Here is a 115,343-nt window from a genome sequence, read left to right on the forward strand (position 1 = left end):
GATTTACCGATTGAGGAAGAAGCCATCTTTTCATCAATCAAAACTGCAGGGATCGTTCTTATCCGACTTGTGACACTCACGTCTTCGAAAGAGCGTATCACTGAGATTACTGCAGGGGCGGAGGGATTCATCTACGCAGTTACAGTCAAAGGCATTACGGGTGCCCGTGACGCCTTTGGGGAAGAACTTGGAGGCTATTTAAAGAAGGTAAAAGAGATAAGTCCGGTTCCCGTTCTTGCTGGTTTCGGCATATCGACGCCAAATCATGTCCGTGATGCAATACAATACTGCGATGGTGTCATTGTCGGCAGCAAGATCATCGAATGCTTCGAGACAGGTAAGGAAGATCAAATTGGTGATTTGATACAAGCAAGCAAAGGAGTCGTGCAAAAATAGGAAAGGAGAGCCGTCAAGGCTCTCCTTTTTTCTAAACCGGTTTAATTGAAAGCTTCCGATATTCAATCCGAATACGAAGCAACTGTGTTTAATTCAATTGATATAAGGGTAAAAGATGTTCAAACGCATCTTGAATGGTTTGAATGAAATCATCATCTTTTAACTTAATGGCGTCATCACGGGAAATTTTGATACCGCAAAGGATTTCGGCTTTTTTTACAGTTTGCAAACGGGTGAACATTAAATTCAAATCATCTACCCCAAGATTACCATGGGTGATGACATCAGGTTTTGTATGGTCCGTTGACCAAACATAATGGGAGGGAATGCTATTCACTAATTGGGCTGCCTGCTGCTCCAGTCGCTTTCCGATTTCCGTTTTATTAGGGGCTTCATAAATCACGGCATACCAGATGAACATATGCGTTTCCCATAACCCGATTTGGAAATGCGGCATCATTTTATAACCTCTGCTATTGGCAGCGAAAGCAACCCAAGTATCTTTAGGAGGATTCACTGACCGTCTGGCATGCTTTGCAACGTGAGGGTGCATTTCATCGCCGGTCATAACTGACAGTTTTTGAGAAAAGTGTTCTCCAAGTGCTTGTAATTTGGGCTGGATCCGTTCTTTTAAAGCATCCATGCGCGGTTCCAATCCATCAATTTTGAAAACATCAAAATCATCTGCTGTAAAACTTGCTATATTCATTTTCATCTCTCCTACCGTAATATCTGCACATATTGTAGCATAAGTAAAAGTAAAATTTAAAAAATACGATTTGGGTTGGCAATGTAAATTTTCCGTATAGGTTATAACACAAATTAGTTGCTATTTGAGGTAGGAAGTCATATGATAATATAAATTCAGAAAATTACGTTAATTGATGAAGGGAGAATGTTAATTATGAAACAAGTCATGAACCAAGCATTAAAAGCTAAAGAAGTTGAAAGACATAGAGCTGCAGTGTTAAGGATGGAAATGGACTATGAATTAGCAACCCTTTTTGAAGCAATCGGTGAAGAGAATGACCAAAAGAGGTCACAATGCAAGCAAAGGCTAGAACGCATCCGCTTGGAATTGTTGAAACTGAAAGCCTTGTAATATGATTGGCTGCAGAGATCTTGAAGGAGAATGAATAAAGGAAATGAATCAATTTCAATACAAGGAATTTCATTATAGATGAACGGACACTTTATTTTATTAAAAAATAATGTGTCCGTTTTTCATTAAATGCCCAATATATAAGTAGTATTTTATTTTGGCTCGGGTCTTTTTAATAAGGAAGGGAAACGTTAAGTCAAAGTGATAATGTTAAAAAAAATGGAAAAATTAAGATGTTAAAAACTTGAAGGCAAGCTATATTTGCTTTAATCTTTAGAAGAGGATCATTTTAATGTAGTTTCTGATCATAAAGGACGGGGATATTATAATGGCATCGGTCAAGGAAATGGATACATATGCGAAGTTATGGATGAAAGAAGCGGGTACTAGGCTAAGAGCGTCCTTTAAAACCAAGTTGAATATTGAAATGAAAACGAATCCGAATGATTTGGTTACTAATATGGATAAGGGGATAGAAAAGTTTTTTTGCGAAAAAATCGGCGAAGTTTTTCCTGAACACCGCATATTCGGGGAAGAGGGAATGGGCAATGATATTAAAGACCTAAAAGGTACTGTGTGGATCATCGATCCAATTGATGGAACGTTGAATTTCATTCATCAACAGAGGAATTTTGCAATATCCCTTGGGGTTTATGTGGATGGCATCGGAAAGATCGGCATGGTTTACGATGTCTTTAGTGATGAATTATATCATGCGATTAAGGGGCAAGGAGCATTTCTGAATGATCAAAGGCTCCCATCTCTTGAAGAGACATCAGTAAGCAAAGCGATAATTTCAATTAATGCAAGCTGGGTAACGGAAAACCGTAGGATCGATCCGAGACTTTTGGCACCGCTAGTTCGCGATGCAAGAGGGACACGTTCTTATGGCTCGGCAGCATTGGAACTTGCTTTCGTCGCAGCTGGAAGGATTGATGCATACATAACCATGAGACTCATGCCCTGGGACTTTGCCGGAGGAGTTTTACTGGTTGAGGAAGTGGGCGGGGAAGTTAGTAATATTAAAGGTGACGAATTGGACTTTTTAAAAGGTGACTCACTTTTCGTATCTAAACCAGGGCTCCATAAGGAAGTATTCGATAAATACTTAACAGGAAATTCCAATAATTAGTATTAAGGTCTAATTATAAAATGCTAATTTTGAAATAATTAACAAAAAAAACTCGCTGTCTGTCAGCGAGTTTTTATATTATAACTTTCCGGCTTCGCGTAATTTCTTTTTCTGAGTGAAACCGAACCCCATGATTCCGCAAAGAATGACGATTGCAGCTAATATTCCAATCAAGCTCTTTTCAGCAATGAAGATGCCAATGGAGCCAATGCTGGCTGTTGCCAATACCGCTAATATTAAGAAATTCCATTTAATGTTCATTAATATCACCCCTAATATATCTATTGTACATAATTTCTGTATTTGTTTCTAGTATGTTTGTGATATAATATGTAAGCTAATACTAGTGATACGTTATACACAAACTTTTTTAGGAGTGAATTTTTTGAAATTAAGAGAAAATATTCGTAATATAGCCATCATTGCCCACGTTGACCATGGTAAAACGACGTTAGTGGATCAGTTGCTTAAGCAATCTGGTACTTTCCGTGAAAATGAACATGTGGAAGAACGTGCGATGGATTCTAATGCGATTGAAAAAGAACGCGGAATCACGATTCTTGCGAAAAATACAGCAGTTCAATACCAAGATACAAGAATCAATATTTTGGATACACCTGGTCATGCCGACTTTGGCGGTGAAGTGGAACGGATCATGAAAATGGTTGATGGCGTTCTTCTTGTTGTTGATGCATATGAAGGCTGTATGCCGCAAACTCGCTTTGTGTTGAAAAAAGCATTGGAACAAAAGATTACACCAATCGTTGTCGTGAACAAAATCGATAAAGATTCTGCACGTCCAAATGAAGTGGTCGATGAAGTAATTGACTTATTCATCGAACTAGGAGCTGAAGAAGAACAGTTAGACTTCCCAGTTGTCTTCACTTCAGGTATTGCCGGTACGGCAAGCTTGGATTCAGATCCTGCTAAACAAGAAAAAGACATGACCCCACTTTTCGAAACAATCGTCGAAACGATCCCAGCACCAATTGATAACTCAGATGAACCGCTTCAATTCCAAGTGGCTTTACTTGACTATAATGATTATGTAGGACGTATTGGTGTTGGCCGTGTATTCCGCGGTAAAATGCATGTTGGTCAACAAGTTTCATTAATGAAACTTGATGGGACGGTTAAACAATTCCGTGTAACGAAAATCTTTGGTTATATTGGCTTGAAGAAAGTTGAAATCCAAGAAGCCGTTGCCGGTGATTTAATTGCCGTTTCCGGTATGGAGGATATTAACGTAGGTGAAACGGTTTGTCCGACTGAACACCCTGATGCACTACCTATCCTGCGTATTGACGAGCCAACATTACAGATGACTTTCCTTGTAAATAACAGCCCATTCGCAGGCCGTGAAGGAAAATTCGTTACAGCTCGTAAAATTGAAGAGCGTTTGAGAAACCAATTACAGACGGATGTCAGCTTAAGAGTCGAAAATACCGATTCTCCGGATGTCTGGGTTGTTTCAGGCCGTGGGGAGCTTCACCTTTCCATCCTGATCGAAAACATGAGACGTGAAGGCTATGAACTGCAGGTTTCTAAACCGGAAGTTATCGTTCGTTTGATAGATGGTGTCCGTTGTGAGCCTGTTGAACGTGTACAAATCGACGTACCTGAGGAGCACACTGGTTCTATCATGGAATCAATGGGAGCCCGTAAAGGTGAACTATTGGACATGATCAATAGCGGAAGCGGTCAAGTTCGTTTACTGTTCACGGTTCCAGCTCGCGGACTTATTGGATATTCCACTGAGTTCTTAACGATTACACGTGGATATGGTATCATGAACCACTCATTTGACAGCTACCAACCAATGGCACAAGGTCAAGTCGGCGGAAGACGTCAAGGTGTACTTGTTTCCATGGAATCAGGAAAAACTACACAATATGGTATTATGCAAGTAGAAGACCGCGGGGTTATTTTCGTTGAGCCAGGTACGGATATTTATGAAGGCATGATCGTCGGGGAGCATAACCGTGATAGCGATTTGACCGTCAATATCGTTAAAGCGAAACAAATGACAAATATGCGTTCAGCAAATAAAGACCAAACTTCTTCCATGAAAAAACCAAGAATCATGTCCCTTGAAGAAGCTCTAGAATATTTGAACGATGACGAGTACTGTGAAGTAACTCCGGATTCAATCCGTCTTCGTAAAAAAATTCTTGATAAAAACGAACGTGAAAGAGCAGCTAAAAGAAAGAAAGTTGCCCTTGAAGAAAAATAAATAGCAAGAGGAGGAGAAAAGATTGGATATCCAAGAGCGATTATCATTTTTTGCAGCATTGTACAGAGTGGATGAAAATCCTGAAGCGGGAATGTGGTATTTATATTTGACGGTCTTTGGATTATGCATCCTAGTCTATCAGTTAGGTTTTGCCAAAAAGTTACCTTTGCTAAAAAATGTGGTCATTTATGTGGTAATGGCACTTGGATGTACCCTTCTCTCTTTCTTTGCGGTGTTTCTTCCTATGGGGGAAGCATTAGTCATCGCTTCGCTTGTTCTTGGGATTTATCGAATCCGTCTTCATAATTCGAGAAAAGAAGAACAGGCTTAAGATGATGAAATCATTACAGGATGCCTTATACAATTGGTTGACGATCAAAGTTGTCTGTGATGCAAGGCCTGATGATACAGCAGCACGTGATACAGAAATGTTTTTCATGCAGATGCTGAAAGATGATCATCAGGTGATAATCGATTCGGTTTCAAAAACAGAACCTTTTTATTTCGTCGAGTATCTTTTGGGGGACGAAATGAAAAAGCAACGTTATCCGATTGAATTGATTGATATCATGTTAGACCAAATACAGTTGGAGCCAGATAAGTATAAAAATATCGAGTAATGATAAAAAGAACCGTGCGATATACGCACGGTTCTTTTTATATTGCTCTGGGGAGGAAAAGTCCGTAAAAAAGATGTAAGATTGTCCACAAAAAGAAAGCTGTCAAATCAGAAGGAAGGACAGCTTCTGTTTTCGACAGCGCCGATAATGGGAAGTAAAGCATGATTGCTGGAATGATCGTGAAAAAAGCAAGTGTGTAGTTGTTCCAATTCCTGAAAATCTTCAAAGGACGAAGAATATAAACGTAACTAAACGTAATTGCCAGTGAGAAAAGGAGATGGAAAAAGAACAATGTTGCCTCACTCCAGGAAACAGCTCCGATTACAGGAAGGAAATCCACATTCAATAGGAGCTTATAAACTTTTTTACCGGAAAAGATTTCAATCAACTTCATTATCAATCCAAGCAGAATTCCATTGATGAGACCGATCAGGTAAACTTTATAATTTATTCTACCATTCATCTTCATTTTTGATTGTCCGGTAAAGACGGAAGTTTCCGGTTGCAATCCGTTCGTTCGTACGCTCTTCTATGCGTTGGTTGCATGTATTGCACATATAGGTATGTATAGGGCGGTTACGAAGTTTCTTAGCTTCTGGGCTATCATCAGGTATAGATTCAATTTGATCGCATATTACACATTTAACCTTCATATTAGTTGAACCTCACTTCAATTTGAATATGGTTTTAAGTATACCAATATTTTTATGGTAAAACGAGGATAAAGTGAAACTAACATATGAACGTTTACGTTACTGGGTTCATGACGGTTAAAGAAAAAAACCCGAAGATTGACTCCGGGTTAGGCATATTCATTCTTTAAAGTGATTGGATTGATCATTTTGCTCTTTATCGAGTTCTTTTCTTTCCGATTCATCATCAAGTTTATTTTTTTCATTTTCAATGTTCTTGGACGGCGTTGGGGTTAAAATATCGCCAGGAACCTCAGGAATGACACGACTTGTGATGTCAGCCAATTCATTTAGTATCCCGGTTACCGGTTTACCGTCTTTAATGTCTCTGGCCACCTCCCTGATCCGCTCATTTATATCCGGGTCAGCGACGATGATGGCATTTGCGCCTTCAGGATCATGTTTTAAAGTTTCTCCAACTGAATACTTTATCGTTCCGACCTGTGAACGCTCAATATCCTGGTCAATATCTATTCCGACGATGGCATATTTGCCAAGTACGACTGCGGTGGCATCGTTCACCTCAGGAATGGATTTAGCCAAACCGGTAAGTCTTTCCGCTGTTTGCTGACCTGTATTTCTGTCTGCTTCCTTAATGGTCGAGTTATTGACTTTCGTTAAATTGTTTTTCGCATTATTTTCAGACACTTCATTTTTATTATCCATTGAGCAACCTGTCATCAACAGAACAGCAGCGAGCGACAAAATGTATTTTTTCAATGTGCAGCCTCCTTAATGTTTTTTGTTGGTTCCAGCCTGTCCACCAATGACCAAGTCTGATTCATGTAAGTAAAAATGCGGCCAAACATGTTGTCATCAATGCTGAGGATAGCATTTTTGCTGGAAGTTTTCTTTATAGTCTGTAAATGTTCTTCTATCTTTATGCAAATGAACATATATTTTATCAACAGTCTCGTCCGCTACATAACTTCTGAGTGTAGTAAATGGTAAGGCATATCCTAAAGAGCAGGCAGGAGGCGTCATATTGGGGAAAAAAATCTATGTTTTAGATACGAATGTCCTGTTGCAGGATCCGTACTCGATTTATTCATTCGAAGATAATGAAGTTGTCATTCCGGCAGTCGTATTAGAAGAATTGGATTCGAAAAAACGGTATATGGATGAAATCGGAAGGAATGCCAGGCAAGTATCGAAATTGATTGATAGCTTCCGTGAAAAAGGGAAGCTTCATCAGAGCGTTCCGCTTCATAATGGAGGCAGCATAAGGATTGAACTCAACCACCGTTCATTTCATAAGCTTCAGGAAATTTTTGTGGAGAAAACGAATGATAACAGGATATTGGCAGTTGCGAAAAATTTATCTTTGGAAGAAGAGACGAGGGAAGATGGAAAAACGGTCATTTTGGTAAGCAAAGATACTCTCGTCAGGGTTAAAGCCGATGCCATCGGACTTGAGGCAGAGGACTTTTTAAATGATCGTGTCGTAGAACTGGACCATATATACCCGGGGCACAAAGAAGTGTTTGTATCGATTGATAATCTGAATAAGTTTTATGAAAAAAGTTTTCTGTCACTGGAGGAACTGACAAAAGATTCATATTATCCAAATCAATTCCTGTTGATGAAGGACACGCTGGGCAGCTCAGCATCTGCGATTGGGATAGTGGATGAGAACTGCAGGCTAGTTAAGAAATTGATGTATGAAGGGGAACATATTTGGGGAATTAAACCGAGAAATGTCCAGCAGACTATGGCCCTTGATTTATTGCTTCGTTCGGATATCCAGCTTGTGACGCTCATCGGTAAAGCAGGGACAGGCAAGACTTTATTGGCATTGGCTACAGGATTAATGCAAACTGAAGATTTGTCACAATATAAGAAACTTCTCGTTGCCAGGCCGATTGTTCCTGTTGGTAAAGATATTGGTTACCTGCCAGGGGAAAAAGAAGAAAAATTAAGACCTTGGATGCAGCCTATTTTCGATAATCTCCAATTTTTGTTCAATACGAAAAAACCTGGGGAATTGGATGCCATTCTAGCTGGCATGAGTTCGATTGAAGTGGAAGCCTTGACCTATATCAGGGGAAGGAGCATCCCGGATCAGTTCATCATCATCGATGAAGCGCAGAACTTAACAAAACATGAGGTCAAGACCATCTTGACGAGAGTCGGGGAGCGGAGCAAAATTGTATTAATGGGGGATCCAGAGCAAATAGATCATCCTTATTTAGATGAATATAATAATGGTTTGACCTATGTGGTGGAAAAATTCAAGACAGAGCGCATTGCCGGCCATGTTAAATTGATAAAAGGGGAAAGATCTGGATTGGCCCAACTCGCAGCTACGCTTTTATAATCCAATCGGCAAGGGATGTCCCTTGCCGATTGCTCTAAAGATTTTGGAAAGAATGGACTATGTCTTATTTAACAGTGAAAGACCGTACATTTTTTATCGGATCATTGATGTTGGAAGCGTCTCCGAAATAAATTTCCATAGGGCCGCCTTCAGATATTTTAAGAGGCTTTCCATCCTTGGAAAAGCCCAGGAAAAATTCAAGTGCCGTTTCCAACGGGAATGTAAGCTCCTCATCATCGGTTGTAACGATGACTTCAGTTACCCCATTTTCAGGTTCGGCATTTTTTAAAAAAGGTTCAAAAGGGATGCCGAAAGTCCCTTCCAGCAATCTTTGCTTCTCGAACTTTCTTTCCGTTTTTATTGTGGGCGGCATTATTGCGCCTTCCTGTATTTCTTTTTGCCAATGTTTGGAAGCGGCAATCGTATATTCTTCTAATTCATTGACTTGGACTCTTTCAGCGTGGAAATATGTATCGATTTCAACTTTACGGTCATCAAAAATCCATACTCCAGGATCTAGCGTAATTGGATATTTCACTTTCCCATTTATAAATACGATAGGTTCCAAATATCTCATTCCTTTCTGTTGCTCTTTAATGATTATAATCAATTATAATTGAAATGTCACATCTACAAGATGGTGAACTATTTTCATTGCTGGATATATTCATTTGAGAGGTGGCAGTGATATCCCAATGGCAAATTGTTTGTCAATGTCCTTGCTTTTTCACAAAACTAAAGGTAGAATTTAGAGATAAGATTTAATCGCTCTGAGCGGGGGGATTTAACATGGCATCTGATATGCTTGTCAATCATCGAGAAAAAGCTTATGCTTTATTAAAAGCAGATGCTGACAAGATTCTAAAACTGATAAAAGTTCAAATGGAAAATCTCACTATGCCTCAATGTCCTTTGTATGAAGAGGTACTTGATACACAAATGTTCGGCCTATCACGAGAAATTGATTTTGCCGTACGCTTAGGTTTGGTAGAGGAAACCGAGGGTAAATCCCTTTTGGAGACCCTTGAACAGGAATTGTCAGTTTTGCATGAAGCATCATTAAAAAAATAATAGATAAAACATACTAACTCAAACAAATCTCGATGATTGTTTGAGTTTTTTATTTATATACATAATTAATTAATAGTGTTATACTATATTCAATAATGACATACTAATTAATCCGGACAAGCTCAATTGTGTTTATTTATTTTTTGTTTTTTTATTTTTTTGAATTTTCGATGTAATGTTTAATGGTTATCTTCACATTTCAAATTTCTCTATCAATCATGAAATATGTGGGATTTTTCAATCGAATCCCTTTGATTAACAATGGGACGTTAGTCGGAAAGCCGGAGCTAATTCCTTGTTTTTATATACGAATATATGTAATTTTTTATTTTTTTATTGTATTCAGTTAATTTTAGTATTATGGTTATATTAATTGAATGTTAAATCAATTTGATAATATATTATTATAGCTAAATTTTCATTTGCTATTGGTGTAAGGCACTTTTTAGTCTTTAACGGATGTAAAAAACGAGAATATAAAATATATCGAAATAATTACATCTGCAATAAAATGAGCTTGATCAGAATGGTCTCCTTGGTTGGGATTTAAATTCTTGAATAAAAAGTGGTGAAAGTCTTTCACGCTTTTTTTCTATATATTCAATAAAAATACATATTGATTAGGGTGGTAGCAATGGGGAAACGTATAGAAAAAGTACTTGCGGCAAATCGTGGAGAAATAGCGATACGGATTTTTCGGGCATGTACGGAATTAGACATTCACACAGTTGCAATCTATTCAAAGGAAGATTATGGTTCTTATCACCGATATAAAGCGGATGAGGCATATTTGGTTGGGGAAGGCAAAAAGCCGATTGATGCATACCTGGATATTGAAGGCATAATTGCGATCGCCAAAATGAGCGGAGTCGATGCGATTCATCCTGGTTATGGTTTCCTTTCAGAAAATATTGAATTTGCGAAACGTTGTGAGGAAGAGGGCATAATCTTCATCGGACCAGAATCAAGACACCTAGATATGTTTGGTGACAAAGTAAAGGCCAGAACACAAGCTGAACTGGCTGATATTCCGGTTATCCCTGGTAGCGATGGACCGGTGACCAGTGTTGAAGAAGTAAAGAAATTTGGTGAACAATACGGTTTTCCAATTATCATAAAAGCCTCTTTAGGCGGCGGCGGACGCGGAATGCGGATTGTCGAAAAAATTGAAGAAGTTGAAGAGGCTTATGATCGCGCAAAATCAGAAGCTAAAGCGGCTTTTGGTAATGATGAAGTCTATGTAGAGAGATTCATTCAAAATCCGAAGCATATCGAAGTTCAGATTTTGGCTGATACTCATGGGAATATCGTCCATTTATATGAGCGTGACTGTTCCGTTCAGAGACGGCATCAAAAAGTTGTGGAAGTGGCACCTTCCGTTTCCCTTTCCGAGGATTTAAGGGAAAGGATTTGTGAGGCAGCCGTCAAGTTGGCAAAAAATATTGATTATGTAAACGCCGGTACGGTCGAATTCCTTGTCGCAAATGGCGAATTTTACTTTATTGAAGTCAATCCACGGGTTCAGGTTGAGCATACCATTACTGAAATGATTACGGGCATTGATATCGTCCAATCCCAAATCATGGTAGCGGAAGGGCATGAACTCCATGGCAAAAAGATTGGTATTCCCGAACAGTCAGGAATCAAAACACATGGATATGCGATTCAATCACGGGTGACGACTGAGGACCCATTGAATAATTTCATGCCTGATACCGGGAAAATGATGGTTTACCGTTCCGGTGGGGGATTCGGTGTTCGTCTGGACGCTGGGAATGGATTCCAAGGTGCGGTCATCACACCATATTATGATTCCCTTCTCGTTAAACTTTCCACTCATGCGCTTTCATTTGAACAGGCAGCTTCCAAAATGGTTCGTAACCTTAAGGAGTTCAGGATTCGTGGAATTAAAACAAATATTCCCTTCCTTGAAAATGTTGTAAAACATGAAAAATTCATAAATGGGGAATATGATACATCATTCATTGATTCAACACCGGAATTATTCAGCTTCCCAATTAGAAAAGACCGTGGAACAAAAATGCTTTCATATATCGGAAATGTGACCGTGAATGGATTCCCAGGAGTCGAGAAAAAGAAAAAACCTGTTTTTGATCCTGCCCCAATTCCGAATGTTGGTGGCCTGCCGCTTATCTCGGGTACAAAAAATATACTTGAAGAGCAAGGTGCAGAGGGACTGGTCAATTGGATCAAAGAACAGAAAGAGGTATTGATCACCGATACGACTTTCCGCGATGCACATCAATCTTTACTGGCGACGAGAATTAGGTCGAAAGATATCCTTGATATCGCTGAGCCTACAGCAAAACTACTTCCTGATTTATTTTCAATGGAAATGTGGGGCGGGGCAACTTTCGATGTCGCATATCGATTCTTGAAAGAAGATCCATGGGACAGGCTGATAAGTTTCAGGAAAAAAGCACCGAATGTCTTATTACAAATGCTTTTAAGGGCTTCAAATGCAGTTGGTTATAAAAATTACCCTGATAATGTCATTCGTGAATTCGTAGAGAAATCAGCGGATGCAGGCATTGATGTTTTCCGTATCTTCGACAGTTTAAACTGGGTTAAAGGGATGGAATTGGCTATTGATGCAGTCCGCCAATCCGGCAAAATTGCGGAAGCGGCCATTTGTTATACCGGGGATTTGAATGATCCATCACGCAGCAAGTATAATATCGACTACTATAAAAACATGGCCGTGGAACTAGAGCGTGCCGGTGCCCATATTTTAGCGATCAAGGACATGGCCGGCCTCTTGAAACCTGATGCTGCTTACCGCCTAGTATCGGAACTGAAAGAAACGACTTCACTTCCGATCCATCTGCATACTCATGATACAAGCGGAAATGGCATTTACATGTATTCGAAAGCGATCGAAGCTGGTGTGGATATCGTTGATACGGCGATTGGTTCTTTAGCTGGACTGACTTCGCAGCCAAGTGTACAAACACTTCATTATGCGTTGGAGGGGTCAAGCAGACAGCCTAAGTTGGAAGTCGATTCACTAGAGCGTTTAGGAGAATACTGGGGAGAGGTCAGGAAATTCTATCATGACTTCGAAAGCGGCATGAATGCACCTCATACTGAAGTGTACAAACACGAAATGCCGGGCGGTCAATATAGCAATCTGCAGCAGCAAGCCAAAGCAGTGGGGCTGGGTGACCGCTGGCATGAAGTGAAAGAAATGTACCAGCGTGTCAATGTAATGTTCGGCGATATCGTTAAAGTAACTCCTTCATCCAAAGTTGTTGGGGATATGGCTTTATTCATGGTGCAAAATAACCTGTCTGAAGAAGATGTTCTGACAAAAGGCAAATCCATCGATTTCCCTGATTCAGTCATAGAGTTATTCGAAGGCTATCTAGGTCAGCCGGTTGGGGGATTCCCTAAAGAGCTTCAGGAAGTTATCCTGAAAGGGAAGAAACCTATAACAGTAAGACCGGGTGAATTATTGGAAGAAGTGGATTTTGCAGCTCTTAAAGAAGAATTATTCAAGGAATTGGGACGGGCAGTCACTGATTTCGATGTGCTTGCATATGCTTTATATCCAAAAGTATTCCTGGACTACAATAAAACGATTGAGCTGTTTGGTGATGTTTCCAACCTTGATACCGCAACTTTCTTATATGGCATGAGGCTAGGGGAAGAGATCGAAGTTGAAATTGAAAAGGGTAAAACGCTCATCGTAAAATTGGTTTCAATCGGTCAGCCATTGGCTGATGGAACAAGGGTTGTGTATTTTGAGTTGAATGGTCAATCACGTGAAGTGATCATCAAGGATGAAAACATTAAATCTTCCGTTGTATCAAAAATGAAAGCTGACCCTAAAAATAAAGAACAACTGGGTGCGACAATGCCAGGTACGGTTATTCGTGTAGTGGTCGAGAAAGGCGATCAGGTCAAGCAGGGTGATCACCTGATCATTACGGAAGCGATGAAAATGGAAACTACCGTGCAAGCACCATTCTCCGGGACCATTAAGGATATTTATGTAAAAGATGGAGAAGCGATCAGTACTGGGGACTTATTGATTGAAATAACTAAGTAATATCGCTGACTGTGACCTTGTGAATGATTTGGGGTATATGTGGCAGGCTTGAGGTTTTAAGCTGCCCTATACCCTCTTTTTAGGCAATGTACGGTCATTGAACTCCCATTAGATAAAACAAAACCACCATTCCCGGGAATGGTGGTTTTGTTTATCTTAATTTCATTATTGATTGAACAATCAGACATTAACGGGCGGGTACCGTTGGCGTTATATCCTGTTCATCCTGTCCTTTGACAGAGTGCGCGGAGTTCTTTTTTTGCTTGGCAAGGGCATTTTTTTTGCTTCTTGATGTCAATAGCATCAAATAGCTCATTACACCAAAAAAGCAGGCAATGAATAGTGCGTGAGTTAGTGCGATATATAGGTTTTGCCTTGAGAAAATGATAAAGGCACCAGCGGTAACTTGTAAAAATACGAGAATGAATGCAGCAATCCAGCCGCCATATAGCACTTTTTGATTTCTATAATGTTTTTTTGCGATATAAGCGACATAGGATACCCAAATGAAAATAGCGCCTGCCATTGCACGGTGCCCCATCTGAATCCATTCATAAAGGTTGGAGGGGAGTGCAAGACTGTCATTTACGCATAAAGGCCAATCCTTACAGATAAGACTTGATTCTGTATGCCTTACAAGAGCACCTGTATAGACGACCATGAGACAAAAAATCAATACGCCAATAATATGGAATTTCATTCGTTTGTCAACGATAAGTTTTTCTGCTTCGAACTTCTTGTCCACTTCAAAAATCAACAGTGTCAGTAAAAAGACGGCAGCAAAGGAAATGAGCGATATGCCAAAATGAAGGGCAAGGACGAAATCGGATTGTGACCAAATGACGGCAGCGGCTCCGATCAACCCTTGCAGTAACAGAAAACCAAAAGAAAGGATGGATAAGAAACGCGCTTCACGGATATGGCCGATTTTTTTCCAAGACATATACGATAATAATAAAACAAGGAAACCTCCAGCACCTGAAACGAGCCGATGGGAAAGCTCAATGACCAATTCAATCGTGATTTTGTCCGGGATCAATTGGCCATTGCACAATGGCCAGGACCTGCCGCATCCCATGCCGGAATCCGTCTTCGTGACTAAAGCTCCACCAAGTAAGATGAAAAGCATTACAACCGTAGTTAAAACAGCAAACCATTTAAGAGACGATTTCACTAGTAGCCCCACCTTTTTCTCTGTAGCAAATTAGGGTTGTTCCATAAAATTAATAATAGCATAAGGTTTTCATAATATTTGTCGAACTTCCTCGATATTACACAAAATAGAATGATTTTACAAGTTCAGTTAATATTAAAACTATTAATTAAAATGCCTGAAATAGTTGAAAGTTACTAAAGACTTTGATAGAAATAAAGGGAGTGTAAACCTTCAAGTAGGAGCAAAATAGGGAATAAGCCTAGGGGATGATGATGATGGCATATTATTCATGTTCTTGATGAACATCATACAAGAGATAAGTAAATTATTGAGACACAATTTGGTCAAAAAATACCCGAAAAATTTTCACAAAAGCTTCCAAAAATGTGTTTTAATATATTGAAGAAATGATTTTACTAAATTTTACTGTTTTTAAGCATGATATTAAGAATGAAAGCTCTCGATGGATTCCATTGACAACGGTCATTGGTAAATAATTTACTTTTTGTTTACGCTTCCTTGGTTACAAATATCAAAAAGTATGAAATAATGTTCTATAGCATATGTAAGTTTTTTTTGCATTTGCGTCTGTTTTGAATGATTTAAAGGAGGAAAACAAATGTCAGAAACAAGGGGTTTGTCAGAAGCTGTCATGGAGGACAGTAAAGCCGCCCTTCAATCGGATATACCTGAAACAACAGCTTGGAAGGATTTTCTCGCACTTATAAAAGTGGGGATTGTCAATTCAAATATAATTACAGCTTTTACCGGCGTGTGGTTAGCTCTTCATTTTTCGGGGCTTAGCTTCTTAAACAATCTAGATGTAGTGTTTTATACACTTGCAGGTTCGGCGCTCATAATGGCGGGATCTTGCAGTTTCAATAATTATTATGACCGTGATATCGATCATTTAATGGAAAGAACGAAAAACCGTCCAACGGTAACTGGGAAAGTACAGCCTTCAAGGGTATTGGCATTAAGTTTCGGTTTAATTGCTGCAGGGCTGATTTTACTTGCATTGACTAATATGACAACTGCCATACTAGGAGCATTCGGCGTCTTCGCCTATGTTGTTTTATATACCATGGTTTTCAAACGTAGATTTGTCTCGAATACGATTATAGGCAGTATATCCGGAGCGGTGCCTCCACTTATCGGGTGGGCTGCAGTCGATCCGGACCTTGATAAGATCGCCTGGGTCCTGTTCGCGATCATGTTCTTGTGGCAGCCTCCTCATTTTTATGCACTTGCAATGAGGCGTGTCGAAGAATATCGTGCAGCTGGGGTACCCATGCTTCCGGTAGTGAAAGGGTTCAAGGCTGCAAAAAGATCGATTATGCTATGGATCGTCGGTTTAATGTTCGTTCCTTTCTTTTTAACTCCATTAGGAACTCCGCTAGTTATTCTTGCTGCATTATTGAGCACGGGTTGGCTTATTTTGGGGATTAAGGGGTATAAAAAGAAAGATGATGTTAAATGGGCAACATCCATGTTTGTATATTCTTTAAATTATATGACCATTTTATTTGTAGCGATGGTTATTGTCACTCTCATCTAGTTGTGGTTTAAATAAGCTGGCGGCCTGTTCTTTTGCAGGCTCCAGCTTACTGATAAATAAAGCACTGACCGCCATTCATACATATTAAAGGAACCAACGGGGCCATACATAAGAGCGGTTACATGAATCATCTTAATAATTCCTTAGATTAGGGATTCTTTCTTTTTTAGAAATTGACATAGAGAGAATATTCGCAATTGCGCCCATTTTTAATTTTGTGAGAAAATTTTGACGAAAGAGGGGTTTCTGAAGCTATGAAAAAAAGGCTGCACAAATGGCGCCTGATTGCTCTGCTGGGTATTGTAGGACTTGTCCTTTCGGGCTGCGGCGAACCATTTCTATCCGCGCTGAAGCCAGCTGGCGATGTTGCGCAATCTCAGTATGACTTACTGATATTGAGTACACTAATCATGGTACTGGTTATTATTGTTGTGATTATTTTGTTCGTTGTAGTTTTACTACGCTTCCGTCGAAAGAAAGGCGACGAAACAATACCAAAACAAATTGAAGGAAGTCATAAACTCGAAATTATCTGGACTGTTATTCCTATCCTTCTTTTAATTGTTCTGGCTGTTCCGACCGTCGTCACGACTTTTGACTTAGCCGACACAAAGGCAATGGATAAGAAAGATAAGGATGGAAAAACGAAGGATGCACTTGTCGTGAATGTTAGGGCAAACCTTTATTGGTGGGAGTTTGAATATCCAGACCTCGGCGTTGTAACAAGTCAGGATTTGGTTGTGCCAACAGATCAAAAAGTGTACTTCAATTTAACTGCTTCAGATGTTAAGCATTCATTTTGGGTACCTTCTGTTGGAGGGAAAATGGATACAAATACAGAAGGGGTCAATCAGTTTTTCTTAGAATTCGATAGTAAAAAGGCAGAAGATTCGAACAACTTATTCTACGGAAAATGTGCTGAACTTTGCGGTCCTTCACATGCTTTGATGGATTTTAAGGTCGTACCGAAGTCTAAAAGCGATTTTGAAGAGTGGACTAAAGATATGAAAGCCGCGAAGGAACCTGTCGTTGAAGGTGATCTAGCCAAACAGGGTGAAGATGTCTTTAATCAAAGCTGTATAGGCTGCCATGCGGTTACACCAAATGACAGCAGGCCTGAGGCAGCTCGTCAGGCTCCGAATCTGGCTACATTCGGTGAGCGTCAAAAAGTAGCTGGCGTATTGGATCATACGGAAGAAAATGTAAAAAAATGGATCAAGGATCCTGAGAAGTATAAACCGGGCAACACGATGACCGGTACTTACGGCGAACTTTCAGATTCAGATATTAATGCACTGGCAGCTTATCTATTGGAGCTTAAAGTGGAAGACAAATAGAACATTGATTAAGGAGGTTAAATCGTGAGTACGTACGCTAATAAAAAAGGATTTGGCGCTACGGTTTGGGATTATCTGACGACGGTAGACCATAAGAAGATCGCCATTTTATATCTTATCTCTGGCGGGTTATTCTTTGTAATCGGTGGTTTGGAAGCGATGTTTATCCGAATCCAGCTGGCAATCCCAAACAATGATTTCGTAAGTGCCGGATTTTATAATGAAATTTTGACCATGCACGGTACGACTATGATATTTCTGGCGGCCATGCCGTTAGTGTTTGCTGTAATGAATGCGGTTGTCCCATTACAGATAGGGGCACGTGATGTTGCGTTCCCATTTTTGAACTCGTTAGGTTTTTGGTTGTTTTTCTTTGGCGGAATCTTTCTGAATCTTTCATGGTTTTTAGGGGGGGCTCCAGATGCAGGCTGGACATCGTATGCATCACTTTCCCTCCACTCCGAAGGTCATGGCATTGATTTTTACGTCCTCGGATTACAAATATCAGGTTTTGGAACACTAATTGCAGGGATCAATTTCCTTGTAACCATTATTAATATGCGTACACCTGGTATGACATATATGCGTATGCCGCTGTTTACCTGGTCAACTTTCGTCGTTTCTGCATTGATATTATTCGCTTTTCCTCCGCTTACCGTGGGATTGGTGTTAATGATGTTCGATCGGATGTTTGGCGCGAATTTCTTTGATGTAGCGGCAGGGGGAAATACGATTATTTGGGAGCATTTGTTCTGGATATTCGGTCACCCGGAAGTTTATATCCTGATTCTTCCGGCGTTCGGTATTTTTTCCGAAATTTTCGCTACATTCTCCAGAAAAAGATTGTTTGGTTATTCATCGATGGTATTTGCAACCGTTTTAATCGGTTTCTTAGGTTTCATGGTTTGGGCGCATCATATGTTTACCACTGGCCTAGGTCCGATCGCAAATGCAATCTTTGCCGTGGCGACCATGGCTATCGCTGTACCGACAGGTATTAAGATATTCAACTGGATTTTTACGATGTGGGGAGGAAGCGTCAAGTTCACGGTTCCGATGCTTTATGCAGTTGCCTTTATCCCTACATTTACAATGGGTGGCGTGACAGGTATCATGCTCGCATCTGCACCTGCTGATTATCAATACCATGATAGTTATTTCGTTGTTGCTCATTTCCACTATGTAATCGTTGGTGGGGTCGTATTAGGTTTACTGGCTGGAATCAATTTCTATTGGCCGAAGATGTTTGGAACGATGTTAAGCGAAAAATTGGGGCAAATCACATTTTGGACTTTCTTGATTGGTTTCCATTTAACATTCTTCATTCAACATTTCTTAGGTTTGATGGGGATGCCTCGTCGCGTATTTACATTCTTGGACGATCAAGGTTTCAATACAGGTAATATGATTAGTACTGTTGGAGCCTTTTTGATGGCGTTTGGTGTCTTGGTTATGGTCATCAATATCATCATTACATCTGTGAAGAATGAAAAAGTCGGCAATGATCCTTGGGGAGATGGCCGCACGCTGGAATGGGCCATTCCATCACCACCGCCTTTTTATAATTTTAAACAACTGCCGCTAGTCCGGGGATTAGATCCTTACTGGGTTGAAAAAATGGAAGGGAAAAAGGAAATGACTCCTGCAGAACCACTTGGGGATATCCATATGCCGAATTCATCCATTCTTCCTTTAACGACTGCTTCCGGTTTATTTATCGCCGCATTCGGTGCTTTATACCATATGGATGATAAGACATGGACCCTGCCTATTATGGTAGTAGGACTTTTGGTAACATTTGGTTCAATGTTTATCCGTTCCGTTAAAGACGATCATGGGTACCATATTCATAAAGAAGACCTTATGGACGATAAAGACAAGGGAGGTAAGGCATAATGCAGACAGATGAAAGATTCACGGATGCTACCTGGCCTGCTTCTCCCGAGAAAGCGACTTTAGAAGGTAAAAATAAGTATTTGGGATTCTGGTTGTTTCTTGGTGGAGAGACGGTATTATTCGCCTCATTATTTGCAACTTACCTAGCATTGAAGGATAAAGTTCCAAATGGTGATGCAGCCCTAGCTAAAGATTTATTCGAATTACCACTTACTTTTGTGGCAACCATGCTGTTATTGACCAGTTCATTGACTAGTGTGTATGCGATGTACCATATGAAAAATAATCACTTTAAACAAATGCAGGCTTGGCTTGTGATTACGGTTGCACTCGGTTTAGGTTTTCTTGGACTCGAGATTTATGAATTTAATCACTATGTTCATGAATTCCATCATACATTTACGAGCAGTGCCTTCGGATCCGCGTTTTATACGTTAGTTGGTTTTCACGGAGGACACGTTGCATTCGGTTTGGTTTGGATCATTTGTCTTATGGTGCGTAATGCAGGAAGGGGCTTGAATTTGTATAACGCTCCTAAATTTTTTGTTGCGAGTCTTTATTGGCATTTCATTGACGTAGTCTGGGTGTTTATCTTTACTGTCGTATACTTAATGGGAATGGTGGGATAACTGATGGCGAATGAACAATCAAATTCAGCGAACCCGAATGTCGATTTAAAATATCGCCGTAAGAAAAATGCTGAAGAGATGAAACACCAAGTGATATCATTTACACTTATGATTTTCTTTACATTACTTGCTTTTGCTGCAGTAGGAATTGAGGGTTTTTCACATTGGTTCATTAAACCAGTCATTTTACTGCTGGCAGTTGTACAAGTGATTTTCCAATTGTATTATTTCATGCATATGAAGCATAAAGGGCATGGCACCATTGCGTTGTTCTTATTTTCCGGCCTTGCAGTCGGCTTGATAACTGTCCTTGTGTTCACAACGATTGTTTGGTTATAAACCATAAAGAAAATCGGCTATTGAATGATAGCCGGTTTTTCTTTATGTGGTGATTTCCAGGAAAATAATCCAAGTTTATCTATATTTGTTACAATGTTTCATTTTAGGTATAATGAAAGTAAGAAAAAGTTTATGAACGAGGTGATTTTTTTGTCTATTGATATTTTCGGATTTCGCGCTTTGTGGAGTCCTTATTATTTTGCCGCCCTCGTACTTATAACCGTAGGATATTTTTGGCTGGTGACAAAAAAAAGGGAGAAGTTTCCGGGCAGTTCATCGCTTTCCGTTAAACAGGCAACTTATTTTTTGATAGCCATGTTCCTCCTTTATGTGGTAAAAGGATCCCCACTTGATTTATTGAGCCATATCATGTTCAGTGCACACATGTTTCAAATGGCACTGCTCTATCTCGTGATTCCGCCTTTATTTATCATTGCGATTCCAGATTGGCTTATGAGAACTTTCATAAATTCAAGGGGAGTAAAGACGTTATTTCAATTTTTTACGAGACCACTTGTCGCCCTTTTACTATTTAATGTTCTTTTCTCGCTGTACCATATCCCGTTAGTGTTCGATTATATCAAAACGGGGATGTGGATTCATGCAGGCTACACGATACTTTTATTTACGACAGCTGTTTTGATGTGGTTCCCGCTTGTCAATCAGGTGCCCGAACGTGAAAGTCTATCAGGTGTGAAAAAAGTAGCTTATATATTCGGCAGTGGAATTCTAATGACCCCTGCCTGCGCTTTAATCATTTTTGCTAATGATCCGATGTATGATACATTCACTAATGCGGAGTCTTGGGCCAGTGCCATGGAACTTTGCGTTCCGGCTTCAGCACTTTCCGGTTTAACGCTCAGTGGCCCAGAAATGTTCAATGGACTGCCATTGCTTGAGGACCAACAGCTTGGTGGGGTTTTGATGAAGGTGATTCAAGAAATCGTTTTAGGTTATGTATTGGGTGTCATTTTCTTTGCTTGGTTCAAAAAGGAGAATGGCGGCCAAAATGATATAGATCCGATACCTTCGGATTTTCAGACTGTAGAATAAATGTACGATAAAAGACTTGTCTTGGGCGGACAAGTCTTTTATCCGCCTTTACCTGATTTTCGATTTAAACCAAATAGCCAGCGATTTGACTTGCCTATTCTATAAAAGTGAGCATTCTGTTAATAATCCTTGATTTTATTGAATTTTATGAGTGCCTCTTATAAAATGGTAGTTGATTAATAAATATAGAGAGGACTACAATTCATATGTCTTTACCAATCCTTCCAACGATAAGTACAGCCTTCATTGTATTAAGTGCCATCACTGTTGCAATAGGCTGGTATCAAATTAAACAACGCAAAATCGAGACCCATAAAAAAACCATGATGGCAGCTGCGGTTTTTGCGGTAATCTTTTTCGCTATATATCTTTCCAGGACGGTCTTCATTGGTAGTACGTCATTTGGCGGACCCGCTGACATTAAAATTTATTATACGATTTTTTTGATTTTCCATATAACACTTGCAACAACTGGAGCTGTTTTGGGGATTGTCATGCTTACCACTGGGTTTAAAGGTAAATTTGCCATTCATAAAAAAATTGGGCCTGCGACAAGCATCATTTGGTTTTTCACTGGAATTACTGGAGTAGCTGTTTACATCCTGCTTTATGTCATTTATCATGGCGGCGAAACAACATCTTTAATAAAGGCGATTCTAGGATTTTAAAATAACGAAAAAGCCTGGTGCAAAAAAGCATCAGGCTTTTGTAATGGATATAAAAAAGAGAGCATCACACATGATCCTCTCTCTTTGTGCTTACTTTTCACTAACGGTTTTTACAGACCGTTGAATTGGGTAAGTTCTTCTTTGATTTGAGCGAGGATTTTTTCACTTTGTTTAACTAGTGATGCAGGGAAATCCTCTCCTTCACCATATTCAACTCCGTGCGGATAATAGTGTTTTCCTAATAGAGGAACCATTAGTTTGATGACGGCCCTGTGAGCGCCTACATCGCCCTCTGTAGCATAGCCAAGTATTCTCAGGTAAAACGTGCCTTCTTTTAAGTCGAACTTACGATCGTAACTTACTCTTTCGTAATCCCATTGTTCTGCCCGTATTAAACCATATTGCGGCATTAGGTCATCTAATCGGTTTAAGTCGGCTGTAATGTTTTCGATTCCAAAGCTTTCAAATTTCACGAGTAGTACCTCCTATGTTTACTATTGAGAATTAAAATGACATACCGGGAAAATATTATGTACATGAATATATTAAAAATCTCCAAGTATGTTTATAATATACCATTTTATCCTATATTTTATAATAGTACGAAATGGTGGAAGTTGCAATGAACTCAACCATGGTATTTTAATCATTCGCAAAAGTTCCATTTTTTAAATAAAATTTATTGAAGGGACAGTCTATCGTAAATTAGAAAATTATGATTGAACAGTGATATAATCAGGAAAGAAAGGTTTTTGCATTGGATACATAAATTAGATAGAGAGAGGGAGTGTTCCTCTGCGCGGTTTAGGTAAGGTGTTGGTGTTAATTATTATTTTTTTCGTAATCGGTATTTATCTTAATATCGGCGATGAAGATGAAGGAAACCCTCTTATTGATGGTAACAAAGGTGTTAACCCCAATGAACATATAAATGAAAAAAGCACTTCCTCTGAAAAAGAAGGGGTTACTGAATTGACAGAAGGTCTGGCGGTAACAATCGGGAAAAATGCAAAAGAGATAGAAAAGGAATATGGTAAGCCAGATCGAATTGATATGTCCGCCTATGGATATGAATGGTGGGTTTATAAAAAGGACTATGATAATTATTTCCAATTAGCCGTTGAAAATGAAAAAGTGGTATCTGCTTATGGAATTGGTGATAAGGTCAATGTCGCTCCTTTTAAAATTGGACAATCGATTGATGCCATCTATTCCAGCTTATATGTGGAACCCACTGTTGATATTGAAGTTGGTCACAGTTCCTATCGTTTTGAATTGTCGGAGGAAGATATGAACATGAGGCCTTTGATTGATTTAGGGAATATTAATGTTCAGCTATATTTGGATAAATTCACCGGGACTGTTTCAAGCATCCGATTTTTGAATGATTCCGCTTTATTGAAACAACAGCCGTATGAGCTGACCTATCATGGTGAACTTGTGACAGTTAAGGACCTTTCTGATGAAGACTTGGCGAAAGTGGACGAGGGCAATGAGCAGCAAATATTCGATATTACGAATATAATGCGCAGCAGGTTTGATTTGAAGCCTTTAGAATGGGATGCGCCAACTGCAGAGGTTGCTTACCTTCATAGCCGGGAAATGACGGACGCACCTGAAGGAACCCATGTTTCTGAAACAAAGGGGGATTTGGAAAAGCGTCTCGATGCAGGCCATGTAAAATACAGGGCGGCAGGTGAAAATATAGCGGCTAATTATGTTGACGCAGCTGCAGTCATGGAAGGTTGGCTAAATAGCAAAGGGCATCGGGATGCGATGCTGAATGAGGAATTTACAGGTCTGGGTGTCGGGGTATATAAAAGGTACTACACCCAGAATTTCATAAAGAGATAAAAGAACGGATCCGATTTGGGTCCGTTTTCTTGTTCTGGATTATATTTTGAAAATGAAAAAGGTCCCTATCGATATAGCGCAAGTTCCCCATCATCACGTTGACCTTTCCCTCGATGATTTTATCATATGACTATGTATTAATTTGCATGGAATCGAGCGCCAATGCAGAGTTTTTCATAACGGACCTGGATATCCGCAGTCACGGCAGCATACACTTTTGGAACTATAAGGGCACTCATCCCCAAATCATCCATTTGCATTTAAAAGGAATGTTATGCACTTTTTATTTACCTTCAGCATATGGTGCAATAGGCGATGTCTAAGTGTGAGGTGAGAGTAATGGCAAAAAGAAAGCGGCCCTCCGTGGATAAATTTCGGGAGTTTGTAAAGGAACATCCTCATTTAGTGAATGAAGTGAGAAGCAAACAAGCAACATGGCAGGAACTTTTTGAAGAGTGGTATTTACTCGGAGAAGATCATCCACGCTGGCAGGCTGACGGCAGTGTGGGCGAGTCCAAAGTGAATACAGGATCCCCATCACAGCCGGTTGAAAAGGGAGACCAAAGCACTGAGTTGATCGGTTCGTTAATGAGTGCAGTTAAAAATATGGATATGGGGCAGATTCAACAATATATTACGAATGCCAATCAGGCCATCGGTGCAATCCAAGGAGTGCTATCTGCTTTCCAAGGGAATAAATCAGGTGATACCAGTCCTCCCCCAAAAGAAAAAGAGCAGAGAGCTAACCCTTTTTTATTCACCAAAGATTAAGGAGGGTTTTTCATGCGTCAGAATATATATGAATTCATTCAAACAAACGAAGATATGCGTAATTACTTGAGGATTCAGCCTGCATGGTACAAAAGGTTAATGCGCAATCCCCATGAAGTGGATGTGTTTGAAACCGAAGCGAAATATTACTTTGAGAAATCGATTCCACATCGGGTCTCTAAATTTTCGGAGAGCGTTCAGGTTGCCTCAATGATGCTTCATATGTTTCAAGCGATGAATGCTTCAGGTGAATGAAGAAAATAAGAGTAAATTACTCCTTTTGGCGAACAATAAAGGCAAAAGGGGGGCGATGGAATGAGAAAGTTGATTTTGGTTCTCACAGTGTTGATGGCAGCGTCGGGTTGTGGAAAGAAAATACCGGAACCTGAAAATTCAGGAGTAGCCATGCAAGGTGTTACTACACTTAAAGCTGCCACCACTGTATCGAGCATCCCAAACTCAGATGAGGACTTTCGGGTAAAAACTTTTGTAAAAGGCAACTCTGTCTATGTCGAATGCTACTTGAAAAACTATGGATTTTCAGAATCAAATCCTGAACAATTGGCAACTGTGTCCGTATTTATTGATAATCAAAAGAAAGTCGATATGAAAACGGCAGCATTTATCTTAAAGGATGTCCCAAATGGCATGCATAAAATTAAGCTGGAAGTCTTGAAAGGTTCAGGTGAAAAAACAGGGTTACAAAAAGAGATTGAGGTACATATCACTTCCTCGATTTAATCAAACCATTAGCATCTAAAAGGGAGAAATGGTAAAATGGTTGTGGAGGTGAGCTTGTTAATGCTTGCTACTATGGAAATCATCGACATTTTACAACAGGCTGATGGATTAGCTGAAATGATCCTTCATTCTGAAATAGGGGAAGAATACCTCATTAGTTTATATAAATTACAAGGCGACAAAGAGGCACAGCGGAAAATTTCCAAGTTTACTTCGCTAAAGGATCTATTTGAAGATGTTCAAAGGTTCGGTAAATATCATCCGGATTATAAACGCATCAATTTAGAAACCAGGCAAGCTAAACGAGACATGGATATGCATCCTGCCGTAGCAAGGTTTAAGCGGGCTGAGACCGAATTGCAATCCGTTCTTGATGAAATAAGCGGAAAAATTGGCCTAGCCGTTTCTGAACAGGTCAAAACCCCAGCGGGGAATCCATTTTTTGTTTCATCAGGTGGATGTTCAACGGGAAGCTGCGGAACCGGGGGAAGTTGTGGATGCTCTGCTTAAGGTAATGGCAAGAATGGTCATTCAGGCCGGTATATAAGAACATGCAGCCATCGAAATTCGGGTTGTTACGGAGTTCGGTGGCTGTGTCATGTAAGGAACCTTCGTCTAGACAGTGGGTCAACCGGATACGTTACAAAGCGATTAACTGCGATATAAGATACAATCCGGACAAAGGTTGCCACAGCAAAACATCTTTTGCTGCGGTACATAAAAACGATGCCGGAAAACATATAAATGTTCTTCCTGCCGTACGAAAATGGTTTCACAATGAAGCTGCTTGCCACGCATTGAAAGGCTTGCGGCCTTTTTTATTAAGAAAGAAAGCTTACTATTACCATTTTGTGCCGGGTGATAATGGATATATATAAATGGTATACCTGTGAACTTTTTTATCGAAGCTTGGGTAATTTCATCATTATCTAATAGATGATCAATAAATTGATGCCAAATTTGGTTTAAATCCATCGTTGTTTGGCTCCCTTCACAGTATATATATTCACAATAGTGAGAGAATTTTGTTTATAATCTTTTTTCTTGGTTGAAAGTAAAGATTCTGCTATGCTACACTTAGTTAAAACCTTTATAAAAGGGAGTTATTGATATGCTTGGAGCGAGACAGGGAATCATCGTCTATTTACATACATTAAAACAAGCCAAAATGCTTAGGAAATTTGGAAATATCCATTATGTTTCAAAAAAGCTGAAATATGTAGTGCTTTATACGAATATGGATGAAGTGGAACCACTAGTGGAAAAGCTGAATAATTATTCGTTCGTTAAAAAAGTGGACCTTTCTTACAAGCCTTTTTTGAAGGTGGAGTTCGAAAACTCCAAACCGGATAAAGCGAAAGAATATGATTATAAAATGGGAATTTGAAAAAAGCTGACTCATGCGGAGTCAGCCTTTTTCAATGTCTGGCATCGGCATCTTTCAACCTAATGGGGGCAGATATCTATTCATTCGCAAAATGCCGATTAAGTGTTGGTAGTACAACTCGACTTCTGCAAATAGCACCGAAGGTTTCACGTCGATTTCAATAATTGGCCTATCCAGTTCCTCCGCCAAGTTCTCAAAAAGCTCATAGCGTTTGTTTTTGGTGGCATGAGGGTTCGGTATGCCTTCACGGCAAATGTAAAGTGGCTGGAATTTCCCAGGATCCGTGGGCTGCATGACGATAACCAATGAAGTTACCTTTTTATCATCTATGGTAGTATGCATGGCCAAAAGCCTCGCAACTCGATGTTTCTGATTGCGGCCCACTTCCAGCAACTCATATATATCGGAATATCCTTGTCCAATTTCAATAAAACGTTGAATCAATTAAACCTCTCCTAACTAACTTATTATTCATTACTTTATCATTATCCCTCATAAAAGAGAAGGACAAGTTCATTGACGAATCATGACAAAGAAAATTAGATATCAGAGGTTTATCAAAAAAAAAAAGCCCTGCAAAAATATGCAGGGTCCTTCTATGTCTAACTAAGGACCAGAAGGCAAAGGGAGAGGAGAAACCGGAGGAAGAACTTATGGGGAAACGTAAGCCTTCTCCGCGGTTGGCAACAACACCTAAAAAGGAATGTTGTTATTCACATTATTGCCAAAACCCACTTTATTATTCAAAATGTAAAAGATTTATAAAAAGAATAGTTATCTTCCTTTCATGGTCCGAAATGATAAGTCGATTTTCATCTTGGAAGTGAAGCCAAATCGCTTTAAATATTGGCTAGCTTTTTCTAATATGTTAGGATAGGAAAGTAACAGAAATTTGTCATAAAATGTGGTGAGGATTATGAGGGTCGTTTCCGGAATTTGCAAAGGAAGACCACTTAAGGCTGTACCGGGTACAGGAACCCGGCCGACTACTGATAAAGTCAAGGAATCCATTTTCAACATGATTGGTCCTTATTTCGAAGGAGGGCTGGTCCTCGACTTGTTTGCAGGTAGCGGTGGACTGGGAATTGAAGCGTTAAGCAGAGGCATGGATAAAGCCATATTTGTCGACCGGGATTTTAAAGCAAATCAAACAGTTAAGGCCAATTTGGAACTATGCAAGTTTTCAGACCGTGCAGAAGTTTATAAAAATGATTCAGAGCGTGCACTGAAGGCTTTGGTGAAAAGGGAAATGACTTTTGAATTGATTTTTCTTGATCCACCTTATAAGAAACAAAAGCTTGTCGAAATTCTTGAAGAAATACATAAATACCGCTTGCTGAACGATATGGGATACATTGTTTGTGAGCATGGCCATGATGTTACATTGCCAGAAAAAGTTGGTGACTTTACCGTTAAGAGAAAAGAAGTTTATGGCGTCATTGCCGTTACGATTTATCAATGGGGAAACGTACACGAACAGGGGGAACTATGAATGTCCAAAATAGCAATTTGTCCGGGGAGTTTTGATCCAATAACATTTGGTCATCTTGATATCATTCAAAGGGGAGCGAATGTTTTTGATGAGGTATATGTGGTCATCGTGAACAATTCAGCGAAAAATTCACTTTTTACTGTGGAGGAGAGACTGGAATTGATTACTGAAGCGACTGCCCATATGCCCAATGTTAAAGTGGATTTCTATCAGGGATTGACGGTCGACTATGCTGAAAGCGTTTCCGCGAATGCCATCATCAGGGGATTGAGGGCCACTTCCGACTTTGAATATGAAATGCAGGGAACTTCGATGAACCGATTCCTTAACAATAAAATAGAGTCATTCTTTATCATGACGAAAAATCAATATTCTTTCTTGAGTTCAAGTATCGTGAAGGAGGTTGCGAAGTATGGCGGGGATATCTCCGAACTAGTGCCAACTGTCGTCGAGAAAGCTCTGGCCAAAAAATACGAGGAACTGAAAGGATAGAAAAAAGAGATAGCAAACGCGCAACGCTCTGAGTTTGTAGACAAAAGGAATTGCAATTTTAAATAAAGTTGATTGGAACAAGGGTACGAGACTCCTGACTAGAAAATGGCGTCCATGGGAGACCCCACAGGCGCCAAGAGCGCCGAGGAGGCTTCCGGACCGCCCGTGGAAGGCGAGTGCCTGGAGTGGAAATCTACTTTCATATTACATTTCCTCAAAAAAAATGTAGCCAATCATTAATAGTATCGAGTTTGTCTACAGTCTGAGAGCATTGCAAACGCGCAATGCTCTTTTTTCGGGTTTACGAAAGGCCTTTAAATAGCCTTTTGGTAAATATGATGATGTATAGGATCAAAAATACGAGTGTTAGAATGGGGCCGAAATCAAGCATGTTCTGATATAGGGAATTCGCATGTTCACCGGAACCGCTGACTGGGAATGCATTTATCGGGCTGCCGCTGTACATATTGCCTTTATATAATGGTTCCCAAAGTAAGATGGTAATCATGGATGCCAGTAGGCCATGTGCTATCCTTGCCAGGAAAAAGGGAGTGAAACGAATGTCTGTTGCGGCAATGATGCTGGCAACTTGCGCTTGAATGCTGAAACCGTTGAAAGCTAAGATGAAACTTGTCATCACAGTTTGCTGAAAAAGTGTCGCATCTTCGACAGTACTGGTTAATTTTGAACCAAGAGTCATTTCAAACATTCCTGATATGAAGGGGAGGCTTAAGGAATCGGGGAATTTGAAAATATGTAATATCCCTCCTACCCCCGATGCCAGCAATCCGGTAATGTTCATATGAAATAAAAGTTTGTTCACCACCGAAAAGAGAATGATGAACCCCCCGATCATTAATAGGGTTTGAATGGATGAGAGTACCGCATCTCCAAGTAAACTGCCGAATGGTCTTGTTTCTTTTATTCTGGTTCGATGCATTTGGCTAAAGGCTTGTCTTATGGAGGGGAGCTTGGCCATTACATTTGTATGGGATTTTTCTTCCTTCCAACGGTAAAAACGCATGATGATGCCTACACAAAAATTTCCTAGGTAGTGGGAAAGTGCAAGGATGATACCTAAATGAGGATTGTGGAAAAACCCAACGGCAACGGCAACGAACAGGAACAATGGATTGGATGAATTAGTAAAACAAACGAGTCTTTCAGCTTCGATGCGGGTCAATTGTTCTTCCTGACGAAGCCTTACAGTGAATTTCGCCCCAGCTGGAAAACCTGATGCAAGTCCCATCGCCCAAACGAAACCGCCCACTCCGGGTACACGGAATAAGGGACGCATGAATGGTTCGAGCATGACGCCAATGAACCTGACAACACCAAAACTGATTAATAACTCCGAGAGAATCAGGAAAGGTAGAAGCGAAGGGAAAACAATTGTCCACCAAATATTCAGTCCGCCTTTGGAAGCTTCAAAGGATTCTTGGGGGAAGATGATCAAGCCAACTGCCATCATCGTGACGGAGGTAGCTAACAGTACTGTTTTAGATTTTGATTTTAGCAAAATTCAGCCTCCTCTTGAAGGTTTCTAAATAAGGGCAGTTCGTTTCGTATATAATAAAATATGAACTTCCTTTTCTCGAGAAGTAAGCGCATGATGGAATTTGGATGGTACCGACATGTATAAATGAGGATGATCCGCTCAATGGAATTTTCAATGAAGACCTCACTTTATTGGCTACATAGGTTATATCCGCCATGCTTGTTTCACTGTCAATATAAATAATATGCTTCTATAAATCCGTTTAAGACCATAACTTTGAATGAGTGTTATTTCAATATTTTGAACTAGTTACAGCGGGAGGGATATCTTTGTCGAAACCAAAGGTCGGGCTTGCACTTGGGTCAGGAGGAGCTAGGGGGTTTGCACATATTGGCGTGATAAAGGTATTACAGCAAGAAGGCATTCCGATAGATATGATTGCAGGAAGCAGCATGGGGGCTATGGTTGCTGCCTTTTATGGAGCGGGTTCGGATATCGAGAGGCTGTATAAGTTGTCCCGTGCATTTAAGAGAAAGTATTATTTAGACTTCACCATACCTAAAATGGGCTTCATTTCGGGTAAACGGACAAAGGATTTAATCAGGGTATTTACATATGGCAAGAAATTTGAAGAACTTGATATTCCTGTGGCGGTGGTCGCCACTGATATAAAAACGGGGGAAAAAGTCATTTTTCAGGAAGGTCCCATAGCACCAGCTGTAAGGGCAAGCATCTCCATTCCCGGCATTTTCACTCCCGAAAAAATCGGAAACAGACTGCTTGTTGATGGAGGCGTTGTTGACAGGGTTCCTGTTTCAGTCGTGAAGGATATGGGAGCAGACATCATAATTGGTGTGGATGTAGCCCACGTGAAACAGGATATGGAGATAAACTCCATCTATGACGTCATCATGCAAAGCCTCGATATCCTGCAAATGGAGCTGGTTAAGAGCAGGGAGTTTGCTTCAGACGTCATGATACGCCCCAGGGTGGAGAAATACAGCTCGAAATCATTTACAAACGTACAGGAAATAATTAGTATTGGAGAAGAAGCGGCAAGAGGAAAGATAGATCAAATTAAGCAGAGTATTGTTACTTGGAAGGAGTCCTTTGAAGATGAGCCGTAAAATGTATGTACGCACTTTCCTGGTGGTGGCTATACTTCTCATAGCATCAGCCCTTTATTCCCTACCTTTTTATGTATCAAAACCAGGAATGGCTAAAGAATTGGAGCCGATCATTGAGGTATCCGGAGGAGATGAAGCAAAAGGAAGCTTTATGTTAACCACTGTAAGGATGGGCCGGGCGAATGTATATTCCTACATGCTGGCGAAGTGGAGCAAATATCAGGAACTCTATCCGGAAACCTCCATTCGAAGCGAAGATGAAACAGATGAAGAATATAATATCAGGCAGCTGCACTTAATGGATGGTTCTAAAAATAATGCCATTCAGATCGCATATGAAAAAGCAGGAAAAGAAGTCGATTACGTGTACCTGGGTGTATATGTTTTGGACGTGCTAAAAGGAATGCCGGCAGCTAAAGAGCTGAAAGCGGGCGATCAAATCATCCAGGTCGATGATGTTAAATTCAAGTCTGCACAGGAGTTCATGAACTATATTAACGGAAAGAAGGCTGGTGACGAAGTTAAAATAGTGTATAAGCGGGAAGAGACGGAGAAAACGGCCATTCTTTCTTTGCAGCCTTTTAAAAATGACCCAAATAGGGTAGGAATAGGCATTTCGCTTGATGATAATCGAAAAGTGACCACAACACCGGCGATTTCCATAGATTCAGAACAAATAGGCGGTCCTTCGGCTGGTTTAATGTTTTCATTGGAAATTTATAATCAATTAACAAAGGGCGATCTAACAAATGGATATGACATAGCGGGTACAGGAACGATGTCAGACGATGGGACAGTCGGTCCAATTGGAGGAATTCAACAGAAAATAGTTGCAGCCGATAAGTCTGGAGCCGAAATATTCTTTGCCCCTAATGAAAACGGAGCAGCAGGTTCGAATTATGAAGATGCACTTATTGCAGCAAAGGATATCGACACGGACATGAAGATCGTGCCGGTGGACAACTTTGATGATGCAATAGACTATTTAACGAAGCTAAAAGGAAAGGAAAAATGAAAAAAAAGCGCAGGCAGTCATCTACTGTTTGCGCTTTTTTTGTTTATTGATTTTTAATCTTATCTTAAGGATGGTTGGGCCAAGCTTGAACCATTCTTCATTTGAAAATGATGGGAGATTCATATTCCCGTTTCATCAATGCAGTTTGATATGGTTCGGACAAACCCAATGCATATACCTGTGCCGCTCGCAAGTCCGTATCGATGTCCTGTTTGTGATAGGACGAAAGTTTAGAGATGAGCGGGAGCGGTAAGCCTTTTTTTACAGTGCGAAGATATTCTTGTCCCCGGCCATTCATGCCAAGAAGTCTGATATAGGCTGGTTGGTCATTGTGAATCACCTGTTCCTTTAATGTATGAGTCATTATATGGACACACATCCGTTGTAGTCGTGTCCATGTGTAGCGTTTTGTCTTCAGGGCTGCCATGAATCCAGAAAAGCTCGAAGATTGTTTGGCCATCTCCTTTATCCGGTGTTCAATGCCTTCCTCAATTTCGTATATTCCTGCCAATTCGGCTAAAGAGGAAGAAAGGATTCGGTATTTCAACATGGGCCAATACATTTCCCACTCATGCAAGGCATGGTAGTGGGTTAAATATTGCTCAAGACCATTCATCGTCGGTTGAGGAATATAATTGGAAACAGCATTTAACCCCTTGTGTTCATGGATGGCTTTACGTATCCCCGTTGCACTGGCAATAGGGTCTTTGGACAACTTTGTTTCATGGTATCCGGCAGCGACCCTTTGAATCGTATAAGGGCGAATGGAGTAGCCGTTTGAAAGTGCAGCACTTACGTATTCCTTTCCAAGAATATTATTTGGCTTTGTCAAATCCAATCCGGCATCACCATTGATGATAGATCGATAAGCCTGGGCAGCGCTGGCCGGATAACTATTACCGTCATCCATGGCCGATTTGATTGCGGCATCGAATGCAGCGGAATTATCCGAAAGAATTCTGTGGGCGGTGATGAATGGTTCAATTCTGCCATCCTCGCTTCCAAAACAAAAGGAGTCACAGCCAAGGGATTCCAAAAGGGAAATAGATCCTTTGGCAAATATTTCCGCCTTCTGTGTCGCGAAAGCGTAGGGCAGCTCAATGACAAGATCTATGCCGCCGTTCAAGGCCATTTCGGCACGTGTCCACTTGCTGACGATAGCGGGCTCGCCACGCTGCAAGAAGGGTCCGCTCATAACAGCGACCACAACATCCGCACCTGTTTTTTCTCTACTTTCTCTTGCATGTAAAACATGTCCATTGTGAAAAGGGTTATATTCGACTACTAAACCGCAAGCTTTCATTCGTTCACCTCAGAGAAAAACTTTGTATTTTATCAACTTAGTGCTAAAATAGTATTTCAAGTAAAATTACTATAAGTAATCGTCCGGATTCTTTGTTTGAAATGATTCCTAAACTTAGACAATCAGTTAGGATGACTACATTATAGTGTAAAGAAAAAATATTGACAAACTTATAATTGAAAGCTATAATTATTTTTGTTGCCTTGAGGTGATTTCAATTGAAATGGACGATTAGTCAACTTCAAAAAATTCGGGACAAAGATTTACGGTTTGATGAACTGGTGGATGTCTTGGACATTAGAGAAAGAGACCCGCAAATTCGCGATGTTTCTCCGATCAGAGTAGCAGGAAGGGCTGATATCAGCTCGACCGAGATTACTTTTCACTTGCATCTTTCAGGTGAATTAACATTACCTTGCTCCCGTACACTGGTAGACGTTAAATATCCGATTGATATTGATACAAAGGAAACCTTTCTTTTAAAGGCAGATGGCACTGATTTCTACGGAGATGATGTCACTGTTGTGGAAGGTGAAGTTGTAGACCTAATACCGGTAATTAAAGAAAATTTATTGCTAGAAATTCCGATGCAGGTTTTTTGTGAGGATGTCGATTCGAACGAAGCTGCTCCTCAATCCGGGAAAGACTGGGCCGTTATTTCTGAAGAGGAAAATGAGCATAAGGTTGATCCGAGATTTGCAAAGCTTGCCGACTTTTTTGACAACAATAAAGAATCTTGATTGGAACGAAAAATCGTTAATCCGATTTTTCCAGCTTTTTTATATTTTTTAAGGAGGTGGGAATAATGGCTGTACCTTTTAGAAGAACGTCGAAAACTGTAAAAAGAAAACGTCGTACGCACTTCAAGCTTCAAGTACCTGGTATGGTAGAATGCCCGAGCTGTGGTGGAATGACTCTTTCACATCACGTTTGTAAAGAATGTGGAACATATAAAGGAAAAGAAGTTGTCGCAAAATAATTTCTTGACCTACTTGAAAGCTTTGCTTTCTTGATGCAACACGCTAATCAAAGCGCAGGGATTTTTCTCTGTGCTTTTTTTACAAATATATTTGGCAGAATATTTTGAATCATCTATGTTTACCGATGATTTTGGAGAAGGTGTTTACATGGATCAGGTGATTGAAATTGAAAAGGATAAACGCGGTTTCGTGAAGCTCCTATTTAATAGACCGGAGAAAAGGAATGCCGTGAATTATCAATTGATGGACGAACTTGAGTCGATATTGTCAGAGGCTGCATACGATGATGAAGTTAAGTTGCTAGTCCTGACAGGGGCGGGCTCCGAGGCATTCTGTTCAGGCGGGGATTTAAGGGAATTTCAGGATTTGCACACAGAAGAAGAGGCCTTTGCTATGTTATCGAAAATGGGTGAAATTCTGTATAAACTAGCAGTTTTCCCAAAACCAACAATAGCGCTCATCAATGGAAGTGCTTTCGGCGGTGGATGCGAAATAGCGACAGCTTGTGATTTCAGAATAGCAAAGAGCGAAGTCAAGCTAGGTTTTGTGCAAGGTACACTGGGAATAACGACAGGCTGGGGCGGAGCTTCACTTTTACTTGAAAAAATACCAGAACAAAAAGCGCTAAAGCTATTATTGGATGCAAAAATACATAAAGCTGAGGAAGCAAAGGAATTTGGTTTCGTAGATGAGATAGTCGGAGAAGGTACGGATGGATGGGAAAGGTTCGCAGAAGATTTTCTCCGCCATGAGACAGGGGTATTGATGGCCTATAAACGATTGCTGGTCCATAAATGGCAGGGTAGCGGGCTTAAAGGAAGAATGGATGCGGAAATCCGGGAATGTTCCAAACTGTGGGCGAGTGATGAGCATCATGCTGCGGTCGATCGTTTTTTAAATAAGAAAAAATAAATATTACACGCTCTATATATCTTCTATCTTTCCTAGCATGTGCATATTATGAATTAAAACTTGCTGGGAGGTAGAGAGATGACGATTGCGAGACAAGATGCATGGACTCATGATGAGGATTTGCTGTTGGCTGAAGTGGTACTGAGGCATATACGAGAAGGCAGTACACAATTAAAGGCGTTTGAAGAAGTGGGGAAACAGTTATCGAGGACATCTGCTGCTTGTGGGTTCCGTTGGAATTCATTTGTAAGGAAGCAATATAAGTCAGGGATAGAGCTGGCGAAAAAACAAAGGAAGGAACAGGTAGTCAATAATCCTGAAATGGAAAGGGATTCGGTTGCAGCGGCGGAGCATGTCGCGATTGAAGAAAAAACGCCCGAGCATGAAGATAAAGAATCTATTACCCTTCAGGAAGTTATATTATATTTAACCAAAATGGATGAATTCTTTCAGCTTGATAATAAGGAAAAAGAACGGATTTCTGAACGGTCCCTATTTCTTGAACGGGAAAATGTCCGATTATTGGAAGAGAATGTATTGCTTAAAGAAAACCTGAAAGCTGTTGAGGAAGATTACCGTGCGTTAATGCAGATAATGGAGCGCGCAAGAAAACTTAGTGTACAAGAGGACGAAAAGACTAATCCGAAGGTGAGCTTCCAAATGGATAAGAATGGTAATTTAGAGAGGGTCAATAAATAAAAAATGCGGGTGGGAAAATCCGCCCGCATTTTCTTGATGCTTCCTTATTCTTGTGTATCTATTTCTTTATTATCTTGTATGTCAAATGGGCTCCAAATCAGCGGGTTTTCTCCGAGGTCCCTGTCCAAATCATAGGAAACAGCAGAAAAACCCATCTTTTTCCAAAAGTCTTGTGAATGAACTCTTGGATTGGTTTTGATAGGCATGTTCAGGCTTTTGGCGAATTCGACCAAAGCTCTTCCATAACCTTTTTTCTGATAGTTAGGCAGGACTTCAAGTTTCCAAAGAACAAGGAAGTCCCTAGACTTGTCAAAATACTGGTCAAATTTAGCGCTTCTTTTATACAGGCTCATGCGGGCTACAAGTTTGTCGCCATAAAAGATTCCGTAAAAAGGTGATTGGCTGTCATTTTCGATGATGTTACCCTCTAAATCATCTAGCATTGACAATTCCTGTATTCCGTATTCTTTGAATTTTTTGAATTCCTCAAGCGTTTTAAAATTTACAAGTAATCGTTCCACCTTGTATTCCATAAAAAAGCTCCCCCTTAATTCTGATAAACCTCTTCCGATAGTACCCTTTGAAAGTCATCCACTGATCTTCACCATGTGGAATTCCAGCTTAGGTCAAATCTATTATGACATCATCGACTTATCCTAGCTGTCTAAATGCTTAAAGCCTTTTATCCCCCGCACTTTTCCCTTCGATTTCTCGTGGGTTAAGTTTGGAGTTATCTTTTGTTCCTAAAAGTATTCAAAATGGCTAAGCTTTTCGTATCTAATATACCATTAAATTAACGCTTAAAGAAGAAAATATATCTTCAATGGCGTATTAATAATACTTTCCATCGGTTTTTTTAACGAGCCATTGTTAATGGCAGTTCAATTTCATACAATTTCCAACCATGGGAAAATTGATGCAGGCTAAAAAAGATAATGTGATAAAATAGTGAATATATTTCAAAAAGTAAGGAAGGGTATTATGAGAATTGGAATCATTGGGGGAGGGGCCATAGGGCTGCTGTTTGCGTCTCATTTAAGTGAAAAACATGGTGTGACACTCTATACTCATACTGCGGATCAGGCGTCCATCATCCAACGCAATGGAATCCGTCTTATTGCTGATGGTGAAAGCAGGCTGCTGACAGGCATCATTTCCAAGGGCCTCGATGATGGGATATCGGATGTGGATCTTCTAATATTGGCCGTCAAGCAATATCACTTGCCGCAGATATTGCCTAGGATCAAAAATATTCAGGTTCCATTGCTTTTCTTGCAGAATGGCTATGGACATATTTCTTATTTAAAGCAGCTTCAATCCCCGACCATATATGTGGGGGTAGTGGAGCATGGGGCATTGAAACATGACGGGAATACCGTGGAGCATACAGGGCACGGCATTACAAGGGTCGCTTCCTTTAAAGGGGAACTTGAGCCACTATCGTTAGTGAATGAAAGGATCGATCATTTTCCTTTTGCGAAGAGTGAGGATTTTCACTCGATGCTGATCGAAAAGCTTATCGTTAATGCAGTGATAAACCCATTAACGGCGATACTTGATGTAGAAAATGGCGGCTTAATCACCAACTCCTTTTACTACCAATTATTTCAAGACCTTTTTGAAGAAATCTCCGGTATCTTGGAAGTTCAAAATAAGGATGAGTCATTTGAACATGTGAAATCCGTTTGTATGGCAACTGCAGGAAATCGATCGTCAATGCTAAAAGATATAGAAAATGGCCGTAAAACGGAAATTGATGCTATTTTGGGTCATATCCTCTCGGAGGCAAAGAGTAAAGGGAAAAGTGATTGCCTGACATCTTCTCTATATAAGATGGTCAAAGGAAAAGAGTCTCAGGGGGGATGAGAATGTGACGTACGTAGTTTCAAACCTTGCCGCGATATTTATTACCTTGCCTTTTGTAGGGTATTTACTTTTTTTTATCAGTGCAAAACAATTCACTGGAAACCATAGGCGCTCCGTTCAATTTGCAATGGACATGAGTACGCTGCTGTTCATATTATCCGTCCATTATTTGATCATTACGATTTGGGATAAGCAAATTCTTTGGGTGATCATGCTGATCATGATCATCAACGCATTCGTGGTGGTCCTTGTCCATTACAAGGTAAAAGAAGAAATCATTTTCCATAAGGTATTAAAGGGTTTTTGGAGAGTGAACTTCGCCTTCTTTTTTGCGGCTTACCTTCTATTATTTTTCTTTGGAATAATTACAAGTATTACGAAGATATTGACTACATAACATAGAACATCGCATCAATTTTCTGCTGCTGGGCAACTTCTTTTGTTTTCTTAAACCGGAATGTTATACTCTAAAAAGAATTGTAGTTGCAGAGAAAGGGAGAACAGAAATGGAGATGAAAGATCTCGCGTTACCATCTTTAAACCGTTTTGCATCGGACTATTTACTAAACCGTCTTGAAACGGAGGATTATTTTCACTATGACTTGTCTAAGCCTGGCATTTATCTCAATAGATATAATGAATTGATGAACCGCTCTTTTTTACGTGATGAATTGTCGGACTACATACAACAATACATGTCTCGTTTTTCAATCAGTGAGGCAGTTAAGGGGAATATTGAAAGGTTGCGCAGGGATGATTCCGTGGTTGTGATTGGAGGACAGCAGGCTGGGTTATTATCAGGGCCGCTGTATACCATTCATAAAGTGATTTCGATCATTAAGCTTGCGGAAGAACAGGAAAAAGAACTGGGGCAGCCAGTCATTCCAGTTTTTTGGATAGCTGGAGAAGATCATGATTTGGCTGAAGTCAATCATGTTTATGTTATGAAAAACGGTAAACCCGATAAAAAAAACTATCCTTCCTATCAGCCGTATAAAACAATGGTTTCTGATGTAGAGCTGGACACGGATAAGGCTGAGAAGTGGCTTGAGGAAATCATTGAAACTTATGGCGAAACGGCCTTTACGAATAAACTCCTGATTGATATGAAGGAAACCATAAAGCAATCGAATACATTCGTCGATTTCTTCGCCAGACTGATTCATGAATGGTTCAAAGAATATGGCCTTTTACTGGTCGATGCCGGAGATCCGGAATTAAGGCGAATTGAGAAGGCATACTTTGAATCGATGGTCAATGAAAGTGGACGGATTGCTGAAATGGTCGAAGAACAGCAATCATTCATGCATGCGAAAGGGTATGCAAAAATGATTGAAATGGATAAACGGGCAGCTAATTTATTTTATTATGATCCAGAAAAAAAAGATCGATGTTTACTCGAACGTGTAGAAGGCGGTTTCAGCGGGAAAAACGGTGAGGTATCATTTACCGGGGAGGAACTCTTGCAGATTGCCAAAAATCATCCTGAACGATTAAGCAACAATGTCATTACACGCCCGCTCATGCAGGAAATGCTTTTCCCTGTATTGGCTTTCGTATCTGGACCTGGGGAAATTGCTTATTGGGCAGAATTGAAAAAGGCATTTGAGTTATTTTCCATGAAGATGCCGCCTATCATTCCTAGGTTGAACATCACGCTGGTAGAGCGCAGTATCCATAGCGACCTTGAAGAAATGGAACTCAGTTTGGAAACTGTTCTGACTGAAGGAACCGCTAATGCTGTGAAAAGTTACCTTGATTCGGTGAAAGATGAGACGATTGAAACCCTGTTCGGGACACTGAAATCACAGCTTGAAGAGAACCATGAAAAGCTATTTGCCCACGCTGTTTCTTTAGATAGAGGACTTGAGCCGATGTTGAACAAAAACATTGAATTCATTCAAAAGCAATTGAATTTCATGTATGGCAAAATCGGTGACCGTACAAAGGAACGGCATTCGGTCATATTGAAAAAATATGAACGGATCGCAAATTCACTGTACCCTCTTGGGTCGCCCCAGGAGAGGATTTGGAATGTGTTTTATTACTTGAATCAATACGGGCCAGAGTTCGTACGGGATATGATGAAACTGGAATACCGGTTCAATAATCAGCATAAATTGATTTTCATTTAGAAAAAACATCCGTTTTGGGGAAAAGTGGCGGACACATCATTTTGAATAGGATAAAAAGACAGGTGCTGACGCCTGTCTTTTTTTCTGTTTCCTCGGCTCTTGTCAGGCAGTGCTTCGACAGTAATGGTGGGACTGCGTCTTAGTCTGAGTCCATTCGAGGAAATTGCATGTTTCTGTGAATAATTTGGCTAAATAAACTTAAGTAGAAAAGAAGGGAATTTTTACTTGGAAGGAGAAAGTAAAAACAAGTGGAGAAAGGTGGGGGAATGTGGTACATTGAGATTAGAATGTGGGGGTATTGGGTATGTTCATGGGAGAGTACCATCATAACATCGATATAAAGGGCCGTTTGATAGTCCCAGTGAAATTCAGGGAAAATCTCGGGGAGCAATTTGTCCTTACCCGCGGACTCGATCAATGTTTATTTGGTTACCCTATGGAAGAGTGGAAGCTGCTTGAAGAAAAGCTGAAAGCCCTGCCTTTAACAAAAAAAGATGCCCGAGCCTTTACCCGTTTTTTCTTTTCTGCAGCTACAGAATGCGAAATTGATAAACAAGGGCGAATTAATATCCCCACGCCGCTTACTTCATATGGCCAATTGGAAAAAGAATGTGTAATTCTTGGTGTTACCAATCGTATTGAGATTTGGAGCAAATCCCTTTGGGAAAACTATTTTTCAGCTTCTGAGGATTCTTTCGCTGAGATAGCAGAAAATATGATTGGCTTTGATATTTAAGGCTGCCCCCAGAAATAGGGTCACTCAATAACCGATTGGAAGGATGTCTAGCATGTTTCAACATACAACAGTGTTATTAAAAGAGACGGTTGATGGATTGAACATCAAACCTGATGGAATTTATGTGGATTGTACTTTAGGAGGAGCCGGTCACAGCGAATACTTACTTTCACAGCTCTCTGACAAGGGTAGGCTTTATGCTTTTGATCAGGACGAAACGGCGATTCGGAATGCTAAGGAAAAATTGGAAAGCTATGGCGAACGTATTGTTCTTGTTCCCAATAATTTTAAATACTTAAAAGAAGAGTTGAATGCCCGGGGAATCGAGAAAGTGGACGGGATCCTTTATGATTTAGGTGTGTCATCCCCACAATTGGATACACCAGAGCGTGGTTTCAGCTATAACCATGATGCACCTTTGGATATGAGGATGGACCAAAGTGCTGCCATTTCTGCCTATGATGTCGTGAATACTTGGTCATTCCATGATTTGCTGAGAATTTTCTTCCAATATGGTGAAGAAAAGTTTTCGAAACAAATTGCGAGGAAAATTGAAGCGGCTCGTGAAATAAAACCGATTGAAACGACGTTCGAGCTTGTGGAGTTAATTAAGGATGGGATACCGGCCCCGGCAAGACGTAAAGGCGGACACCCTGCGAAACGAGTGTTCCAAGCGATAAGAATCGCTGTGAATGACGAACTTGGTGTCTTTGAAGATTCCTTGGAGCAAGCCATATCGCTTTTGGATAAAGAAGGAAGAATATCTGTCATTACATTCCATTCACTAGAAGATAGAATTTGTAAAACGGTATTTAAAAAAGCCAGTAGCATGCCGGACCTTCCGCCTGGACTTCCAGTTATCCCGGATGAATTCAAACCAACCATGAAAATAATTACGAGAAAACCGATTTTGCCATCAGAAGAAGAATTGGAAGGGAATAATCGTTCCCGGTCGGCTAAGCTAAGAATCGCCGAAAAGCAATAATCACAGAAAAAAACAGTAGAGGGGGAACATGAATGAGTTCCATAGCCAAAAAAATACAAGAACAGCAATATGAGGACCAACAGCAGCAACAGACGCACCAAACAGTGGTCATCCGTAAAGCGAAGATATCCATTGGTGAAGTTTTCTTACTATGTGCCCTTGCTATCATGGTTACCTTTATGGGAGTGAAGATAGTCTCCAATCAAGCGGCCATTTATGAAACGAATAAAGAGATCCAGCTAGTGGAAACGTCGATTGAAAAACAGGGTAAAGTGAATGAAGATTTGAAAGTGCAGGTTGCTGAACTTAGTACATACGAAAGAATTTGGAAAAAAGCTGCAGCGCTAGGGTTCAAGCTAAATGAGAATAATGTGAAGGGTGTGCAGTGATAATGCAGAAACAAAAAAATATGAAGCATGGGGCAGCCGGATTATTCTTCTTATTCGGCCTGCTCTTTTTTGTATTAGTCTGCCGCTTTTTGTATATTCAGGTGACAGGTACAGCAGGCGGAGAGGTACTGGCTTCGAAAATCGACAAGAAATATGAAAAAAAACAGGTCCTAGAAGCCAAAAGGGGAAGCATACTCGATACAAAGGGGGAAGTCATCGCCGAGGATACTCCCTCCTATATCTTAAGGGCTGTACTCAGTGAAAAGGAGCCGGAGCATGTCAAGGATCCGGAGATGACCGCGAATAAGCTTGCTAAATATATCGACATGGATGAACAGGACATCTATGAAAGACTTACGAAAAAAAAGGCATACCAGGTGGAGTTCGGCAGTGCCGGCAAGGATTTGACTCAGGTCGTCAAGCAGAAAATAGAAAAAATGGAACTGCCGGGAATTACATTCGGAAGTACGAATAAACGTTTTTATCCTAATGGAATTTTCGCCTCCCACCTGATTGGCTATGTAGAAAAGGATGAAGAAACGGGAGAAATGGCTGGTAAGTTCGGCATTGAAAAGTACCTCAATAAAGAATTACAGGAAACGAACGGGGAGCTGACATATGACAGTGACTCATGGGGCTTTCTTTTACCGGATACAGAGGAAAAGGTGGTTGCCCCGGATAATGGCAATGATGTCATGCTAACCATCGACAAGAAAATACAAACGTTTCTGGAAGATTCGATGAGCAAAGTGCAGGAAAAATACGATCCTGAACAAATCATAGCGATTGTCTCCAATCCGAAAACGGGGGAGATTGTGGCGATGGGGCAAAGGCCTACCTTCCATCCGACAACGAAAGTCGGTCTTACGGATACTTGGCGTAACCTGGCTATTGAAGAAAGCTTCGAACCGGGATCAACCATGAAAACATTCACCCTTGCCGCGGCTGTTGAGGAAGGGGTCTTTAATCCGAATGAAAGCTTTGTCGCTGGAACCTACAAAGCCGGATCGGGGAAAATCGGAGATCATAGCGGGATCGAAAGAGGGAAGAGCATGACCTTTCTTGAAGGGGTTCAACGTTCCTCCAACGTCGCTTTTGCCACTCTTGCAATGGATAAGATAGGCGAGGATACTTTCCGTGAGTATTTGACTAAGTTCGGATTTGATAAAAAAACGGGAATTGACCTGCCGAACGAGATAACAGGAAAAATTCAATACAAGTATAAGCTTGAAAAAGTTACTACTTCCTTTGGACAGGGTTCGACCGTTACACCGATTCAACAAATCCAAGCCGCCTCCGCAATAGCCAATGACGGAAAAATGATGCGGCCGTACGTGATAAAAAGCATTTCGGATCAAGATACCGGAAAAACTTTGAAAACGACAAAGCCGAAAGTGGCAGGGCAACCGATTTCGGCAGAAACTGCAAAACAAGTACGTGATTATTTGGAAACGGTAATTTCCGCGAAAAAAGGAACAGGGAAAAAATATGCCATTGATGGATATGAAGTAGCGGGGAAAACCGGTACTGCACAAATCCCTGGTCCGACAGGTAGGTATTTAGAAGGAAAAAATAACTATGTATTCTCCTTTTTAGGCATGGCTCCAAAGGATGATCCGCAGTTGGTCATGTATGTGGCGGTCAAGCAGCCGAAGTTAGGTGTATCTTATGTTGGGGCTGATCCATTGTCAGAGATATTTAATCCTGTCATGCAAAATAGCCTGCAATATTTAAACATAAAGCCTTCTGAAGTTAAAAAACAAAAGGCAAATAAAATCGTTGACTATGCAAATCAAACCGAGAGTTCAGCTGTCAAAGAACTGAAGGAACTTGGCTATGATGTAAGTACGATCGGAAGTGGGCGTAAGGTGCTCGATCAATCCCCAAAAGCGGGGAGCATACTCTTACAGGGTGAAAAGATAATCCTGAGGACGGAAGGCGAAATGAAAGTTCCTGACATGAAGGGATGGTCCCTGCGCGATGTTATGAAATTGGCTAAGGTTGCAAAACTGGATCTAAAAACTGAAGGTACTGGATATGTGAGTAAACAAAGTCTTGAGGCCGGGAAAAAAGTAAAGGAAGGAGAGACATTCAATATTGAATTATCCCAGCCTGAAGGGGCTGCTGAAGATATTCCGACAAAAGGGAAAACAGAGTGAAGATAAAGAGGGGATCCAAATGGATCCCCTCTTTATTTCTTTCAAAGTTTGTAGTCTAGCATCGAGTAGACAAGCATATATTGAAGCATGTATGAAATGGAGGTGCCTGTTTTTGCGTGTTTCGAATGTTACTGTCCGAAAACGGCTGGCAATCGCATTGGCGATCGGTATCGTTGTATTTTTTATCATTGATATCCGATTGGGAATTGTACAGTTTTATCTAGGGGATAAGTTGACGGGGCTGGCTAAAGATTCCTGGAGCAGGAATATTCCTTTTGAAGCCAAACGAGGAGAAATTCTGGATCGGAATGGTGTTGAGCTGGCAACGAATATATCTGCGCCAACAGTCTATGTCATCCCAAGACAGATTGAGAATCCTGGGGAGACGGCGGAACAGCTTGCTTCAATATTGGATATGACAAAGGAAAAGGCTTATCAATGGTTAACGAAACAGGCGATGAGCGTCAGAATTCCGGAAGGCAGAAAGATATCTCATGAAAAAGCGAAGGAAATTAAAGCATTAGGGATAAAGGGCGTTTATATCGCTGAAGATTCTAAGCGCCATTACCCATTTGGTGAATACCTTTCGCATGTTCTTGGCTTTACAGGCTCTGACAATCAAGGGTTGATGGGTATTGAATTGTCATATGATAAGGAACTAAGCGGGGAAAAAGGATTCGTTAAATTTTACTCCGATGCTAAAGGGAAAAGACTTGAAAATATGGCCGATGACTATAAGCCCCCTGTTGATGGTGATAACTTGAAGCTAACCATCGATAGCAAAATCCAGACAATTGTGGAGAGGGAGCTCGATAATGCGGAGGCGACATATGATCCCGATGGTATAATTGCCATTGCGATGGACCCGAATACAGGGGAAATATTGGCAATGTCAAGCAGGCCAACCTTCGACCCGGCTAATTTTCAAAATGTACCTTCAGAAGTGTATAATCGTAATTTACCAGTTTGGAGTGTATATGAACCAGGTTCGACTTTTAAAATCATCACGCTTGCTGCGGCACTTGAGGAAGGGAAGGTCGACTTACAAAAGGAACATTTTTATGATTCCGGACATGTGGAAGTGTCAGGGTCTACACTGCATTGCTGGAAAAGAGGAGGACATGGGGACCAAACTTTCCTTGAAGTTGTAGAGAACTCATGTAACCCTGGTTTTGTAGAATTAGGGAACCGGCTTGGTAAAGACAAGCTGTTTAAATATATAAATGATTTCGGGTTTGGGCAAAAGACGGGGATTGATTTAACTGGCGAAGGAAAAGGAATCATGTTCAACATGGATCAAGTGGGTCCGGTTGAGCAGGCAACGACAGCGTTTGGACAAGGTGTAGCCGTAACTCCCATTCAGCAGGTGACAGCGGTATCGGCGGCTGTGAATGGCGGAACTTTGTATACACCTTATATCGCGAAGGAACTTGTGAATCCAAAAAATGGTGAAGTGCTGATGCGAAAGACCCCGCAGGCGAAGAAAAAAGTGATTTCGGAAGCAACCTCGAAGAAAGTCCGTGAAGCACTTGAATCCGTTGTCGCACAAGGTAGCGGTAAAGGAGCATTCGTGGAGTCGTACCGAGTCGGCGGTAAAACGGGTACAGCCCAAAAAGCTGAAAATGGCAGATACCTTGAAAATAATTATATTCTCTCATTCATTGGGGTCGCTCCAGCGGATGATCCGCAAATCGTCGTTTATATAGCTGTGGATAACCCTAAAGGAACGGTACAGTTCGGCGGGGTCGTTGCCGCACCGATCGTTGGGAATATCATGGAGGATTCGCTTAGGGCCATGGGCGTCAAGCCAAGGAAAAACCAGATCGAGAAGGAAACGGTCTGGACTGATCCAGTCATGGTCGAGGTACCTGACGTTGTTGGTCTCAGCAAAAAAGAGTTGCAAACCCAGCTCATCGACCTTAAGGTGGATATTGCCGGCAATGGGGATAAAGTCATAAATCAAGCCCCGGATCCAGGTGTTAAATTAAAACAAGGCTCCACCATAAGAATTTATCTTGGCGAAAATACAGAATAAGTATAATATAATATATGAATAGTTAAAGCGGCTGAAGAATCATCAGCCGCTTTGTTTACGGAGTCGGGATAACCCCGTATAATTGAAATTGGTTTCTCGACAAGCCAAGGCTAATCACATATAATGAATCCTCAAATTAAGTTGAGAGGGATGGAAAAATGAAGCTTCACAAATTACTATCTTATTTACACTCCTTATTTACGTATGAAGGAGAAAATCCTGAAATCACCTCCATTGAAAATGATAACCGTAAAGTCATAGACGGAAGTTTATTTGTTTGTATAAAAGGTTATACAGTCGATGGTCATGATTTTGCCCAACTTGCTGTAGAACATGGAGCTGCAGCAGTCATTGCCGAAAGGCCGCTTGACCTCGATGTTCCCGTGATCGTAGTCAGGGATTCGAGCAGGGCGATGGCGGTGCTTGCCGATGCATTCTATGGCCATCCGACTCAAAAGATGCGCTTGATCGGAATTACAGGTACGAATGGAAAGACGACGACCAGTCACTTATTGGAAAAGATTTTCGAGGATCGACAAGAAAAAACAGGCTTGATTGGCACGATGTATACAAAAATTGCCGATACGGTGTATGAAACTAAGAATACGACGCCAGATAGCGTTACGCTGCAGAAGGCATTTCATGAAATGGTCGAAGCATCCGTTACCACTGCCATTATGGAAGTTTCATCGCATGCACTTGAGCTTGGACGCGTCCATGGCTGTGATTATGATATTGCCGTCTTTACGAATCTCACACAAGATCATTTGGATTTTCATAAAACCATGGACAGATACAGGCAAGCAAAATCCTTGTTTTTCTCACAGCTCGGCAATGCTTACATAGAAAATCGTCCAAAATATGCTGTACTTAATGCTGATGATGAGGCAACAGCTGATTTCATTAAAGCGACTGCTGCTACAGTCGTGACATACGGCATAGACAAAGAAGCAGATATCAGGGCCAAGGATATACAAATTGATGCAAATGGCACATCGTTCACCTTGACAACAGGTAAAGAAGAGCGTTACATTCAGCTGAAGCTAATTGGTAAATTCAGTGTTTATAATGTTCTCTCTGCCATCTCTGCTGCTTTGTGCGCCGGTAACGATCTAGATGAGACAATAAGATCCATCGAGGATATAAAAGGTGTCGCAGGCCGTTTTGAGCTCATTACAGCGAATCAGGACTTCCCTGTCATTGTTGACTATGCCCATACTCCGGACAGTTTAGAAAATGTTCTAAAGACTGTTGGTGAGTTTGCCAGAAAGAAAATTTTCGTGATAGTGGGCTGCGGCGGGGACCGAGACAAGACAAAGCGTCCCATCATGGCCGAAATTGCATGCAGCTTGGCGACTGACCCGATCTTCACTTCGGATAATCCGCGCAGTGAAGATGCTGCCCAGATCCTCCGGGATATGGAAGCTGGTGTAGTGGGCAAGGAATATACGGTTATTGAAGACCGCAGGCAGGCGATAGTTTACGCTGTTTCCAAGGCGGAAGAGGGCGACGTTATATTAATAGCCGGAAAAGGTCATGAAACCTATCAATTGGTCGGTGACGAAGTGCTTCACTTCGATGACCGTGAAGAAGCGGAAAAGGCGATTCAAAGTCGTTTGGGTTCAGTTTGAACCAAAGCTGAAATTGCCATGGAACAATTAAGAAAAGACATCAAGCAGATTTTATATTTGAATTGTGTTAGGAATGAGGGAGTAAGGAATGTTGGAACAAGTGATTTTTTATACGATTTTGGTGGCGTTTTTAGTAACCGTTCTTCTTTCGCCGATTTTCATCCCGTTTTTAAGAAGATTGAAATTCGGGCAAAGTATTAGGGAAGAAGGCCCACAATCGCATCTGAAGAAAACGGGAACACCCACCATGGGCGGTTTGGTCATATTATTATCCGTCACCATCGCTACACTAGTCATGACTTTGAAATTTTCGGCACCTTCAACCGAAACGTATTTATTATTATTCGTTACCTTAGGTTTTGGTTTATTAGGTTTCCTGGATGATTTCATCAAAGTGGTCATGAAGCGAAACCTAGGATTGACTTCCAAGCAAAAACTGCTTGGACAAATTGTGATTTCTGTCATCTTTTACTTCGTCTTTAAGCAGACAGACCGTTTTAATCCTGAATTGACGATTCCAGGTACTGATTTTGCTTTTGATTTTGGCTGGTTTTATCTGTTTATCGTTATTTTCTGGCTCGTAGGTTTTTCGAATGCCGTCAATTTGACGGATGGGCTTGATGGACTTGTCTCAGGAACATCAGCCATTGCTTTTGGTGCTTTTGCCATTTTGGCCTGGAGTCAGTCACAATATGATGTCGCTATTTTTTCTGTGGCGGTTGTCGGTGCGGTACTCGGGTTTTTGGTATTCAATGCACATCCGGCAAAGGTTTTCATGGGGGATACGGGTTCCTTGGCCCTTGGGGGAGCGATCGCAACCATCGCCTTGTTAACGAAGCTTGAAATCCTCCTGGTGATCATCGGCGGAGTCTTCGTGATTGAGACGCTCTCGGTCATCCTGCAGGTAGGATCTTTTAAAACGACTGGTAAACGTATTTTTAAAATGAGTCCGCTTCACCACCATTATGAGCTTTCCGGCTGGTCGGAATGGCGCGTCGTCGTGACTTTCTGGACAGTGGGGCTGCTGTGTGCGGTACTCGGAATCTATTTAGAGGTGTGGATATAATTGAAAGAGACTGCAAAGTATTCAGAGAAAAAGATATTAGTATTGGGTTTGGCAAAAAGCGGAGTGATCGCAGCTTCGCTTCTACATAAATTAGGTGCTTTCGTGACGGTTAATGACATGAAGCCATTATCGGAAAATCCTGAGGCTCAAGGACTTCTTGAACAGGGAATCAAAGTCATCTGCGGCAGTCATCCGATCGAGCTTCTTGATGAGGGTTTCGAGCTGATCGTGAAAAACCCGGGAATCCCCTATCGGAATCCAATCGTAAAAGGGGCATTGGAAAAAGGGATCCCTGTTATCACGGAAGTTGAACTGGCCTATCAGATAAGTGAAGCACCTTTCATAGGGATCACTGGTACAAATGGGAAAACGACCACGACAACATTGATATACGAAATGTTGAAGGCCGGTGAAAAATCCCCGCTGATTGCCGGTAATATCGGGACAGTGGCCTCTGGAGTTGCTGAAAATGCAAAACCCGATGACTCGATCGTCATTGAATTATCATCATTTCAGCTAATGGGAATAGACGAATTTCGACCTGAAATCTCAATCGTGACGAATTTGTATGATGCACATTTGGATTATCACAGTTCCAAACAGGAATATGTCGAAGCGAAGGCAGCCATTACGAAAAATCAAATAGCCTCAGATTTCATGATCTATAATGCAGATCAAGATCTTGTTTTGTCCATGGCGAAAAAGACCAAGGCTGAACTTGTTCCTTTTTCAGCTGAAGTGAAACATGAGAATGGAGCCTATGTGGAAGATGGTGCCGTCAGTTTCCGAGGAGAAAAAATCATTGCAGTTTCAGAGATAGCCCTTCCTGGGAAGCATAATTTGGAAAATGTGCTCGCGGCCATCTCAGCGGCCAAACTGAAGGGTGTAGCTAATGAAGCCATTCAGACTGTTCTCAAAACTTTTTATGGTGTTGAGCACCGTCTCCAGTTTGTGGCAACGATCGATAACCGTAAATTTTATAATGATTCGAAAGCGACGAACATTCTTGCAGCATCCAAAGCGCTAACTTCCTTTACGGAACCTGTCATCTTATTGGCGGGCGGTTTGGATCGCGGAAATGAATTTGATGAGTTGAAACCGGCGATGAAAAATGTCAAAGCCGTGATAACTTTTGGTGAAACGGCAGAAAAAATTGAACGGGTAGCCAAAGAATTAGGAATAGCGAATATAAAACGTGTCGATAATGTAGAAAAGGCCGTGCCGACTGCATTTGAATTATCAGATGAAGGCGACTGCATTCTTCTCTCCCCGGCTTGTGCAAGCTGGGATCAATATAAAACTTTTGAGCAAAGAGGAGACATGTTTATGGAGGCCGTGCATAAACTTAAGTAAGAGCTTTCGCAGAGAGAAGTGAACATGCTTCTACGTTGACACCATGGAAAAAAGCGATAATGAGCCGTTATCGCTTTTTTTTTGACTAAAGTGCTGACAAGCAATCAGCACTGATGTTTATATTCGCAGGCTCGAAAAACTTCCTAGAGGTGGATGTCCGTGCCATTAAAAAAATCGAATCCCGATCTCATTCTCATTATCGTCACCTTAAGTCTTTTGACTGTCGGATTAATCATGGTTTACAGCGCGAGTGCCATTTGGGCAACATATAAATTTGATGATTCGTTTTATTTTGCTAAAAGGCAGTTGCTGTTTGCCTGCGTTGGTGTCATAGCCATGTTTTTCATCATGAATGTGGATTACTGGACATGGCGGACATGGGCCAAAATCCTTATCATCATTTGTTTCATTATGTTACTGGCTGTGCTTGTACCAGGTATAGGGATGGCGAGAAATGGTTCGAGGAGCTGGATTGGTGTAGGTGCCTTTTCGGTGCAACCCTCTGAGTTCATGAAGTTGGCGATGATCGCTTTTTTAGCTAAGTTTTTATCAGAACGGCAAAAGCTGATCACCTCCTTTAAAAAAGGGATGCTTCCATCCTTGGGTTTAGTGTTTTTGGCATTTGGATTGATCATGTTACAGCCGGACCTTGGAACGGGAACGGTGATGGTTGGAACGTGCATCGTTATGATTTTTATATCCGGGGCAAAAATCAGTCATTTTGTAGGCTTGGGGCTAATCGGGGTAGCGGGTTTTATCGGTCTGATTTTGTCAGCGCCCTACCGGATAAAAAGGATCACGTCTTTTCTGGATCCTTGGGAAGACCCTTTGGGCAGTGGATTTCAAATGATTCAATCGTTTTATGCAATCGGACCCGGGGGATTGTTCGGATTGGGACTCGGGCAAAGCCGCCAAAAGTTTTTCTATTTACCAGAACCGCAGACTGATTTCATCTTTGCCATACTTTCCGAGGAACTTGGGTTCATCGGGGGTTCCCTGGTCATTTTATTATTTGCGCTCATGCTTTGGCGGGGCATTCGGATCGCACTTGGTGCCCCTGATTTATATGGGAGCCTTGTAGCGGTGGGAATCATTGCAATGGTCGCCATTCAAGTGATGATCAATATAGGTGTGGTAACGGGTTTAATGCCAGTTACGGGTATCACCTTGCCCCTCTTAAGTTATGGCGGTTCATCACTGACGCTCATGTTGATGGCGATTGGGGTGCTCCTGAATATTAGCCGTTATTCAAGGTTCTGAAAATAAGTGAAATATATGGTTTGGCAAAAGGGAAGTTCTGTTAAATGCAGGGCTTCCTTTTTTACGTTGAAAACCCTTGCAGGAATACGATTTTGGATGGCGCCATGCCGGAATTTAGAAATAAATGAAATGTCGCTTAAATATTACCATGTATGAATGTTGAGGAATCCACAATAAATATTGGCAATACGTCTTTGTTTAGACTATAGTATAAGAGGGTTAGGCCGTACTGGGGCTTGCTTCTGTTCATTTTTCTGCTAAAAAGGCGTTATTAATCTTGTAATATAAGTGACCTCATGGAAGAGGAAATGAAAATTATAACTTGGAATTTTTGGAACAACAAGGAGGTTTATCATGGATAATGTGATAAAGCAATTAACTGAAATGAAAATCGGCAAAGTTCTTGAACAGGAACCGCTTGCAAATCATACAACTATGAAAATTGGGGGGCCGGCTGATTTATTCATCGTGCCGTCATCCATTGAAAATATAGAAAAAACAATGAAGGTCATCAAAGAAAATGGGATTCCGTGGACGGTGATCGGCAGGGGCTCGAACCTACTTGTCAGTGATGGCGGAATTGAAGGTGCCGTGCTTAAATTGGGTAAAGGACTTGATCATCTCGAGATAAATGGGCCGGAGATAAAAGCAGGAGCTGGGGTATCACTTGTCAGCCTGTCCGTACAAATCAGTAAAAAAGGATATGCAGGATTGGAATTTGCCAGTGGGATTCCTGGTTCCATCGGCGGAGCAGTCTATATGAACGCTGGTGCACACGGTTCCGATATGAGTGAAATTCTCAAAGAGGCACATGTTCTTTTTGAAGATGGAACCCTAGCTTGGCTTTCAAAAGAAGAAATGGAGTTTTCTTATCGAACTTCCCTGCTTCAGAAGAAAAGACCAGGTATCGTACTCGAAGCAATTTTTCAATTGACAGAGGGTGATAGAACCGAAATCGTTGAAAGAATGCAGAATAACAAGAATTATCGTAAAGAAACCCAGCCGTATAATCTTCCATGTGCCGGGAGCATATTCAGGAATCCACTTCCACACCATGCTGGTAAATTGGTCGAGAATGCAGGCCTGAAGGGACATTCTATTGGCGGAGCTCAGATTTCACCGATGCACGGAAACTTTATCGTTAACACTGGTAATGGAAGTGCAGCGGATGTTCAAGCTTTGATACTGCATGTTAAGGATACTGTGTATGATAAATTTGAAGTTGAAATGGAAACAGAAGTGGAAATTATCGGCAGAAAATAATGGGATTCATTATATCCAAATATTGTGATATAATGTGTTACCTTTTAAAGTTTGCTAATAACCAAATATAGAGTTTGTCTTGATTCGCACTGTCAAGAACCATCCATTTTTTTCAGGAAGAGGTGAAGGGGATGGAAAAGGGGAAAATCGTTTCCATTGAGGACCGCATCCCGAAATTAAAACAATTAAGAAAAAGCAAAGCAAACAGGCGGCTTGTTCTTTTGCTTTCCCTTTTCTTCATTCTGGTTGCTTGTGTGCTTTATTTCTTATCCCCGTTAAGCTATGTGAAATCCGTGCAGGTAGAGGGGAATCGTTATATTACTTCCAAACAGATCATTAAATTGAGTAAGGTGAAGAAGGATCGAAGCATCTGGAAGGTTGATACAGGGGAAGCTGCAGCCAATATCAAAAAAAATCAAGAAATAAAAAGCGTTAAGGTGACACCGATATTTCCTAATTCGATAAAAATTACGGTTTCGGAACATAATAGGATGGCATATCTGTCCAATAATGGGAAGTTTGCACCCATTTTGGAAAACGGGTCCGTTTTAGAGGAGTTGGCAACAGGCGAAATTCCAGTATTTGCCCCTGTTTTAATTGGTTTCAAAGAGGGTAAAGCATTAAAGTTGCTTTTAGAAGAGCTGGACAAGCTTCCTGTCGAGATTCAGAATGCCATTTCAGAAATACATTACGCTCCAACCAAAACTGATGTCTACCATATCGTCATGTTTATGAACGATGGGTTTGAAGTAAGTGCGACAAGCCGGACTTTATACGAGAAAATGATTCACTATCCATCAATTGTCAGCCAGTTGGATCCGAATGTAAAGGGAGTCATCGATCTGGAAGTGGGTTCTTATTTTAAGGCATATGAAGACGCTGAACAAAAGGAAGACACTAATGAGGAAAATTAATGGCAAGCGGGTGGTTTTGCCCCTGGTTTGCGTGGTGCTCGGATTCATGATTGCCTTCTCTTACAATCTGACCAAAAAACGTGAAGGTGCAGGGAAGGACAAAGCCTGGGATCAGGAATATGAGCTCAGGCAGCAGCTGATCGAACAGGAGAAGCAGAACCGGGAACTTCAGAAGGAACTCCTTCAGAAGCAAGAAAATGTATCCAAAATTGAAAAAGACCTAGCGCAGGAAAAGCAGCTTTTTTTCAATTTGGCAAAGGATACGGAAAAATACCGTATGTTTCTCGGGAAAGTGAAAGTAAAAGGCTCTGGCCTGCAGGTGACTCTTGAAGATGGTACGGATATGGATTCAGAAGCCAATGTTAATAATTACCTCGTCCATGAACAGCATGTCTTCAAAGTCGTCAATGAACTATACATATCAGGTGCAGAGGCTGTTGCGATTAACGGTCAAAGGTTAAATCATGATTCATACATAATCTGTAATGGGCCTGTGATTACCATCGATGGCCATCAGCATCCTGCTCCCTTCATCATATCTGCGATTGGGGACCCGGATGTCCTGGGTGCTTCACTGGACTTACCCGGCGGCATCAAGGAACAACTGGTTAATGAGAATATTATCTTTACAGTGGAAAAGCAAAAGAATATCATTTTTGATCCAATTATTGGAGGGTGATCAGACCGCCGTATTCGATGAAAGATTGGTGAGAAACTGGAAATGAAAAAAAAGCTTTCTTTTAGTTTGGTTACGTTGATTGCTGGCTTCATGCTCGCTATTCAATTCAATTTGGTGAATCAGCCTGTCGTTTCCGATACAAGGGATATGTGGGAGCTGAAAAATGATTTATTGAAAGAACAGCAGACCCAGGCGGATTTAATAGAGGGTATCAGAAAGCTTGAGGGAAAAATAGCATCCTATGAAACAAAGAAAAATGAGAGTAAAGAAGAAGTATTGCGTGACACCCTGACCGAATTAAAGACAGACGCAGGTTTGACCGAAATTAAAGGTAATGGGGTCATCGTATCTATACAGCCTATCAAAGCAGATATCCTTCTTGGTGAGAGGGTCGAGTATATTTCACCTGTTTTGATCATTCGGCTCATTAATGAAATGTATAGGTATGGAGCTGACGAAATCTCCATTTCAGGACAAAGGTATATATCAACATCGGTTATCCGTGATATTAATGGGCAGCCGAAAATGGACGGGTATCCTCTTGTTCATTACCCGGTCGAAATACAGGCAATAACCGTTAATCCAAAGAAACTGAAGCAACGCATTGAAGGTTCCGAACTTATGGATGATTTCTTTATAGATAATTTTGAAGTGCAGATCAATGTGCCTTCCGGTGAGTTGACATTGCCGGCCTACCAAAATGCTATTAATGTGGAACATATGGAACCCGTTATGGATGGGGGGGAATCGTAATGTGGCTTCCAGTTTTTGGACTGTTGATTGGGGTCACCCTTGGTTTTTTGGTGGATTTTGATATTCCCCATGAATATTCAAATTATCTTTCCATTGCCGTGCTTGCTGCTTTTGATACCTTATTTGGGGGCATACGGGCTCATTTGCAAAATCTTTATGATGAAGTTGTATTTGTAACAGGATTCTTCTTTAATATTATTTTAGCCGCAGGTTTGGCTTTTCTAGGTGTACATCTTGGTGTAGACTTATATTTAGCCGCAATCTTTGTGTTCGGTGTAAGGCTCTTTCAAAATATCGCCCTGATTAGAAGGATCCTAATTGAAAAATGGTCCATTTCCCGGAAAAAGCAGAAAAAAAATCTATAATTTTAAAGGGAATTAAGTTATAAATGACGAATAGTTTATGGCAGTATCTAGTTTATTGAGTAGATCAGTCTCGTTTAGAAGCGAACAATAAGCACAATAAAGTGTGAAATCTACGAGTTTTGTTCGGGAAATACAAAATGAACCGCTTATCTATGAAATTCACGAGTTGTTGTAATCAGTTCTGTTATTCTATAATGTATAAGACTTCGATATAAAAAATGTTATTCTACTAATACATGTATAAAACTGAAGGAGGTGCCATGGAATGAACAGCAACGAAATATACGTAAGTCTTGACATCGGTACATCCAGTGTAAAAGTTATCATTGGGGAAATGGTCAATGACACATTAAATATAATCGGCGTAGGAAATGTTAAATCAGAAGGGCTCAAAAAGGGTTCGATCGTCGGTATTGATGAAACCGTCCAATCCATTCAAAAGGCTATAGAGCAAGCAGAACGGATGATAGGGATGGAGATAAAAAAGGTAATCGTCGGCATAAGCGGAAATCACGTGACGCTTCAGCCATGTCATGGGGTAGTAGCGGTATCCAGTGACAATAAAGAGATTACCGAGCATGACGTTTTCCGTGTTAGGGAAGCAGCGGAGTTAATAACGATACCATCCGACAGGGAAATCATCGACGTGGTGCCGATTCACTACAAAGTTGATGAACTTGATGAAATCAGTGATCCAAGGGGCATGATAGGTGTCCGGTTGGAAATGAGAGGGATTTTAATCACAGGTCTTCGGACAATTTTACATAACACACTGCGCTGTGTGGAAAGGGCAGGGTTGGAAATAACCGATATCGCCCTTCAGCCGTTAGCCGCAGGTTCCCTTGTTTTATCCAAGGATGAAAAAGAACTTGGTGTGGCACTTGTCGATATTGGCGGTGGTTCCACGACTCTGGCAATTTTCGAACAAGGCTATTTACAATATACGTCTGTGATACCTATAGGCGGGGAAACACTTACGAAGGACCTTTCCATCGTTCTAAGGACAACGATGGAGGAAGCTGAGAAAATAAAAGTAAAGCATGGACATGCCTTTTATGATGACGCGTCTGAAGATGAAGTATTCCAAATACCGATCATCGGCAGCGATCAGCAGCAGACCTGCAACCAGTTAATGCTTTCGGATATCATTGAGGCGCGGGTGACCGAAATATTCGAGTTGATTCAAGATGATTTGAAGAGACTTGGATTCCAGGATATACCAGGTGGTTTCGTGTTGACCGGGGGCGTCGTCAAGATGCCGGGAGTCCTTGAGCTAGCTCAATATGTGTTCCAAAACCGAGTAAGGACAGCTGAACCGAATTACATCGGTGTCAGGGAACCCCAATACACGACAGCTGTTGGTTTGATTAAACACGCATGCAAGAAAGAGAGAATGCAAAAAAACACCGCTAATAAAACTCCTGTAGCAGCTGGACCAGCTCAAGAAGATAACGACCAGCGCAGCCAGAAGGTTTCTCAGAAAAACAAAGAGAACACGGCTAAAAAACAAGGTGAAAAAGGTGAATCTAAATTCAAAAAAATCCTGGGTTACTTTTTTGAATAACAATCATTAAGAATCGGGAATTTCGTCAAAATAGGAGGATTGTCATGTTGGAGTTTGATTCTAATCTAGAACAATTAGCAACGATAAAAGTAATAGGTGTTGGCGGCGGCGGAAACAATGCGGTAAACAGAATGATCGAGCATGGTGTACAGGGTGTTGAGTTTATTTCTGTCAATACTGACGCACAGGCTCTTAATCTATCAAAAGCAGAAATCAAAATGCAAATCGGTGGGAAGCTTACACGCGGTTTGGGAGCAGGTGCCAATCCCGAGGTAGGAAAAAAAGCTGCTGAAGAAAGCAAAGAGCAGATTGAAGAGGCGCTTAAAGGTGCCGATATGGTTTTCGTAACGGCTGGAATGGGCGGCGGTACGGGAACAGGGGCTGCTCCTGTCATAGCGGGCATTGCTAAAGATCTAGGGGCTCTTACAGTGGGTGTAGTTACACGTCCATTTACTTTCGAAGGCCGAAAACGTGCAACACAGGCTCAAGGCGGCATTTCATCCATGAAGGAATCGGTTGACACACTGATCGTCATTCCGAACGACCGCCTCCTTGAAATCGTCGATAAAAGCACGCCGATGCTTGAAGCATTCCGTGAAGCCGATAATGTACTTCGCCAAGGTGTACAAGGGATTTCAGATTTGATTGCTGTTCCAGGTCTTATTAACTTGGACTTTGCCGATGTGAAGACGATCATGTCCAACAAAGGTTCCGCACTTATGGGAATCGGGATTTCCTCAGGGGAGAACCGTGCGGCGGAAGCGGCGAAAAAAGCCATTTCCAGTCCGTTGCTTGAAACATCGATTGATGGTGCCCAAGGCGTACTGATGAATATTACAGGTGGCACGAACCTAAGTCTTTTTGAAGTCCAGGAAGCGGCCGATATCGTGGCTACTGCATCCGATCAAGACGTCAACATGATTTTTGGTTCGGTCATCAATGAAAACCTTAAAGATGAAATCGTCGTTACGGTAATTGCAACAGGCTTTAACGAGGTTGAAGCTTCAATACGTCCTACTGGACGTCCAACACTCGGACAACAGCAGCAATCAAGACCTCAGACACAACAAACGCCACAGCCAAGCGTGAAGCGTGAAGTGAAGAGAGAAGAAGTCAATGAACAGCCTGCACGTAATGCCAATCAAGGTGATGAGGCCCTGGATATTCCAACCTTCCTCCGTAACCGTAATAGACGCCGTTAATACCGACGTGAAATGCCGTTCCCATTTGGGGACGGTTTTTTGTCGTTAATAAAATGAATACTTAAAAGCAAATGGTGTCAATTGACCTTATAATAATGGTTGTTTCTCGAGCTTTATCACTCGATTCTAAGTGATAAATGAAATCTGCATTATTGGATCCAGGATTGTCTGAATGCCCTGTGAGCTAAGAAGACGGAATTGTGCTGGATGGAGTGTCTTGTCAGAAGGGAGTCCATTATTTGTTCACTTTCATTCATTGATGTAAAAGAAGAGAGAGCAATTAATTATTAAACTTTTATAACATAAATCGACAGAAGTAAAAGGGAGCAGGATGGTCTCTAAGACAGTATTTAAAATATCAATGGCTGTTTTTCTACAAAAAGTGTAAAAATGACTGAAAAACTCTTAAGTTTTCAGTACAAAAAGTGACACACTTTCTAAGGGCAGGTACGCTATACTTTTTGCTAGTGGAAGGTTTGTTAAAAAAAGGAGGGGAGGGTGTTTGACTTTATATTTAGATGTGATCTGGTTGTTGAATTGGTTATTTGACTGCCTCCTTTTATATTGGACCGCAATCATTCTCAAACGAAGGGTAGCTCTTTGGCGGGTATGCATCGGCGGGTTGATTGGTTCCTTCATTATCGTATTGGCATTCACTCCTTTTTATGCAATTGCCGACCGGGTGTACATGAAAATTTTAGTATCCCTTGTCATGGTGCTGGCAACCTTTGGGTTTAATAGGTTCAAACTTTTCATGAAATCGGTGGCCACTTTATATTTCGTGACGTTTTTATCGGGAGGAATCCTTCTGGGACTTCACTACTTATTTGAATTCCAAATCGTGTCCAAGGACCCTGGTCAATATGCAGGAATCAACCGTTTTGGCGACCCTGTCAGCTGGATATTCGTAATGATCGGGTTCCCGCTCGCATGGCAATTTTCCAAGCGAACACTTGAAGGGATGGAGATGACCAAGCTTACACATGAACAAATGGTTTCGGTCTCGGTTAAAATTTCTGACTTTGAAGGAAAATTTAATGGATTGGTGGATAGCGGCAATCAATTATATGATCCGATTACACGTTCCCCAGTAATGATCATCTCTCTTTCAGGAGGGGAAGCAGGAATACCGGACGATATGCTAGAGCTCTTTAAAAACCCTGATAACCTGATTAGTCACGAAATGCAGCCCGAATATTCATGGACAGGAAGAATGCGTGTCATCCCTTATAAAGTCGTGGGTCATGAACATCAGCTTTTAACCGCAATCAAACCGGATTACATTAAAATCGTTCAAGGAGAAAAAGAATTTCATGTCAAGCAGGGTCTCGTTTCGTTTACCTTTCAGCAACTCTCTCCCGACAATAGCTATCAATCTATCGTTCACCCGAAAATGTTAACCGGGATACCGGTGCAAAATGCCTCCTGAACCATCAATTCACTCTTTAATTTGACCCATAATCCGTTTATTAGAAGGGAGAATTATTTTGAAGAAATTCATTCTTCGGCTCACTTATTTTTGGTACAAACTATTGTTCAAGCTCGGATTGAAAACGGACGAAATATTTTATATAGGAGGGAGTGAGGCACTGCCGCCACCCCTTTCGAAGGAAGAAGAGGCAATACTGATCAATAAATTACCCAATGGTGATGAAGCTGCACGCTCGATCTTGATTGAACGTAATTTAAGGCTGGTGGTATATATTGCCAGGAAATTCGAAAATACTGGCATCAATATTGAGGATTTAATCAGCATTGGTACCATAGGTTTGATCAAAGCTGTGAATACATTCAATCCTGAGAAGAAAATAAAACTGGCTACATATGCTTCGAGATGCATCGAGAATGAAATATTAATGTATTTACGAAGAAATAACAAAATCCGTTCTGAAGTTTCTTTTGATGAACCTCTGAATATTGATTGGGATGGAAATGAACTTCTGTTATCCGATGTACTTGGAACGGACGATGACATTATCACGAAAGACCTTGAGGCAAACGTTGACCGTAAGCTGCTGACAAAAGCACTTACACAGTTATCCGAACGTGAAAAACAGATAATGGAACTCCGTTTTGGGCTTGCAGGCGGAGAAGAAAAAACCCAAAAGGATGTTGCCGACATGCTGGGGATTTCCCAATCTTACATTTCACGTTTGGAAAAAAGGATTATTAAGAGGCTTCGTAAAGAATTTAATAAAATGGTGTAAAAAAATAAAGTGCTTAAATGTCAATCAAATCAATACTTTTGTTGCTATATTGAAAAATAATGGGGATTTTCCCTTCTAGCCATGTGCATATTTTTTCCTCCCGCGGAAATACTGTTTTTTGTACAGCGCTCCTGTGAGGAGGGAATAATTTTGTCTCGTAATAAGGTTGAAATCTGCGGTGTGGATACATCAAAATTACCGGTTTTAAAGAATGAAGAAATGAGAAAACTCTTTAAAGAACTGCAAGATGGCGATATTTCAGCAAGAGAGAAACTGGTAAACGGGAATCTTCGACTCGTTCTAAGCGTCATTCAACGCTTCAACAATCGGGGAGAGTATGTAGATGATCTATTTCAGGTAGGCTGTATAGGGTTGATGAAGTCGATAGATAACTTTGACCTAGGTCAAAATGTTAAGTTTTCAACGTATGCTGTTCCGATGATTATTGGAGAAATCAGAAGATATCTTCGTGACAATAATCCGATTCGGGTATCCCGTTCTTTAAGAGACATCGCTTATAAAGCTTTGCAGGTAAAAGAAAAGCTCATAAGCCAAACCCTTCGTGAGCCGACAGCTGAAGAAATCGCCAAGGTGTTGGAAGTACCTCATGAAGAAATTGTTTTTGCACTAGATGCTATTCAAGATCCAGTTTCACTTTTTGAACCGATTTATAATGATGGCGGGGATCCGATTTATGTACTCGACCAACTGAGTGATGAAAAAAATAAAGATAGTACCTGGATTGATGAAATAGCTATAAATGAAGGCATGAGACGGTTGAATGACCGGGAAAAAATGATCCTTCGCAAACGGTTTTTCCAAGGGAAGACGCAAATGGAGGTAGCCGAGGAAATCGGCATTTCACAAGCACAGGTCTCCCGATTGGAAAAAGCGGCAATCAAACAAATGAATAAAAATATCCAACAGTAGAAGCTGAGCATGAGAAAAGGTAGCTGAAGCGGGTAGGGCAAAAATGTCAATACCCGCTTAACGGCTACTTATCCATAGCGGCTTTTTTATTTTGTTGAAAATCCCTTCCGGAAGGGATCGTGATCGAATGGACGTTTATTTATCGTATTCTTCATCCTTGAGCGCATTATGTCATATACATAGGAATAGGACCTTCATCTATGATGAAATTTTGAGGAGCTGAGTGATGTGACCAGGATTTCCGAATTTCAAATTAAGGATATCGTCAATATAGCGGATGGTAAGAAATTAGGTAATATGTCAGATCTTGAAATAAATACGGCCACGGGGAAAATAGAGGCCATCATCGTTTCAAATGGAACTAGATTGATGGGTTTTTTTGGCAGGGAACAGGATATTGTGATCCCATGGCGTAAAATAAAAAAAATCGGTACGGATGTCATACTTGTTGAGCATCAGACTGTTTTTCAAGCAGAAGTGAAAGATGAACGGTTTTAAGGGTGCGTGGCGCAAATATATGATACACTAGACTAAAAATAAAGAGGTTTATAGCATGAAAGAGCCATTTGTTTTAATAAAAGACCAATATATGCTCATTGACAGCTGGAGACAAAAAAATCTCCAGCTCGTAGCGGGCTTCACCACAAAAAATGGGGGAGTCAGTACAGGTGATTTTCAAACATTGAATACCGGTTTTCATGTCGGAGATAAACTTGAAGATGTCCAGGGAAACCGCAGGATCATAGCTGATAAGCTGATGTTTCCGCTTAATGAATGGATAGGTGCCGAGCAGACACATGAAACGAAGATCCATAAAGTTACCAGCCGCGATGGCGGAAGAGGTGCCACGGATTATGATTCAGCCTTTAAAGCGACTGATGGATTCTATACGAAGGACCCAGATGTTCTATTGACCCTTTGCTACGCAGACTGCGTGCCCTTATACTTTCTTGCTCCGGCACATGGTATGATTGGTGTGGCACATGCCGGCTGGAAGGGTACGGTTAATGGAATTGCACGAAAAATGGTTGAGGCATGGCGGAGTGAGGGTATAAAAGCAAGTGAGATATTTGCTGTTATTGGACCGTCGATTTGTTCGAAATGCTATGTAGTTGATGATTATGTCATGGATTTAGTGCATAATTTGCTGGTAGATATTGACGAAAAGCCCTATAATTTAATCAGTGAAGGACAATATCAGTTAGACCTTAAGCAACTTAATGCATTGATTCTTCAAAAATCAGGAATTCCAAAAAGTCAGATCGAAGTTACATCATACTGTACAAGCTGTGATCATGAATTGTTTTTTTCACATCGCCGTGATAACGGGAAGACAGGCAGGTTGATGAGTTTTATCGGTTGGAAGGAGGATTTAGAGTAACAGTGAAAGTAGTGGACAATTTAAAAAACATCGAAGAAAAAATAAATAGAGCATGTGAGAATAGTGGAAGGGACCGTGAAGGGATAAAGTTGATCGCAGTGACGAAATATGTTTCGGTCGAGAGAGCGAATGAAGCATTGGAAGCGGGAATACTTGATTTGGGTGAAAACCGTGACGAAGGGCTTTTGACTAAATATGAAGTGCTGAAGGACAAGCCCAACTGGCATTATATCGGTTCCATGCAAACACGCAAAGTAAAGAATGTCATCGATAAAATTTCGTATATCCACTCATTGGATCGCATTTCTTTGGCAGAAGAAATTCAAAAACGTGCAAATGAGCCGATAAACTGTTTAGTGCAGGTGAATGTTTCTGGTGAGGAATCAAAACATGGCCTGGGTCCTGAGGAGACGATGGATTTCATCAAAGGGTTATCCAAGTTTGATAAGGTGAATGTTGCAGGATTGATGACGATGGCTCCACTTACCGATGATGAACAGGTTTTGCGGGAATGCTTCCGAAAACTGAAAGGCATCCAGGTTGAAGTACAAAATCTAGGGTTGGAGCATGCCCCCTGTACGGAGTTGTCCATGGGGATGTCCAATGATTTCATGATTGCCATTGAGGAAGGCGCTACAATGATCAGGATTGGTACAGCACTTGTAGGCGAATAATTTTAAGGAGGTACCCTATAGATGTCGTTCGTATCAAAATTTAAATCTTATTTCGCGCTGGATGATGAGTATGAGTACAAGGATGAAGTGATGGAAGAAGAGGAGGCTGAACCAAAAGTCGTGAAGTCAGCTAAACAGCATCAGTCCGCTTCTGCAGGGAATCATGCCAATCAGAATATCGTAAGTTTGCAAAGCGTACAGAAATCTTCTAAAGTAGTATTATTGGAGCCTCGTGCTTATGCAGAAGCCCAGGAGGTAGCTGACCATTTAAAAAACAGGCGCGCTGTAGTCGTGAACCTTCAACGCATCCAGCATGACCAAGGAAAGCGAATCATTGATTTCCTAAGTGGGACTGTTTATGCAATCAGCGGGGATATCCAAAAAATCGGAACAGATATATTCTTATGTACCCCGGACAATGTCGATGTTTCCGGTAATATTACCGGCTTCGCCGCCGAAGAGGAGTACGAAGAAGCGAGGTGGTAATGGTTAATGGGTTTAGTGCTTCAGGGTTTATATTATTTAATTGAAATTTATTCAATGGCATTAATCGGTTACATATTGATGTCATGGTTCCCCAATGCAAGGGAGACATCGATTGGTCAATTTCTTGAAAAGATTTGCGAACCGTATTTAGAACCGTTCAGAAAGTTCATCCCGCCGCTTGGCATGATCGATCTTTCACCTCTTGTGGCTTTGCTGGTACTTAATTTTGCCAGCGGTTATGGAATCTATTACTTACAGACCTTAATAGGATGATCAACAACTAACCTGACATGATCTTACTACACAGTCGGAAGATTCTCCGCTGTGTAGTAGCAACGCAGAGCCGTCTAATTACTTACTTATGATCGTCCATTAATTTGATAACTAAGGAGCATTTATTCAATCATGAGTATTTATCAGCATTTCAGGCCGGAGGAAAAAGATTTTATTGACCAGGCTATGAATTGGATCGATCAGGTTAAGAATTCCTACGCTCCGAAACTATCTGATTTTCTTGATCCGCGTCAGCAGGAAATCCTAATTTCCTTATTGGGCAATGATCCTGATGCGAAACTGCAATTCAATGGCGGGGGCGATTTCGTAGAGCGAAAACGTGTGCTCATTTACCCTGATTATTACTCTCCTGAACCATCGGATTTCAATATCTCCTTATACGATATCTCCTATCCAAAAAAGTTTGTTACGCTTGAACATAGGCAAATACTTGGAACCTTGATGTCACTAGGGGTAAAACGTGAAAAATTTGGTGATATAATAGTGACGGAGGAGCATACTCAATTTATAGCTGCCGAGGAGATGGATTCATATCTCACAGGGAATCTGGAGAAAATAGGTAATGCTTCTGTTTCCATCAGACGGCTTCCGATCGAAGATATCGTCCAAGTTAAAGAAAAATGGGAAGAGCAAGTAACCACCGTCAGTTCTCTTAGGCTAGACAGTGTGCTATCGTCCGTCCTGAACATGTCCCGTCAAAAAACGCAGACCTTGATAACATCAGGAAAAGTAAAGGTGAATTTCAAGCAAACGGAAAACGTCTCGGAAGAATGCCGTGAAGGTGATACACTTTCCATCAGAGGTTTTGGCAGATGTAAAATAGCTTCAATCGATGGGAAAACCAAGAAGGATAAGTGGAGAATCTCGTTAGGCAGACAAAAATAATTCGATAAAAAGCAGGATTTATAAATTTATTGTCGAATATAGAGTTTTAACATACTAGAGTAGAAACCGTTCTGGAGGTGCCGTAATGCCCTTAACCCCGATAGATATACATAACAAGGAATTTAACAAAGTATTTCGTGGGTATGATGAAGATGAAGTAAATGAATTTCTCGACCAGGTCATTAAAGATTATGAACTGATTTTGAGGGAGAAGAAAGAACTTGAAGATAAACTGAACGAGACTTTTGATCGTTTGGGACATTTTACGACAATTGAGGGTACACTTAACAAGTCGATTATTGTCGCTCAGGAAGCCGCCGAAGAATTAAGGCGCAATGCCCAAAAAGAAGCGAAACTGATCATAAAGGAAGCAGAGAAAAACGCGGACAGGATCGTCAATGAGTCACTCGTGAAAGCAAGGAAAATAGCGATGGATATTGAGGATTTGAAAAAGCAATCCAAAGTATTCCGGACGCGTTTCAAAATGCTTGTAGGTGCACAGCTCGATTTGCTGGACAATGACGATTGGGATCATCTTCTGGATTATGAAGTGGATGCGACTGAAATAGAATTAAATGAGAGAGTGGAAGAGGAAATTTAAACGATTCCTTGACTTTGAACACTTTTTTCGCATATAATTTTTTAACAATACTATTCATTATGAAATTAGACGATGACAGGGAAAGTAAATTCTTCACACACTTATTTTTAGCGAACCGGGGATGGTGAAAGCCCGGAATAAGCGAAGATATTGAAGATCACCCTTGAGTTCTGAGTTGAACCTGCTTTTGCAGTAAGTAAATGAAGCGTTTCATTCACGTTACGAATGCTCGAGAGGTTGGATTCACTTTGTGGATCTTTCTAGCCAGGGTGGTACCGCGGGAAGCTAAGCTTTCTCGTCCCTTTTTTAGGGATGAGAAGGCTTTTTATTTTGGCCGGATATCAAGTCATCGGTTCGAATGAATTTATGTAAAGACGGATGGAGGATTTTATGATGGAATACAAAGATACCTTATTGATGCCTAAAACTGAATTTCCAATGCGAGGGAATTTGCCGAAACGTGAACCGGAAATCCAAGAAAAATGGAATGAAATGAACATTTATAAGAAAGTGCAAGAACAAACGGAAGGGCGTCCTTTATTCATTTTGCATGATGGACCTCCGTATGCCAACGGCGATATCCATATGGGCCATGCAATGAATAAGGTTTTAAAGGATTTCATTGTCCGATTTAAATCAATGAGCGGTTTTCAAGCACCGTATGTACCTGGCTGGGATACGCATGGGCTTCCAATCGAAACGGCATTGACAAAAAAAGGCGTGAAACGGAAAGAAATGAGCGTTGCCGAATTCAGAAAGCTTTGTGAAGAGTATGCTTATGGTCAGATTAACAATCAACGTGAGCAGTTTAAGAGAATAGGGGTCCGTGGTGATTGGGATAATCCTTATATCACATTAAAGCCTGAATATGAAGCCCAGCAAATCAAGGTGTTCGGTGAAATGGCGAAAAAAGGCTATATTTATAAAGGGAAAAAACCTGTTTACTGGTCCCCGTCAAGTGAATCAGCTCTTGCCGAAGCAGAAATTGAATATCAAGACAAACGTTCTGCGTCCATTTATGTTGCTTTTGAAGTCACAGATGGCAAAGGTGTAATCGAAGAAGGCGTCAAAATCATCATCTGGACGACAACTCCATGGACGATTCCGGCTAATCTTGGTATTTCATTGCATCCGCAATTAAATTACGTAGTAGTGGCTGTCGAAAATGAAAAATTCTTACTTGCTGAGGCACTGCTTGAGTCGGTTACGGAAACATTAGGCTGGGAAAACCCGTCTATCCTGAAAACAGTAAAAGGAAGCGAGTTGGACCGTGCCGTTGCCAAACACCCTCTTTATGACCGCGAATCTTTAGTGATGTTAGGTGAGCACGTAACGACTGAAGCTGGAACGGGTTGCGTTCATACTGCGCCTGGCCATGGTGAAGATGACTTTATCGTTGGGCAAAAATACGGCTTGGACGTACTTTGTCCAGTGGATGAAAAAGGTGTCATGACGGAAGAGGCAGGGGAATTTGCCGGATTATTTTATGATCAAGCGAATAAACCTATTACCGAAAAATTAACTGAAGCAGGCGCGTTATTGAACTTGTCGTTCATTACGCACTCTTACCCTCATGACTGGCGGACGAAGAAGCCAACGATCTTCCGTGCAACAGCACAATGGTTCGCGTCAATCAAAGACTTCCGCAGTGAACTTCTGGAAGCGATTGAAGAAACGAAATGGGTACCGGCTTGGGGCGAAACGCGCCTATTCAATATGGTCCGTGACCGCGGGGATTGGTGCATTTCCCGCCAACGTGCATGGGGAGTGCCAATTCCAGTGTTTTATGCAGAAAATGGCGAGCCGATCATTACGGATGAAACAATCAACCATATTTCAAATCTATTCCGTGAACACGGTTCAAACATCTGGTTTGAGCGTGAAGCGAAAGATCTTCTGCCTGATGGCTATACACATGAAGGCAGCCCGAACGGTATCTTCACGAAAGAAACGGATATCATGGACGTTTGGTTCGATTCCGGTTCTTCTCATCAAGCGGTACTTGAAGAAAGAGACGACTTGCAACGGCCTGCAGACCTTTATTTAGAAGGGTCAGATCAATATCGCGGCTGGTTTAACTCATCGCTTTCAACAAGTGTTGCAGTAACAGGCAAAGCACCATATAAAGGTGTACTTAGCCACGGTTTCGCATTGGATGGCGAAGGCCGTAAAATGAGTAAGTCGATCGGGAACGTTGTACTGCCATCCAAGGTCATGAACCAACTTGGTGCAGATATCTTACGCCTTTGGGTAGCTTCGGTGGATTACCAATCGGATGTCAGGGTTTCCGATCCTATTTTAAAACAAGTTTCGGAAGTTTACCGTAAAATCCGTAATACATTCCGCTTCCTATTAGGGAACTTGGATGGATTCAATCCAAAAACCGATAAAGTGGCAGTCCAAGAATTGCCTGAAGTCGATCGGTACATGCTCGTTAAATTGAATAAACTGATCAAACAGTCGAAGCTAAGTTATGAAAATTATGAGTTTGCTACAATTTATAATATGGTCAATAATTTCTGTACACAGGATTTAAGTTCGTTCTACCTTGATTATGCAAAAGACATTCTTTATTGTGAAGCTCCTAATGGTAAAGAGCGTTTGGCGATTCAAACGGTCCTTTACGAATCATTGGTCAGCTTAACCCAATTGGTGTCACCGATCCTCTCTCATACAGCTGATGAAGTATGGGCGTTCATTCCGGGTGTAACGGAAGAAAGTGTACAGTTGACATTGATGCCTGAAGAAATTTCCATTGATGATGCTGAAGTCATTGAAGAAAAATGGACGGCGTTCATGGATGTCCGTGATAATGTTCTGAAAGCATTAGAAGAAGCCCGTAACCAGAAGATCATCGGAAAATCACTGAACGCTAAAGTGATGGTATATGTTAATGAAGAAACGAAGAACCTGCTTGATGGCATCAAGGAAAGCTTTGAACAGCTATTCATCGTTTCCGAATTCGAAATCGCTGGCGATGTGGCAAGTGCCCCAGCAGATGCTGTTAAACTTGAGGATATAGCGATCCTTGTTACAAAAGCAGAAGGTGAAACGTGTGAACGTTGCTGGAATGTTTCGAAGGAAGTAGGTCAAGTGGAAGAACATCCAACACTTTGCCCGCGTTGTGCTACTGTTGTGAAAGAGCATTACGTGAATCAATAATTCCCACAAGAAAAGCCGGTCCCTTTAAAAAGGGCCGGCTTTTTTGCGGGAATGAAAGCTAAAACGCCAATAGGGAATTTTACCTTTATCCAATCTTCCCGATATTCTTTAAATACAGTTAGCAGACTTCTGCTTTTCGGATTAGTCATTATTTCTAGTTTATGCTACAATTCAAAAGTGAAGATTTGATTAGTTTGGGGGAAAAAATGTGTTTTATTATTTGATTGCCCTTTTGGTCATAGCTCTCGATCAGCTGACAAAATGGATGATTGTGAAAAAAATGGAGTACGGAGAAAGCATTGAAATTATTGAAAACCTTCTATATATCACCTCGCATCGTAATCGTGGGGCAGCATGGGGAATTCTACAAGGTCAAATGTGGTTTTTCTACATCATCACCATCGCTGTCATTATTGGACTTGTCTATTATATTCAGAAAATGGCGAAGGAAAGCATTTTGCTTGGAGTTGCACTTGCTCTCATGCTAGGCGGTGCGATTGGTAATTTCATCGATCGTGTTGCTCGTCAGGAAGTAGTGGATTTCGTTCATACCTATATTTTCAGCTACAGTTTCCCGGTATTTAATGTTGCTGATGCTGCGCTTTCAATTGGTGTCGGACTGCTCGTGATTCATATGTTTTTAGAAGAAAAAAACGCTAAGGAGAAAGATAATGGATAAAAGGTTATACAGCATCGATGAAACACTAAAAGGAGTTAGGATTGATAAGGCTCTTTCCACTTTGAATGAGGAATGGTCACGCACTCAGGTCCAGCAATGGATTAAGGATGATCATGTTTTGGTAAATGGCACGGCGATAAAGACGAATTACAAAGCTATTCCTGGCGATACAATCGAAGTGACGATTCCTGATCTTGAGGAATTGGATGCGGTAGCAGAGGAAATGGATTTGGATATCTATTATGAAGATAAAGATGTACTAGTTGTTAATAAACCAAGCGGCATGGTCGTCCATCCGGCACCGGGACATGTATCTGGCACGCTTGTAAATGGATTGATGGCTCACTGCAAGGATCTTTCTGGAATTAACGGAGTCATGCGGCCTGGAATCGTCCATCGGATCGATAAGGATACATCAGGTTTATTGATGGTTGCCAAAAATGATATGGCACATGAGAAACTGGTACAGCAGCTTGTTGACAAAACGGTTACCCGTAAGTATCAAGCTGTAGTTCATGGTGTGATCCCCCATGACTTCGGAACGATCGATGCACCGATCGGCCGCGATAAAAAAGATCGCCAAAGCATGACTGTCACAGATTCGAATTCCAAAAATGCTGTCACGCATTTTCGTGTCATCGAACGCTTCAAAGCTTTCACTTTGGTGGAATGCCAGCTTGAAACAGGAAGAACACATCAAATCCGTGTTCACATGAAATACATTGGCTTCCCACTGGCTGGAGATCCTAAATATGGTCCGAAAAAGACGCTGAAATTAGATGGACAAGCGTTGCACGCGGGTCTTCTAGGTTTCATTCATCCACGTACAAATGAGTATATGGAGTTCGAAGCTCCGATCCCGGAAGAGTTTGAAAATCTAATTAATCAATTGCGTAGAAGTAAGGATTGACAAATTCGTTTTTCTGATATATTATAATAACAACTTAACAAGAACCTTTAACACAGTACAGAGAGACTGAGAAGGAAACGGATACGCAAAGTGGGATAACCATGCCCATGGCGATAAAATCCTCATGCCTTCTTGGCATGAGGATTTTTTGTTGAAATTGACCTATCAGAAAAAAGGAATCGGGGTGGCCGACGTGTTGAATGAGAAAGCCATAGTACTTGATGAGAAGGCCATTAGCAGAGCCTTGACGAGAATTGCCCATGAAATTATTGAGAAAAATAAGGGTATTGAGGATTGCGTCTTAATCGGGATACGCACTCGCGGGATTTTCCTCGCAGACCGACTTGCAAAGCGCATCAATCAAATAGAAGGCAAGGAAATAGAACTTGGTGAACTGGATATTACACTTTATCGCGATGACCTTTCGAAAAAGACCAATGATGGGGAACCCATCGTAAAAGGCTCAGACATTCCGGTCAACATCACTGACAAGAAAGTGATTTTAGTGGATGATGTTCTTTTCACAGGCAGAACCGTTAGAGCGGCAATGGATGCTCTGGTGGATTTGGGAAGACCTTCGCAGATCCAGCTCGCCGTATTAGTAGATAGGGGACATAGGGAATTGCCGATTCGCGCGGATTTTGTCGGGAAAAATGTACCGACTTCCCAATCTGAAAAAATTACAGTTACTTTAACAGAAGTAGATCTAGTAGATCAAGTTACTATATTAGAAAACTAAACAACATGAAAATTTCATATTACCCTTTTAAAGACAGTCCAGAGAGGCTGGCAAAGGGGAGTCAATCGGGAGAGCTCTGCCTACGCATAGGCATTCGCCTTCTGAGAAACCCTCTTTGTATATTGCAAAGAGGGTTTTTGCAGTTTTGATGGAATTTTCATGAGGGGGATACGGAAATGGAAGAAACTAAAAGGGACATCGTACTGGATGTCGAGGACGTGCCAAAGGCTGGGCAGTGGATTACGTTAAGCATCCAGCATTTGTTCGCCATGTTCGGTGCAACGGTACTGGTGCCATTCTTGGTAGGATTAAGCCCGGCGGTAGCACTGGTTTCAAGCGGATTGGGCACACTTTCATACTTATTGATAACCAAAGGTAAGATACCAGCATATCTCGGTTCATCTTTCGCCTTCATTACGCCAATCATCGCGGCTAAGGCTCTAGGAGGTCCGGAAGCGGCCATGATCGGCTGTTTTGCAGCAGGGTTCATATATGGGATAGTAGCTTTGATTATCCAAAAAGTCGGATTGAGCTGGTTGATGAACATACTTCCTCCGGTTGTGGTGGGTCCGGTGATTATCGTAATCGGGTTAAGCCTTGCCGGTACGGCCGTGGACATGGCAATGTATGATCCACAAGATAAATACAGCGTCACATATATAGTGATAGCGCTGATCACTTTAGCGGTAACCATCATCTGTAACGTGTTCTTTAAGGGATTCATTAACTTGATCCCCATTTTAATCGGAATCATAGTCGGCTACGGCTGTTCGGCTGTTGCAGGAATAATCGATTATGAACCGATCAAGTCAGCACAATGGTGGGAAATGCCTGAATTCATGTTTCCATATGTAACCTATACACCGTCCTTCTCATGGGAAGTCATTGCCATCATGGTACCGGTCGCCATCGTAACTTTATCAGAACATATCGGACACCAGATGGTACTGAGCAAAGTAGTCGGCAGAAATTTTTTGGAAAATCCCGGTTTGCATCGCTCGATTTTAGGAGATGGAGCAGGAATCATGATTGGTTCCTTAATCGGTGGGCCGCCGCTGACATCATATGGCGAGAATATTGGGGTCCTGACTATGACAAAGGCGTACAGTGTGTATATCATCGGTGGGGCCGCATTGACAGCAATCATCTTTGGCTTTAACGGGAAGATTTCAGCAGTCATCAGCTCGATACCTACAGCTGTGATGGGCGGCATTTCCATCTTGCTCTTCGGTATCATCGCATCAAGTGGATTGAGGATGCTGATTGATAATAAGGTCGATTTTGACAAGAAAAGGAACCTGATGATAGCTTCAGTCATCCTGGTGTTAGGAATCGGAGGAGCGTTCGTACAACTATCGGAAACGGTATCGCTTTCCGGAATGGCACTTTCAGCCATCGTCGGAATCCTTCTTAACTTGATTCTTCCGGACCGTGAAAAAATATCCGGAGATATATTTGAAAAATAAGATACTGCATCAAAACAATAAATCACCTTTTAAAAGAAGTCCAGAGAGGCTTAAAAGGGTGTTGCTGTAAAGAATGTGAACGGGGTAAAGTGTTAACCATTCCGTATCCTCACACTCTTTATGACCTACACCCTGTCCTTAATGGCGGGGTATTTTTTATGCCCCGCATCACAAATGTGAAAGGAGCAGGATCGATGAAAAAATTATTGACCATGAATGAATTGACTTTATCTGATATTGAAAGAATTTTACATGAGGCAGAGTGTTTTGCAAACGGATCTAGCTGGAATCCAAAGCAGCAGACCACAGTTGCCAATCTCTTCTTTGAACCAAGTACACGTACAAAATCAAGCTTTGAAATGGCTGAAAGAAAATTGGGACTTGAGGTCATTCCTTTTGATGCGGGTACATCATCCGTATTGAAAGGTGAAACCTTATATGACACTGTTAAAACGTTAGAAGCAATAGGTGTAAATGCCTTGATCATCCGCCATGAACAGGATAATTATTTCGACGAATTGAATGAGAAGATCGGGATTCCAATAATCAATGCAGGGGATGGCTGCGGAAATCATCCAACCCAATCATTACTGGACTTATTGACGATAAAACAAGAGTTTAAAAGTTTCAAAGGTCTGAAGATTGCCATAATCGGTGATGTGAGGCATAGCCGGGTTGCGAAATCGAATGCAGAAGCATTAACACGTTTAGGGGCGAATGTCGTATTTTCGGGTCCTCCTGAATGGTTCGACAGATCAAACAGTTTAGGAAGGTATGAAGACATCGACCATGCGGTAGCTACCTCGGATGTGGTCATGCTGCTCAGAATACAGCATGAAAGGCATATTGAAAAATACGATCAGGCAAATGGAGATTATCTGGAAAGTTTCGGCCTGACCAAACAACGTGAAAAAAATATGAAACCGGATGCGATCATCATGCATCCTGCACCAATAAACCGCGGTGTTGAAATAGACAGTGATTTAGTCGAATGCAGCCGCTCAAGAATTTTTAAACAAATGGAGAATGGCGTGTTCATCAGAATGGCTGTATTAAAAAATGTGCTTGAACAATCCGAAGGGGGAAACATTCATGAAAACAGTAATCAAAAATGGAGTATTGCTAGATAATCAAAACTCATTCAAAAAAGCGGACATTGAAATGGAAGGCAAGGTCATCACAAAAATCGGCGAGAACTTGGCAACGGAAAATTGTAAAGTAGTTGACGCTGAAGGGTTACTTATTACTTCAGGCTTCGTTGACCTGCATGTCCATTTACGCGAACCGGGCGGTGAACATAAAGAAACAATCGCAAGTGGAACGCTTGCAGCGGCAAGAGGCGGTTTCACTACGGTAGCGGCGATGCCCAATACAAGGCCAGTTCCCGATACAGTGGAAAACCTTGAAGCGCTTAACCGGAAAATTGAAGAAACGGCTCATGTCAGGGTACTTCCATATGCATCCATTACGATTAGGGAAGCAGGCAAGGAGTTGACCGACTTTTCTTCATTAAAACAAACGGGTGCTTTCGCCTTTACGGACGATGGCGTGGGAATTCAAGAAGCCGGGATGATGCTGGAAGCGATGAAACGGGCAGCCGCTCAAGATATGGCCATAGTTGCTCATTGTGAAGACAATAGCTTAATCAATAAAGGCTCCGTCCATGAAGGTAGATTCTCAAAAGAACAGGGAATCAATGGAATTCCGTCCGTATGTGAAGCTGTACATATTGCCCGGGATATCCTCCTTGCTGAAGCGGCGGATTGCCATTATCACGTTTGCCATATATCGACGAAGGAATCGGTAAGGACGGTAAGGGATGCCAAACGCGCCGGTATCCGCGTCACAGCCGAAGTTACACCACATCACTTATTATTGTGTGAAGATGATATACCGGGACTTGATACGAATTATAAAATGAACCCACCATTAAGGGGCCGTGAAGATCGGGATGCATTGATAGAAGGATTGCATGACGGAACCATCGATTTTATAGCAACAGACCATGCCCCGCATGCGGCAGAGGAAAAAGCGCAGGGAATGCAGCTGGCTCCTTTCGGAATAGTGGGATTGGAAACTGCCTTCCCGCTGCTTTACACCGAATTGGTTAAAAAGGGCGTCATTACATTAAAGCAATTGATCGATTTCATGACTATCAAACCATCTGAAAGTTTCTCCCTTCCTTATGGAGAGCTAAAGGAAGGTGCCATTGCGGATATCGTGCTCATCGATTTGGAAACAGAAAAAGAAATTAATGCTGAAGAGTTTGCTTCAAAAGGAAAAAATACACCTTTTAATGAAAAGAAATGTTATGGCTGGCCAGTCATGACGATTGCAGAAGGAAAAATAGCTTGGGAAAAAGGACGTGTTCAAGGATGAAAAGACAGCTAATTTTAGAAGACGGGACAGTATTCCTTGGGGAAGCATTCGGAGGGGACGTAGAAAAAATAGGTGAAGTCGTTTTTAACACAGGAATGACGGGGTACCAGGAGATTCTATCCGATCCATCATATTGCGGTCAAATCGTTACACTTACGTATCCATTAATCGGGAACTACGGGATAAACCGGGATGACTTTGAATCCATCAATCCAGCGATAGCAGGATTCGTCGTTAAGGAAACCGCAGAATTTCCTTCCAACTGGCGAAACCAATTATCACTTGATGAATATCTGAAAATGAAGAACATACCTGGAATAAGCGGAATCGATACGAGAAAGCTGACAAGAATCATCAGGAAATCAGGTGCACTTAAAGGGGCGCTCTGCAATATCAATAAAGATGCAAAAGAAGTGGTTTCCCAGTTGAAAGCAACTGTGATTCCTTCCAATCAAGTGAAACAGGTTTCAACAAAAGCACCTTATTCCAGCCCGGGCAGAGGCCCGCGGGTAGTTCTTGTGGACTATGGCATGAAGCATGGGATTTTGCGTGAGCTGACGAAGCGCGGCTGTGATGTCGTGGTTGTGCCTTATAACGTCACGGCCGAAGAAGTGATGCAATATCATCCGGATGGCGTGATGCTTTCAAATGGTCCTGGAGATCCGAAAAGTGTTCTTGAGACGCTTGAAATGATCCGTACAATCCAAACTCAAGTGCCATTATTCGGAATCTGTTTAGGACATCAATTATTCGCACTTGCAAACGGGGCGGATACGGAAAAATTAAAATTCGGCCATCGAGGTTCTAATCATCCGGTTAGGGACCTTCGTACCGGAAAGGTATCCATCACATCTCAAAATCACGGATATACAGTAGAAGAGCTTTCCATTGAAAATACAGATCTTATTGTGACACATACAGCATTGAATGATGATACGATTGAAGGTCTGCGCCATAAAAAGTATCCGGCTTTCACCGTACAATATCACCCGGAAGCATCACCAGGGCCGGAAGATGCCAACTACTTATTCAATGAATTCTTACAAATGATTGAAGCTGCAACCAACAAGGGGGAAAAAACATGCCAAAACGCACTGATATAAAAAGCATCCTAGTAATTGGTTCCGGTCCGATCGTCATCGGACAGGCCGCCGAGTTCGATTATGCAGGAACCCAAGCGTGTATAGCCTTAAAAGAAGAAGGTTATCGAGTGATCCTGATTAACTCTAACCCTGCTACAATCATGACAGACAGTGAAATGGCTGACGCCGTTTATATCGAACCGATCACATTGGAATTTGTCAGCAAAATCATTCGTAAAGAGCGCCCGGATGCACTGTTACCTACCTTGGGCGGACAGACTGGCTTGAACATGGCAGTCGAGCTTGCCGAATCAGGAATCCTGGAAGAATGCAATGTACAGATTCTTGGGACCAAACTTTCAGCTATCCAACAAGCGGAAGACCGTGACCTTTTCCGTACGCTAATGAACGATCTAGGGGAACCTGTACCTGATAGCGACATCATTCATAACTTGGAAGAGGCTTATACATTTGTTGAACGAGTCGGCTACCCAGTCATTGTTCGTCCTGCCTTCACGCTTGGCGGAACAGGCGGTGGGATTTGTGATAACGAAGAGCAGCTTATCGAGATTGTTGAGGGTGGCCTGAAAAGCAGCCCGGTACACCAATGTCTGCTTGAGAAGAGCATTGCCGGTTTCAAAGAAGTGGAATATGAAGTGATGCGTGATTCAAATGATAATGCGATAGTCGTTTGTAATATGGAAAACTTCGATCCTGTCGGTGTCCATACAGGCGATTCAATTGTTGCCGCACCAAGCCAAACATTAAGTGACAGAGAGTACCAAATGCTTCGAAATACGTCATTGAAGATTATCCGTGCCTTGAAGATTGAGGGCGGGTGTAATGTTCAGCTGGCGCTAGATCCAAACAGCTATCAATATTATGTCATTGAAGTGAACCCAAGGGTCAGCCGTTCGTCGGCACTTGCTTCAAAAGCAACAGGATATCCAATTGCAAAGCTTGCAGCAAAGATAGCCGTTGGTTTGACGCTCGATGAAATGATGAACCCTGTCACTGGCAAAACCTATGCCAGCTTTGAACCGGCACTGGACTATGTCGTTACGAAAATTCCGCGCTGGCCATTCGATAAGTTCGAAAGCGCCAACCGTAGGCTTGGGACCCAAATGAAGGCGACCGGAGAAGTCATGGCAATCGGCCGTACATTCGAGGAATCGATCTTAAAGGCTGTCCGTTCCCTTGAGGCGGGCATATACCATCTTAATTTGAATGATGAGTTTGAAGATGGAAAAATAGAGAAACGGATCCGAAAAGCGGGAGATGAACGGTTATTCTATATCGGTGAAGCGTTAAGAAGGGGAATAACGATCGAAACAATACACGAATGGAGCCAGATCGATTTATTCTTCTTGCATAAGTTGGAAAAGATAATCGACTTTGAAAAGCAGCTTAAAGAACATTCTTTTGATTGTGAAGTATTGCAAAAGGCTAAAGAACTAGGGTTTTCTGACAAAACGATTGCAGAAATATGGGGAGTTCCCGAAATTGACGTCTATGAGTACCGGAAACAGCAAGGAATCATCCCTGTTTACAAAATGGTCGATACATGTGCTGCGGAATTCGAATCGGAAACACCGTACTTTTATGGGACATACGAAGATGAGAATGAATCCATCGTTACTGACAAGAAAAGTGTCATTGTTCTGGGATCAGGCCCAATTAGGATAGGGCAAGGAGTAGAGTTTGATTATGCGACCGTACATTCGGTATGGGCCATTAAAGAAGCGGGATATGAAGCGATCATCATTAACAACAATCCTGAAACAGTTTCGACGGATTTCAGTATCTCCGACAAACTTTATTTCGAACCATTGACTATTGAAGATGTCATGCATGTCATCGATTTGGAAAAACCGGAAGGGGTCATCGTCCAGTTTGGTGGACAGACGGCAATCAACCTTGCAGATGGTCTTGTTGAAAGAGGAGTGAAGATCCTTGGTACTTCACTTGAAGATCTGGATAGAGCGGAAAATCGCAATAAATTCGAAAGAGCACTTAAGGATTTAGGCATTCCGCAGCCAAAGGGTAAAACCGCAACATCGGTTGATGAAGCGATCGTCATCGCTGAAGATATTGGATATCCGGTTTTAGTAAGGCCATCGTATGTTCTCGGCGGAAGAGCGATGGAAATCGTCTATAAACAAGAAGAATTGCTGCATTACATGAAAAACGCCGTGAAAATAAATCCGGATCATCCTGTCCTGATAGACCGCTACTTAACGGGTAAGGAAATCGAAGTCGATGGAATTTCCGATGGGGAAACGGTCGTTATCCCTGGAATCATGGAGCATATCGAACGTGCCGGCGTCCATTCAGGTGATTCGATTGCAGTCTATCCGCCTCAAAACTTAACGGAAAAACAAAAAGAAGTAATCATCGATTATACGACCCGATTGGCAAAAGGTTTGAATATAATTGGTCTCTTGAACATTCAATATGTCATCAGCAATGAAGAAGTTTATGTGATTGAAGTAAATCCACGTTCAAGCCGAACCGTTCCATTCTTAAGTAAAATTACGAACGTGCCGATGGCTAACTTAGCCACGAAGGTCATCTTGGGCCACACACTTGAAAGCCAAGGTTACAAATCGGGGTTAGTGCCAGAACAAACTGGGGTCTATGTGAAAGTGCCGGTCTTCTCTTTTGCAAAATTAAGAGGTGTGGACATCTCACTCGGACCTGAAATGAAATCGACTGGTGAAGTAATGGGGAAAGATAGCACCCTTGAAAAGGCTTTATACAAAGGGCTGGTCGCTTCCGGTTTCAAAATTAAGGGGCATGGTTCGGTGTTATTGACGATATCTGATAAAGATAAGCAAGAAGCGCTACTTTTAGCAAGACGTTTCCATAATATCGGTTTCAAGCTGATAGCCACCAGCGGAACCGCTGCCTTATTGAAACAATCCGGCATCCCTGCTGCGATTGTCGGTAAAATTGGCGAAGAAGGTACGAACCTGCTGGATGTTATCCGGAACGGGGAAGCACAATTTGTCATAAATACTTTGACAAAAGGTAAGCAGCCGGCTCGAGATGGTTTCAGAATCCGACGTGAATCGGTTGAAAATGGAGTGACATGCCTAACATCACTTGATACGGCAGAAGCAATTTTAAGAGTGATAGAATCCATGACTTTCTCGGCAGAAGCAATGGGAAAAACGGAAAAAAGTCGTGAGGTGAGCTATATATGATCAAGAAGGAAAGAATGAAGGTGTTAAATCATAAGGAACTGGCCCCATCCATTTTTGAACTTACACTGCAAGGTGAATTGGTTTCAGAGATGAATCAGCCTGGCCAGTTTGTCCAAGTCAAGACAACAGATGGCACTGAGCCATTGTTAAGACGCCCGATTTCAATTTCTTCTTACAACAACAGTGAAAAACAGTTCACGATGATATACCGGGCTGAAGGTAAAGGTACGACGCTGTTATCACAGCGTAAAGAGGCGGAAGCGGTCGATATCCTTGGACCCCTTGGCAACGGATTTCCCGTTCATGAGGCCAAAAAGGGCGAAACGGCATTATTGGTTGGTGGCGGGATTGGGGTCCCGCCCCTGTATCAATTATCACGGATGTTGGTTGCGAAAGGTGTTAAGGTAATCCATGTATTGGGCTTCCAGACCAAGTCAGCCATCTTTTACGAAAAAGAATTCAGTGAATTAGGTGATACCCATATTGCTACGGTGGATGGTTCATATGGGACAAAAGGTTTTGTTACGACTGTAATAGACAACTTGCATCAAGAGTTTACAACGATCTTTTCATGCGGGCCTACACCGATGTTAAGAGCGTTGGAGGCGGGCTATCGTGAGAAAAAGCTTTACCTGTCCCTTGAGGAAAGGATGGGATGCGGCATCGGTGCATGCTTTGCTTGCGTGTGTCATACAGGGGATGATCCAACTGGTTTCAGTTATAAAAAGGTATGCAGTGACGGACCCGTATTCCGGGCAGGAGAGGTGGTATTATGAGCAGGCTTTCAGTTGAATTACCAGGATTAAACTTGAAAAACCCGGTCATGCCAGCATCTGGATGCTTTGGATTCGGCCGTGAATACAGTCAATTTTTCGACTTGGATATTCTTGGCGCGATCATGATCAAAGCGACCACTCCTGAGCCGAGGTTCGGTAACCCGACTCCGCGTGTTGCGGAAACCTCTTCGGGAATGCTGAACGCCATCGGTCTGCAGAATCCAGGTTTAGAAAAGGTCATCAGTGAAGAATTGGCCTGGTTAGGTGGGTATGATGTTCCCATCATCGCCAACGTTGCTGGTTCGCAAATAGATGACTATGTAAAGGTTGCCAGTGATATAAGTAAGGTGGGGAATGTAAAGGCACTTGAATTGAATATCTCCTGTCCGAATGTAAAAGAAGGTGGCATTGCTTTCGGTACGGTGCCGGAAGTTGCCAAAGAGGTGACCAAGGCGGTCAAGGAAGTGTCTACCGTGCCTGTATATGTGAAGCTTTCACCGAATGTCAGTAATATTGTGGAAATGGCCAAAGCCGTAGAAGAAGGCGGGGCCGACGGTTTGACAATGATAAATACATTAGTCGGCATGCGATTGGATTTAAAAACTGGCAGACCGATCCTTTCTAACAGGACGGGTGGGTTATCTGGTCCTGCAATTAAACCTGTTGCGCTCCGGATGATTTATGAGGTAAGCCAGCAAGTGTCTATTCCGATCATCGGAATGGGCGGCATCGCTACAGCGGAAGACGTCATTGAATTTTTCTATGCGGGTGCGAGTGCTGTTGCGGTGGGAACCGCTAACTTCGTGGATCCTTTTGTATGCCCGACCATCATTGAAGAATTACCGAAATTGTTGGATGAGTTAGGATTTGACCATATTTCAGAATGTACCGGAAGGAGCTGGAAGAAGAATGAAACAGTCGCTAATTATCGCTCTTGATTTCCCTGACCTCATTCAAACGGAAGAATTCCTAAAACAGTTCCGTTCGGAAAAACTGGCTGTAAAAGTGGGGATGGAATTATTTTATCAGAATGGACCATCAATAATTTCTTTCGTAAAAGAGCAAGGCCACGATGTGTTTTTGGACTTGAAGCTTCATGATATTCCGAATACGGTCAAAATGGCCATGACAGGATTGGCAACTTTAGGGGCTGACATGGTCAATGTACATGCGGCGGGTGGACAAAAGATGATGGAAGCAGCCTTGGAAGGTTTGGATAAGGGAACGTCCGCTGGTAAAAAACGTCCATTATGCATAGGGGTTACGCAACTGACGAGCACATCACAAGAACAGATGAATGTTGAGCAAAACATTGCCGGATCTTTGGAGGATTCGGTCCTTCATTATGCAAAACTTACTAGACAGGCAGGATTGGATGGCGTCGTTTGTTCCACCCATGAAGTAAAGAACATACATGAACGCATCGGTCATGAATTCTTAACGGTCACACCTGGAATCCGAAGTGCAGGTGGCCAGGTGCATGATCAAAAGAGAATTGCCACGCCTGAACAGGCTAGGGATTTTGGAGCGGATGCCATCGTTGTAGGGAGAGCCATAACGGGGGCGGCAGATCCATTAAGGGCGTATTTGGATATGAAAGCAGCTTGGGAGGGAATATCATGTTAAATAATAAGATAGCTGAACATCTATTGGAAATAAAAGCAGTGTACCTACAGCCGAATGACCCTTTTACTTGGGCATCTGGAATTCAATCACCCATTTATTGTGACAACCGCTTAACCCTTTCATACCCAGAGGTTCGCAATGAAATAGCGGAAGGGTTGAAAGGATTGATTGAACAGAATTTCCCTGAGGCTGAACTGATTGCAGGCACAGCAACTGCAGGCATTCCGCATGCAGCTTGGGTGAGTGAAAAATTAAATGCACCGATGTGCTATGTACGATCAAAAGCCAAGGAGCACGGAAAGGGCAATCAAATCGAAGGCCGTGCTGTTCCAGGACAAAAAGTGGTGGTTGTCGAAGACTTGATTTCAACCGGCGGAAGTGTGATTACTGCTGTTAACGCGCTGAAAGAAGCTGGCTGCGATGTTCTAGGAGTCGTTTCGATCTTCACTTATGAATTGGAAAAAGGAAAAGAAAAATTCGATGCTGAGGGCATTATTAACCATTCATTGAGTGACTACTCGACTTTGATAAAAGTCGCTAATGAAAAAGGGTACATCACAGCAGAAGAATTGGAAAAGCTAAAAAAATGGCGTGAGAATCCGGCAGATACGGCTTGGATTACTGCATGAAAATAGAGGTGGCCCAATCGCGAAGGATTGGGCCACCTCTATTTTTTTACCTTTCAATCCTTTACCGCTTCCTTTAAGCGTATGACAGTATCGGCATCAGGTGTAATATATACGGTCTGCTGCTGGTCGTAGATCACGAACCCGGGTTTGGAGCCATTCGGTTTCTTAACATGGCGAACTTGTGTGAAGTCAACGGGCACTGAGCTCGATTGCTGTGCTTTACTGAAAAAAGCTGCTAATACGGCTGCCTCTTTTATCGTTTTTTCACTTGGCGATTCATTTCGAATCACAACATGCGAGCCAGGTATATCTTTGGTATGAAGCCAGATTTCATCACGGCGTGCAAATTTATTCGTTAGATAATCATTTTGTTTATTATTCTTCCCGACAAAAATGAGATCTCCATCCGTAGCATAATATGTTTCAAGCTGCGGTTTTGCATTTGCAGGCTTTTTCATGCCTTTTTTCTTTTTTTGCCTAATGTATCCTTCTTCCTGAAGTTCTTCGCGAATCTCCTCTATATCTCTGGGTGAAGCTGATTGGAGCTGCTGATGCAAGGCTTCAAAGTAGGCCAATTCCAATTTTGTTTTTTCGATTTGTTCTTGGACTACTCCGACTGCATTTTTGGACTTTTGGTATCTGGAGAAGTACTTTTGGGCATTATCTGATGGATTTTTTAATGGGTCAAGCGGGATGGTGACCATAGTTTGTTCTTCATCATAATAATTGACGACTTCTATTTCCTTCATGCCTTTTTTCATTTGATATAGATTAGCAGTAAGCAGCTCACCGAACAACTGATACTGTTCTCCGCGTTCCGTATCTTTTAATGTACGTTCGAGCTTCCCGATTTTTTTTGAATTCTTTTCTATTTCATTAGTAATGAAACGTTCTACATCCTGGCTCTTTTGCTTAACTCGATCTCTTTCTGCCTTTCCGAAGTAATAGCGGTCGAGCATCTCGCTCAATGAAGAAAACGTACGTTGATTCCCAGTCAGATGCTCTAGTGAAAGCATATAAAAAACTTCTTTATTACCATCTTGTTTGATCATCGCTGTGTAGTTTTGCTCCGAGATTTCTTGGATCATCTTTAAAAAAGCTGATGGAAGGGTCGTGCTGTTGGCAAGTCCAGCCCGGTAAACGGCTTCCTTTGCAACCAATGGTGAAACTCCAGAAAAATGGGCAACAAGCTGTCGATCCAGCTTTCCTGCATTGAAGTCAATATTCTTCCTTATATCGTCCTCGGTAGCCTCGAAGGGATTCTTTTTTTCTTGTGCGGGCGGGGCCAAATATTCCTGGCCGGGCAATATCGCACGATAACTGTTAACGGCATGTGAAACATGCTTAATGCTGTCCAAAATCATATTTCGTTCTTTATCGACTAAAACAATGTTGCTGTGACGTCCCATGATTTCGATGATTAACTGTTTTTGAGAGACATCACCAAGCTCATTGCGGCCCTTCACTTCAAAAATGATCATCCTATCAAGTTCATATTGATAAATATTTTCTATCGTATAGCCTTCGAGGTGCTTCCTAAGAAGCATACAGAACATGGGTGCCTCTTTGGGATTTTCATAACTTTCTTCGGTCATTTGCACCCTCGAATAACTTGGGTGGGCTGATAATAAGAGCTTATGGTTCTTACCTCCAGCACGAACAACCAGTATTACTTCATTTTTATAAGGCTGATGTACCTTATTGATTCGTCCACCTTTTAATAAAGAAGCGATTTCTTCCGTCATCGCTTTCGTGAATAATCCATCAAATGACATTCTATTTTTACTTCCTTTACATAAGATTTTCTAAGAACTCATTTTTGCCAGGGAGATATCGCTTTTTTGGTTCATGAGATTAATAGCAAATTTGGTCCATTCATCATGATTAGCGGTCGTTCATTCAATAAATTATCCCGATCGTTCTTCTTTCCGCAATTCTGTTTAATTATAGCATTATTTTGGACGAGTCTGAATAATCATGGAAGAAGAGCAGGTTGTTTTATGTATCGGTAAGCAGGCAGGTGTTGGATGAGTTAAGCAAAAAGCGCCTGTTGAGATGTATACAGGAGCCTATTTCATTCTATTCAAAGGGATGTGTGATACTTGATGGAGTTCAAGGAAATGAATAATCAAGAAATGGAGAAAGCGCTTCAAACAAACGTTACACACGGTTTGGAAGATGATGAAGTAAAGGACAGGCTGCGAAAGCATGGCTTTAACGAATTGAAGGAAGGAGAAAAACAGTCAGCCATTCTTTTATTTTTCGCCCAATTCAAAGATTTCATGGTCATAGTTTTACTTGCCGCAACCTTAGTCTCCGGGATTTTGGGTGAATATATCGATGCGATTGCCATCATGGCGATTGTTTTTTTGAATGGATTACTTGGATTTTTCCAAGAACGGAAGGCTGAGAAATCCTTGGATGCCCTTAAGGAAATGGCTGCGCCGCAAGTTAACGTACTTCGGGATGGTCAGTGGCTGAAAATCCCATCGCGAGAAGTCGTGGTAGGGGATATCCTGAAGTTTTCGAGTGGTGACCGAATTGGTGCCGATTTACGGATCATCGAGCATTCAAGCCTTGAAATAGAAGAGTCTGCTCTTACCGGCGAGTCACTCCCGGCCGTTAAATGTTCTGATCCATTGATGAATGAGGTTGAAGGTATCGGTGACCAGGAAAATATGGCATTTATGGGGACGATGGTAACAAGAGGAAATGGAGCCGGAATCGTAATCGCTACAGGAATGAATACGGCGATGGGCAAAATTGCGGACCTCCTGCAGACTGCAGAAACAAAAGAAACACCGCTTCAACGGCGGTTGGAGCAGCTAGGCAAAATTTTGATCATCACGGCTTTAATATTAACTGTAATCGTGGTCCTGACTGGCGTCATTCAAGGGCATGACCTCTATACGATGTTCTTGGCCGGGGTTTCTTTGGCTGTTGCGGCGATTCCCGAAGGCCTGCCAGCCATTGTGACTGTAGCATTGTCCTTGGGCGTTCAGCGTATGATCAAACAAAAAGCGATTGTCCGCAAGCTTCCTGCCGTAGAAACGCTTGGCTGCGCAACGGTGATTTGCTCAGATAAGACAGGAACGCTGACACAAAACAAAATGACGGTGACGAAGGTCTGGAGTGGAGGGAAAACTTGGGATGTCGGCGGTACTGGTTATAATCCTGTCGGAGAGTTTTCTATAGAGGGAGTTTCAGTTGCCCCGAAAAACCATAATGCCTTGCTTCAAATAATTACATTCGGCATGCTCTGTAATAAAGCCGAGTTAAAGGAGAATGATAAACGATATATTTTAGACGGTGATCCGACAGAAGGGGCGATGTTGGTCGCGGCAATGAAAGCGGGTTTGACGAGGGAACACTTGTCTAAGAGATTTACGATAGTCAAGGAGTTTCCATTTGACTCGAGTCGCAAAATGATGAGTGTCATCGTGAAGGATGATAAAGATAATCATTTCGTCATCGTTAAAGGGGCCCCTGATGTATTGATCGCCCAGTCCGACACGATCCTTTGGGAAGGAAAGTCGGAAATACTGAATCAGAGGAGTATGGAAAGGGTGCAACAGGACATGAATGAGCTTGCCTCTCAGGCACTTCGAATGATTGCTGTTGGTTATAAACCCCTTTCAAAGGGAACGATTTTACTTCATGAAACCGAAGCAGAGCGCAATTTGACCTTCATGGGACTGCAGGGCATGATCGATCCCCCACGTCCGGAAGTGAAGCAGGCAGTTAAGGAATGCAGGGATGCCGGGATCAAAACTGTCATGATTACTGGCGACCATGTAATAACTGCAAAGGCAATAGCTAAAGAACTTGGTATTTTAAAAGGAAAAGACCGTGTACTGGAAGGACGGCAATTGGCCGACATGGAAGTCGGGGAACTTGAGGAAGTTGTTGAAACTGTTTCGGTATTTGCCCGCGTTTCCCCGGAACATAAGTTGAAAATCGTTAAAGCCTTGCAAAATAAAGGACATGTCGTTGCAATGACAGGGGATGGTGTCAATGATGCCCCTGCGATAAAATCAGCGGATATTGGTATATCCATGGGTATCACAGGTACTGATGTCGCTAAGGAAGCTTCTTCCTTGATATTGGTTGACGACAATTTCGCCACTATTAAATCGGCCATCAATGAAGGCAGGAATATTTACGAGAACATCAGGAAGTTCATCCGTTATCTGCTTGCTTCCAATGTTGGGGAGATTTTGGTCATGTTTTTTGCGATGCTATGTGCCTTGCCGTTACCTTTGATACCAATCCAGATCTTATTCGTGAACCTTGTTACCGACGGACTGCCTGCGATGGCCTTGGGACTGGATTCCGCAGAAGAAGATGTAATGAAGAGAAATCCAAGAAATGCTAATGAAGGTGTTTTTGGAAGAGGGCTTGGCTGGAAGATCATCTCTCGTGGTTTTCTGATCGGGATTTCTACCTTGATCGCATTTTATGTGGTATATCGTGCAAATCCGGATAATCTTGCCTATGCACAAACGATTGCGTTCGCTACCTTGGTACTAGCTCAGCTAATACATGTATTCGATTGCCGAAGCGAACGTTCGATCTTCACGAGAAATCCATTCGGTAACCTTTATCTAGTGGGGGCGGTACTGTCCTCCCTATTATTGATGGTAGCCGTCATGTATGTGCAGCCTTTACAAACGATCTTTCATACTGTACCGATTTCGGGAAGGGATTGGCTATTGGTTATAGGGATGTCATCCATTCCAACTTTTTTACTGGCTGGAACCTTTTTAGCAAGAAAAGCACAATAATATATGATATAATCTTTAAGGTGGTAGAGTCATGCTCTATTGCCTTTTTATTTTTGTAGTATTTTATTTGTGAGCTAAAGTTTTCGTGCTGTAGCTAATATATAATGAAAGTTAAAGGCCAAATTACTACATTATGTTTGATAGGATGTGGAACCATGGTTACCAGTATGACGGGCTATGGAAGAGAAGAAGCGGAAAACGAACAGGTCAAGGTCTTTGCCGAAATTAAGACCGTGAACCATCGTTTTTGTGAATATACGATTCGGATGCCGCGCCAGCTTTTGGTTTTGGAAGAAAAGGTGAAGAAGAAGGCGAATCAATACATAAGAAGGGGACGGGTGGAAATCTTCATTACAGTGGAAGGTGAGAGCCTGGTTTCCAAAAAGGTGAAGATCGATTGGGATCTTGCGGATCAGTATGTTGGATTGATGGACGAAGTCAAGGGAAAATACAACCTGGAAAGTTCCATTACATTACAGGATATGCTGCAACTTGAATCGGTTTTCATAACGGAAGAAGTACCTGCGGTTCCTGCCGATTTGGAATCCCTGTTATTGAATGCCGTCACTGGGGCATTGGAAAATCTGAAAAAAATGCGGAATCTGGAAGGTCAGGAACTGGCCTTGGACATGAGTCGCCAGCTGAAAAAGTTTGGGGAGATTGTAGCAGGGGTCAAAATGCATGCACCTTCAGTCGTCGAGAAATATAAAGCCCGGTTGGAAACCAAACTTGCCGAGTTGACTGAAGGATTGATTGAAGATAGCCGTATTGTGACAGAAGCGGCCATTTTTGCCGATAAATGTGATATAAATGAAGAACTGACCAGACTCGATAGCCATGTACAGCAATTTTCAAGGACGCTTACCCACAGTGAACCAATTGGAAGAAAACTTGACTTCCTTGTCCAGGAAATGAACAGGGAAGTCAATACGATTGGCTCAAAGGCAAATGATTCGTCCATTACCAAAGAAGTGGTGGAAATGAAAAGTCTTCTTGAAAAATTAAAGGAACAGGTTCAAAATATCGAGTAGTCGGTTTATGATGAACCTAACAAGGTGACAATAGATATGAATGGGGGACAAAAATGTCAATTAAGCTCATTAATATTGGTTTTGGAAATATCGTTTCCGCAAACCGGATCGTATCCATCGTGAGCCCTGAATCGGCTCCGATCAAAAGGATCATCCAAGACGCCCGTGACCGCGGATCCTTAATAGATGCTACATATGGTAGAAGAACCAGGGCCGTAATAATTACAGACAGCGACCATGTTATCTTATCTGCCGTTCAACCGGAAACGGTTGCTGCACGGCTCCAAGACAGAGATGACAGCGTAGAAGAGGGGTAACTGAAACAATATGAGAGAAAAAGGTTTATTAATCGTTTTGTCCGGTCCATCCGGTGTTGGTAAAGGAACTGTAAGGAAGGCGATTTTTTCTCAGCCAGGAACGGCATTCGAATATTCAATTTCGATGACGACACGGCTGCCTCGCCATGGTGAAGTGGACGGAGTGGACTATTTCTTCAAAAAACGCGAGGAATTCGAAGCACTTATCAAAGAAGGAAAATTGCTGGAATATGCTGAGTTCGTCGGTAATTATTATGGAACACCCGTGGATTATGTCCGTGAAACAATCGATTCCGGAAAAGATGTATTTCTGGAAATAGAAGTTCAAGGAGCTAAACAGGTCCGGGAGAAATTCCCTGAAGGACTTTTCATTTTCCTTGCTCCTCCGAGTTTGACTGAACTCGAAAGCCGCATCGTTACTCGCGGAACCGAGACGGAGGAAGCGATAAAAGGACGGATGAAGGTGGCTAAGGAAGAAATAGAACTTATGGATCTATACGATTATGTTGTAGAAAATGATCATGTGGATGCCGCATGTGCGCGAATTAATGCAATTGTAATTGCCGAGCATTGCCGTCGGGAAAGAGTTGCTGTTTTATATAAAAAAATGTTGGAGGCGGAATAAATTATGTTATATCCATCAATTGATTCTCTATTACTTAAAATCGATTCTAAATACTCACTTGTATCAGTGGCGGCTAAGCGCGCCAGGGAAATGCAAATTAAAGATAATTGCCTCGTAAAACCAGTTTCCCATAAAGCGGTAGGTCGTGCCCTTGAAGAAATTCATTCCGGTAAATTGACTTATGATAATTCTTACGAGGAAAACTAAGAGAACACATAGCTTGACCTATCGGGCCTGACACCCTAAAGCAAACAGGAGCGTTACATTTGGAAAGTGCTTCCTTCCTGCGGCCAAGGTGTCAGGCCTGTTTGTTTTGATTTTTTTAAGGGTAACCAAAGTCAATGAGTAAATCAGGAAAGATGGAAGTCTGGGGAATCCATATGTTATTGCGCATTTCAAATGAAATTTCTACGGTTTTCCGTCATAATTAAAAAATAGAATGTTTAGTTAGGGGAAATTTGCATGCTTATCGATAAAAAAGTACTTCTTTGTGTCACCGGCGGGATTGCTGTATATAAGGCTGCTGCCCTGACAAGTAAATTAACTCAGGAAGGTGCGCATGTAAAAGTGATCATGAGTGAATCGGCCCGTAAGTTCGTGACGCCGCTCACCTTTCAGGCACTTTCGAGAAATGATGTTTTTACAGATACTTTTGATGAGAAGGATTCTTCAGTCATTGCCCATATCGACTTGGCTGATTGGGCTGATATCATCCTGTTGGCCCCAGCTACAGCCAATGTCATTGGCAAGGTAGCCAATGGAATCGCGGATGATATGATCACGACCACGCTACTGGCAACGGAAGCCCCTGTTTGGGTTGCACCGGCAATGAACGTGCACATGTACGCCCATCCAGCGGTTCAGAAAAATATGGAGACACTTCGGTCGTTTGGATATCAATTCATTGAACCGGGTGAAGGGTATTTGGCCTGCGGTTATGTCGGAAAAGGGCGATTGGAGGAACCGGAAACAATCGTAGAACACCTTAATCGATATTTCGGTGAACGCAAATCACAGAAACAGCCTCTTAAAGGAAAGAAATATTTGATAACGGCAGGACCGACTCGTGAAGCGATTGATCCGGTGCGTTACGTGACGAATCATTCCAGCGGCAAAATGGGCTATGCCCTAGCCGAAGAGGCAATTGAAATGGGTGCTGAAGTGACATTGATTACTGGCCCCGTGAACTTGACGCCACCTTTCAAGGCTAGGGTAATACCAGTGGAATCTGCAGCGGATATGTATGATGCGGTATTCGAACAGTTCGGTTCCAGTGACGTCGTAATCATGACGGCTGCAGTTGCGGACTATAAACCAAAGATTTATCATGCTCAAAAGATGAAAAAGCAGCCAGGGGAAAATGTGATTGAATTTGAACGGACAAAGGATATCCTTAAGGAACTCGGTGAAAATAAAACTCATCAGATCTTGGTAGGTTTTGCGGCTGAAACGAACAACGTTGAAGAATACGCAAGAGGAAAATTAGTCAAAAAGAATGCAGATATGATCGTTGCCAATAATGTTACCGTCGCGGGGGCAGGATTTGGAACGGATACGAACATCGTGACCATTTACGATAAAGATGGAAGTGCGACCGAACTTCCAAAAATGAGTAAAGCGGATATAGCTAAAAGCATCCTGGCAGAAGTATCCCGCATGCAAAAGGAATGATGTCTTATGGATATAGCATCCGTCATCGTGGATGTACCTGCTAAACAAACGGATCGAGAATTCGACTATCGCATACCTGAAAAGTGGAACCAAGTCATCAAGCCCGGAATGCGAGTCATCGTCCCATTCGGTCCAAGAATGGTGCAGGGATTCGTCACAGGCTTAAAAGTTAAAAGCGAATTTGCGAAATTACGCAATATAAAGGAACCGATGGATTTGGAGCCCGTCCTTAATGATGAATTGCTGCAGCTTGGTGACTGGTTGACCAAAGAGGCGATGTGTTTTAAAATTTCAGCGCTGCAGGCCATGCTTCCGGCAGCGATGAAAGCAAAGTATGAAAAAGTTATTAAAGTCGTTGAAGATAAAAAGGATCAGCTTCCTCTCTTCATTCAAAACTTTTTTGGGAAAAATGATTCAATATCTTGGAAAGACGTGATTGAAGGGGAGAACGCCTCCCTCTTCCAAAAGGAAATGCAAAATGGCAATCTTGAGCTTGTATATAATGTGAAAAACCGACTAAATAAGAAGACGGTCCGTGTCATTAAATCTTTGCTATCCCCTAAGGAACTGAAAGAAATGGCATCAGCCATGTCCAGCCATGCAAAAAAACAGCAGGAACTCCTTCAATACTTTATTGAACATCAAGAACCCATTCCGTTAAAGGAATTGCTTGAATTGATAAACACATCAAGCGGTACTGTCAAATCCCTAGTGTCAAAAGGGGCTTTGGCCGAAATGGATCAAGAAATATACCGTAATCCGTATGAAAACCGTGTGTTCGAAAAATCCACACCCTTTACACTAACAGCTGAACAAACAGCTGCCTTGAAGCCCATCAACGAGAAGATACATCATGATGAACATGATGTCTTTCTTTTATATGGTGTAACCGGCAGCGGGAAGACGGAAGTGTATCTACAGGCAATTGCCTCTGTCATTGAAAAAGGAAAGGAAGCCATCATGCTTGTACCTGAAATCTCCTTAACGCCACAGACGGTGAAGCGGTTTAAGGAACGATTTGGTGAGCAGGTAGCTGTCATGCATAGCGGTTTATCCGTAGGTGAAAAATATGATGAATGGCGGAAAATTCATCGTAAGGAAGTTAAAGTGGTGGTGGGGGCGCGTTCAGCCGTGTTTGCTCCTTTTGAAAACCTGGGGCTGGTCATCATTGATGAAGAACATGAATCCAGTTATAAGCAAGAAGAAACACCAAGGTACCACGCCAGGGATGTTGCCATTGAAAGAGCAAAATCATATAGGTGCCCGGTAATTCTTGGCAGCGCCACACCTACACTTGAATCTTTTGCGCGTGCCAAGAAAAACGTCTATAAATTATTGACCCTTAGCCAGAGGATGAATGAAAATGCGTTGCCAGCAGTGGATATTGTAGATATGAGGGAAGAACTAAGAACGGGAAATCGTTCCATGTTTTCGGAGCTGCTCTTTACCAAGCTGAAAGACCGGCTTGAGAAGGGGGAGCAAACAGTCCTGATGCTAAATAAAAGGGGACATTCTTCCTTTGTGATGTGCCGAAGCTGCGGATTGGTCATCAACTGCCCTAATTGTGACATTTCACTCACTTATCATCGCTTTAATGATATAATGAAATGCCATTATTGTGGGTTTGAAGAGGGAATGCCTTCCGTTTGCCCCGAATGTGAAAGTGAGCATATAAGGTTCTTCGGTACAGGCACTCAAAAGGTTGAAGAAGAGCTAGCAAAAATCCTCCCTGAAGCACGGGTCATACGAATGGATGTTGACACGACGAGCAAGAAAGGTTCACATGAGCGGTTGCTGAATGCCTTTGGTGAAGGGAAGGCAGATATATTGCTAGGGACCCAAATGATAGCCAAGGGCCTTGATTTTCCTAATATCACTCTTGTTGGAGTCCTATCAGCCGATACGATGCTACATCTGCCTGATTTCCGTTCTTCTGAAAAGACATTCCAGCTGCTGACACAGGTAAGCGGAAGGGCGGGACGTCATCAGCTTCCGGGAGAAGTGGTCATCCAAACCTATACGCCTGAGCACTACAGCATCGAGCTTTCTGCCTTACAGGATTTTGATGCTTTTTATGAACGGGAGATGCATCTAAGGAGGCAAAGTCATTACCCTCCCTATTATTATGTTGTCCTTATAACCGTTTCACATGAAGACTTAATGAAGACGGTCAGTGTTACTGAAAAAATCACCAATTATTTAGGCTCACGATTGAATCGGGATTCTATCGTACTAGGTCCGGTTGCTTCGCCCATTAGTCGAATCAACAATAGATATCGCTATCAATGTCTGATAAAATACAAACGAGAGCCGGACCTTAATCAGCATCTGCGCACACTTTTGGAGCATTACCAAAAAGAAACCGCTCAAAATCATCTGCAGATTTCAATAGATTTAAATCCACAGATCATGATGTAATTGTTTGAGAGATGGATGATTACCGCGAGCTGTTAAAGCTTGCGTTTTTATATAATGAAGTGTTGTTTTTCATATCTAGGAGGGTACCTTTAATTTTGGCTATTTTACCGATTGTCTTGTTTCCTGAAAAAATTTTACAACAAAAATGCGATAAAGTAACAAGTTTTGATAAAAAGTTGGCAAAGCTGTTAAATAATATGTATGAAACGATGGTGGAGGCGGATGGCGTTGGACTTGCAGCACCTCAGGTTGGCGTGAAAAAGCAAGTGGCCGTCGTTGAAATAGAGGAAGGATCAGGAGCAATCGAACTGATTAATCCGGAAGTGCTGGAAATGGAAGGCGAACAGACAGGTGTTGAAGGATGCTTGAGCTTCCCGAGTTTATATGGCGAAGTATCGCGTCCATACCGTGTCAAAGTCCGGGCACAAGACCGAAAAGGATCTTTTTTCGAGATAGAAGCTGAGGATTTCCTCGCGAGGGCCCTTCAGCACGAAATTGATCATCTGCAAGGAGTTTTATTTACAAGTAAGGTTTCCCGGTATATTACGGAAGAAGAGTTAGAAAGGTTTGGGGAAGAATGACAAAAATTATATTTATGGGTACGCCGGACTTTTCAGTGCCGGTATTGAGAAGAATCATTGATGAAGGGTATGATGTGATCGCTGTGGTCACACAGCCCGATCGTCCAGTAGGCCGCAAAAAGGTGCTGACACCGCCGCCAGTTAAGGTCGAAGCCGAAAAGCAGGGGATTCCCGTTTATCAGCCCGAAAAGATCCGTGAAAAAGAAGAACTTGAAAAAATCATAGCATTGAATCCTGACTTAGTGGTGACGGCTGCTTTCGGTCAAATCCTTCCGAATGAATTGCTGGATGCCCCTAGGTACGGATGTATTAATGTACATGCCTCCCTGCTCCCTGAACTGCGTGGAGGGGCGCCAATTCATTATTCCATTTTACAAGGGAAAGAAAAGACGGGAATAACCATCATGTATATGGCGGAAAAATTGGATGCCGGTGATATATTGACTCAGGCGGAAGTTATTATAGAAGAAGAAGACAATGTAGGTACACTGCATGATAAATTAAGCAAGATAGGGTCGGATTTACTTGCAGAGACGCTTCCGAAACTTATAAATCAGGAGTTACAGGCGATCAAGCAGGATGAGGCAAAAGCGTCTTTTGCGCCAAACATAAAACGGTCTGAGGAAAAAATTGACTGGTCGAAATCAGGGGAAGACATCTATAACCATGTACGTGGCATGAATCCCTGGCCTGTTGCTTATACAACCTTAGACGGGGCCATTTTGAAAATTTGGCAGGTAAAGAAACTTGAAGATGGCAATCAGGCAGTGCCGGGCACGGTCATTGATGTACAAAGTGATGGTTTCATCGTTTCGACAGGCAATGAGACGGCAATACTAGTTACAGAACTGCAGCCTTCAGGGAAGAAAAAAATGCCGGCGAAAGATTATTTGCGCGGAGCCGGATCGTTCATTAAAGCAGGCATGAAGTTAGGAGAACAGAATGAAGCAAACTAAAAAGGGAGTACGTGAAATCGCTCTCGATATCTTGGAATCTGTAGAGAAAAACCAATCCTACAGTAACCTATTATTGAACAATTTGATTAAAAAGCACCAGTTATCCGCCGTGGACAGCGGACTGCTTACAGAAATAAGCTACGGTACCATACAGCGGAAGATGACTTTGGATTATTATTTGAGCCCATATATTAAACAACCGAAAAAAACGCAAAGCTGGGTCATCAATTTACTTAGACTTTCCGTTTACCAAATGGTCTATTTAGATAAAGTGCCTGATCATGCAATCATTTTCGAGGCCGTCGAAATTTCCAAAAAGCGCGGGCATAAAGGTACATCTTCGATGGTAAATGGTGTACTTCGTAATATTCAAAGAAATGGTGTTCCTTCTTTAGGTGATATTAAAGATGATCTGGAACGGCTTTCCATAGAAGTAAGTCATCCAATTTGGTTGGTCAAGCGTTGGGTGGAGCAATTTGGTTATGAAAAGACCAAGGAAATGTGTGAAATCAACTTAACTGCGCCTTTACAGACGGGACGTGTTAATTTAAAGAAGATTTCACGCCGTGAACTGATCAGCATATTAACGGAAGAAGGATATGATGTTGAAGCAAGTGAAGTCGTTCCCGAAGCAATCGTCAGCTATAAAGGGAATCTTGCTCATTCAGAAAGCTACAAATTAGGGTATTTATCGATTCAGGACGAGAGCTCAATGCTTGTAGCCCATGCATTAGGCGCGAATGAAAATGATGCTGTACTCGATTGCTGTGCTGCACCTGGAGGGAAAACGACACATATCGCAGAAGGCTTGACCACTGGACAAGTATATGCGCTCGACCTTCATGAGCATAAGGTCAAGCTCATAAAAGAGCAGGCTGAGCGCCTAAAACTCAGAAACAATATTAAGACAATGGCCCTTGATAGCAGGAAAGTGCAAGAACACTTTAATAAGGAAGGGTTTGACAGGGTGCTGATCGATGCACCATGTTCCGGGTTGGGAGTCATGCGCCGGAAGCCTGATGTAAAGTACACTAAAACAAAAGATGATATAATGAAACTCTCAAGTATACAAAAACAATTATTGGAATCGGCTGCCCCGCTTGTCAAGCAAGGCGGACGGTTAGTATATAGTACCTGTACGGTGGATAAAGAAGAAAATGACAAAGTCGCTGCAGCATTTTTGGAAAGCCATCCGGATTTTGAAAGCGATGCAACCTTGTCCACAAGAATGCCTGAAAGCGTTCAGCCATTTATCGAGGGTCATACGCTGCAAGTTTTTCCGCAATATTTTAGCAGTGACGGATTCTTTATTGCGAGTTTTAGAAAGAAGGTGCTGTAATGGCAGAAATCACTAAATCATCTAGAGTAAGAAAAGACACGACACCAGAAAAACCATCGATCTATTCATTAGAGCTTCACCAAATTAAAGAATGGCTTGTTCAAAATGGAGAGAAGGCATTCCGGGCCGATCAAGTTTATGACTGGCTTTATAAAAAGCGTGTCTCCAGTTTTGAAGATATGTCCAACCTTTCGAAAACATTACGGGATAAGCTGGAATCACAATTCACCTTCACGACCTTGAAAACTTTGATTCAGCAAACGTCAAATGACGGAACGATGAAGTTTTTATTTGAACTCCATGATGGATATTCGATTGAAACGGTGTTGATGCGCCATGAATACGGAAACTCCATTTGCGTGACAACGCAGGTAGGATGTAGAATTGGCTGTACATTCTGTGCATCGACATTAGGCGGTTTAAAGCGTAATCTTGAATCAGGGGAAATTGTTGCCCAGGTCGTTAAAGTTCAGCAAGCACTTGACGAATCGGAGGAACGTGTTAGTTCCGTCGTTATCATGGGAATCGGTGAACCGTTTGATAACTACGATAATATGATGTCATTCTTGAAGAATATAAACCATGAAAAGGGCTTGAACATCGGCGCGCGTCATATTACCGTTTCCACAAGTGGAATCATTCCTAAAATCTATAAGTTTGCTGAAGAAAGCATGCAAATAAACTTTGCTGTTTCCCTTCATGCACCGAATACGGAATTGAGAAGTAAATTGATGCCGATCAATAAGGCCTACAAACTTCCAGACTTGATTGAAGCCATCAAATACTATACAGAAAAAACAGGTCGCCGTGTAAGTTTTGAATATGGTCTATTCGGTGGCGAAAATGATACAGTGGAGCACGCAGAAGAATTAGCAAGTTTAATAAAAGGGATAAAATGCCATGTTAACTTAATACCGGTTAACTATGTACCTGAACGCAACTATGTACGTACACCTCGTGACCAAATTTTTGAGTTTGAAAAAACATTGAAGAAGCGCGGCATTAATGTAACGATCCGAAGGGAACAAGGCAGTGATATTGACGCAGCCTGCGGCCAGCTTCGGGCCAAGGAGCGCAAAGAAGAGACGAGGTGACCCTATGAGGGCAATATTTAAGACAGACCGTGGAAAAGTCCGCCAGCATAATGAAGATAATGGCGGAATCTTTAAGAACTCGGAAGGCGTTCGCCTTGCCATCGTTGCAGATGGCATGGGCGGCCACCGTGCCGGGGATGTAGCCAGTGCAATGACGATAGACCTTCTGAAAAAGGGCTGGGAATCATCTACAGGTATCGAAACGGCAAAAGATGCCGAGGGTTGGCTGAAGCAGCAAATCGTCTTGGTCAATCAGTTGCTTTTTGAACATGCAGAAGCGAATACGGAATGTAAGGGCATGGGGACCACCATTGTGGCAGCCATTTGCACCGACAAGTTTGCTACCATTGCCAACATCGGGGACAGCCGATGTTATTTGTATAATGAGAGCGGTTTTAAGCAGGTCACGGAAGATCATTCACTTGTTAATGAATTGGTCCGTTCCGGGCAGATTTCAAAGGAAGATGCCGAAAACCACCCACGGAAAAATGTTTTATTACGAGCCTTGGGGACAGAAATGCAAGTGGAAATGGATATTATGACTGTCATCTTCGAAGAAAATGATTTACTATTGCTTTGTTCGGATGGATTGACGAATAAAGTGAGTGAACAGGAACTGGAAGAAACCATAACCAATGGACAGTCACTTGAAGAAAAGGCGAATTCTTTAATAGATAAGGCCAATCACTACGGTGGGGAAGATAATATCACCCTTGTGCTTGTTCAATTTACTGAAGAAAGTGAAAGCAGGTGAATTGAATGTTGATTGGTAGAAGAATCAACGGCCGTTATAAACTGATCGAGATGGTCGGCGGCGGCGGTATGGCGAATGTTTACCTTGCAAGGGATATGATCTTAGATAGGGATGTTGCATTGAAAATCCTTCGCATGGATTTTAATAATGACGAAGAGTTCATCAAGCGCTTCAATCGGGAAGCCCAATCGGCAACCAGTTTAGCCCATCCCAATATCGTAAGCATTTATGATGTTGGTGAAGAAGATTCAATCTATTATATTGTAATGGAATACGTGGACGGTTTTACACTAAAGCAATACATACAAAAATATTATCCGATTCCAGTCGATGAAGCCCTGGATATCATGAAGCAAATCACGGCAGCGATTTCCCATGCCCATCATAATGGGATCATCCATCGTGACATCAAGCCACAGAACATATTGATTGATAAAGAAGGAACCGTCAAGATTACGGATTTCGGCATTGCATTGGCCCTAAGCGCAACAAACATAACACAGACCAACGCAGTCTTGGGCTCGGTTCATTACTTATCTCCTGAACAGGCCAGAGGCGGTATGGCCAATAAGAAATCGGACATTTATTCACTTGGTATCGTCATGTTTGAATTGTTGACGGGGAGATTGCCTTTTTCGGGTGAATCAGCCGTTTCGATAGCTCTTAAACATTTACAATCGGAAACTCCTTCGCCAAAACGCTGGAACTCTGAAATACCTCAGAGTGTGGAAAATATTATCCTGAAAGCGACAGCCAAAGATTCATATTACCGCTATGATAGCGTGGACTCAATGGAAGATGACATGCGGACTTCGCTTAATCCTGAGCGTTCAAATGAACTGCCTTTTGCCATTCCTGAAGATCATGATGCAACAAAAGCCATCCCCGTCATAACGGATGATCAGATTTCAAGCGTCGATGAGACAATCATAAGGGGTCCGGAAAAAAATACATTGGTCTATGCGGACGATGAAGAAAGTGAATCAGAAGCAGAGAGTAAAGCGAAGAAGAAACCGAAAAAACAAAAGAAACAGAAAAAACAAAAAATCAAGTCTGAACATAAAGGTAAAAAACGAAAGAACATGCCTGCGATCTTGGTGACCACCTTTTTAGTTCTCGCCCTGCTTGCTGTTTTATCTGTCACTGTTGTACCTCCCCTCCTTGTTTCGAAGGAAGTGACGATCCCGGACCTTAAAGGGGAAGAATTGGATGATGCCATTACTGAATTGCTTGAAATGGATTTGGAAATTGGGGACACGATCGAGATTGAGGATGAAGAGGTCGAAGCTGGTCTTGTGATCAAAACCAACCCAAAGGAAGGCAAGACGGTCAAGGAAGGTGCAGTGATCGATATTTATCAAAGCATTGGTAAAGAGACGATTTCATTGTCCAGTTATGAAGGTCGAGACTATTCTGATGTTAAATCCCTGCTTGAAAAAATGGGATTCAAAAACATAAGCGTGACCGAAAAATATGATGACAGTGCTGCCGGCACGATCATAGATCAAACGCCCTCGGGTGCCACTGATGTCGTACCATCCGAAACGGAGCTTGAGCTAACGGTCAGTAAAGGGGCAGATCTGCTGAGCTTGAAGAACTTAACGGGGTTCAATCAAGCTGGCCTTGATGATTATTCCAATGAGAGTGGAATAAAGATCGATGTCGAAGAAGAAATCTATGATGATACAGTAGCGGAGGGGCTTGTCATTTCCCAGTCACCCGAACCTGCTACGAAGGTGGAAAAGGGCAGTACTGTGAAAGTGGTCATATCAAAAGGGAAAGAAGAGATTCCTCCCAAGAGTGTAACGGAGGAAATCAAAATCGAGTATGATCCGGTTGAGCCAGGCAAAACGCAAAAAATACAAATTTTCATCGAGGATATCGACAATAGCATGACGGAGCCCCAAGAAACATTCTTTATTTTGGAAGATGCCAAAAGAACGATCGAATTAATGGTTTCCCCGGATAAGAAAGCAGGATATAAAGTCATGCGTGACAACCAGGTCATCATTGACGAATCCGTCTCATATCCAGAATAAATTTAATAATTAGGAGTGTGGTTATGCCCGAAGGAAAAATTATCAAAGCATTAAGTGGATTTTATTATGTCCTTGATGGTGAAGAGGTCTATCAATGCCGCGGACGGGGCGTGTTCAGGAAGAATAAGGTAACGCCGCTTGTGGGTGATTATGTAGTTTTTGAAGCGGAAAATAAAACGGACGGGACCGTGACCGAAATAAAACCGCGAAAGAATGAATTGATTCGTCCGCAAATCTCGAATGTAGATCAGGCAATCCTTGTCTTTTCAGCAGTAGAGCCCGATTTCAGTCCGGCATTGCTTGATCGATTCCTCGTACTGATCGAAGATAACGAGATCGAACCGATTATCGTCGTGACGAAACTTGACTTGGTCACAACAGAAAACCAAAAGAAATTGTCACAGTATATCAAGGACTATCAGAAACTTGGTTATACTGTACTGGAAACATCTTCAGTTACTGCTGGCGGAATTGAAGGACTTGTGCCGTATTTAGAAGGAAAAACCAGTGTATTTGCCGGTCAATCCGGCGTTGGGAAATCGTCTTTGCTGAATGCGATCAATCCTGACTTGGCCTTAAAGACGGATGATATCTCATCACACCTGGGACGCGGGAAGCATACCACCCGCCACGTTGAATTGATTCATATCGGCTCTGGGCTTGTCGCAGATACTCCTGGATTCAGTTCACTTGAATTCATGGAAATGGAAGCTGAACGGTTATCCTATTGCTTCCCGGAAATGCATAAGCATGGGGAAGACTGTAAATTCCGTGCCTGCCTGCACGATAAAGAACCGAAGTGTGCAGTGAAGGAAGCGGTTGATGCCGGGGAAATTCCACGTTATCGATATGAACATTATATGCAATTCTTAGAAGAAATCAGAGATAGAAAGCCGAGGTATTAAAATGGTTAAAATCGCACCATCCATTTTATCAGCTGACTTTGCAAAATTGGGAGAAGAAATTCTAGATGTGGAAAGGGGCGGAGCGGATTTAATCCATGTGGATGTCATGGATGGGCATTTCGTGCCGAATATAACGATAGGCTCACTAATTGTTGATGCTATCCGCCCGGTGACAAAACTTCCGCTTGATGTTCATTTAATGATCGAACAACCTGATCGTTATATCGAGGCATTTGCGAAAGCGGGAGCCGATTATATAACTGTACATGTAGAGGCATGCACTCATTTGCATCGGACGATACAATTGATTAAATCTTTTGGTGTAAAGGCAGGCGTTGTACTTAATCCAGCCACTCCGGCGTCCTTGATCAAACCTATAATCGAGGATATTGACATGGTATTATTGATGACGGTCAATCCGGGTTTTGGCGGGCAAAAGTTCATTAAATCCGTTCTGCCCAAAATTGCTGAAGTGAAGGCGATGGCAGAAATGTATAATCATAATCTCGAAATAGAGATTGATGGTGGAGTGAATGAAGAAACGGCTAAACTATGTATTGAACAAGGGGCGACAGTCCTGGTGGCCGGGTCGGCAATATATAATCAAGAAGATCGACAAGCAGCGATTCAAAAGATTCGGGGAAAGTGATATAAGCCGACACTATCATATTCGTATGATGGTGGTCGGCTTTTTTTATCAATTAAACAAAGGCACCTGGGATATGATTAGATAAAGAAAAGGATGATTTCAATGATTATTAGTATAATGGCTGGAGGTCCGGAATGTTTTTGGCCGGATCTGACATGGTATGAGGAGAAGACTGATCTTTGGGTCGGGGTTGACAGGGGAGTATGGTCCTTGCTTGAAAAAGGTATCGAACCTAAGTACGGTTTCGGGGATTTTGATTCAGTTTCGGAAGGCGAATACAAGAAGATTGAGCAAAGGCTGGAACAAATCAATCTATATTCATCGGAAAAGGATGAAACGGATTTAGAGATTGCATTTAAATGGGCAATAGGGCAAAAGCCAAGTGAAATTCATATCCTGGGCGCTACAGGGGGAAGAATGGACCATTTTCTTGGAAATATCCAGCTGCTCCAAAAAGAAAGTGTCCTCCCTTATCATGGGGATATAGAAATATACATAGTCGATCGGCAAAATATATTCACAGTTAAGACAGCGGGTTCATATGAGGTCACTGCTTTGAAAGATAAGAAATACTTGTCATTGCTCCCTGTAACGGCGGAAGTCACCGGCATTACACTTTCGGGTTTCAAATACCCACTGAATGATGCAAGCGTGGAAATAGGTTCGACCCTTTGCATCAGCAATGAACTAATTTCCGAATCTGGGAATGTTTCATTTGAGAAAGGCATATTAATGGTGATAAGAAGCAGTGATTAAAATTCATGCTTAGAGCAGATTCGGATATAATTACGATCATCCTATATCCGCTTAAAAGCTTATGTTGTAATAGAAAAATTCCACTTCATCTTTAATTGTGGGATGCAAAGAGGAGGGGCATAATGAAATTTTATACGATTAAATTGCCAAAAGTTCTGGGCAGTTTGGTAAGGGCTATGCTCGGAGCGTTTAAAAAAGGCTGATACTTATCTCCATGACACCTCTCAAATTCTGGGGGGTGTTATTTTTCGGTAAAAAAGGGGGGAAGGCTTTCTTCTTTGATGCAGACCAGCCTTGATCAACGATTTAAACCATCCCCATTAATACCGGCCATTATAAGTAAAAAGGCATCCTAAGAGGATGCCGTAACATTATACGCGTTCTACTTTGCCCGATTTAAGAGCTCTTGCAGAAACGTATACACGTTTAGGTTTACCGTCAACTAAAATACGTACTTTTTGAAGGTTAGCGCCCCATGTACGCTTGCTAGCGTTCATTGCGTGAGAGCGGCTGTTACCAGAACGAGTTCTTCTTCCAGTGATTACACATTTACGTGCCATGTTAAATTCCCTCCTAACTACAACAAGCTTAAGTTTTTCGCAGTCGTCTTAAGTCTTTGTAAAATACTTTAATAATTTATCATACCTACCGTTAGAATGCAATACTTCAGTTAATTACTTTCAAGAAAAATACCTTGACATACATACTTCAAAATTGAATTATATATAGTACCGTATGACATTTACTTTTAAAACCATAGACATTATAGTAAAATGTCTTTAGTTGATTTGATTTTTTGGGAGGGAAAAGAAAATGTCTATCGAATTACAAACGAAGTATGGACAAATTGACATCTCTAATGATGTTATCGCAACTGTAGCAGGCGGAGCAGCCGTGGATTGCTACGGAATTATAGGAATGGCTTCCAAAAAACAATTTAAAGACGGCATTGCCGAAATTTTAAGAAAAGAAAACTTTACTAAGGGTGTAATAGTCCGTCAAGAAGAGGAAGAAGTTCATATCGATATGTATATCATCGTAAGTTATGGAACGAAAATCTCGGAAGTTGCACATAATGTGCAATCAAAGGTAAAGTATACTCTGGACAAAACTGTAGGATTAGCTGTTGATTCCGTCAACATTTTTGTACAGGGAGTTCGTGTGACGAACCCTTAAGTATAGGAGGAAAGTTTTGTGTCAATTACAAGTTTAAACGGAAAGCGCTTTGCAGAAATGATCATTCAAGGTGCCAACCATTTAGCGGCAAATGCCCAAATGGTTGATGCGTTGAATGTTTTCCCTGTTCCAGATGGAGATACAGGAACGAATATGAATTTATCGATGACTTCGGGAGCGAAGGAAGTGCAAAATAACGTCCAGGAACACATCGGGAAAGTGGGTACGTCCCTTTCAAGAGGACTGCTGATGGGCGCACGCGGCAACTCAGGAGTAATCCTTTCGCAACTGTTCCGCGGTTTTGCTAAAGCGATTGAACATAAATCGGAAATCAATAGTGAAGAATTTGCCCAAGCTTTTGAAGCAGGAGTTCAGACAGCTTATAAAGCTGTAATGAAACCTGTCGAAGGAACGATTTTAACGGTTGCAAAAGATGCGGCCAAGCAAGCGGTTTCATCAGCAGCAAGGCACCAAGACCTTATTCAAGTAATGGAAGAAATCGTTACGGAGGCCAATGCCTCATTAAAACGCACACCGGATCTTCTTCCAGTCTTAAAAGAAGTGGGAGTCGTTGATAGCGGTGGGCAAGGATTGGTGTTCGTTTATGAAGGTTTCCTTGCTGAGCTGAAAGGTGAAGCCCTTCCAGTCCGATCTTCAAATGGTCCAAGCATGGATGACATGATCAGTGCCGAACATCACATGAATGTACAAGGTCATATGAATACGGAAGATATCGTGTATGGCTACTGCACGGAATTCATGGTCCGATTGGAAAGTGAAAAACTTGCCAATAAACCATTTGATGAAGAAAAATTCAGAAATGATTTAAGTGAATACGGAGATTCTTTATTAGTCATCTCAGATGATGAAGTCGTCAAAGTACATATTCACTCTGAACAGCCTGGAACGTGCCTGAATTATGGACAGCAATATGGTAGTTTAATAAAAATGAAAATCGATAATATGCGTGAACAGCATACTGCGATTGTCGGTGAGACGAATACACCGCTTCAAACTAAATCGTCCACCAAAGAGAAGTACGCTGTAGTGTCAGTGGCGATGGGTGCTGGCATCAGCGAATTATTCAAAAGCATCGGCGCTAAGTCCATCATCGAAGGCGGACAAACGATGAATCCTAGCACGGAAGATATAGTTAAAGCTGTCGAAGAGGCAAATGCAGATCATGTAATCATCTTGCCTAATAATAAAAATATCATCATGGCGGCCAATCAGGCTGCAGATGTGCTTGGGGATCATGTGACTGTCATCCCGACGAAAACAGTACCACAGGGAATGGCTGCATTGTTGGCATTCAACCCTACACTTGATGCTGAAGAGAATAAAAAAGCGATGATCGAAGCCCTTTCGCATGTGAAAACGGGCCAGATTACTTATGCTGTCCGGGATACAAACATTGACGGTCTGGCAATCGAGACCGGGGACTTCATGGGAATTGCTGAAGGCACCATCAAAGTGAAGGATAAAGACATGATTCAGGCGGCAAAAGATCTACTTTCCGATATGATTGACGAAGATTCGGAAATCCTTACCGTTTTATATGGGGAAGATGCCACTGCCGAAGAGGTCGAAAGTCTTGTCGCGTTTTGTAATGAGAATTTCGAAGACGTTGAAGTTGAAGTCCATAATGGGAAACAACCTTTATATTCTTTTATTTTTTCAATTGAATAAGTAGAGGATCATGAAGATAAGGGAGACTTATTCGTCATAGTTTTTGGCGGATCCTGAAAAAAATAAAAGGCAATAAACTGCATATGTCATTAGGCTATGCAGTTTTATTTTTTTAAAAAGAAGGATTACGGACAGCGTGATTGTAATTACAATATATCAAGCTTTATTATTTTACTACTCCCAGTGTAAAGAAGGAGGAGCAAATCATGAAATTCAGAAGTGTATTCGATATAATTGGTCCTGTAATGATCGGCCCCTCTAGTTCCCATACAGCAGGAGCTGCAAGGATCGGGAGGGTTGCCAGGAATTTATTCGATCGGGAACCAAAATGGGCCCATATTTCTTTTTACGGATCGTTTGCCAAAACCTATAAAGGCCATGGAACGGATGTAGCCATTGTAGGGGGCTTACTTGATTTTGATACATTTGATGAGAGAATTAAAGAATCGCTGGAACTAGCCCGTAAAAAGAAAATGAAAGTTACTTTTCGGGAAGAAGAAGCAGTACCCGAACATCCCAATACTGCAAAAGTAACAGTTGGAGATGATGATGGTGAACTGGAACTTGTCGGAATATCGATTGGCGGGGGAAAGATCGAAATCGTCGAACTGAATGGGTTTAAATTGAGGCTCTCCGGGCACAACCCTGCCATACTTGTCGTTCATGATGATCGATTTGGTGCCATCGCCAATGTGTCAAACATATTAGCCAAGCATCAAATCAATATTGGCCAGATGGAAGTCTCCCGAAAAGAGAAAGGGAAGATGGCCCTGATGACGATTGAAGTGGACCATAACCTGGAGGATCACGTCATCGCAGAAATTACGGCACTCCCCAACATCACTCAAGTAGCAAGGATTGTGGATTGACAGGGCAATCGTTTCCACTTAGGAAGGAGAAGAAATCATGTTTCGAAATGTAGCGGAATTAGTAGAATTAGCTGAATCAAAGCAGAAAAGAATTTCAACGCTGATGATAGAGCAGGAAATGGAAGTAACGGGAAAAAACCGTGAAGAAATCATCCGCCAGATGGGAGTCAACCTGGATGTAATGGAACAGGCAGTGGAAAAAGGACTTCAAGGTGTACGGTCCGTTTCCGGCTTGACGGGAGGGGATGCAGTTCTTCTTCAGAATTACATTAAATCCGGAAATTCCTTATCCGGTGAACTGCTTTTGGATGCGGTAAGCAAAGCCGTGGCAACAAACGAAGTGAACGCAGCAATGGGAACGATTTGTGCGACACCGACTGCCGGATCTGCTGGTGTTGTTCCTGGAACACTTTTTGCTTTGCAAAATAAATTAAAACCGACTCGGGAACAAAAAATTGAGTTCCTTTTTACAGCAGGGGCTTTTGGTTTTGGTGTTGCGAATAATGCTTCAATCTCTGGAGCCGCAGGGGGCTGTCAGGCGGAGGTCGGTTCTGCCTCGGGCATGGCAGCGGCAGCCATCGTTGAAATGGCAGGTGGGACACCGGCACAAAGTGCAGAAGCGATGGCAATCACATTAAAGAACATGCTTGGTCTTGTATGTGACCCTGTTGCTGGGCTTGTGGAAGTGCCTTGTGTGAAGCGGAATGCCATGGGTGCAGCCAATGCTATGGTTGCCGCAGATATGGCGTTAGCGGGGATCACAAGCCGCATACCGTGTGATGAAGTGATAGATGCGATGTATAAAATCGGGCAAACGATGCCATCGGCACTTAGGGAAACTGCACAAGGAGGTTTAGCGGCTACACCGACTGGACGGGAGTTGGAAGCGAAAATCTTTGGCTTACCGCTGAATAAGAAGTGAAACCAACTTTACAGGGATCCATAACAGCAGTAAAAGGAATTGGGGCCGAAACGGCTGCAGCGTTGGGGGAAATGGGGATCCATACCGTCGCGGATCTCCTTGAACATCTCCCATATCGCTATGAAGATTACCGATTGAGGGATTTGGAAACGGTCGAGCATGATGAGCGAGTTACCGTGGAAGGCAAGGTTCATACGGTGCCCACGTTAGGATACTTCGGAAAGAAAAAATCCAGGCTCACGATTAAAGTATTGACTGGGAGATATTTAATAAATGTCATTTTTTTTAACCAGCCATACCTGAAGCCCAAGCTTGCTATAGGTGAAACCGTAACCGTTACAGGAAAGTGGGACCGTCATCGCCAAACCATTACAGGGTCGGAATGCCACGTTGGTGATCGTAGCCGGGAGAAAGAGTTCGAACCGGTGTACTCAGTGAAAGGCAGCATCACTGTCAAGGGTCTCCGCCGCTTTATTTCCAATGCATTTTCTGAATATGGGGCAATGATAGAAGAGAATCTGCCCCCGCAATTACTGGCGGCCTACAAACTGATGCCACGTAACGATGCTCTTCGTACAATGCATTTCCCTCTATCGGCCAATGAGGTGAAAAAGGCTCGACGCCGTTTTGTGTATGAAGAGTTTTTACTGTTTCAACTTAAAATGCAGGCACTTCGTAAAGTGCAGAGGGAGCAGTCAAAAGGGATAGGACAGGAGTTTGACATGGAGCAGCTGGAAGCCTTCATTGCAACTCTCCCTTTTCCTTTGACGAACGCTCAAAATAGGGTCGTCGAGGAAATAATGAATGACATGAAATCTCCTTACCGGATGAATCGTCTACTTCAAGGGGATGTCGGGTCTGGAAAAACGGTGGTTGCCGCCATATGCCTGAAGGCGACGATTACAGCAGGTTTCCAAGGTGCACTTATGGTCCCGACGGAAATTTTGGCTGAGCAGCATGCTCAATCCCTTAAGGCAATGTTGGAACCGAGCGGAGTAAAGGTCGCATTGTTGACAAGTTCGGTAAAAGGAAAAAAACGCAAGGAACTATTGCAAATGCTGGAATCCGGGGAACTAGATCTTTTGATAGGAACTCATGCATTGATACAGGATGAAGTGAATTTTCGGAACCTAGGTCTTGTCATAACGGATGAACAACATCGTTTCGGAGTGGAACAGCGCCGCATCCTACGTGAAAAAGGTACCAATCCAGATGTCCTTTTCATGACGGCTACACCGATTCCGCGAACGCTTGCAATTACAGTGTTTGGGGAAATGGACGTCTCCACGATCGATGAAATGCCTGCCGGGCGAAAAGCGATAGAAACCTATTGGGCGAAACACCAAATGCTTGACCGGATCTTAACCTTTGTCGAAAAGGAACTAAAGAAAGGTAGACAGGCTTACGTAATTTGTCCATTGATTGAGGAGTCTGAGAAACTCGATTCTTTACAGAATGTTCTCGATGTTCATGCAATGCTGACACAATACTTTGCGAACAGGTACAAAGTGGGTCTTATGCATGGAAGGCTGCCCGCTGATGAAAAAGACGAAGTGATGCAGCAGTTTAGTGCCAATGAAGCACAAATCCTTGTTTCCACGACGGTTGTCGAAGTTGGGGTGAATGTTCCAAATGCAACGGTAATGGTCATTTATGATGCGGAGCGGTTTGGGCTTTCACAGTTGCATCAGTTACGCGGAAGGGTTGGGCGGGGAAGTGATCAGTCCTTTTGCATACTGCTGGCCGATCCGAAAACGGAAGTAGGCAAAGAACGGATGAAAATCATGACCGAGACAAACGATGGTTTTGCCCTTTCTGAAAAAGATTTGGAACTTCGTGGCCCCGGGGACTTCTTCGGTAAAAAACAAAGCGGCCTTCCCGAGTTCAAGGTAGCCGACATGGTCCATGATTACAGGACCCTGGAAGTGGCAAGGATGGATGCAGCAAAATTGATTGCCTCCCAAAGCTTTTGGCATTCCCCGGAGTATGCTCCGCTTCGGAACTATTTAGAGGGGACGGGCGTATTCACGGGAGAAAAGCTGGACTGAACTGAATGAAAAACCAATAGCAGATTGTGAGATTTTACGCAATATCTTGCAATCTGTTTTTAAAATATATATACTACTATTAGTACCTAGTCATAATACTACGGATGGTGACCTTCAAATGCGAAGAAATAAGAAGGAACGCCAGCAATTATTAATCGAAACGATTAAACAGAATCCTTTTGTAACGGATGAGGAGCTGGCTGAAAAATATTCGGTGAGTGTCCAGACCATTAGGCTTGACCGTCTTGAATTATCGATACCGGAACTGCGTGAGCGCATTAAAAGCGTGGCCGAGAAAAAATTCAGTGACGAAATCAGGGCATTGCCTTTGGATGAAATCATCGGGGAAGTAATTGACCTTAATTTAGATGATAATGCAATTTCGATTTTGGATATAAATAAAGAGCATGTCTTTAAGCGGAATGGAATTGCAAGGGGACATCACCTGTTTGCCCAAGCGAATTCATTGGCTGTAGCAGTCATAAATGATGAACTGGCATTAACTGCAAAAGCATCCATTTTATTTACTCGTTCTGTAAAGGAAAATGAAAGAGTGGTAGCTAAAGCGAGGGTTAAAAGCGTGGACCACACCAACGATCGTTCTGTGGTGGAAGTCAGAAGCTACGTGGGTAATGAACTGGTTTTTAAAGGCGAGTTCGAAATGTATCGCTCTTAACTTTCTAGTAAAGGATGAAAGAAAATGAAGATTACGATAGATGCCATGGGTGGCGATAATGCTCCCGAGGCACAGGTTTTGGGAGCGATGAAAGCTGTCGAGAATTTTTCCGATGTGGAAATCACCCTGATAGGCAATCAAGCTGAAATTAACCAATACTTAGCGAAACATGACCGTATAAGGGTTATACATACTGATGAAAAAATATTGAGTACCGATGAACCGGTTCGTGCGGTCCGGCGCAAGAAAAGCGCCTCGATGGTGTTGGCTGCACAGCAAGTGGCTGACGGAGAAGCCGATGCATGCATTTCCTCAGGCAATACGGGGGCTCTAATGGCTGCGGGCTTGTTTGTGGTCGGAAGGATAGAAGGAATTGAACGTCCGGCATTGGCTCCCACCCTTCCGACAATCGATGGTAAAGGTTTTGTGCTACTGGATGTAGGTGCGAACTCCGATGCGAAACCGGAGCATCTCCTTCAATTTGCCATAATGGGGTCTGTTTATGCCCAAAAAGTGCGGGGAATCGAAAAGCCCCGTGTCGGATTACTTAATATTGGCACGGAAGAAAAAAAAGGGAATGAACTGACAAAGCATGCCTTTACATTACTGCAGCAATCATCGGAGATATCCTTTATAGGTAACGTAGAGGCAAGGGACCTCCTGAGCGGGCCGGCAGATGTTGTCGTAACGGATGGCTTCACGGGAAATATGGTATTAAAGACGCTTGAAGGTACTGCTATGAGCGTATTCAAAATGGTGAAAACGGCATTGATGAGCAATCTCAAGAGTAAGTTGGCCGCAGCAATGGTAAAGCCTGAACTAAAAGGCATAAAAAATAAAATGGATTACTCGGAGTATGGCGGTGCCGGCCTATTCGGTTTGAAGGCCCCTGTCATTAAGGCTCATGGTTCTTCAGATGCGAATGCGGTCTATAATGCAATACGCCAGACTCGCGATATGGTTGGAAATGACGTCATATCGACAATTGCGGAGACAATAGAAAAACAATAATAAATCATAGAGGCAGGGGAGTAACAAATGGGTAAAATTGCTTTTGTCTTTCCAGGACAAGGTTCACAATCAATAGGAATGGGGCATGGCTTATATCAGGAAAACGAGCGTGCTCAGCAAATTTTTCGTTCAGCTGATGAAAAACTTGATTTTCCACTTTCCGAATTGATCTTTAATGGCACACAACAAGAATTAACGGTGACTTATAATGCACAGCCCGCTTTATTGACCACGAGTTATGCTTTTGTCAAGGAGTTGGAAGAAGCGGGGATCAAACCCGATTATACAGCCGGGCACAGTTTAGGTGAATATACGGCATTAGTGGCATCTGGTGCAATTTCTTTTGAGGATGCCGTATATACAGTGCGTAAGCGTGGTGAATTCATGGAAGCTGCGGTACCGAATGGTCAAGGATCAATGGCTGCGATTTTGGGAATGGACCGGGAAGCTCTATCTGAAGTCACTTCTGAAATTACGGCCACAGGGGAATCCGTTCAATTGGCCAATATTAATTGTCCAGGGCAAATCGTCATTTCAGGCACCTCGGAAGGGGTTAAACTTGCGAGTGCAAAAGCCAAGGAAAATGGCGCTAAACGGGCTCTTCCTCTTGAAGTTAGCGGACCGTTCCATTCGGAATTGATGAAACCGGCAGCAGAAAAGTTACAGGGTGTCCTTGATGAAGTAAGCTTCAAACAGGCAGAAATTCCTGTTATTTCAAACGTAACGGCTAAGCCCATTACAGCACCTGCAGAAATAAAAGAAAAGTTAATCGAACAGCTGTATTCACCGGTCCTTTGGGAGGACAGTGTGAAAAACCTGCTTGAATTGGGCGTGGATACGTTCATCGAGGTGGGCCCTGGGAAAGTATTGGGCGGATTGATAAAGAAAATTGATCGTTCCGTTCAAATCTACTCGGTATCCGATATAGATACTCTAACTAAAACAATTGAAACATTGAAGGGGGCACAAGCATGATCCTCGAAGGAAAAAAAGCACTTGTAACGGGAGCTTCACGAGGTATTGGCAGGGAAGTTGCATTAGAACTTGCCCGTCAGGGAGCTGATGTTGCCATCAACTATTCCGGCAGTGAAGCTAAAGCGAATGAAGTGGTTGACGAAATCAAGGCATTGGGCCGTAAAGCATTCGCCATACAATGCGATGTTGCAAATAGTGAATCGGTGACAAGCATGATCAAAGAGGTCGTCGAACAATTTGGCAGAGTGGATATCCTGGTCAATAATGCTGGCATCACACGTGATAACCTATTGATGCGTATGAAAGAAGATGAATGGGATTCAGTGATCAATACGAATCTTAAAGGCGTGTTCCTATGCACCAAAGCGGTTACAAGGCAAATGATGAAACAGCGTAGCGGCAGGATCATCAATATGGCATCGATCGTCGGCGTCAGCGGAAATGCAGGGCAGGCTAATTATGTAGCGGCTAAAGCTGGTGTGATCGGCCTGACTAAAACCACGGCAAAGGAACTTGCATCAAGAGGCATTACGGTCAATGCGATTGCCCCAGGTTTCATCTCAACGGATATGACTGGTGAATTGCCTGAAGACGTACAAAAAGCCATGCTGGACCAAATTCCGCTTGCACGGTTCGGTGACCCTAAAGATATTGCTGCAGTGGCGTCTTTCCTCGCTTCTGAGGCCAGCAAATATATGACTGGGCAAACTCTTCATGTAGATGGCGGCATGGTCATGTAAGTTTTCTTTGATTTTTTTCGAAATTAATTTATAATGTTTTGAGGGGAGGTGAACACATTGGCAGATGTATTAGAAAGAGTAACTAAAATCGTTGTAGATCGTTTGAACGTAGAAGAATCAGAGGTAAAACTTGAAGCTTCTTTCAAAGAGGATCTTGGTGCCGATTCCCTTGATGTAGTCGAACTAGTCATGGAATTCGAAGACGAGTTTGATATGGAAATTTCGGACGATGACGCTGAAAAAATCGCCACAGTAGGTGATGCTGTGAATTACATACAAAGCACTATGTAATGAATTGTCATTTGACTAAAAGCTCCGTTTTTTAACGGGGCTTTCTCTTATTGCTTAAAGAAGTTTGATGCAGCGGCAGATAAGGAAATGAGCATGTACAAGGTAAGTTCCGCCTGCGTGGCAGTGGTCTTTTGCCATTAGTTTTCTTTAAGGGGATAATAATGTATGATGGTACATAGGAAAGCTTGACAGGGATTCCTGCCAGGTTTCTTTTTATATATTGGAAAAATATGCTTTTTGAACCGTTGTGGAGGGTTTTGTGTGATGCGTAGGAACGGAAATAATCGTAAACCATCAATCAAGGATAATAAATTTAAACAGTTGCAAGAAAATCTGGGTTTTCATTTTAAAGATGAAAATCTATTAAAACAAGCTTTTACGCATTCATCTTATGTGAATGAGCATCGCCGTAAGCCTTATGAAGATAATGAAAGGCTTGAATTCTTAGGAGACGCTGTACTAGAATTGACCATCTCTAAATACTTATATCAAAAATATCCGATGATGAGCGAAGGTGAACTTACCAAACTAAGGGCAGCCATTGTGTGTGAGCCTTCACTAGTTGCTTTTGCCAATAGCCTTTCTTACGGGGAATATGTATTACTCGGAAAAGGGGAAGAAATGACAGGTGGAAGAGAACGCCCTGCCATGCTTGCGGATGTATTCGAAGCCTACATTGGTGCTTTGTACCTTGATCAAGGATTAGAGCCGGTTGTGCAGTTTTTGACGAATGTCGTGTTTCCGAAGATAGACGAGGGTGCTTTTTCTCATGTGATGGATTATAAGAGCCAGCTTCAGGAGCTGATCCAGCGGGATGCCATCGGTGTCCTGCAATATAAGATCTTGCAGGAAAAAGGACCGGCTCATAATCGGGAGTTTGTTTCGACCGTCTCCCTTAATGGGGAAGAGCTGGGCTCTGGAATAGGAAAGTCCAAAAAAGAAGCGGAGCAGCATGCTGCCGAGCATGCATTGATCGTTTTAAAAGATAAAAAATCAACAAGATAGTTGAACAGTAGAGGGGGAAAGGTCATGTTCCTCAAACGTTTGGACGTTGTAGGATTTAAATCTTTCGCAGAGAAAATTTCGATTGATTTTGTACCTGGTGTCACGGCAGTGGTTGGACCAAACGGAAGCGGTAAAAGTAATGTGACCGATGCAGTCCGATGGGTACTTGGAGAGCAGTCCGCGAAATCACTGCGTGGAGCGAAAATGGAAGATATCATCTTTTCGGGAAGTGACACGAGGAAAGCGTTGAATTTTGCGGAAGTATCATTGACCCTTGATAACGAGACCAATTCCCTACCGATCGACTTTCATGAAGTCAGTGTGACAAGACGTGTATATCGATCGGGAGAAAGTGAATTTTTCATTAATAATCAAGGTTGCCGTCTGAAAGACATCATAGACCTTTTCATGGATTCTGGTCTTGGGAGAGAAGCATTTTCCATCATCAGCCAAGGGAAAGTGGAAGAAATCCTAAGCAGTAAGGCTGAAGAAAGACGAGTGATCTTTGAAGAGGCAGCGGGTGTCCTGAAGTATAAAACTAGAAAACGAAAAGCGGAATCGAAGCTGACGGAAACACAGGATAACTTAAACCGGGTCCATGATATCCTCCATGAATTGGAGGGGCAGGTGGAGCCATTAAAAATTCAGTCTTCCCTCGCCAAGGAATTTTTGGCGAAGAAAGAAGAGCTTGAGCAAATAGAAGTGGCTTTAACCGTTTTTGAAATAGAAGAGTTATATGAAAAATGGGAAAAACTGTCACAAGAACTTGAAAAACATAATGAAATGGAACAGCAAATGGCAGGACAGCTTCATGACAGGGAAGCGCATCTCAAAAAACTAAGGGATAGTCTTGCGACGCTTGAGACATCGATCAATGGACTTCAGGAAATTCTCCTGAATGCCAGTGAAGAACTTGAAAAGCTTGAAGGCCGTAAAGAGGTTTTGAAAGAACGGAAAAAAAATGCTGCCCAAAACAAGTCACAGCTAGAAAAAGCGATTGTGGAAGGTGAGGC

At 42.0% G+C, this 115,343-nt stretch carries 116 protein-coding genes (2 of these 116 cut by a window edge); 101 read left to right on the forward strand and 15 right to left on the reverse strand.

Annotated elements, in window-relative coordinates:
• Positions 1 to 396, forward strand: the 3' portion of a protein-coding gene (gene trpA / locus QNH43_RS07395; RefSeq protein WP_076366754.1) for a tryptophan synthase subunit alpha. It extends 384 nt beyond the left edge of the window; 396 of the gene's 780 nt are visible here — the last part of the coding sequence; its start codon lies off the left edge, out of view; the stop codon is at positions 394 to 396.
• Positions 397 to 484: 88 nt separating this feature from the next.
• Here trpA and QNH43_RS07400 read toward each other — a convergent pair whose 3' ends face one another.
• Complete coding sequence (locus QNH43_RS07400) at positions 485 to 1,105, reverse strand: YktB family protein (protein ID WP_283917341.1); 621 nt, start codon at positions 1,103 to 1,105, stop codon at positions 485 to 487.
• A 195-nt stretch (positions 1,106 to 1,300) separates the two neighbouring features.
• Here QNH43_RS07400 and QNH43_RS07405 point away from each other — a divergent pair, with 195 nt between their 5' ends.
• Positions 1,301 to 1,498 (forward strand): hypothetical protein, encoded by a 198-nt coding sequence (locus QNH43_RS07405; RefSeq protein WP_034314018.1) that lies wholly within the window; start codon positions 1,301 to 1,303, stop codon positions 1,496 to 1,498.
• A gap of 328 nt (positions 1,499 to 1,826) precedes the next feature.
• Positions 1,827 to 2,630, forward strand: a complete 804-nt coding sequence (locus tag QNH43_RS07410; RefSeq protein ID WP_283917342.1) for an inositol monophosphatase family protein — start codon at positions 1,827 to 1,829, stop codon at positions 2,628 to 2,630.
• Positions 2,631 to 2,708: 78 nt separating this feature from the next.
• Here the strand turns inward: QNH43_RS07410 and QNH43_RS07415 are convergent, their stop codons facing one another.
• The gene (locus QNH43_RS07415) at positions 2,709 to 2,891 is read right to left on the reverse strand and encodes a YlaF family protein (RefSeq protein ID WP_076366748.1); all 183 of its coding nucleotides are present in this window, start codon (positions 2,889 to 2,891) and stop codon (positions 2,709 to 2,711) included.
• Positions 2,892 to 3,015: 124 nt separating this feature from the next.
• Here QNH43_RS07415 and typA point away from each other — a divergent pair, with 124 nt between their 5' ends.
• From typA to QNH43_RS07430, 3 genes are read left to right on the forward strand one after another with little or no spacing between them, the layout of a single operon-like run.
• Positions 3,016 to 4,863: a translational GTPase TypA gene (typA, locus tag QNH43_RS07420; protein ID WP_283917343.1), complete on the forward strand. Its 1,848-nt coding sequence runs from the start codon at positions 3,016 to 3,018 to the stop codon at positions 4,861 to 4,863.
• Between the two features lie 22 nt (positions 4,864 to 4,885).
• Positions 4,886 to 5,194: a YlaH-like family protein gene (locus QNH43_RS07425; RefSeq protein WP_034314008.1), complete on the forward strand. Its 309-nt coding sequence runs from the start codon at positions 4,886 to 4,888 to the stop codon at positions 5,192 to 5,194.
• Between the two features lie 4 nt (positions 5,195 to 5,198).
• Positions 5,199 to 5,483 (forward strand): hypothetical protein, encoded by a 285-nt coding sequence (locus tag QNH43_RS07430; RefSeq protein ID WP_076367911.1) that lies wholly within the window; start codon positions 5,199 to 5,201, stop codon positions 5,481 to 5,483.
• A gap of 37 nt (positions 5,484 to 5,520) precedes the next feature.
• On the opposite strand, the gene QNH43_RS07435 is transcribed toward QNH43_RS07430, so the two are convergent.
• The 3 genes from QNH43_RS07435 to QNH43_RS07445 all read right to left on the reverse strand — a co-directional run bounded on the left by QNH43_RS07435 (position 5,521) and on the right by QNH43_RS07445 (position 6,895).
• A complete protein-coding gene (locus QNH43_RS07435; RefSeq protein WP_283917344.1) occupies positions 5,521 to 5,952 on the reverse strand; it encodes a hypothetical protein in 432 nt (143 codons plus the stop codon).
• The gene (locus tag QNH43_RS07440; protein WP_072272690.1) at positions 5,936 to 6,136 is read right to left on the reverse strand and encodes a YlaI family protein; all 201 of its coding nucleotides are present in this window, start codon (positions 6,134 to 6,136) and stop codon (positions 5,936 to 5,938) included. The genes QNH43_RS07435 and QNH43_RS07440 overlap by 17 nt, the downstream gene beginning before the upstream one ends.
• A gap of 159 nt (positions 6,137 to 6,295) precedes the next feature.
• Positions 6,296 to 6,895 carry a YhcN/YlaJ family sporulation lipoprotein gene (locus QNH43_RS07445; protein WP_283917345.1) on the reverse strand — a complete coding sequence of 200 codons (600 nt, stop codon included), beginning with the start codon at positions 6,893 to 6,895 and terminating at the stop codon, positions 6,296 to 6,298.
• 265 nt (positions 6,896 to 7,160) lie between these two features.
• Between QNH43_RS07445 and QNH43_RS07450 the strand changes: the two genes are divergently transcribed.
• Positions 7,161 to 8,492, forward strand: a complete 1,332-nt coding sequence (locus tag QNH43_RS07450) for a PhoH family protein (protein ID WP_283917346.1) — start codon at positions 7,161 to 7,163, stop codon at positions 8,490 to 8,492.
• Between the two features lie 64 nt (positions 8,493 to 8,556).
• On the opposite strand, the gene QNH43_RS07455 is transcribed toward QNH43_RS07450, so the two are convergent.
• Positions 8,557 to 9,060 carry a hypothetical protein gene (locus QNH43_RS07455; protein WP_076366738.1) on the reverse strand — a complete coding sequence of 168 codons (504 nt, stop codon included), beginning with the start codon at positions 9,058 to 9,060 and terminating at the stop codon, positions 8,557 to 8,559.
• A 221-nt stretch (positions 9,061 to 9,281) separates the two neighbouring features.
• On the opposite strand from QNH43_RS07455, the gene QNH43_RS07460 reads away from it, so the two are divergent.
• On the forward strand, positions 9,282 to 9,563 hold the full coding sequence (locus tag QNH43_RS07460) for an Fpa/YlaN family protein (protein ID WP_034313996.1): 282 nt from the start codon (positions 9,282 to 9,284) through the stop codon (positions 9,561 to 9,563).
• A gap of 634 nt (positions 9,564 to 10,197) precedes the next feature.
• A complete protein-coding gene (pyc, locus tag QNH43_RS07465; RefSeq protein ID WP_283917347.1) occupies positions 10,198 to 13,635 on the forward strand; it encodes a pyruvate carboxylase in 3,438 nt (1,145 codons plus the stop codon).
• Between the two features lie 187 nt (positions 13,636 to 13,822).
• Here pyc and QNH43_RS07470 read toward each other — a convergent pair whose 3' ends face one another.
• A complete protein-coding gene (locus QNH43_RS07470; protein WP_283917348.1) occupies positions 13,823 to 14,809 on the reverse strand; it encodes a COX15/CtaA family protein in 987 nt (328 codons plus the stop codon).
• A gap of 601 nt (positions 14,810 to 15,410) precedes the next feature.
• Here QNH43_RS07470 and cyoE point away from each other — a divergent pair.
• The 7 genes from cyoE to QNH43_RS07505 all read left to right on the forward strand — a co-directional run bounded on the left by cyoE (position 15,411) and on the right by QNH43_RS07505 (position 22,271).
• The gene (cyoE, locus tag QNH43_RS07475) at positions 15,411 to 16,349 is read left to right on the forward strand and encodes a heme o synthase (RefSeq protein WP_283917349.1); all 939 of its coding nucleotides are present in this window, start codon (positions 15,411 to 15,413) and stop codon (positions 16,347 to 16,349) included.
• 254 nt (positions 16,350 to 16,603) lie between these two features.
• Entirely contained in the window at positions 16,604 to 17,686 is a 1,083-nt protein-coding gene (gene coxB / locus QNH43_RS07480; RefSeq protein ID WP_283917350.1) for a cytochrome c oxidase subunit II, read from the forward strand.
• 24 nt (positions 17,687 to 17,710) lie between these two features.
• Positions 17,711 to 19,582: a cytochrome c oxidase subunit I gene (gene ctaD / locus QNH43_RS07485; protein WP_283917351.1), complete on the forward strand. Its 1,872-nt coding sequence runs from the start codon at positions 17,711 to 17,713 to the stop codon at positions 19,580 to 19,582.
• Complete coding sequence (locus QNH43_RS07490) at positions 19,582 to 20,211, forward strand: cytochrome (ubi)quinol oxidase subunit III (RefSeq protein ID WP_076366726.1); 630 nt, start codon at positions 19,582 to 19,584, stop codon at positions 20,209 to 20,211. Before ctaD ends, QNH43_RS07490 begins: the two co-directional genes overlap by 1 nt.
• A gap of 3 nt (positions 20,212 to 20,214) precedes the next feature.
• Positions 20,215 to 20,550: a cytochrome c oxidase subunit IVB gene (gene ctaF, locus QNH43_RS07495; protein WP_048684534.1), complete on the forward strand. Its 336-nt coding sequence runs from the start codon at positions 20,215 to 20,217 to the stop codon at positions 20,548 to 20,550.
• A 150-nt stretch (positions 20,551 to 20,700) separates the two neighbouring features.
• Complete coding sequence (gene ctaG, locus QNH43_RS07500; RefSeq protein ID WP_283917352.1) at positions 20,701 to 21,603, forward strand: cytochrome c oxidase assembly factor CtaG; 903 nt, start codon at positions 20,701 to 20,703, stop codon at positions 21,601 to 21,603.
• 206 nt (positions 21,604 to 21,809) lie between these two features.
• Entirely contained in the window at positions 21,810 to 22,271 is a 462-nt protein-coding gene (locus QNH43_RS07505) for a DUF420 domain-containing protein (RefSeq protein WP_076366722.1), read from the forward strand.
• Positions 22,272 to 22,381: 110 nt separating this feature from the next.
• On the opposite strand, the gene QNH43_RS07510 is transcribed toward QNH43_RS07505, so the two are convergent.
• The gene (locus QNH43_RS07510; RefSeq protein WP_076366720.1) at positions 22,382 to 22,744 is read right to left on the reverse strand and encodes a YugN family protein; all 363 of its coding nucleotides are present in this window, start codon (positions 22,742 to 22,744) and stop codon (positions 22,382 to 22,384) included.
• A gap of 346 nt (positions 22,745 to 23,090) precedes the next feature.
• Between QNH43_RS07510 and QNH43_RS07515 the strand changes: the two genes are divergently transcribed.
• The 5 genes from QNH43_RS07515 (at position 23,091) to QNH43_RS07535 (ending at position 26,147) form a co-directional block, all read left to right on the forward strand.
• Positions 23,091 to 24,125: a CAP domain-containing protein gene (locus QNH43_RS07515; protein ID WP_283917353.1), complete on the forward strand. Its 1,035-nt coding sequence runs from the start codon at positions 23,091 to 23,093 to the stop codon at positions 24,123 to 24,125.
• 339 nt (positions 24,126 to 24,464) lie between these two features.
• Positions 24,465 to 24,896: a YlbD family protein gene (locus QNH43_RS07520; protein WP_283917354.1), complete on the forward strand. Its 432-nt coding sequence runs from the start codon at positions 24,465 to 24,467 to the stop codon at positions 24,894 to 24,896.
• Between the two features lie 12 nt (positions 24,897 to 24,908).
• Entirely contained in the window at positions 24,909 to 25,151 is a 243-nt protein-coding gene (locus QNH43_RS07525; protein ID WP_076366714.1) for a YlbE-like family protein, read from the forward strand.
• Between the two features lie 60 nt (positions 25,152 to 25,211).
• A complete protein-coding gene (locus QNH43_RS07530) occupies positions 25,212 to 25,637 on the forward strand; it encodes a hypothetical protein (protein WP_283917355.1) in 426 nt (141 codons plus the stop codon).
• Positions 25,638 to 25,697: 60 nt separating this feature from the next.
• Positions 25,698 to 26,147 carry a YlbF/YmcA family competence regulator gene (locus tag QNH43_RS07535; protein ID WP_283918307.1) on the forward strand — a complete coding sequence of 150 codons (450 nt, stop codon included), beginning with the start codon at positions 25,698 to 25,700 and terminating at the stop codon, positions 26,145 to 26,147.
• A 141-nt stretch (positions 26,148 to 26,288) separates the two neighbouring features.
• Here QNH43_RS07535 and QNH43_RS07540 read toward each other — a convergent pair whose 3' ends face one another.
• Positions 26,289 to 26,612 (reverse strand): hypothetical protein, encoded by a 324-nt coding sequence (locus tag QNH43_RS07540; protein WP_283917356.1) that lies wholly within the window; start codon positions 26,610 to 26,612, stop codon positions 26,289 to 26,291.
• A gap of 136 nt (positions 26,613 to 26,748) precedes the next feature.
• On the opposite strand from QNH43_RS07540, the gene QNH43_RS07545 reads away from it, so the two are divergent.
• On the forward strand, positions 26,749 to 27,024 hold the full coding sequence (locus tag QNH43_RS07545) for a YlbG family protein (protein WP_048684554.1): 276 nt from the start codon (positions 26,749 to 26,751) through the stop codon (positions 27,022 to 27,024).
• 54 nt (positions 27,025 to 27,078) lie between these two features.
• Here the strand turns inward: QNH43_RS07545 and QNH43_RS07550 are convergent, their stop codons facing one another.
• Positions 27,079 to 27,468 (reverse strand): DUF7147 family protein, encoded by a 390-nt coding sequence (locus tag QNH43_RS07550; RefSeq protein WP_076366708.1) that lies wholly within the window; start codon positions 27,466 to 27,468, stop codon positions 27,079 to 27,081.
• Between the two features lie 472 nt (positions 27,469 to 27,940).
• On the opposite strand from QNH43_RS07550, the gene rsmD reads away from it, so the two are divergent.
• Positions 27,941 to 28,516: a 16S rRNA (guanine(966)-N(2))-methyltransferase RsmD gene (gene rsmD, locus QNH43_RS07555; protein WP_034313946.1), complete on the forward strand. Its 576-nt coding sequence runs from the start codon at positions 27,941 to 27,943 to the stop codon at positions 28,514 to 28,516.
• On the forward strand, positions 28,517 to 29,008 hold the full coding sequence (gene coaD, locus QNH43_RS07560; protein ID WP_076366704.1) for a pantetheine-phosphate adenylyltransferase: 492 nt from the start codon (positions 28,517 to 28,519) through the stop codon (positions 29,006 to 29,008).
• A 301-nt stretch (positions 29,009 to 29,309) separates the two neighbouring features.
• Here the strand turns inward: coaD and ylbJ are convergent, their stop codons facing one another.
• Positions 29,310 to 30,527, reverse strand: coding sequence for a sporulation integral membrane protein YlbJ (gene ylbJ / locus QNH43_RS07565; protein ID WP_283917357.1), 1,218 nt, complete (start codon positions 30,525 to 30,527; stop codon positions 29,310 to 29,312).
• A 308-nt stretch (positions 30,528 to 30,835) separates the two neighbouring features.
• Between ylbJ and QNH43_RS07570 the strand changes: the two genes are divergently transcribed.
• Both QNH43_RS07570 and QNH43_RS07575 read left to right on the forward strand, forming a co-directional pair.
• Entirely contained in the window at positions 30,836 to 31,633 is a 798-nt protein-coding gene (locus QNH43_RS07570; RefSeq protein ID WP_076366700.1) for a patatin-like phospholipase family protein, read from the forward strand.
• Complete coding sequence (locus QNH43_RS07575) at positions 31,623 to 32,648, forward strand: SepM family pheromone-processing serine protease (protein ID WP_283917358.1); 1,026 nt, start codon at positions 31,623 to 31,625, stop codon at positions 32,646 to 32,648. Before QNH43_RS07570 ends, QNH43_RS07575 begins: the two co-directional genes overlap by 11 nt.
• Positions 32,649 to 32,745: 97 nt before the next feature.
• On the opposite strand, the gene QNH43_RS07580 is transcribed toward QNH43_RS07575, so the two are convergent.
• A complete protein-coding gene (locus QNH43_RS07580; protein WP_283917359.1) occupies positions 32,746 to 33,951 on the reverse strand; it encodes a nucleotidyltransferase in 1,206 nt (401 codons plus the stop codon).
• A gap of 218 nt (positions 33,952 to 34,169) precedes the next feature.
• Here QNH43_RS07580 and QNH43_RS07585 point away from each other — a divergent pair, with 218 nt between their 5' ends.
• The 4 genes from QNH43_RS07585 (at position 34,170) to QNH43_RS07600 (ending at position 36,542) form a co-directional block, all read left to right on the forward strand.
• Positions 34,170 to 34,691 carry a YceD family protein gene (locus QNH43_RS07585; protein ID WP_076366694.1) on the forward strand — a complete coding sequence of 174 codons (522 nt, stop codon included), beginning with the start codon at positions 34,170 to 34,172 and terminating at the stop codon, positions 34,689 to 34,691.
• Positions 34,692 to 34,756: 65 nt separating this feature from the next.
• Positions 34,757 to 34,930 carry a 50S ribosomal protein L32 gene (gene rpmF / locus QNH43_RS07590; RefSeq protein ID WP_034313929.1) on the forward strand — a complete coding sequence of 58 codons (174 nt, stop codon included), beginning with the start codon at positions 34,757 to 34,759 and terminating at the stop codon, positions 34,928 to 34,930.
• A gap of 148 nt (positions 34,931 to 35,078) precedes the next feature.
• On the forward strand, positions 35,079 to 35,843 hold the full coding sequence (locus QNH43_RS07595) for an enoyl-CoA hydratase/isomerase family protein (protein WP_283917360.1): 765 nt from the start codon (positions 35,079 to 35,081) through the stop codon (positions 35,841 to 35,843).
• A 78-nt stretch (positions 35,844 to 35,921) separates the two neighbouring features.
• On the forward strand, positions 35,922 to 36,542 hold the full coding sequence (locus QNH43_RS07600) for an RsfA family transcriptional regulator (protein ID WP_283917361.1): 621 nt from the start codon (positions 35,922 to 35,924) through the stop codon (positions 36,540 to 36,542).
• A gap of 44 nt (positions 36,543 to 36,586) precedes the next feature.
• Here QNH43_RS07600 and QNH43_RS07605 read toward each other — a convergent pair whose 3' ends face one another.
• Entirely contained in the window at positions 36,587 to 37,075 is a 489-nt protein-coding gene (locus QNH43_RS07605) for an N-acetyltransferase (RefSeq protein ID WP_283917362.1), read from the reverse strand.
• A 448-nt stretch (positions 37,076 to 37,523) separates the two neighbouring features.
• Here QNH43_RS07605 and QNH43_RS07610 point away from each other — a divergent pair, with 448 nt between their 5' ends.
• The 42 genes from QNH43_RS07610 (at position 37,524) to pyrE (ending at position 83,009) form a co-directional block, all read left to right on the forward strand.
• Positions 37,524 to 38,408: a 2-dehydropantoate 2-reductase gene (locus tag QNH43_RS07610; protein WP_283917363.1), complete on the forward strand. Its 885-nt coding sequence runs from the start codon at positions 37,524 to 37,526 to the stop codon at positions 38,406 to 38,408.
• A 4-nt stretch (positions 38,409 to 38,412) separates the two neighbouring features.
• Positions 38,413 to 38,805, forward strand: a complete 393-nt coding sequence (locus QNH43_RS07615; RefSeq protein ID WP_283917364.1) for a DUF3397 domain-containing protein — start codon at positions 38,413 to 38,415, stop codon at positions 38,803 to 38,805.
• Positions 38,806 to 38,914: 109 nt separating this feature from the next.
• Positions 38,915 to 40,543 carry a bacillithiol biosynthesis cysteine-adding enzyme BshC gene (gene bshC / locus QNH43_RS07620; RefSeq protein WP_283917365.1) on the forward strand — a complete coding sequence of 543 codons (1,629 nt, stop codon included), beginning with the start codon at positions 38,915 to 38,917 and terminating at the stop codon, positions 40,541 to 40,543.
• A 304-nt stretch (positions 40,544 to 40,847) separates the two neighbouring features.
• Entirely contained in the window at positions 40,848 to 41,279 is a 432-nt protein-coding gene (gene mraZ / locus QNH43_RS07625) for a division/cell wall cluster transcriptional repressor MraZ (protein WP_034313914.1), read from the forward strand.
• Positions 41,280 to 41,331: 52 nt separating this feature from the next.
• Positions 41,332 to 42,264: a 16S rRNA (cytosine(1402)-N(4))-methyltransferase RsmH gene (rsmH, locus tag QNH43_RS07630; RefSeq protein ID WP_034313911.1), complete on the forward strand. Its 933-nt coding sequence runs from the start codon at positions 41,332 to 41,334 to the stop codon at positions 42,262 to 42,264.
• 32 nt (positions 42,265 to 42,296) lie between these two features.
• Positions 42,297 to 42,653, forward strand: a complete 357-nt coding sequence (ftsL, locus tag QNH43_RS07635) for a cell division protein FtsL (protein ID WP_076366682.1) — start codon at positions 42,297 to 42,299, stop codon at positions 42,651 to 42,653.
• A gap of 2 nt (positions 42,654 to 42,655) precedes the next feature.
• Entirely contained in the window at positions 42,656 to 44,812 is a 2,157-nt protein-coding gene (locus tag QNH43_RS07640) for a penicillin-binding protein (protein WP_283917366.1), read from the forward strand.
• Between the two features lie 112 nt (positions 44,813 to 44,924).
• Entirely contained in the window at positions 44,925 to 46,847 is a 1,923-nt protein-coding gene (locus tag QNH43_RS07645) for a stage V sporulation protein D (RefSeq protein WP_076366678.1), read from the forward strand.
• 158 nt (positions 46,848 to 47,005) lie between these two features.
• On the forward strand, positions 47,006 to 48,478 hold the full coding sequence (locus tag QNH43_RS07650) for a UDP-N-acetylmuramoyl-L-alanyl-D-glutamate--2,6-diaminopimelate ligase (protein ID WP_283917367.1): 1,473 nt from the start codon (positions 47,006 to 47,008) through the stop codon (positions 48,476 to 48,478).
• 88 nt (positions 48,479 to 48,566) lie between these two features.
• Positions 48,567 to 49,544, forward strand: a complete 978-nt coding sequence (gene mraY / locus QNH43_RS07655) for a phospho-N-acetylmuramoyl-pentapeptide-transferase (RefSeq protein ID WP_034313901.1) — start codon at positions 48,567 to 48,569, stop codon at positions 49,542 to 49,544.
• Complete coding sequence (gene murD, locus QNH43_RS07660; RefSeq protein ID WP_283917368.1) at positions 49,545 to 50,897, forward strand: UDP-N-acetylmuramoyl-L-alanine--D-glutamate ligase; 1,353 nt, start codon at positions 49,545 to 49,547, stop codon at positions 50,895 to 50,897.
• A gap of 153 nt (positions 50,898 to 51,050) precedes the next feature.
• Complete coding sequence (gene spoVE / locus QNH43_RS07665) at positions 51,051 to 52,157, forward strand: stage V sporulation protein E (RefSeq protein ID WP_245406448.1); 1,107 nt, start codon at positions 51,051 to 51,053, stop codon at positions 52,155 to 52,157.
• A 354-nt stretch (positions 52,158 to 52,511) separates the two neighbouring features.
• Positions 52,512 to 53,420 (forward strand): UDP-N-acetylmuramate dehydrogenase, encoded by a 909-nt coding sequence (gene murB / locus QNH43_RS07670; RefSeq protein ID WP_283917369.1) that lies wholly within the window; start codon positions 52,512 to 52,514, stop codon positions 53,418 to 53,420.
• A gap of 131 nt (positions 53,421 to 53,551) precedes the next feature.
• A complete protein-coding gene (locus tag QNH43_RS07675; RefSeq protein ID WP_283917370.1) occupies positions 53,552 to 54,334 on the forward strand; it encodes a cell division protein FtsQ/DivIB in 783 nt (260 codons plus the stop codon).
• Entirely contained in the window at positions 54,321 to 55,013 is a 693-nt protein-coding gene (locus tag QNH43_RS07680) for a DUF881 domain-containing protein (RefSeq protein WP_081395535.1), read from the forward strand. The genes QNH43_RS07675 and QNH43_RS07680 overlap by 14 nt, the downstream gene beginning before the upstream one ends.
• A 42-nt stretch (positions 55,014 to 55,055) precedes the next feature.
• Positions 55,056 to 55,766: a DUF881 domain-containing protein gene (locus QNH43_RS07685; protein WP_283917371.1), complete on the forward strand. Its 711-nt coding sequence runs from the start codon at positions 55,056 to 55,058 to the stop codon at positions 55,764 to 55,766.
• Entirely contained in the window at positions 55,766 to 56,131 is a 366-nt protein-coding gene (locus QNH43_RS07690) for a small basic family protein (RefSeq protein WP_283917372.1), read from the forward strand. The genes QNH43_RS07685 and QNH43_RS07690 overlap by 1 nt, the downstream gene beginning before the upstream one ends.
• A 265-nt stretch (positions 56,132 to 56,396) precedes the next feature.
• The gene (gene ftsA / locus QNH43_RS07695) at positions 56,397 to 57,695 is read left to right on the forward strand and encodes a cell division protein FtsA (protein ID WP_283917373.1); all 1,299 of its coding nucleotides are present in this window, start codon (positions 56,397 to 56,399) and stop codon (positions 57,693 to 57,695) included.
• Positions 57,696 to 57,739: 44 nt separating this feature from the next.
• Positions 57,740 to 58,897, forward strand: coding sequence for a cell division protein FtsZ (gene ftsZ / locus QNH43_RS07700; protein ID WP_076366658.1), 1,158 nt, complete (start codon positions 57,740 to 57,742; stop codon positions 58,895 to 58,897).
• Between the two features lie 502 nt (positions 58,898 to 59,399).
• Positions 59,400 to 60,326 (forward strand): sigma-E processing peptidase SpoIIGA, encoded by a 927-nt coding sequence (gene spoIIGA / locus QNH43_RS07705; protein WP_283917374.1) that lies wholly within the window; start codon positions 59,400 to 59,402, stop codon positions 60,324 to 60,326.
• 58 nt (positions 60,327 to 60,384) lie between these two features.
• Positions 60,385 to 61,104 (forward strand): RNA polymerase sporulation sigma factor SigE, encoded by a 720-nt coding sequence (sigE, locus tag QNH43_RS07710; protein WP_034313874.1) that lies wholly within the window; start codon positions 60,385 to 60,387, stop codon positions 61,102 to 61,104.
• Positions 61,105 to 61,254: 150 nt separating this feature from the next.
• Positions 61,255 to 62,034 (forward strand): RNA polymerase sporulation sigma factor SigG, encoded by a 780-nt coding sequence (gene sigG, locus QNH43_RS07715; protein ID WP_034313871.1) that lies wholly within the window; start codon positions 61,255 to 61,257, stop codon positions 62,032 to 62,034.
• A gap of 228 nt (positions 62,035 to 62,262) precedes the next feature.
• Positions 62,263 to 62,532 carry a YlmC/YmxH family sporulation protein gene (locus QNH43_RS07720; protein WP_283917375.1) on the forward strand — a complete coding sequence of 90 codons (270 nt, stop codon included), beginning with the start codon at positions 62,263 to 62,265 and terminating at the stop codon, positions 62,530 to 62,532.
• 55 nt (positions 62,533 to 62,587) lie between these two features.
• On the forward strand, positions 62,588 to 63,415 hold the full coding sequence (gene pgeF, locus QNH43_RS07725) for a peptidoglycan editing factor PgeF (RefSeq protein WP_076366651.1): 828 nt from the start codon (positions 62,588 to 62,590) through the stop codon (positions 63,413 to 63,415).
• 2 nt (positions 63,416 to 63,417) lie between these two features.
• Complete coding sequence (locus tag QNH43_RS07730) at positions 63,418 to 64,089, forward strand: YggS family pyridoxal phosphate-dependent enzyme (RefSeq protein WP_283917376.1); 672 nt, start codon at positions 63,418 to 63,420, stop codon at positions 64,087 to 64,089.
• 21 nt (positions 64,090 to 64,110) lie between these two features.
• A complete protein-coding gene (locus QNH43_RS07735) occupies positions 64,111 to 64,575 on the forward strand; it encodes a cell division protein SepF (protein WP_076366647.1) in 465 nt (154 codons plus the stop codon).
• A 6-nt stretch (positions 64,576 to 64,581) separates the two neighbouring features.
• On the forward strand, positions 64,582 to 64,848 hold the full coding sequence (locus QNH43_RS07740) for a YggT family protein (protein ID WP_053345253.1): 267 nt from the start codon (positions 64,582 to 64,584) through the stop codon (positions 64,846 to 64,848).
• Between the two features lie 132 nt (positions 64,849 to 64,980).
• Positions 64,981 to 65,754: a YlmH family RNA-binding protein gene (locus tag QNH43_RS07745; RefSeq protein WP_283917377.1), complete on the forward strand. Its 774-nt coding sequence runs from the start codon at positions 64,981 to 64,983 to the stop codon at positions 65,752 to 65,754.
• Positions 65,755 to 65,839: 85 nt separating this feature from the next.
• The gene (locus QNH43_RS07750) at positions 65,840 to 66,355 is read left to right on the forward strand and encodes a DivIVA domain-containing protein (protein ID WP_034313857.1); all 516 of its coding nucleotides are present in this window, start codon (positions 65,840 to 65,842) and stop codon (positions 66,353 to 66,355) included.
• 393 nt (positions 66,356 to 66,748) lie between these two features.
• Entirely contained in the window at positions 66,749 to 69,517 is a 2,769-nt protein-coding gene (gene ileS, locus QNH43_RS07755) for an isoleucine--tRNA ligase (RefSeq protein ID WP_283918308.1), read from the forward strand.
• Between the two features lie 208 nt (positions 69,518 to 69,725).
• Positions 69,726 to 70,196, forward strand: coding sequence for a signal peptidase II (gene lspA / locus QNH43_RS07760; RefSeq protein WP_063231919.1), 471 nt, complete (start codon positions 69,726 to 69,728; stop codon positions 70,194 to 70,196).
• Positions 70,189 to 71,106 (forward strand): RluA family pseudouridine synthase, encoded by a 918-nt coding sequence (locus tag QNH43_RS07765; RefSeq protein ID WP_076366639.1) that lies wholly within the window; start codon positions 70,189 to 70,191, stop codon positions 71,104 to 71,106. The genes lspA and QNH43_RS07765 overlap by 8 nt, the downstream gene beginning before the upstream one ends.
• 196 nt (positions 71,107 to 71,302) lie before the next feature.
• On the forward strand, positions 71,303 to 71,845 hold the full coding sequence (pyrR, locus tag QNH43_RS07770; protein ID WP_283918309.1) for a bifunctional pyr operon transcriptional regulator/uracil phosphoribosyltransferase PyrR: 543 nt from the start codon (positions 71,303 to 71,305) through the stop codon (positions 71,843 to 71,845).
• Between the two features lie 176 nt (positions 71,846 to 72,021).
• The gene (locus tag QNH43_RS07775) at positions 72,022 to 73,311 is read left to right on the forward strand and encodes a solute carrier family 23 protein (RefSeq protein WP_076366637.1); all 1,290 of its coding nucleotides are present in this window, start codon (positions 72,022 to 72,024) and stop codon (positions 73,309 to 73,311) included.
• A gap of 194 nt (positions 73,312 to 73,505) precedes the next feature.
• A complete protein-coding gene (locus QNH43_RS07780) occupies positions 73,506 to 74,441 on the forward strand; it encodes an aspartate carbamoyltransferase catalytic subunit (RefSeq protein WP_283917378.1) in 936 nt (311 codons plus the stop codon).
• Positions 74,404 to 75,690, forward strand: coding sequence for a dihydroorotase (locus QNH43_RS07785; protein WP_283917379.1), 1,287 nt, complete (start codon positions 74,404 to 74,406; stop codon positions 75,688 to 75,690). The genes QNH43_RS07780 and QNH43_RS07785 overlap by 38 nt, the downstream gene beginning before the upstream one ends.
• Positions 75,687 to 76,793, forward strand: a complete 1,107-nt coding sequence (locus tag QNH43_RS07790) for a carbamoyl phosphate synthase small subunit (RefSeq protein ID WP_283917380.1) — start codon at positions 75,687 to 75,689, stop codon at positions 76,791 to 76,793. The genes QNH43_RS07785 and QNH43_RS07790 overlap by 4 nt, the downstream gene beginning before the upstream one ends.
• Positions 76,772 to 79,978 (forward strand): carbamoyl-phosphate synthase large subunit, encoded by a 3,207-nt coding sequence (carB, locus tag QNH43_RS07795; RefSeq protein WP_283917381.1) that lies wholly within the window; start codon positions 76,772 to 76,774, stop codon positions 79,976 to 79,978. The genes QNH43_RS07790 and carB overlap by 22 nt, the downstream gene beginning before the upstream one ends.
• Positions 79,975 to 80,754: a dihydroorotate dehydrogenase electron transfer subunit gene (locus tag QNH43_RS07800; protein WP_283917382.1), complete on the forward strand. Its 780-nt coding sequence runs from the start codon at positions 79,975 to 79,977 to the stop codon at positions 80,752 to 80,754. The genes carB and QNH43_RS07800 overlap by 4 nt, the downstream gene beginning before the upstream one ends.
• A complete protein-coding gene (locus QNH43_RS07805; protein WP_283917383.1) occupies positions 80,751 to 81,692 on the forward strand; it encodes a dihydroorotate dehydrogenase in 942 nt (313 codons plus the stop codon). The genes QNH43_RS07800 and QNH43_RS07805 overlap by 4 nt, the downstream gene beginning before the upstream one ends.
• Positions 81,664 to 82,380, forward strand: a complete 717-nt coding sequence (gene pyrF / locus QNH43_RS07810; RefSeq protein ID WP_283917384.1) for an orotidine-5'-phosphate decarboxylase — start codon at positions 81,664 to 81,666, stop codon at positions 82,378 to 82,380. Before QNH43_RS07805 ends, pyrF begins: the two co-directional genes overlap by 29 nt.
• Complete coding sequence (gene pyrE / locus QNH43_RS07815; protein WP_076366623.1) at positions 82,374 to 83,009, forward strand: orotate phosphoribosyltransferase; 636 nt, start codon at positions 82,374 to 82,376, stop codon at positions 83,007 to 83,009. Before pyrF ends, pyrE begins: the two co-directional genes overlap by 7 nt.
• Positions 83,010 to 83,062: 53 nt before the next feature.
• Here the strand turns inward: pyrE and QNH43_RS07820 are convergent, their stop codons facing one another.
• Positions 83,063 to 84,784, reverse strand: a complete 1,722-nt coding sequence (locus tag QNH43_RS07820) for an Rqc2 family fibronectin-binding protein (RefSeq protein WP_283917385.1) — start codon at positions 84,782 to 84,784, stop codon at positions 83,063 to 83,065.
• Between the two features lie 330 nt (positions 84,785 to 85,114).
• On the opposite strand from QNH43_RS07820, the gene QNH43_RS07825 reads away from it, so the two are divergent.
• From QNH43_RS07825 to spoVM, 17 genes are all read left to right on the forward strand, one after another.
• A complete protein-coding gene (locus QNH43_RS07825) occupies positions 85,115 to 87,793 on the forward strand; it encodes a calcium-translocating P-type ATPase, SERCA-type (protein ID WP_283918310.1) in 2,679 nt (892 codons plus the stop codon).
• A gap of 155 nt (positions 87,794 to 87,948) precedes the next feature.
• A complete protein-coding gene (locus tag QNH43_RS07830; protein ID WP_283917386.1) occupies positions 87,949 to 88,824 on the forward strand; it encodes a YicC/YloC family endoribonuclease in 876 nt (291 codons plus the stop codon).
• 53 nt (positions 88,825 to 88,877) lie between these two features.
• A complete protein-coding gene (gene remA, locus QNH43_RS07835; protein ID WP_034313813.1) occupies positions 88,878 to 89,141 on the forward strand; it encodes an extracellular matrix/biofilm regulator RemA in 264 nt (87 codons plus the stop codon).
• Positions 89,142 to 89,151: 10 nt separating this feature from the next.
• Positions 89,152 to 89,766 (forward strand): guanylate kinase, encoded by a 615-nt coding sequence (gmk, locus tag QNH43_RS07840; protein ID WP_076366617.1) that lies wholly within the window; start codon positions 89,152 to 89,154, stop codon positions 89,764 to 89,766.
• Between the two features lie 3 nt (positions 89,767 to 89,769).
• The gene (gene rpoZ / locus QNH43_RS07845) at positions 89,770 to 89,973 is read left to right on the forward strand and encodes a DNA-directed RNA polymerase subunit omega (RefSeq protein WP_076366615.1); all 204 of its coding nucleotides are present in this window, start codon (positions 89,770 to 89,772) and stop codon (positions 89,971 to 89,973) included.
• Between the two features lie 255 nt (positions 89,974 to 90,228).
• Entirely contained in the window at positions 90,229 to 91,437 is a 1,209-nt protein-coding gene (gene coaBC / locus QNH43_RS07850; RefSeq protein WP_283917387.1) for a bifunctional phosphopantothenoylcysteine decarboxylase/phosphopantothenate--cysteine ligase CoaBC, read from the forward strand.
• Between the two features lie 6 nt (positions 91,438 to 91,443).
• Positions 91,444 to 93,855 carry a primosomal protein N' gene (priA, locus tag QNH43_RS07855; protein WP_283917388.1) on the forward strand — a complete coding sequence of 804 codons (2,412 nt, stop codon included), beginning with the start codon at positions 91,444 to 91,446 and terminating at the stop codon, positions 93,853 to 93,855.
• Positions 93,856 to 93,950: 95 nt separating this feature from the next.
• Positions 93,951 to 94,436 (forward strand): peptide deformylase, encoded by a 486-nt coding sequence (gene def / locus QNH43_RS07860; RefSeq protein ID WP_283917389.1) that lies wholly within the window; start codon positions 93,951 to 93,953, stop codon positions 94,434 to 94,436.
• Positions 94,433 to 95,392 (forward strand): methionyl-tRNA formyltransferase, encoded by a 960-nt coding sequence (fmt, locus tag QNH43_RS07865; protein ID WP_283917390.1) that lies wholly within the window; start codon positions 94,433 to 94,435, stop codon positions 95,390 to 95,392. The genes def and fmt overlap by 4 nt, the downstream gene beginning before the upstream one ends.
• A complete protein-coding gene (gene rsmB, locus QNH43_RS07870) occupies positions 95,379 to 96,731 on the forward strand; it encodes a 16S rRNA (cytosine(967)-C(5))-methyltransferase RsmB (RefSeq protein ID WP_283917391.1) in 1,353 nt (450 codons plus the stop codon). The genes fmt and rsmB overlap by 14 nt, the downstream gene beginning before the upstream one ends.
• Positions 96,731 to 97,825, forward strand: coding sequence for a dual-specificity RNA methyltransferase RlmN (gene rlmN / locus QNH43_RS07875; protein WP_283917392.1), 1,095 nt, complete (start codon positions 96,731 to 96,733; stop codon positions 97,823 to 97,825). The genes rsmB and rlmN overlap by 1 nt, the downstream gene beginning before the upstream one ends.
• A 4-nt stretch (positions 97,826 to 97,829) precedes the next feature.
• Positions 97,830 to 98,579, forward strand: a complete 750-nt coding sequence (locus QNH43_RS07880) for a Stp1/IreP family PP2C-type Ser/Thr phosphatase (RefSeq protein WP_283917393.1) — start codon at positions 97,830 to 97,832, stop codon at positions 98,577 to 98,579.
• Positions 98,580 to 98,584: 5 nt separating this feature from the next.
• Positions 98,585 to 100,618, forward strand: a complete 2,034-nt coding sequence (gene pknB / locus QNH43_RS07885) for a Stk1 family PASTA domain-containing Ser/Thr kinase (RefSeq protein WP_283917394.1) — start codon at positions 98,585 to 98,587, stop codon at positions 100,616 to 100,618.
• Between the two features lie 23 nt (positions 100,619 to 100,641).
• A complete protein-coding gene (gene rsgA, locus QNH43_RS07890; protein WP_283917395.1) occupies positions 100,642 to 101,523 on the forward strand; it encodes a ribosome small subunit-dependent GTPase A in 882 nt (293 codons plus the stop codon).
• Between the two features lies 1 nt (position 101,524).
• Positions 101,525 to 102,172: a ribulose-phosphate 3-epimerase gene (gene rpe, locus QNH43_RS07895; protein WP_283917396.1), complete on the forward strand. Its 648-nt coding sequence runs from the start codon at positions 101,525 to 101,527 to the stop codon at positions 102,170 to 102,172.
• Between the two features lie 102 nt (positions 102,173 to 102,274).
• Complete coding sequence (locus QNH43_RS07900) at positions 102,275 to 102,928, forward strand: thiamine diphosphokinase (protein WP_076366593.1); 654 nt, start codon at positions 102,275 to 102,277, stop codon at positions 102,926 to 102,928.
• Between the two features lie 122 nt (positions 102,929 to 103,050).
• A complete protein-coding gene (gene spoVM, locus QNH43_RS07905) occupies positions 103,051 to 103,131 on the forward strand; it encodes a stage V sporulation protein SpoVM (protein WP_034313769.1) in 81 nt (26 codons plus the stop codon).
• 168 nt (positions 103,132 to 103,299) lie between these two features.
• Here the strand turns inward: spoVM and rpmB are convergent, their stop codons facing one another.
• The gene (gene rpmB, locus QNH43_RS07910; protein ID WP_034313767.1) at positions 103,300 to 103,488 is read right to left on the reverse strand and encodes a 50S ribosomal protein L28; all 189 of its coding nucleotides are present in this window, start codon (positions 103,486 to 103,488) and stop codon (positions 103,300 to 103,302) included.
• A 253-nt stretch (positions 103,489 to 103,741) separates the two neighbouring features.
• On the opposite strand from rpmB, the gene QNH43_RS07915 reads away from it, so the two are divergent.
• From QNH43_RS07915 to smc, 12 genes are all read left to right on the forward strand, one after another.
• Positions 103,742 to 104,104 carry an Asp23/Gls24 family envelope stress response protein gene (locus tag QNH43_RS07915; RefSeq protein ID WP_048684651.1) on the forward strand — a complete coding sequence of 121 codons (363 nt, stop codon included), beginning with the start codon at positions 103,742 to 103,744 and terminating at the stop codon, positions 104,102 to 104,104.
• 18 nt (positions 104,105 to 104,122) lie between these two features.
• Positions 104,123 to 105,793, forward strand: a complete 1,671-nt coding sequence (locus QNH43_RS07920; RefSeq protein ID WP_283917397.1) for a DAK2 domain-containing protein — start codon at positions 104,123 to 104,125, stop codon at positions 105,791 to 105,793.
• Between the two features lie 206 nt (positions 105,794 to 105,999).
• Entirely contained in the window at positions 106,000 to 106,662 is a 663-nt protein-coding gene (gene sdaAB / locus QNH43_RS07925) for an L-serine ammonia-lyase, iron-sulfur-dependent subunit beta (RefSeq protein ID WP_283917398.1), read from the forward strand.
• Positions 106,663 to 106,699: 37 nt separating this feature from the next.
• Positions 106,700 to 107,584, forward strand: a complete 885-nt coding sequence (sdaAA, locus tag QNH43_RS07930) for an L-serine ammonia-lyase, iron-sulfur-dependent, subunit alpha (protein WP_283917399.1) — start codon at positions 106,700 to 106,702, stop codon at positions 107,582 to 107,584.
• Positions 107,581 to 109,632 (forward strand): ATP-dependent DNA helicase RecG, encoded by a 2,052-nt coding sequence (gene recG, locus QNH43_RS07935; protein WP_283917400.1) that lies wholly within the window; start codon positions 107,581 to 107,583, stop codon positions 109,630 to 109,632. The genes sdaAA and recG overlap by 4 nt, the downstream gene beginning before the upstream one ends.
• A gap of 118 nt (positions 109,633 to 109,750) precedes the next feature.
• Complete coding sequence (gene fapR / locus QNH43_RS07940) at positions 109,751 to 110,308, forward strand: transcription factor FapR (protein WP_098371041.1); 558 nt, start codon at positions 109,751 to 109,753, stop codon at positions 110,306 to 110,308.
• A gap of 24 nt (positions 110,309 to 110,332) precedes the next feature.
• Entirely contained in the window at positions 110,333 to 111,319 is a 987-nt protein-coding gene (gene plsX, locus QNH43_RS07945; RefSeq protein ID WP_076366581.1) for a phosphate acyltransferase PlsX, read from the forward strand.
• Positions 111,320 to 111,346: 27 nt separating this feature from the next.
• On the forward strand, positions 111,347 to 112,294 hold the full coding sequence (fabD, locus tag QNH43_RS07950; RefSeq protein ID WP_283917401.1) for an ACP S-malonyltransferase: 948 nt from the start codon (positions 111,347 to 111,349) through the stop codon (positions 112,292 to 112,294).
• On the forward strand, positions 112,291 to 113,034 hold the full coding sequence (gene fabG, locus QNH43_RS07955) for a 3-oxoacyl-[acyl-carrier-protein] reductase (protein WP_063231889.1): 744 nt from the start codon (positions 112,291 to 112,293) through the stop codon (positions 113,032 to 113,034). The genes fabD and fabG overlap by 4 nt, the downstream gene beginning before the upstream one ends.
• A 57-nt stretch (positions 113,035 to 113,091) precedes the next feature.
• Positions 113,092 to 113,325: an acyl carrier protein gene (locus QNH43_RS07960; RefSeq protein ID WP_034313729.1), complete on the forward strand. Its 234-nt coding sequence runs from the start codon at positions 113,092 to 113,094 to the stop codon at positions 113,323 to 113,325.
• A 264-nt stretch (positions 113,326 to 113,589) separates the two neighbouring features.
• Positions 113,590 to 114,330: a ribonuclease III gene (gene rnc / locus QNH43_RS07965; protein ID WP_214790772.1), complete on the forward strand. Its 741-nt coding sequence runs from the start codon at positions 113,590 to 113,592 to the stop codon at positions 114,328 to 114,330.
• A gap of 24 nt (positions 114,331 to 114,354) precedes the next feature.
• Positions 114,355 to 115,343, forward strand: the start of a protein-coding gene (gene smc / locus QNH43_RS07970) for a chromosome segregation protein SMC (RefSeq protein ID WP_283917402.1). The gene runs 2,575 nt beyond the window's last position; only the first 989 of its 3,564 coding nucleotides appear in the window; it begins with the start codon at positions 114,355 to 114,357; its stop codon lies off the right edge, out of view.

Source organism: Peribacillus simplex, from assembly GCF_030123325.1.
Classification (GTDB): domain Bacteria; phylum Bacillota; class Bacilli; order Bacillales; family DSM-1321; genus Peribacillus; species Peribacillus simplex_D.

Bases quoted from the DNA above. Each gene is read 5' to 3' on its own strand.
- QNH43_RS07400 (WP_283917341.1), bottom strand. From the start codon at position 1,105: ATGAATATAGCAAGTTTTACAGCAGATGATTTTGATGTTTTCAAAATT.
- QNH43_RS07405 (WP_034314018.1), top strand. From the start codon at position 1,301: ATGAAACAAGTCATGAACCAAGCATTAAAAGCTAAAGAAGTTGAAAGA.
- QNH43_RS07410 (WP_283917342.1), top strand. From the start codon at position 1,827: ATGGCATCGGTCAAGGAAATGGATACATATGCGAAGTTATGGATGAAA.
- QNH43_RS07415 (WP_076366748.1), bottom strand. From the start codon at position 2,891: ATGAACATTAAATGGAATTTCTTAATATTAGCGGTATTGGCAACAGCC.
- QNH43_RS07430 (WP_076367911.1), top strand. From the start codon at position 5,199: ATGAAATCATTACAGGATGCCTTATACAATTGGTTGACGATCAAAGTT.
- QNH43_RS07435 (WP_283917344.1), bottom strand. From the start codon at position 5,952: ATGAAGATGAATGGTAGAATAAATTATAAAGTTTACCTGATCGGTCTC.
- QNH43_RS07440 (WP_072272690.1), bottom strand. From the start codon at position 6,136: ATGAAGGTTAAATGTGTAATATGCGATCAAATTGAATCTATACCTGAT.
- QNH43_RS07460 (WP_034313996.1), top strand. From the start codon at position 9,282: ATGGCATCTGATATGCTTGTCAATCATCGAGAAAAAGCTTATGCTTTA.
- pyc (WP_283917347.1), top strand. From the start codon at position 10,198: ATGGGGAAACGTATAGAAAAAGTACTTGCGGCAAATCGTGGAGAAATA.
- cyoE (WP_283917349.1), top strand. From the start codon at position 15,411: ATGTCAGAAACAAGGGGTTTGTCAGAAGCTGTCATGGAGGACAGTAAA.
- coxB (WP_283917350.1), top strand. From the start codon at position 16,604: ATGAAAAAAAGGCTGCACAAATGGCGCCTGATTGCTCTGCTGGGTATT.
- QNH43_RS07490 (WP_076366726.1), top strand. From the start codon at position 19,582: ATGCAGACAGATGAAAGATTCACGGATGCTACCTGGCCTGCTTCTCCC.
- ctaF (WP_048684534.1), top strand. From the start codon at position 20,215: ATGGCGAATGAACAATCAAATTCAGCGAACCCGAATGTCGATTTAAAA.
- QNH43_RS07505 (WP_076366722.1), top strand. From the start codon at position 21,810: ATGTCTTTACCAATCCTTCCAACGATAAGTACAGCCTTCATTGTATTA.
- QNH43_RS07520 (WP_283917354.1), top strand. From the start codon at position 24,465: ATGGCAAAAAGAAAGCGGCCCTCCGTGGATAAATTTCGGGAGTTTGTA.
- QNH43_RS07525 (WP_076366714.1), top strand. From the start codon at position 24,909: ATGCGTCAGAATATATATGAATTCATTCAAACAAACGAAGATATGCGT.
- QNH43_RS07530 (WP_283917355.1), top strand. From the start codon at position 25,212: ATGAGAAAGTTGATTTTGGTTCTCACAGTGTTGATGGCAGCGTCGGGT.
- QNH43_RS07535 (WP_283918307.1), top strand. From the start codon at position 25,698: ATGCTTGCTACTATGGAAATCATCGACATTTTACAACAGGCTGATGGA.
- QNH43_RS07540 (WP_283917356.1), bottom strand. From the start codon at position 26,612: ATGGATTTAAACCAAATTTGGCATCAATTTATTGATCATCTATTAGAT.
- QNH43_RS07545 (WP_048684554.1), top strand. From the start codon at position 26,749: ATGCTTGGAGCGAGACAGGGAATCATCGTCTATTTACATACATTAAAA.
- rsmD (WP_034313946.1), top strand. From the start codon at position 27,941: ATGAGGGTCGTTTCCGGAATTTGCAAAGGAAGACCACTTAAGGCTGTA.
- coaD (WP_076366704.1), top strand. From the start codon at position 28,517: ATGTCCAAAATAGCAATTTGTCCGGGGAGTTTTGATCCAATAACATTT.
- QNH43_RS07575 (WP_283917358.1), top strand. From the start codon at position 31,623: ATGAGCCGTAAAATGTATGTACGCACTTTCCTGGTGGTGGCTATACTT.
- QNH43_RS07580 (WP_283917359.1), bottom strand. From the start codon at position 33,951: ATGAAAGCTTGCGGTTTAGTAGTCGAATATAACCCTTTTCACAATGGA.
- rpmF (WP_034313929.1), top strand. From the start codon at position 34,757: ATGGCTGTACCTTTTAGAAGAACGTCGAAAACTGTAAAAAGAAAACGT.
- QNH43_RS07595 (WP_283917360.1), top strand. From the start codon at position 35,079: ATGGATCAGGTGATTGAAATTGAAAAGGATAAACGCGGTTTCGTGAAG.
- QNH43_RS07600 (WP_283917361.1), top strand. From the start codon at position 35,922: ATGACGATTGCGAGACAAGATGCATGGACTCATGATGAGGATTTGCTG.
- QNH43_RS07605 (WP_283917362.1), bottom strand. From the start codon at position 37,075: ATGGAATACAAGGTGGAACGATTACTTGTAAATTTTAAAACGCTTGAG.
- QNH43_RS07610 (WP_283917363.1), top strand. From the start codon at position 37,524: ATGAGAATTGGAATCATTGGGGGAGGGGCCATAGGGCTGCTGTTTGCG.
- bshC (WP_283917365.1), top strand. From the start codon at position 38,915: ATGGAGATGAAAGATCTCGCGTTACCATCTTTAAACCGTTTTGCATCG.
- mraZ (WP_034313914.1), top strand. From the start codon at position 40,848: ATGTTCATGGGAGAGTACCATCATAACATCGATATAAAGGGCCGTTTG.
- rsmH (WP_034313911.1), top strand. From the start codon at position 41,332: ATGTTTCAACATACAACAGTGTTATTAAAAGAGACGGTTGATGGATTG.
- ftsL (WP_076366682.1), top strand. From the start codon at position 42,297: ATGAGTTCCATAGCCAAAAAAATACAAGAACAGCAATATGAGGACCAA.
- QNH43_RS07640 (WP_283917366.1), top strand. From the start codon at position 42,656: ATGCAGAAACAAAAAAATATGAAGCATGGGGCAGCCGGATTATTCTTC.
- QNH43_RS07650 (WP_283917367.1), top strand. From the start codon at position 47,006: ATGAAGCTTCACAAATTACTATCTTATTTACACTCCTTATTTACGTAT.
- mraY (WP_034313901.1), top strand. From the start codon at position 48,567: ATGTTGGAACAAGTGATTTTTTATACGATTTTGGTGGCGTTTTTAGTA.
- spoVE (WP_245406448.1), top strand. From the start codon at position 51,051: ATGTCCGTGCCATTAAAAAAATCGAATCCCGATCTCATTCTCATTATC.
- murB (WP_283917369.1), top strand. From the start codon at position 52,512: ATGGATAATGTGATAAAGCAATTAACTGAAATGAAAATCGGCAAAGTT.
- QNH43_RS07675 (WP_283917370.1), top strand. From the start codon at position 53,552: ATGGAAAAGGGGAAAATCGTTTCCATTGAGGACCGCATCCCGAAATTA.
- QNH43_RS07680 (WP_081395535.1), top strand. From the start codon at position 54,321: ATGAGGAAAATTAATGGCAAGCGGGTGGTTTTGCCCCTGGTTTGCGTG.
- QNH43_RS07685 (WP_283917371.1), top strand. From the start codon at position 55,056: ATGAAAAAAAAGCTTTCTTTTAGTTTGGTTACGTTGATTGCTGGCTTC.
- QNH43_RS07690 (WP_283917372.1), top strand. From the start codon at position 55,766: ATGTGGCTTCCAGTTTTTGGACTGTTGATTGGGGTCACCCTTGGTTTT.
- ftsA (WP_283917373.1), top strand. From the start codon at position 56,397: ATGAACAGCAACGAAATATACGTAAGTCTTGACATCGGTACATCCAGT.
- ftsZ (WP_076366658.1), top strand. From the start codon at position 57,740: ATGTTGGAGTTTGATTCTAATCTAGAACAATTAGCAACGATAAAAGTA.
- pgeF (WP_076366651.1), top strand. From the start codon at position 62,588: ATGAAAGAGCCATTTGTTTTAATAAAAGACCAATATATGCTCATTGAC.
- QNH43_RS07735 (WP_076366647.1), top strand. From the start codon at position 64,111: ATGTCGTTCGTATCAAAATTTAAATCTTATTTCGCGCTGGATGATGAG.
- QNH43_RS07740 (WP_053345253.1), top strand. From the start codon at position 64,582: ATGGGTTTAGTGCTTCAGGGTTTATATTATTTAATTGAAATTTATTCA.
- QNH43_RS07745 (WP_283917377.1), top strand. From the start codon at position 64,981: ATGAGTATTTATCAGCATTTCAGGCCGGAGGAAAAAGATTTTATTGAC.
- QNH43_RS07750 (WP_034313857.1), top strand. From the start codon at position 65,840: ATGCCCTTAACCCCGATAGATATACATAACAAGGAATTTAACAAAGTA.
- ileS (WP_283918308.1), top strand. From the start codon at position 66,749: ATGGAATACAAAGATACCTTATTGATGCCTAAAACTGAATTTCCAATG.
- QNH43_RS07765 (WP_076366639.1), top strand. From the start codon at position 70,189: ATGGATAAAAGGTTATACAGCATCGATGAAACACTAAAAGGAGTTAGG.
- QNH43_RS07775 (WP_076366637.1), top strand. From the start codon at position 72,022: ATGGAAGAAACTAAAAGGGACATCGTACTGGATGTCGAGGACGTGCCA.
- QNH43_RS07780 (WP_283917378.1), top strand. From the start codon at position 73,506: ATGAAAAAATTATTGACCATGAATGAATTGACTTTATCTGATATTGAA.
- QNH43_RS07785 (WP_283917379.1), top strand. From the start codon at position 74,404: ATGAAAACAGTAATCAAAAATGGAGTATTGCTAGATAATCAAAACTCA.
- QNH43_RS07790 (WP_283917380.1), top strand. From the start codon at position 75,687: ATGAAAAGACAGCTAATTTTAGAAGACGGGACAGTATTCCTTGGGGAA.
- carB (WP_283917381.1), top strand. From the start codon at position 76,772: ATGCCAAAACGCACTGATATAAAAAGCATCCTAGTAATTGGTTCCGGT.
- QNH43_RS07800 (WP_283917382.1), top strand. From the start codon at position 79,975: ATGATCAAGAAGGAAAGAATGAAGGTGTTAAATCATAAGGAACTGGCC.
- QNH43_RS07805 (WP_283917383.1), top strand. From the start codon at position 80,751: ATGAGCAGGCTTTCAGTTGAATTACCAGGATTAAACTTGAAAAACCCG.
- pyrF (WP_283917384.1), top strand. From the start codon at position 81,664: ATGAAACAGTCGCTAATTATCGCTCTTGATTTCCCTGACCTCATTCAA.
- pyrE (WP_076366623.1), top strand. From the start codon at position 82,374: ATGTTAAATAATAAGATAGCTGAACATCTATTGGAAATAAAAGCAGTG.
- QNH43_RS07820 (WP_283917385.1), bottom strand. From the start codon at position 84,784: ATGTCATTTGATGGATTATTCACGAAAGCGATGACGGAAGAAATCGCT.
- QNH43_RS07825 (WP_283918310.1), top strand. From the start codon at position 85,115: ATGGAGTTCAAGGAAATGAATAATCAAGAAATGGAGAAAGCGCTTCAA.
- QNH43_RS07830 (WP_283917386.1), top strand. From the start codon at position 87,949: ATGGTTACCAGTATGACGGGCTATGGAAGAGAAGAAGCGGAAAACGAA.
- remA (WP_034313813.1), top strand. From the start codon at position 88,878: ATGTCAATTAAGCTCATTAATATTGGTTTTGGAAATATCGTTTCCGCA.
- gmk (WP_076366617.1), top strand. From the start codon at position 89,152: ATGAGAGAAAAAGGTTTATTAATCGTTTTGTCCGGTCCATCCGGTGTT.
- rpoZ (WP_076366615.1), top strand. From the start codon at position 89,770: ATGTTATATCCATCAATTGATTCTCTATTACTTAAAATCGATTCTAAA.
- coaBC (WP_283917387.1), top strand. From the start codon at position 90,229: ATGCTTATCGATAAAAAAGTACTTCTTTGTGTCACCGGCGGGATTGCT.
- priA (WP_283917388.1), top strand. From the start codon at position 91,444: ATGGATATAGCATCCGTCATCGTGGATGTACCTGCTAAACAAACGGAT.
- fmt (WP_283917390.1), top strand. From the start codon at position 94,433: ATGACAAAAATTATATTTATGGGTACGCCGGACTTTTCAGTGCCGGTA.
- rsmB (WP_283917391.1), top strand. From the start codon at position 95,379: ATGAAGCAAACTAAAAAGGGAGTACGTGAAATCGCTCTCGATATCTTG.
- rlmN (WP_283917392.1), top strand. From the start codon at position 96,731: ATGGCAGAAATCACTAAATCATCTAGAGTAAGAAAAGACACGACACCA.
- QNH43_RS07880 (WP_283917393.1), top strand. From the start codon at position 97,830: ATGAGGGCAATATTTAAGACAGACCGTGGAAAAGTCCGCCAGCATAAT.
- pknB (WP_283917394.1), top strand. From the start codon at position 98,585: ATGTTGATTGGTAGAAGAATCAACGGCCGTTATAAACTGATCGAGATG.
- rsgA (WP_283917395.1), top strand. From the start codon at position 100,642: ATGCCCGAAGGAAAAATTATCAAAGCATTAAGTGGATTTTATTATGTC.
- rpe (WP_283917396.1), top strand. From the start codon at position 101,525: ATGGTTAAAATCGCACCATCCATTTTATCAGCTGACTTTGCAAAATTG.
- QNH43_RS07900 (WP_076366593.1), top strand. From the start codon at position 102,275: ATGATTATTAGTATAATGGCTGGAGGTCCGGAATGTTTTTGGCCGGAT.
- spoVM (WP_034313769.1), top strand. From the start codon at position 103,051: ATGAAATTTTATACGATTAAATTGCCAAAAGTTCTGGGCAGTTTGGTA.
- rpmB (WP_034313767.1), bottom strand. From the start codon at position 103,488: ATGGCACGTAAATGTGTAATCACTGGAAGAAGAACTCGTTCTGGTAAC.
- QNH43_RS07915 (WP_048684651.1), top strand. From the start codon at position 103,742: ATGTCTATCGAATTACAAACGAAGTATGGACAAATTGACATCTCTAAT.
- sdaAB (WP_283917398.1), top strand. From the start codon at position 106,000: ATGAAATTCAGAAGTGTATTCGATATAATTGGTCCTGTAATGATCGGC.
- sdaAA (WP_283917399.1), top strand. From the start codon at position 106,700: ATGTTTCGAAATGTAGCGGAATTAGTAGAATTAGCTGAATCAAAGCAG.
- fapR (WP_098371041.1), top strand. From the start codon at position 109,751: ATGCGAAGAAATAAGAAGGAACGCCAGCAATTATTAATCGAAACGATT.
- plsX (WP_076366581.1), top strand. From the start codon at position 110,333: ATGAAGATTACGATAGATGCCATGGGTGGCGATAATGCTCCCGAGGCA.
- fabD (WP_283917401.1), top strand. From the start codon at position 111,347: ATGGGTAAAATTGCTTTTGTCTTTCCAGGACAAGGTTCACAATCAATA.
- fabG (WP_063231889.1), top strand. From the start codon at position 112,291: ATGATCCTCGAAGGAAAAAAAGCACTTGTAACGGGAGCTTCACGAGGT.
- rnc (WP_214790772.1), top strand. From the start codon at position 113,590: ATGCGTAGGAACGGAAATAATCGTAAACCATCAATCAAGGATAATAAA.